The sequence below is a fragment of the Pseudomonas putida genome (genome assembly GCF_001941965.1).
GTDB lineage: Bacteria > Pseudomonadota > Gammaproteobacteria > Pseudomonadales > Pseudomonadaceae > Aquipseudomonas > Aquipseudomonas putida_L.
Genome location: NZ_MKZO01000079.1, coordinates 111491 through 218963 on the forward strand (window position 1 = coordinate 111491; position 107473 = coordinate 218963).

General features: G+C 65.7%; 83 protein-coding genes and 2 tRNA genes (1 of these 85 only partly in view). 45 read left to right on the plus strand and 40 right to left on the minus strand.

Annotated features, from left to right (window positions below; all coding sequences use genetic code 11):
* Positions 1 to 276 carry the start of a response regulator transcription factor gene (locus PSEMO_RS31785; protein ID WP_075806819.1) on the minus strand. It extends 405 nt beyond the left edge of the window, so 276 of the gene's 681 nt are visible here — the first part of the coding sequence; its start codon is at positions 274 to 276; its stop codon lies off the left edge, out of view.
* Between the two features lie 174 nt (positions 277 to 450).
* A complete protein-coding gene (locus tag PSEMO_RS31790; RefSeq protein WP_075806900.1) occupies positions 451 to 1473 on the minus strand; it encodes a branched-chain amino acid aminotransferase in 1023 nt (340 codons plus the stop codon).
* A 301-nt stretch (positions 1474 to 1774) separates the two neighbouring features.
* Between PSEMO_RS31790 and PSEMO_RS31795 the strand changes: the two genes are divergently transcribed.
* From PSEMO_RS31795 to PSEMO_RS31810, 4 genes are all read left to right on the plus strand, one after another.
* A complete protein-coding gene (locus PSEMO_RS31795; RefSeq protein WP_075806820.1) occupies positions 1775 to 7180 on the plus strand; it encodes a dermonecrotic toxin domain-containing protein in 5406 nt (1801 codons plus the stop codon).
* Positions 7181 to 7324: 144 nt separating this feature from the next.
* The gene (locus PSEMO_RS31800; RefSeq protein WP_075806821.1) at positions 7325 to 12706 is read left to right on the plus strand and encodes a dermonecrotic toxin domain-containing protein; all 5382 of its coding nucleotides are present in this window, start codon (positions 7325 to 7327) and stop codon (positions 12704 to 12706) included.
* A gap of 137 nt (positions 12707 to 12843) precedes the next feature.
* The gene (locus PSEMO_RS31805) at positions 12844 to 18252 is read left to right on the plus strand and encodes an NEL-type E3 ubiquitin ligase domain-containing protein (RefSeq protein ID WP_075806822.1); all 5409 of its coding nucleotides are present in this window, start codon (positions 12844 to 12846) and stop codon (positions 18250 to 18252) included.
* A gap of 178 nt (positions 18253 to 18430) precedes the next feature.
* The gene (locus PSEMO_RS31810) at positions 18431 to 23947 is read left to right on the plus strand and encodes an NEL-type E3 ubiquitin ligase domain-containing protein (RefSeq protein ID WP_075806823.1); all 5517 of its coding nucleotides are present in this window, start codon (positions 18431 to 18433) and stop codon (positions 23945 to 23947) included.
* A gap of 18 nt (positions 23948 to 23965) precedes the next feature.
* Here PSEMO_RS31810 and PSEMO_RS31815 read toward each other — a convergent pair whose 3' ends face one another.
* Positions 23966 to 24970 carry an ABC transporter substrate-binding protein gene (locus PSEMO_RS31815; RefSeq protein WP_075806824.1) on the minus strand — a complete coding sequence of 335 codons (1005 nt, stop codon included), beginning with the start codon at positions 24968 to 24970 and terminating at the stop codon, positions 23966 to 23968.
* 204 nt (positions 24971 to 25174) lie between these two features.
* Between PSEMO_RS31815 and PSEMO_RS31820 the strand changes: the two genes are divergently transcribed.
* From PSEMO_RS31820 to PSEMO_RS31835, 4 genes are all read left to right on the plus strand, one after another.
* A complete protein-coding gene (locus PSEMO_RS31820) occupies positions 25175 to 26038 on the plus strand; it encodes a hypothetical protein (RefSeq protein ID WP_075806825.1) in 864 nt (287 codons plus the stop codon).
* Between the two features lie 17 nt (positions 26039 to 26055).
* Complete coding sequence (locus tag PSEMO_RS31825) at positions 26056 to 27381, plus strand: endonuclease/exonuclease/phosphatase family protein (protein ID WP_075806826.1); 1326 nt, start codon at positions 26056 to 26058, stop codon at positions 27379 to 27381.
* Positions 27382 to 27585: 204 nt separating this feature from the next.
* Positions 27586 to 28137, plus strand: coding sequence for a hydrolase (locus PSEMO_RS31830; RefSeq protein ID WP_075806827.1), 552 nt, complete (start codon positions 27586 to 27588; stop codon positions 28135 to 28137).
* Positions 28134 to 29219: a DUF1615 domain-containing protein gene (locus tag PSEMO_RS31835; protein WP_075806828.1), complete on the plus strand. Its 1086-nt coding sequence runs from the start codon at positions 28134 to 28136 to the stop codon at positions 29217 to 29219. The genes PSEMO_RS31830 and PSEMO_RS31835 overlap by 4 nt, the downstream gene beginning before the upstream one ends.
* Positions 29220 to 29355: 136 nt before the next feature.
* On the opposite strand, the gene PSEMO_RS31840 is transcribed toward PSEMO_RS31835, so the two are convergent.
* The 11 genes from PSEMO_RS31840 to pvdM form a co-directional block, all read right to left on the minus strand.
* A complete protein-coding gene (locus PSEMO_RS31840) occupies positions 29356 to 30276 on the minus strand; it encodes a metal ABC transporter solute-binding protein, Zn/Mn family (protein WP_075806829.1) in 921 nt (306 codons plus the stop codon).
* Positions 30273 to 31172 carry a metal ABC transporter permease gene (locus tag PSEMO_RS31845; RefSeq protein ID WP_075806830.1) on the minus strand — a complete coding sequence of 300 codons (900 nt, stop codon included), beginning with the start codon at positions 31170 to 31172 and terminating at the stop codon, positions 30273 to 30275. The genes PSEMO_RS31840 and PSEMO_RS31845 overlap by 4 nt, the downstream gene beginning before the upstream one ends.
* Positions 31172 to 31921, minus strand: a complete 750-nt coding sequence (locus PSEMO_RS31850) for a metal ABC transporter ATP-binding protein (protein ID WP_075806831.1) — start codon at positions 31919 to 31921, stop codon at positions 31172 to 31174. Before PSEMO_RS31850 ends, PSEMO_RS31845 begins: the two co-directional genes overlap by 1 nt.
* On the minus strand, positions 31918 to 32838 hold the full coding sequence (locus PSEMO_RS31855) for a metal ABC transporter solute-binding protein, Zn/Mn family (protein ID WP_372239154.1): 921 nt from the start codon (positions 32836 to 32838) through the stop codon (positions 31918 to 31920). Before PSEMO_RS31855 ends, PSEMO_RS31850 begins: the two co-directional genes overlap by 4 nt.
* A gap of 10 nt (positions 32839 to 32848) precedes the next feature.
* Positions 32849 to 33415, minus strand: coding sequence for a DUF6162 family protein (locus PSEMO_RS31860; RefSeq protein ID WP_075806833.1), 567 nt, complete (start codon positions 33413 to 33415; stop codon positions 32849 to 32851).
* The gene (locus PSEMO_RS31865) at positions 33412 to 33735 is read right to left on the minus strand and encodes a hypothetical protein (protein WP_075806834.1); all 324 of its coding nucleotides are present in this window, start codon (positions 33733 to 33735) and stop codon (positions 33412 to 33414) included. Before PSEMO_RS31865 ends, PSEMO_RS31860 begins: the two co-directional genes overlap by 4 nt.
* Positions 33732 to 34277 (minus strand): thiamine pyrophosphate-binding protein, encoded by a 546-nt coding sequence (locus PSEMO_RS31870; RefSeq protein ID WP_075806835.1) that lies wholly within the window; start codon positions 34275 to 34277, stop codon positions 33732 to 33734. Before PSEMO_RS31870 ends, PSEMO_RS31865 begins: the two co-directional genes overlap by 4 nt.
* Positions 34274 to 35476 carry a PepSY-associated TM helix domain-containing protein gene (locus PSEMO_RS31875; RefSeq protein WP_075806836.1) on the minus strand — a complete coding sequence of 401 codons (1203 nt, stop codon included), beginning with the start codon at positions 35474 to 35476 and terminating at the stop codon, positions 34274 to 34276. Before PSEMO_RS31875 ends, PSEMO_RS31870 begins: the two co-directional genes overlap by 4 nt.
* Positions 35477 to 35689: 213 nt before the next feature.
* Positions 35690 to 36550: a dihydropyoverdine dehydrogenase gene (pvdO, locus tag PSEMO_RS31880; protein ID WP_075806837.1), complete on the minus strand. Its 861-nt coding sequence runs from the start codon at positions 36548 to 36550 to the stop codon at positions 35690 to 35692.
* 14 nt (positions 36551 to 36564) lie between these two features.
* Positions 36565 to 37851 (minus strand): pyoverdine-tailoring periplasmic protein PvdN, encoded by a 1287-nt coding sequence (gene pvdN / locus PSEMO_RS31885; protein WP_075806838.1) that lies wholly within the window; start codon positions 37849 to 37851, stop codon positions 36565 to 36567.
* 16 nt (positions 37852 to 37867) lie between these two features.
* Positions 37868 to 39220, minus strand: a complete 1353-nt coding sequence (gene pvdM / locus PSEMO_RS31890; protein WP_075806839.1) for a pyoverdine-tailoring dipeptidase-like protein PvdM — start codon at positions 39218 to 39220, stop codon at positions 37868 to 37870.
* 139 nt (positions 39221 to 39359) lie between these two features.
* On the opposite strand from pvdM, the gene PSEMO_RS31895 reads away from it, so the two are divergent.
* On the plus strand, positions 39360 to 39809 hold the full coding sequence (locus tag PSEMO_RS31895; RefSeq protein WP_075806840.1) for a hypothetical protein: 450 nt from the start codon (positions 39360 to 39362) through the stop codon (positions 39807 to 39809).
* 146 nt (positions 39810 to 39955) lie between these two features.
* Here PSEMO_RS31895 and pbpG read toward each other — a convergent pair whose 3' ends face one another.
* Positions 39956 to 40882: a D-alanyl-D-alanine endopeptidase gene (gene pbpG / locus PSEMO_RS31900; RefSeq protein WP_075806901.1), complete on the minus strand. Its 927-nt coding sequence runs from the start codon at positions 40880 to 40882 to the stop codon at positions 39956 to 39958.
* Between the two features lie 276 nt (positions 40883 to 41158).
* On the opposite strand from pbpG, the gene PSEMO_RS31905 reads away from it, so the two are divergent.
* The 3 genes from PSEMO_RS31905 to PSEMO_RS31915 are packed head-to-tail and all read left to right on the plus strand — an operon-like array spanning position 41159 to position 44530.
* A complete protein-coding gene (locus tag PSEMO_RS31905) occupies positions 41159 to 42481 on the plus strand; it encodes an iron-containing redox enzyme family protein (protein WP_372239156.1) in 1323 nt (440 codons plus the stop codon).
* Entirely contained in the window at positions 42465 to 43418 is a 954-nt protein-coding gene (locus PSEMO_RS31910; protein WP_075806842.1) for a methyltransferase, read from the plus strand. The genes PSEMO_RS31905 and PSEMO_RS31910 overlap by 17 nt, the downstream gene beginning before the upstream one ends.
* 2 nt (positions 43419 to 43420) lie before the next feature.
* Complete coding sequence (locus PSEMO_RS31915; RefSeq protein ID WP_075806843.1) at positions 43421 to 44530, plus strand: carboxylate-amine ligase; 1110 nt, start codon at positions 43421 to 43423, stop codon at positions 44528 to 44530.
* An 84-nt stretch (positions 44531 to 44614) separates the two neighbouring features.
* Here PSEMO_RS31915 and PSEMO_RS31920 read toward each other — a convergent pair whose 3' ends face one another.
* Together PSEMO_RS31920 and PSEMO_RS31925 are read right to left on the minus strand one after the other, a co-directional pair.
* Positions 44615 to 44797 (minus strand): hypothetical protein, encoded by a 183-nt coding sequence (locus tag PSEMO_RS31920; protein WP_075806844.1) that lies wholly within the window; start codon positions 44795 to 44797, stop codon positions 44615 to 44617.
* A gap of 96 nt (positions 44798 to 44893) precedes the next feature.
* Entirely contained in the window at positions 44894 to 45247 is a 354-nt protein-coding gene (locus PSEMO_RS31925) for a hypothetical protein (protein ID WP_075806845.1), read from the minus strand.
* A gap of 163 nt (positions 45248 to 45410) precedes the next feature.
* On the opposite strand from PSEMO_RS31925, the gene PSEMO_RS31930 reads away from it, so the two are divergent.
* Complete coding sequence (locus tag PSEMO_RS31930; protein ID WP_075806846.1) at positions 45411 to 46223, plus strand: shikimate 5-dehydrogenase; 813 nt, start codon at positions 45411 to 45413, stop codon at positions 46221 to 46223.
* 112 nt (positions 46224 to 46335) lie between these two features.
* Here PSEMO_RS31930 and PSEMO_RS31935 read toward each other — a convergent pair whose 3' ends face one another.
* Together PSEMO_RS31935 and sstT are read right to left on the minus strand one after the other, a co-directional pair.
* Positions 46336 to 46977 carry a YceH family protein gene (locus PSEMO_RS31935; RefSeq protein ID WP_075806847.1) on the minus strand — a complete coding sequence of 214 codons (642 nt, stop codon included), beginning with the start codon at positions 46975 to 46977 and terminating at the stop codon, positions 46336 to 46338.
* Between the two features lie 97 nt (positions 46978 to 47074).
* On the minus strand, positions 47075 to 48283 hold the full coding sequence (sstT, locus tag PSEMO_RS31940; protein ID WP_075806848.1) for a serine/threonine transporter SstT: 1209 nt from the start codon (positions 48281 to 48283) through the stop codon (positions 47075 to 47077).
* A 172-nt stretch (positions 48284 to 48455) separates the two neighbouring features.
* On the opposite strand from sstT, the gene PSEMO_RS31945 reads away from it, so the two are divergent.
* On the plus strand, positions 48456 to 49604 hold the full coding sequence (locus PSEMO_RS31945; protein ID WP_075806849.1) for an MFS transporter: 1149 nt from the start codon (positions 48456 to 48458) through the stop codon (positions 49602 to 49604).
* Here the strand turns inward: PSEMO_RS31945 and nhaR are convergent.
* The gene (gene nhaR, locus PSEMO_RS31950) at positions 49585 to 50490 is read right to left on the minus strand and encodes a transcriptional activator NhaR (protein WP_075806902.1); all 906 of its coding nucleotides are present in this window, start codon (positions 50488 to 50490) and stop codon (positions 49585 to 49587) included. The genes PSEMO_RS31945 and nhaR overlap by 20 nt on opposite strands.
* A gap of 135 nt (positions 50491 to 50625) precedes the next feature.
* Between nhaR and PSEMO_RS31955 the strand changes: the two genes are divergently transcribed.
* Together PSEMO_RS31955 and PSEMO_RS31960 are read left to right on the plus strand one after the other, a co-directional pair.
* Positions 50626 to 50862 carry a hypothetical protein gene (locus tag PSEMO_RS31955; protein WP_075806850.1) on the plus strand — a complete coding sequence of 79 codons (237 nt, stop codon included), beginning with the start codon at positions 50626 to 50628 and terminating at the stop codon, positions 50860 to 50862.
* Between the two features lie 38 nt (positions 50863 to 50900).
* Entirely contained in the window at positions 50901 to 51650 is a 750-nt protein-coding gene (locus PSEMO_RS31960) for a TerC family protein (RefSeq protein ID WP_075806851.1), read from the plus strand.
* A 63-nt stretch (positions 51651 to 51713) separates the two neighbouring features.
* Here the strand turns inward: PSEMO_RS31960 and PSEMO_RS31965 are convergent, their stop codons facing one another.
* Positions 51714 to 51899 (minus strand): hypothetical protein, encoded by a 186-nt coding sequence (locus tag PSEMO_RS31965; protein WP_075806852.1) that lies wholly within the window; start codon positions 51897 to 51899, stop codon positions 51714 to 51716.
* A gap of 189 nt (positions 51900 to 52088) precedes the next feature.
* Here PSEMO_RS31965 and PSEMO_RS31970 point away from each other — a divergent pair, with 189 nt between their 5' ends.
* Positions 52089 to 52748, plus strand: coding sequence for a hypothetical protein (locus tag PSEMO_RS31970; protein WP_075806853.1), 660 nt, complete (start codon positions 52089 to 52091; stop codon positions 52746 to 52748).
* Between the two features lie 132 nt (positions 52749 to 52880).
* Here the strand turns inward: PSEMO_RS31970 and PSEMO_RS31975 are convergent, their stop codons facing one another.
* Positions 52881 to 54164, minus strand: a complete 1284-nt coding sequence (locus PSEMO_RS31975; protein WP_075806854.1) for an NAD(P)/FAD-dependent oxidoreductase — start codon at positions 54162 to 54164, stop codon at positions 52881 to 52883.
* A gap of 225 nt (positions 54165 to 54389) precedes the next feature.
* Between PSEMO_RS31975 and PSEMO_RS31980 the strand changes: the two genes are divergently transcribed.
* Positions 54390 to 54466 (plus strand) — tRNA-Val (locus PSEMO_RS31980).
* A gap of 93 nt (positions 54467 to 54559) precedes the next feature.
* On the opposite strand, the gene PSEMO_RS31985 is transcribed toward PSEMO_RS31980, so the two are convergent.
* Together PSEMO_RS31985 and PSEMO_RS31990 are read right to left on the minus strand one after the other, a co-directional pair.
* Entirely contained in the window at positions 54560 to 54988 is a 429-nt protein-coding gene (locus PSEMO_RS31985) for a helix-turn-helix domain-containing protein (RefSeq protein WP_075806855.1), read from the minus strand.
* Between the two features lies 1 nt (position 54989).
* Positions 54990 to 55304, minus strand: coding sequence for a DUF4258 domain-containing protein (locus PSEMO_RS31990; protein ID WP_075806856.1), 315 nt, complete (start codon positions 55302 to 55304; stop codon positions 54990 to 54992).
* 300 nt (positions 55305 to 55604) lie between these two features.
* On the opposite strand from PSEMO_RS31990, the gene PSEMO_RS31995 reads away from it, so the two are divergent.
* The 5 genes from PSEMO_RS31995 to PSEMO_RS32015 all read left to right on the plus strand — a co-directional run bounded on the left by PSEMO_RS31995 (position 55605) and on the right by PSEMO_RS32015 (position 60762).
* Positions 55605 to 55681: transfer RNA gene (locus PSEMO_RS31995), tRNA-Val, on the plus strand.
* Positions 55682 to 56003: 322 nt separating this feature from the next.
* Entirely contained in the window at positions 56004 to 57395 is a 1392-nt protein-coding gene (locus tag PSEMO_RS32000) for an amino acid permease (RefSeq protein WP_075806857.1), read from the plus strand.
* Positions 57396 to 57452: 57 nt separating this feature from the next.
* Positions 57453 to 58835, plus strand: a complete 1383-nt coding sequence (locus PSEMO_RS32005; protein WP_075806858.1) for an NAD(P)/FAD-dependent oxidoreductase — start codon at positions 57453 to 57455, stop codon at positions 58833 to 58835.
* Between the two features lie 12 nt (positions 58836 to 58847).
* Entirely contained in the window at positions 58848 to 59198 is a 351-nt protein-coding gene (locus tag PSEMO_RS32010; protein ID WP_075806859.1) for a cupin domain-containing protein, read from the plus strand.
* A gap of 52 nt (positions 59199 to 59250) precedes the next feature.
* Positions 59251 to 60762: a CoA-acylating methylmalonate-semialdehyde dehydrogenase gene (locus tag PSEMO_RS32015; protein ID WP_075806860.1), complete on the plus strand. Its 1512-nt coding sequence runs from the start codon at positions 59251 to 59253 to the stop codon at positions 60760 to 60762.
* A 157-nt stretch (positions 60763 to 60919) separates the two neighbouring features.
* On the opposite strand, the gene PSEMO_RS32020 is transcribed toward PSEMO_RS32015, so the two are convergent.
* Together PSEMO_RS32020 and PSEMO_RS32025 are read right to left on the minus strand one after the other, a co-directional pair.
* On the minus strand, positions 60920 to 62353 hold the full coding sequence (locus PSEMO_RS32020; protein WP_075806861.1) for a PucR family transcriptional regulator: 1434 nt from the start codon (positions 62351 to 62353) through the stop codon (positions 60920 to 60922).
* A gap of 133 nt (positions 62354 to 62486) precedes the next feature.
* Positions 62487 to 62705: a hypothetical protein gene (locus PSEMO_RS32025; RefSeq protein WP_075806862.1), complete on the minus strand. Its 219-nt coding sequence runs from the start codon at positions 62703 to 62705 to the stop codon at positions 62487 to 62489.
* Between the two features lie 149 nt (positions 62706 to 62854).
* Between PSEMO_RS32025 and PSEMO_RS32030 the strand changes: the two genes are divergently transcribed.
* Complete coding sequence (locus PSEMO_RS32030; RefSeq protein WP_075806863.1) at positions 62855 to 63409, plus strand: NADPH-dependent FMN reductase; 555 nt, start codon at positions 62855 to 62857, stop codon at positions 63407 to 63409.
* Positions 63410 to 63543: 134 nt separating this feature from the next.
* On the opposite strand, the gene PSEMO_RS32035 is transcribed toward PSEMO_RS32030, so the two are convergent.
* On the minus strand, positions 63544 to 64299 hold the full coding sequence (locus PSEMO_RS32035) for a phosphonoacetaldehyde hydrolase (RefSeq protein ID WP_075806864.1): 756 nt from the start codon (positions 64297 to 64299) through the stop codon (positions 63544 to 63546).
* A gap of 34 nt (positions 64300 to 64333) precedes the next feature.
* A complete protein-coding gene (locus tag PSEMO_RS32040; protein WP_075806865.1) occupies positions 64334 to 65440 on the minus strand; it encodes a 2-aminoethylphosphonate--pyruvate transaminase in 1107 nt (368 codons plus the stop codon).
* A gap of 112 nt (positions 65441 to 65552) precedes the next feature.
* Here PSEMO_RS32040 and PSEMO_RS32045 point away from each other — a divergent pair, with 112 nt between their 5' ends.
* The 17 genes from PSEMO_RS32045 to PSEMO_RS32125 all read left to right on the plus strand — a co-directional run bounded on the left by PSEMO_RS32045 (position 65553) and on the right by PSEMO_RS32125 (position 90824).
* Positions 65553 to 66416 carry a LysR substrate-binding domain-containing protein gene (locus PSEMO_RS32045; RefSeq protein ID WP_075806866.1) on the plus strand — a complete coding sequence of 288 codons (864 nt, stop codon included), beginning with the start codon at positions 65553 to 65555 and terminating at the stop codon, positions 66414 to 66416.
* A gap of 74 nt (positions 66417 to 66490) precedes the next feature.
* On the plus strand, positions 66491 to 67480 hold the full coding sequence (locus PSEMO_RS32050; RefSeq protein ID WP_075806867.1) for an AraC family transcriptional regulator: 990 nt from the start codon (positions 66491 to 66493) through the stop codon (positions 67478 to 67480).
* An 83-nt stretch (positions 67481 to 67563) separates the two neighbouring features.
* Positions 67564 to 72009, plus strand: a complete 4446-nt coding sequence (locus PSEMO_RS32055) for an NEL-type E3 ubiquitin ligase domain-containing protein (protein WP_075806868.1) — start codon at positions 67564 to 67566, stop codon at positions 72007 to 72009.
* Positions 72010 to 72150: 141 nt separating this feature from the next.
* Positions 72151 to 73806, plus strand: coding sequence for an AMP-binding protein (locus PSEMO_RS32060; RefSeq protein WP_075806869.1), 1656 nt, complete (start codon positions 72151 to 72153; stop codon positions 73804 to 73806).
* Between the two features lie 12 nt (positions 73807 to 73818).
* Complete coding sequence (locus PSEMO_RS32065; RefSeq protein ID WP_075806870.1) at positions 73819 to 74586, plus strand: SDR family NAD(P)-dependent oxidoreductase; 768 nt, start codon at positions 73819 to 73821, stop codon at positions 74584 to 74586.
* Positions 74587 to 74596: 10 nt separating this feature from the next.
* Positions 74597 to 75784, plus strand: a complete 1188-nt coding sequence (locus tag PSEMO_RS32070) for an acetyl-CoA C-acyltransferase (protein WP_075806871.1) — start codon at positions 74597 to 74599, stop codon at positions 75782 to 75784.
* Between the two features lie 8 nt (positions 75785 to 75792).
* Positions 75793 to 76920 carry an acyl-CoA dehydrogenase gene (locus PSEMO_RS32075; RefSeq protein WP_075806872.1) on the plus strand — a complete coding sequence of 376 codons (1128 nt, stop codon included), beginning with the start codon at positions 75793 to 75795 and terminating at the stop codon, positions 76918 to 76920.
* Positions 76921 to 76932: 12 nt separating this feature from the next.
* Positions 76933 to 77706: an enoyl-CoA hydratase gene (locus PSEMO_RS32080; RefSeq protein ID WP_075806873.1), complete on the plus strand. Its 774-nt coding sequence runs from the start codon at positions 76933 to 76935 to the stop codon at positions 77704 to 77706.
* 178 nt (positions 77707 to 77884) lie between these two features.
* Positions 77885 to 82438 (plus strand): dermonecrotic toxin domain-containing protein, encoded by a 4554-nt coding sequence (locus tag PSEMO_RS32085; protein ID WP_144443664.1) that lies wholly within the window; start codon positions 77885 to 77887, stop codon positions 82436 to 82438.
* Between the two features lie 168 nt (positions 82439 to 82606).
* Positions 82607 to 84127, plus strand: coding sequence for an acetaldehyde dehydrogenase ExaC (gene exaC, locus PSEMO_RS32090; RefSeq protein ID WP_075806875.1), 1521 nt, complete (start codon positions 82607 to 82609; stop codon positions 84125 to 84127).
* Between the two features lie 108 nt (positions 84128 to 84235).
* Complete coding sequence (gene pqqA, locus PSEMO_RS32095) at positions 84236 to 84307, plus strand: pyrroloquinoline quinone precursor peptide PqqA (RefSeq protein ID WP_009394664.1); 72 nt, start codon at positions 84236 to 84238, stop codon at positions 84305 to 84307.
* 103 nt (positions 84308 to 84410) lie between these two features.
* On the plus strand, positions 84411 to 85574 hold the full coding sequence (gene ercA, locus PSEMO_RS32100) for an alcohol dehydrogenase-like regulatory protein ErcA (protein ID WP_075806876.1): 1164 nt from the start codon (positions 84411 to 84413) through the stop codon (positions 85572 to 85574).
* The gene (locus tag PSEMO_RS32105; protein ID WP_075806877.1) at positions 85558 to 87225 is read left to right on the plus strand and encodes a PAS domain-containing hybrid sensor histidine kinase/response regulator; all 1668 of its coding nucleotides are present in this window, start codon (positions 85558 to 85560) and stop codon (positions 87223 to 87225) included. Before ercA ends, PSEMO_RS32105 begins: the two co-directional genes overlap by 17 nt.
* Before the next feature lie 255 nt (positions 87226 to 87480).
* Complete coding sequence (locus tag PSEMO_RS32110; protein WP_075806878.1) at positions 87481 to 87885, plus strand: TraR/DksA family transcriptional regulator; 405 nt, start codon at positions 87481 to 87483, stop codon at positions 87883 to 87885.
* A gap of 561 nt (positions 87886 to 88446) precedes the next feature.
* Complete coding sequence (locus PSEMO_RS32115) at positions 88447 to 89670, plus strand: methyl-accepting chemotaxis protein (protein ID WP_372239157.1); 1224 nt, start codon at positions 88447 to 88449, stop codon at positions 89668 to 89670.
* A gap of 495 nt (positions 89671 to 90165) precedes the next feature.
* A complete protein-coding gene (locus tag PSEMO_RS32120) occupies positions 90166 to 90633 on the plus strand; it encodes a hypothetical protein (protein ID WP_075806880.1) in 468 nt (155 codons plus the stop codon).
* Positions 90630 to 90824, plus strand: coding sequence for a hypothetical protein (locus tag PSEMO_RS32125; RefSeq protein ID WP_075806881.1), 195 nt, complete (start codon positions 90630 to 90632; stop codon positions 90822 to 90824). The genes PSEMO_RS32120 and PSEMO_RS32125 overlap by 4 nt, the downstream gene beginning before the upstream one ends.
* 6 nt (positions 90825 to 90830) lie before the next feature.
* On the opposite strand, the gene PSEMO_RS32130 is transcribed toward PSEMO_RS32125, so the two are convergent.
* From PSEMO_RS32130 to PSEMO_RS32160, 7 genes are all read right to left on the minus strand, one after another.
* On the minus strand, positions 90831 to 91187 hold the full coding sequence (locus tag PSEMO_RS32130) for a Na+/H+ antiporter subunit G (protein WP_075806882.1): 357 nt from the start codon (positions 91185 to 91187) through the stop codon (positions 90831 to 90833).
* A complete protein-coding gene (locus PSEMO_RS32135) occupies positions 91184 to 91462 on the minus strand; it encodes a K+/H+ antiporter subunit F (RefSeq protein ID WP_075806883.1) in 279 nt (92 codons plus the stop codon). Before PSEMO_RS32135 ends, PSEMO_RS32130 begins: the two co-directional genes overlap by 4 nt.
* Positions 91459 to 91947 (minus strand): Na+/H+ antiporter subunit E, encoded by a 489-nt coding sequence (locus PSEMO_RS32140; RefSeq protein WP_075806884.1) that lies wholly within the window; start codon positions 91945 to 91947, stop codon positions 91459 to 91461. The genes PSEMO_RS32135 and PSEMO_RS32140 overlap by 4 nt, the downstream gene beginning before the upstream one ends.
* Positions 91944 to 93626: a monovalent cation/H+ antiporter subunit D gene (locus PSEMO_RS32145; RefSeq protein ID WP_075806885.1), complete on the minus strand. Its 1683-nt coding sequence runs from the start codon at positions 93624 to 93626 to the stop codon at positions 91944 to 91946. Before PSEMO_RS32145 ends, PSEMO_RS32140 begins: the two co-directional genes overlap by 4 nt.
* Positions 93623 to 93967, minus strand: coding sequence for a Na+/H+ antiporter subunit C (locus tag PSEMO_RS32150; RefSeq protein ID WP_042128349.1), 345 nt, complete (start codon positions 93965 to 93967; stop codon positions 93623 to 93625). The genes PSEMO_RS32145 and PSEMO_RS32150 overlap by 4 nt, the downstream gene beginning before the upstream one ends.
* A complete protein-coding gene (locus PSEMO_RS32155; RefSeq protein ID WP_075806886.1) occupies positions 93967 to 96879 on the minus strand; it encodes a monovalent cation/H+ antiporter subunit A in 2913 nt (970 codons plus the stop codon). Before PSEMO_RS32155 ends, PSEMO_RS32150 begins: the two co-directional genes overlap by 1 nt.
* A 146-nt stretch (positions 96880 to 97025) precedes the next feature.
* Positions 97026 to 97970, minus strand: coding sequence for a DMT family transporter (locus tag PSEMO_RS32160; RefSeq protein WP_075806887.1), 945 nt, complete (start codon positions 97968 to 97970; stop codon positions 97026 to 97028).
* An 88-nt stretch (positions 97971 to 98058) separates the two neighbouring features.
* Between PSEMO_RS32160 and PSEMO_RS32165 the strand changes: the two genes are divergently transcribed.
* Entirely contained in the window at positions 98059 to 98619 is a 561-nt protein-coding gene (locus tag PSEMO_RS32165; protein ID WP_075806888.1) for a helix-turn-helix domain-containing protein, read from the plus strand.
* 1 nt (position 98620) lies between these two features.
* Here the strand turns inward: PSEMO_RS32165 and PSEMO_RS32170 are convergent, their stop codons facing one another.
* Positions 98621 to 99169 carry a cysteine hydrolase family protein gene (locus PSEMO_RS32170; RefSeq protein WP_075806889.1) on the minus strand — a complete coding sequence of 183 codons (549 nt, stop codon included), beginning with the start codon at positions 99167 to 99169 and terminating at the stop codon, positions 98621 to 98623.
* Positions 99170 to 99276: 107 nt separating this feature from the next.
* Here PSEMO_RS32170 and PSEMO_RS32175 point away from each other — a divergent pair, with 107 nt between their 5' ends.
* Complete coding sequence (locus tag PSEMO_RS32175) at positions 99277 to 100251, plus strand: GlxA family transcriptional regulator (protein WP_075806890.1); 975 nt, start codon at positions 99277 to 99279, stop codon at positions 100249 to 100251.
* An 84-nt stretch (positions 100252 to 100335) separates the two neighbouring features.
* On the opposite strand, the gene PSEMO_RS32180 is transcribed toward PSEMO_RS32175, so the two are convergent.
* Together PSEMO_RS32180 and PSEMO_RS32185 are read right to left on the minus strand one after the other, a co-directional pair.
* Positions 100336 to 101106 carry an alpha/beta hydrolase family protein gene (locus tag PSEMO_RS32180; RefSeq protein ID WP_075806891.1) on the minus strand — a complete coding sequence of 257 codons (771 nt, stop codon included), beginning with the start codon at positions 101104 to 101106 and terminating at the stop codon, positions 100336 to 100338.
* Positions 101093 to 102193, minus strand: coding sequence for a DUF3182 family protein (locus PSEMO_RS32185; protein WP_075806892.1), 1101 nt, complete (start codon positions 102191 to 102193; stop codon positions 101093 to 101095). Before PSEMO_RS32185 ends, PSEMO_RS32180 begins: the two co-directional genes overlap by 14 nt.
* Positions 102194 to 102398: 205 nt before the next feature.
* On the opposite strand from PSEMO_RS32185, the gene PSEMO_RS32190 reads away from it, so the two are divergent.
* Both PSEMO_RS32190 and PSEMO_RS32195 read left to right on the plus strand, forming a co-directional pair.
* A complete protein-coding gene (locus PSEMO_RS32190; protein WP_075806893.1) occupies positions 102399 to 103559 on the plus strand; it encodes a cysteine desulfurase family protein in 1161 nt (386 codons plus the stop codon).
* Positions 103560 to 103617: 58 nt separating this feature from the next.
* Positions 103618 to 105429 (plus strand): aminopeptidase P family protein, encoded by a 1812-nt coding sequence (locus PSEMO_RS32195; RefSeq protein ID WP_075806894.1) that lies wholly within the window; start codon positions 103618 to 103620, stop codon positions 105427 to 105429.
* Positions 105430 to 105465: 36 nt separating this feature from the next.
* Here PSEMO_RS32195 and PSEMO_RS32200 read toward each other — a convergent pair whose 3' ends face one another.
* On the minus strand, positions 105466 to 105747 hold the full coding sequence (locus tag PSEMO_RS32200; protein ID WP_075806895.1) for a hypothetical protein: 282 nt from the start codon (positions 105745 to 105747) through the stop codon (positions 105466 to 105468).
* A gap of 177 nt (positions 105748 to 105924) precedes the next feature.
* Positions 105925 to 106812: a threonine/homoserine exporter RhtA gene (gene rhtA, locus PSEMO_RS32205; protein ID WP_075806896.1), complete on the minus strand. Its 888-nt coding sequence runs from the start codon at positions 106810 to 106812 to the stop codon at positions 105925 to 105927.
* Positions 106813 to 107473: the final 661 nt, after the last annotated feature.

A 107473-nucleotide genomic window follows, 5' to 3' on the forward strand; every position in this document is an offset into this window, starting at 1 on the left:
CAGGCCGCGGACCCGCTCGTCGACATCGGAGAGGGCACTGATCATCAGGATCGGCGTGGTGATCTTCAGGTTGCGCAGGGTGGTGACGATGGTCAGGCCGTCGACTTCCGGCAGCATGCGGTCGACGGTGATCAGGTCGTAGCCCCCGGCAATGGCGCGGGCCAGGCCTTCGCGGCCGTTGTCGATCCAGTCGACGTCGAGGCCATGGCTGGAAAGTTCGGCGACGATTTCCTGGCCGGTGACGGCATCGTCTTCGATTGTCAGTACGCGGGGCATGCTTTTACCTGGGCGAAGGTTGGAAATTCGATTGTGCCAAAGAATAGGCAACGCCCGGGTTAAAGGAAATTTATGTTTGGGGGAGCTTCAAGCTTCAAGCTCCAAGTTGTAAGAGAAAAGCGGGACGCGGCGAACCGGCATTTTCTTGCAGCTTGGAGCTTGTGGCTTGCCGCTTTAGAGAGCGACCTTGACGATCCAGCCAGCCGGCGCTTCCACGTCACCGCTCTGGATGCCGGTCAGTTCGGCATACAGCTTCTTGGTCACCGGACCGACTTCGGTCTCGCTGTGGAATACATGCAGCTTGCCGTTGTACTGGATGCCGCCGATCGGGGTGATCACCGCAGCGGTACCGCAGGCGCCGGCTTCCTTGAACTTGCCGATCTCGTCGATCAGCACGTCGCCTTCGACCACGGTCAGGCCCAGGCGCGAGGCGGCCAGTTCCATCAGCGACAGGCGGGTGATGCCCGGCAGCACGGAGGCGGATTTCGGGGTGATGAACTGGTTGTCGGCGGTGATGCCGAAGAAGTTGGCCGAACCCACTTCCTCGATCTTGCTGTGGGTCAGCGGGTCGAGGTAGATGGCGTCGGCGAAGCCTTGCTTCTTGGCTTCGGCGCCCGGCATCAGGCTGGCAGCGTAGTTGCCGCCGACCTTGGCCGCGCCGGTGCCTTGTGGCGCGGCACGGTCGAAGCCGGAGATGACGAAGTTGTGCGGGGTCATGCCGCCCTTGAAGTACGAGCCGACCGGGATGGCGAAGACCGAGAAGATGAACTGCGGCGCGGTGCGCACGCCGATGTTGTCACCCACGCCGATCACGAACGGACGCAGGTACAGGGCGCCCTTGCCGTACGGCGGGACGAAGCGCTCGTTGGCCTTGACCACTTGCTTGCACGCCTCGATGAAGGCTTCGGTCGGCACTTGCGGCATCAGCAGGCGGGCACAGCTGCGGGCCATGCGCGCGGCGTTCTGGTCAGGGCGGAACAGGTTGATCGAACCGTCCTGGCAACGGTAGGCCTTGAGGCCCTCGAAGCATTGCTGGCCGTAGTGCAGGGCAGTGGAGCCTTCGCTGATGTGCAGGACGTTGTCTTCGGTCAGGGTGCCCGCGTCCCACGCGCCGTCGCGCCATACGGAGAGGTAGCGCTTGTCGGTCTTGATGTAGTCGAAGCCCAGCTTGTCCCAGTTAATGCTTTCGTTGCTCATGGCACCCTCGATCTGTTTGGCAATCGCCTGTAGGTCAGGCGGCGCTTCGCGCGCAAGGCGGTCACGATAATACATCCCGTGCAGATCGGAAACGCCTGTCGGCAGATTCGCCGGGACAATTCGTCGTCCATTCGCAGGTGCCGACCTGCGGTCGGATTTTCCTGCCGGGGTGGTAGCCAGGCATTTTTCAGGTTCGAAGTTCCGATCGGAGTCGCCTGCTTTCCATAAGGAATTTGCCGTTTTTAAAAGCCGAAGCCGGCTTTAGCCTGAATGCCCCATTCAAGGACGAGAGGGCTTCATCATGGACGATATTCACTACCAGACAGTCAGCAACCGCGTGCCGCAGTACCTGCTCGACAGCAGCGCGGAGGAGCGCAAGGCCCTGCGCGCGAGGTCGCCGCAGCCGCTGCCGTGGCTGGCCCATGCCAGCGCCACCCGGGCCGACGTGCTGCAGACCTTGCGCGAGGAACACCGTCGCCATCGACGCCTGGCCGGCAAGGTCGAGGGCTTTCTCAAGGACCTGCCCGAGGTCGAGGCCTTCGCCGAGCCGCTGCTGCGCACGGCGCTGAAAAATACCTTGGGTATGGATCTGGATGTGCGCCATACCTTTCTCTTCAATGCCGCCCGGGCGCGGCTTGCCGAGGAGCATCTGGGCGGCAGCGATCCGGTGGTCAAGGCCTTCCAGGCGGTCAAGGCCGCGACCGGCTCGTTGCTGACGGCGGCCTTGCAGAATTTCGAAGCGTTCGAAGCGCAGGCGGGGGGCATGCACGACGAGCGCCGGCCTTCGAGTGTCTTTGCCAGCGCCAGCGGTCAGGCACTGGAGCCCGGCACCCCTGTGGACCTGGCGCCCGAACGCTTCGCGGCGCTGTGCCGCACGCTCGACCTGGGCGGGCAATACCAGCGCCTGATCGAGCGCACATTCGCCCCGCCGCCGACCGGCCAGGAAGCCGCCGAAGCGGCGATGCTCAGGCGCCGGGCCACGTTCAAGGCCTTCGAGCAATCCAGCTTCCGCCTCGAACTGCATCTGGCGTACCTGCGGTCGTGGATCGGCCAGGGCCAGTACGAGCAGTTGCTGGAGGTGGCCAACAACACCCGGGCCAGCGCCACGCTCAGCCGCGCCATGCTGAAATTGTGGGATGTGGAACTCAACGGCGTGGTGGTGTTCTTCCGTCCGCAGCCGGAGGAACAGCCGGTGCGTGACGTGCTGCTGTACATGCCCGACGAGCCCGAGCAGCCGTTTCGCCTGTTCCGCTCGCTGCCGGCGCTGAACCGCTGGATGTGCAAGCGCCTGGGCGATGCCGAGTGGCGCAGGTATTTCCTGCGCTTCATCCCGGCTCGCCAGCGTGACCCGTTGCTGCAGAAGATCCACCGCACGCTCAACCCGAGGGTGTGGAACCCGGGTGGCTGGTATGAAGAGGTGCCCGCCGACAAGCCGGTGCTGCACCTGGGCAGACGCGAGTTCTCCGCACGCCTGTTCGACACCCTGCTGCAACGCAAGATCGCCGTGCTCAAGGACGACGGCCTGTTCCACGCCGTGCCGACGGCAGCCGAGGACCACAAGTCGGCGCAGGACAAGATCGACCACGCCCTGGCGCTGGGCTTCAACGTGCTCAACGTCGCCGCCTTCGTGGTGCCCGGCCTCGGCGAACTGATGCTGGTAGTCAATACCGCCATGCTCGGCTACGAGGTCTACGAGGGCATCGACAGCCTGGCCAAGGGCGAGCGCGAGCAGGCCTGGGCCTATTTCATGGATGTCGCGGAGAACCTGGTGCTGATGGCTGCCATGAGTGCGGCAGCGGCGGCGGCCCACCGTTTTACCGGCAACCTGCCGCTGGCGGTGCGCAGCATGCGTCCGGTGACCCTCGCCGATGGCAGCGTGCGCCTGTGGAAGCCGGACCTGGCCCCCTTCGCCTACGAGATCAGGCTGCCGGCGGATCTCAAGCCCGGCGAAAACGGTCTTTACAGCTACCAGGGCCGTGATTGGCTGGCCCTCGACGGGCGCTATTACTCGGTGCGCACCCTGCTTGGCAGCGAGCCGGGCTACAGCCTGGAACATCCCGAACGGCCCTGGGCCTACGAACCGCCGCTGCGCCACAACGGCAACGGCGGCTGGCTGCATGAGCTGGATACCCCGCAGCAATGGCGCGGGCAGGAACTGTTCGGCCGCCAGGGGCATCGCGAGGCAGTGGTCAGCGAGGCCATGGCCCAGCGCGCCCTGCGCATCAGCGGCATCTCCGAAGGGCAGCTGCGTCATACCCTGGTCAACAACCATCGGCCGCCGGCGCTGTTGACCGACACCCTGCGTCGCCTGTCCCTCGCCGAACGCCACGGCGAATCCTTCGCTGCGGCGGATGCCGCGCAGCAGCCGTCGCTGTCCGCCCAGGGCCAACTGTTGCAGCGCCAGTTCAGCGGCCTGCCTAATCGGGTCGTCGAGGAGATCATCGGCCACGCGGACGGCCATGAACTCAGCGAAATGGCCAGCGCCGAACGCGTGCCCCTGCGCCTGGCCGAAGAAGCGCGGCTCTACCAGCAGCAGGTGCGCATGGCCCGGGCCTGCGAGGGGTTGTACCTGGACGGCGTGGTCAATCTCGACAGCGCGCGCCTGGCCCTGCACCAACTGAGCACGCTGCCGGGCTGGCCGCAGTCGCTGCGCATCGCCCTGCACGATGCTGCCGGGCAAACCCTGGACAGCGTGGGCACGGGCGACGCGGCGCCGAGCGTCCTGGTCTGGCGCGCACAGCCGCCAGCGGTGTTCAACAGCGCCCTGTTCGACGTCCTGCCCGAAAGCGCCCGCAGCCAGCTCGGCGTGCCGGACGCCGCCAGCCTGCGCCAGACCCTGCAGGCGCAAGCCTTGCCGCCGCGTCAGCAACTGCGCCGCTGGTTGGGCATGCAGGCGCTGCGGCCGGGCTTCCGCTCGCCGATGCGCCTGGCCGACGGGCGTATCGGCTACCCGCTCAGCGGCGATGCCCCGCCGTTCTTCACCGAGGACGAACTGCTCGACAAGCTGCGCCTGCTGGAACTGGACGACCTGTATCCCGAAGACGCGCTCTTCGCCCTCCACCGCAGCGGCCTGGACCGCACGGCGATCAACCAGCGGTTGAACCGCGCCCTCGACGAAATGCTCGCGCTGCGCCAGCACCTGGACCGCTGGGTGCTGGACTCCGCCCATGAAGTGCTCAGCCCGTCCCGCCAGCGCAGCCGCGAGCGGATCGGCAACGGCCTGTGGGACCACTGGCGACGCAACACCCTGCCGGAACTGGGCCGGCCGGTGGCGCCGCTGGTGTTGTGGCAAGTGCAACTGGCGGACCTGCCGATCGGCTTGCCGGCGTTCTTCACCGAGCGGGTGCGCGCGCTGCTGCTGGACGAGGTGATCCTGCGTGAGGGCGAAGGTTTCCAGCAGACCATCGGCGAAGCGCCGCTGCTGGCCTTTGCCGAGGAATTCCCCAATCTGCGCACCCTGGACATTCGCGCCGGGCAATGGGAGCCGGGGCTGGCGCAGACCGCAGTGCGGGCCTGGCCGCAGTTGAACGCCGTGGCCCTGCGTGAACTCGGCCACCTGCTCAGCGCCCAGGACTTCAGGGCCCTGGCCAGCCTGCCGCGCCTGCGCTGGCTGGAGCTGCGCGGCAGCCGCGTGCTCGACCTGCCGGCCTCCGCGCTGAATGGCATGACCCTGGATTACCTCGGGCTCGACTGGCTCGACCTGCGGGTCTGGCCGAACTGGCTGGACGCCCTGGCGCTGGAACGGATCGCCTCGCTGTCACTGGTCGGCAACCAACTGACCGAGGTCCCGCGATTGATCCTCGAGGACCCCGAGCCGGCCGTCCGGACCTTGCGCATCGCCGCGCGCGGCAATCAGTTCGGTTACCAGGCCTGTTTCGACATGATCATGGCCGAGCGTTTCCGCGGTCGCTACAGCTTCGACCTGGACCTCTCGCCGGCCATGGCCGACGAGTTGAACCGCCGGGTTAACGAGCGGGTGCAGTTGCAGGAAACGCTGGACGCCTGGGTCAATCCCGTCTCTGCCGACGAGGCGTTGACGCCGCTGCACCAGGCCTACCGGCATCGTATCGCGGCGGTGTTGATGGAGTACTGGCGTGACACCTTGCGCGGTCTCGGCGCGGCGCGCCTGAACCTGGTGGATGCGGTGCTGGCGGACTTTCCGGAGGCGCTGCCGGACTTTCTCACGGCGCGGGTCGACCGTCTCGACCTGACCCGCTTCGACGCCGAGCCGGCGGTGTTGCAGCGCTTCGTCAGCCAGTTCCCGAACCTCATCGAACTGTCGCTGGTCGGTGGCCTGCCGGCCTTGCAGGCGGTGCCGGAATTCCTCACCGGCTTCCCCAACCTGCGCGAGCTGGGCCTGGTGCGCATGGGCATGACCATCGACCAGGCGGCCATGGAAGTCTTTGCCCGCATGCCGATGCTGTCGTCGCTGCAACTGGACGGCAACCGCCTGGGCGAGATTAATGATGTGTCGATGTTCGACCAGCGTTTCCTCGGCTTCCTCGGCCTGGCGCAGATGGACATCGCGGCCTGGCCGGCCTGGCTGAACAACCTGCTGCCCCATGGCATCGAACTGCTCGGCCTGGACGACAACCTGCTCACCGAACTGCCGGCGCAGATCCTCGAAAACCGCCGCACCGAGGCCGGTGTGGTGGAAATCTCGCTGCACAACAATCCACTGACCCGGGCGACCATGATCGCGGCGCATACCTCGCAGCACTTCAACCGGCCGTACAACTTCACCATGACCTTGCCGGAGGATATCGAGGCGATGCCGCGGGAGGTGCACGCGTCCGACTCCGAAGACGACAGCGGTTCGCCGGGCACCGAACAGACCTGGATGTCGGACGAGGACCCCGCCGCCACCTGGGAGACCGGCGACGTCGCCGAGGATGCCCGGCACGAGACGCTGTGGACCACGCTCGCGGCGCGGGGCGACGCGACGTCGTTGCTGGCGCTGGTCTCGCGCCTGCGTTTCAGCGCCGACTACCGCACCGGCAATACCCGCGAGGAGCTGGTGGAGCGGGTGTGGAGCGTGCTGGAGGCTGCCGGCGCCGACGAAGAGCTGCGGGCGACCCTGAACGGCATGGCCCAGGAGCCGGTGGAGCAGGTGCACAATCACGACACCTGCCCTGACGGCATCCGCATGGAGTTCAACCAGATGGAGCTGCTGGTGCATACCCGCCAGGCCCTGCGCGAGATCCCCGAGGACAATCGCGGGCCGGCGCTGTTCCGCCTGATGCGCGGGATCTTCCGTGCCCAGCGTCTGGACCAGATCGCCCGGCTCCGGGCTGGCGGGCGCGACGAAGCCGAAGTGCGCCTGGCCTATCGCCTGCGCTGGGCCGAGCAGTTGGAGCTGCCGTTGCCGCCTCGGGGCATGCTGTACCGGCGGGTGGCGGATATCGCGCCGGGCGAGCTGGACCAGGCCCTGATCCAGTTGCAGATGGAGGAAGCCGGGGCGGGCCTGCAGGCCTTTGCCGCGGACTGCGACTTCTGGGTGGCCTGGCTGCGCGAGACCTATGCCGAGCGGTTCAAGGCCCTCAAGGATGGCTACGAGGCCGCAGTGCTCGGCACCATCGACGTCTATCCGAATGACACGGCGGAACAGTCGGCGGCGCGGATCCGTGCGCTGGAGGACAAATTCAAGCGCGATGAGCGGGAACTGCTGGAGCGCTTGACGCTGGAGCAGGCGCTGGCCGGGAACTGAGTCGTTGTTTCGAGCCTCATCGCTGGCAAGCCAGCGATGAGGCCCGAAAGGGCAACCAGTCCCTCCGGGAACCCCGACCCTTTTTAAAACCTGTCAGCCTCTCTTTAGCCTGAACGCCCCATTCACGGACGAAAAGGTTTCACCATGGACGATATCCACTACCAGACTGTCAGCCAGCGCGTGCCCCAGCGCCTGGTCGACAGTTCCGCCGAACAGCGCCAGGCCCTGCGCAACAAGGTTCCGCCAGCGATGCCCTGGCTGGAAGAGGCCAGCGGCAACCTGCTCCAGGTGATTGCCGCGCTGGACGAGGAGTACCCGCGCCACCAACGGCACGCCCAGGCCGTGGCTACGGTGCTGGAACAGTTGCCCAATGCCGAGGCGTTCGCCGAACCCTTGCTGCGCGAAGCCTTGAAAAATACCTTCGGCCTCGACCTCGATGTCCACCGCACCTTCCTGTTCAATGCTGGCCGTGCGCGCATCGCCGAGTCCCACCTGAGCACTGCCGACCCGGTGGTACGGGCCTTCCAGGCGGTGAAAGCGGCAACCCAGTCGCTGCTGCGCAGCGCGCTGCAGAACTTCGAGGCCTTCGAAGCGGAGGAGGGTGGTATGCAGGCCGATCGCCGGCCCGCGAGGATTTTCTTCAGCGACAACGGACTGGCTGCCGAGCCGAGCCGGGATGTCGATCTGGTTCCCGAACGCTTCGCCGCGCTGTGTCGCAGCCTGGACCTGGGCGCGCGCTATCAACGCCTGATCGACCAGGCATTCAGTCCCGAACCGGTCGGGGACGAAAGCGCCGAGGCCGCCGCCAGCAATCGCCAGGCCCGCTTCAAGCTGCTGGAGCAGTCAAGCCTGCGCCTGGAGCTGCATCTGGCGCGCCTGCGCGGGCAGATCGACCAGGCCTGCTACGAAGAACTGCTGGAGGTGGCGAAGAACGGCAAGGCCGAGGGGGATCTGGAGCGCAGCGTCCTGCGCCTGTGGGACGTGGAGTTGACCGGCATCGTCCTGTTCTTCCGCCCGGGGCGCCTGGGGGTGTACATGCCCGACGAGCCGCAGCAGCCGCTGCAAACCTTCCCTCACCTGCAGGCATTCCATGCCTCGTTGCGCGAGCGCCTGAAGGACCCTGCCTGGCGCAACTATTTCCTGCGCTTCATCCCCGCCCGCCAGCGCGACCCGCTGCTCGCCAGGATCCAGCGCACCCTGTTTCCCAAGGTGTGGAATGCCGGCGGCTGGTACGAGGAACGCTACGATCCCGAGGCCGTGCTGGGCCTGGACAAGCAGGCGTTCAGCGCGCCGCTGTTCAACGTCCTGCTGCAACGCAAGATGCTCGCCCTGCGCGACGATGGCCTGTTCCACGCCGTGCCCACGGCGGTGGAGGACCACAAGTCGACCCAGGACAAGATCGACTACTACCTCGGCGTCGGTTTCAACGTGCTCAATGTGGCGGCCTTTGTCGTGCCGGGGCTGGGTGAGGTGATGCTCGCAGTCAATGCGGCGCTGCTCGGCTACGAGGTCTACGAGGGCTTCGACAGCCTGGCCAGGGGCGACCGCGAGGCGGCCTGGGGCTATTTCATGGATGTCGGGGAGAACCTCGCGATCATCGCCGCCCTCGGTGCCGCCGGAGCAGCGGCCCATCGCTTCAAGGGCAACCTGCCGCTGGCCGTGCGCAGCATGCGCCCGGTGACCCTGGCCGACGGCAGCGTGCGCCTGTGGCAGCCCGACCTGTCGCCCTTTGCCTACGAGATCCGCCTGCCGGCCGGGCTGAAGGCCGATGCCGACGGGCTGTACAGCTTCCAGGGGCGCCAGTGGCTGAACCTCGACGGCCAGTATTACTCGGTACGTGCGTTGCTGGGCGAGGAGGGCCATGGCCTGGAGCACCCGCGCCGCGCCGGGGCCTACGCGCCCAGGGTGCAGCACAACGGCAACGGCGGCTGGCTGAGCGAGCTGGATACCCCGGAGCAATGGCGCGGGATGGAGCTGTTCCGCCGCCAGGGCCCGCTGGAAGCCAGGGTCTCCGAGGAAATGGCCGGCAATGCCCTGCGCATCAGCGGCGTGACCGAATCGGAACTGCGCCAGACCCTGGTGGACCGCCATCGCCCGCCGGCGCTGCTCACCGACACCCTGCGCCGCCTGGCTTTGGCGGAAACCTCCGGCGCCGACACCTTCGCCGCCGACTACAAGGCCGCGCAAGCCCCGCTGTCATTGCCGGCAATGGCCTTGCAACGGCAATTCCGCAGCCTGCCCCATGTCATCCTCGAAGAAATCGTCGGCGCCGCGAGCGCCGCCGAAACCGGCGAAATGACCACCTCCGGGCGCGTGCCCCTGCGCCTTGCCGATGAAGCACGGATCTACCAGCAACAGGTGCGCATCGCCCGGGCCTGCGAGGGCCTGTACCTGGACCGGGAAATCAGCCTGGACAGCGCGCGCCTGATGCTCCACTCACTGCAAAGCCTGCCGCACTGGCCGGCGAAGCTGCGCATCGGCCTCTACGACGGCTGGATCGAAGGCCCGCGGCTGGCCGGCATCGGCGAGGGCGATGAGCCGGAACTGGGGGTGATCTGGAACCGCCAGTTGCCGGGAGATTTCTGCCGTGCGCTGTTCGACAACATCCCCGGCGTCTACCGCGAGCGCCTCGGCCTGGCCGATGCCGGCACGCTGTGGCGCAAGCTGCGCGAGCTGCGCCCGTCGCGTCAGCGGCTGCGCCAGTGGCTGGGCCTGGCTGAAATCAAGCCGGCGTTTCGCTCGCCCATGCGCCTGGCCGACGGCCGTCTCGGCCATCCGCTCAGCGGCCGCGGCCAGGCCTTCTTCACCGAGGACGAACTGCTCGACAAGCTGCGCATGCTGGAACTGGAAGAGGTGCATGTCGAGGATGCCCTGCAGGCGCTGTACCGCAGCGGCATGGACCGTGTGGCGATCAATACGCGCCTGAACACCCTGCTCGGCGAGTTGCTGGAGTTGCGCGACGCCCTGGACCGCTGGGCCCTGGGGTCGGCCAGCGAACACATGACCCTGCGCCGCCAGCGTGGCCGCGAGCGCATCGGCCTGGCGGTGTGGGAGCACTGGCGGCGCAGCATCCTGCCCGAACTCGGCCAGCCGGCCTCGCGCCTGATCCTGTTCCAGGTCTCGCTGGCGGACTTCCCGACCGACCTGCCGGCGTTCTTCCGCCAGCGGGTGCGCTCGATGCTGCTGGATGAGGTGATCCATACCGACGGGCTGTCCCACGAACAGATGATCGGCGACAGCCAGTTGCAAGCCTTCGCCGCCCACTTCCCCGAGCTGACCGCCCTGGATATCCGCCGTGGTCACTGGAACATGGGCCTGCCGCAGATGCTCACCCGGGCCTGGCCAAAGCTCTCGGCCCTGGGCCTGCGCGAGATCTTCATTTTTCTCGCCGAGCAGGACTTCAAGGCGCTGTCTGCCCTGAAGCAACTGCGCTGGCTCGACCTGCGCGGCATGCAATTGGTCGATATGCCCGACACGGCTCTCGATGGCCTGACCCTGGACTACCTGGGCCTCGACTGGATGGGCCTGCAGACCTGGCCGCGCTGGCTGCACAACGGGGCCCTGGCGCGGATCGGCGAGCTGTCGCTGCTGGGCAATCACCTTAGCGAACTGCCCTCGGCGATCCTGCGCAACGCCGAGGCGGTGGAGCACCCTACGCGGGTGATCCTGTTGGGCAACCGCTTCGCCTTCCAGGCCCTGCTCGACCTGCGCCTGGCCCAGCGCTTCCTGCAACGCTTCACCTTCGAACTGGGCCTGACCATGACCATGGAATACGAGCTGAACCGGCGTATCCAGGAGCGCACGCAATTGTGCGATGTGCTGGAGGCCTGGGTCGATGCGCCGGCCGAAGGCGATACGGTGGTGGCGCCCGAACGCCTGGCCTATCGCAACCGGATCAGCATGGCGTTGCTCGAATACTGGCGCGACAGCCTGCGCGGCGAAGGCGTTGCCCTGTTGTCCCTGGAAGACGTGGCCCTGGACCACTTCCCCGAAGCGCTGCCGGCGTATTTCTACGACCGCGTGCGGCGCCTCGACCTGACCCGTTTCACCGCCTTGGAAACGGTGCTCGAGCGCTTTATCCGGCAGTTCCCGCAATTGGCGGAGCTGTCGTTGATCACCGGCGAACCGGCCTTGCGGCGGGTGCCGGAAAGCCTGGAAGGGTTCACCAACCTGCGCGAGCTGGCCCTGGTGCGCATGGGCCTGACGGTCGATCAGGCGGCCATGGAGCGCTTCGCCCGCATGCCGGTGCTGTCCTCGCTGCAACTGGATGGCAACCGCCTTGGCGAAATCACCGATGTGTCGATGTTCAACCAGCGCTACCTGACCTTCCTCGGCCTTGGGCAGATGCAGATCGCCGCCTGGCCGGAGTGGCTCAGCGAACTGCTGCCCCATGGCATCGAACAACTGAACCTGGATGACAATCTGCTGACCGAACTGCCGGCGCAACTGCTGGACAACCACCGCATGGTGGACGGCGCCACGGAAATCGTCCTGCACAACAACCCGCTGAGCCGCGACACCATGATCCGTGCGCACACCTCGCAGCGCTACAACCGTCCCTACTCCTTCACCATGGACCTGCCGGCGGACATCGCCGAGATGGGGCCGGATATGCACTCCTCGGACTCCGAAGGGGCCTTTTCCCCGGAGGATGCCGATCCGGTGCAGGACAATCCGGCCGAGGTCTGGCGCACCGATGATGCCGGGCAGGACGAACGCAACCAGGCGATCTGGGAAGGCCTGCGTGGCGGCGAAGACGCCGGATCCTTGCTCGGCCTGATCATGCGCCTGCGCCACAGCGCCGATTACCGGACCCTCAACACCCGCACGGAGCTGGTGGAGCGGGTGTGGAAGGTGCTGGCGGCGGCGCAGGCCGATACGGAACTGCGCCTGGCCCTCAATGGCATGGCCGAGGAGCCGCTGCGCCAGGTGCAGCGCCACGACACCTGTCCCGACGGGATTCGCCTGGAGTTCAACCAGATGGAACTGCAGGTCTACACCCACCAGGCCCTGCGCGACATTCCCGAGGCCAACCGCGGGCCGGTGCTGTTCCGCCTGATGCGCAGTGTGTTCCGTGCGCAGACCCTCGACCGCCTGGCGCGGGAGCGCGCCGCCGGCCGGGACGAAGCCGAGGTGCGCCTGGCCTATCGCTTGCGCTGGGCCGAGCAGCTTGAACTTCCCCTGCCGCCGCGGGGCATGCTGTACCGCAGCGATGCCGATATCGCCCCGGGCGAATTGAACCTGGTACTGGCCTGGATGCAGGCGGAAGAGGCCGGGCCGGGTTTCCTGCAGTTTGCTGCGCAGTGCGATTTCTGGGCCGCCTACCTGCGCGAAGCCTTCCCCGAGCGCTTCAAGGCGCTCAAGGACACCTTCGAGGCGGCGGTGCTGGACGTGACCGATACGGGCGTGGATGAATCGGCCGAGCACTCGGCGGCGCGGATCAGGGTGCTCGAAGACAAGTACAAGGCCGATGAAAAGGCCTTGCTGGAGAGCCTGACCTTCGAGCAGTCGCTGGCGCAGCATTGATCCATCCGATGTCCGGCGTGGGCTCTGTGGCAGAGTCCACGTCGTTCGCACTTCCTCCGGGAACCCTGGCCCTTTTCAAAACCCGCGCCCCGGTCATTAGCCTGAACGCCCGATTTCAAGGACGAGAGGGCTTCACCATGGCCGATACAGCCACACCCGATATCCATTACCAGACCGTCAGCCGGCGCGTTCCGCAGCACCTGGTGGACAGCCCGGCGCAGTACCGCCTGGCCCTGCGCGCCAGCGTGCCGAAACCCATGCCCTGGCTGCACGGGCAACCCGAGGTGCTCGCCGCCCTGCAGGACGAACAGCAACGTCACCAGGCCCTGGCCGCTTCGGTAGACGGCTTCCTCGCCCAACTGCCCGACGCCCGGGCATTCGCCGAACCGCTGCTGCGCGACGCCTTGAACAGTACCTTCGGCCTCGACCTGGATGTGCGCCATACCTTTCTCTTCAATGCCGCGCGGGCGCGGGTCGACGAGGCGCGCCTGAGCGGCAGCGACCCGGTGGTCCGCGCCTTCCAGGTGGTGAAGGCGGCGACCCAGCCCCTGTTACTGGCGGCCCTGCAGAATTTCGAAGCCTTCGAGGCCGAACCGGACGGGATGCGCGACGACCGCCGGCCGTCGAGCATCTTCGCCAGCGACAGCGGCGAGGTGCTGGCGCCGAGCCGGGATATCGACCTGCTGCCGGAGCGCTTCGCCGGCCTGTGTCGCCGCCTGGACTTGGGCGAGCGCTACCAGCGCCTGATCGAGGCGGTGTTCCAGCCGCGGCCCGGGGAAGGGCAGACCGTGGAAAGCGCAACCCGCGAGCGCCGCGAGGTGTTCCGCCGGTTCGAGCAATCCAGCCTGCGCCTGACCCTGCACCTGGCCCGCCTGCGTTCGTGGATCGACCAGGCGCTGTACGAGGACCTGCTGGCCGCGGTCAAGGACGAAGCGCCGGCCAGCGCCCTGTTTCTCTGGGAAGTGCAGCTCAATGGCGTGGTCCTGTTCCGCCGTGGCGAGGCCTTGGTGGTCTATATGCCGGACGAGCCGCAGCAGCCGCTGCAGGTCTTCCAGTCCCTGGACGCTTTCCATGCCTCGTTGCGCGAGCGCCTGAAGGACAGCGCCTGGCGCGATTACTTCCTGCGTTTCGTCCCGGCCCGCGAGCGGACCCATCTGTTGCAACGCATCCACAGCCACCTGTACCCCAAGGTATGGAATGCCGGCGGCTGGTACGAGGAGCAGTTCGACGCCAGGGCGTCCCTCGGCCTGGGCAGCAAGGCCATGGACAGGCCGCTGTTCGACTTTCTCCTGCAGCGCAAGATCGCCGCGCTCAAGGACGACGGGCTGTTCCATGCGGTGCCCACGGCCGCCGAGGACCACAAGTCGCTGGAAGACAAGGTCAGCTACTTCCTGAGCGTCGGCCTGAACGTGCTCAATGTCGCGGCCTTCGTGGTCCCGGGCCTGGGGCTGGTGATGCTCGGGGTCAATGCCGCGCTGCTCGGCTACGAGGTCTACGAAGGCTTCGACAGCCTCGCCAAGGGCGAGCGCGAGGAGGCCTGGGGCTATTTCATGGATGTCGCGGAAAACCTTGCGGTCATGGCCGCCCTGGGTGCGGCGGGGGCCATCGCCCATCGCTTCGAGGGCAACCTGCCGCTGGCGGTACGCAGCATGCGCCCGGTCACCCTGGCTGACGGCAGCGTGCGCCTGTGGAAGCCCGACCTGCGGCCGTTTGCCTACGACGTCGAATTGCCGGCCGGCCTGCAGCCCGGCGACAACGGCCTGTACCCGTGGGAAGGGCGCCAGTGGTTGCAACTGGACGGGCGCTATTACTCGGTGCGCAGCCTGCTCGGCAGCGAAACGGGTTATGTGCTCGAGCACCCGACACGACCCGACGCCTGGCGGTTGCCGTTGCGGCATAACGGCAATGGCGGCTGGCTGCACGAGCTGGATGCCCCGCAGCACTGGCGCGGCGAAGAGCTGTTCCGCCGGGCCGGGGTGCTGGAGGCGGAGGTCACCGCGCAGATGGCGCAACGCGCCTTGCGTGTCAGCGGGGTCAGCGAAGCCGAGCTGCGCCGCAGCCTGATGGATAGCCGCAGTCCGCCTGCGCTGCTCAGTGACAGTCTGCTGCGCCTGGCCATGGCCGATGCCCTGGGCAAGTTCGGCCTGGGGGATATCGCCAGCCTGCCCGATACCCTGGACGGCGAATTGTTCGCCCATGCCTATCGCAGCCGCCTGCCTGAGCTGTCGCCTGCGGGCAAGGTGGTGCAGCAGCAGTTCGAACGCTTGCCGCCGCGGGTCATCGAGGAAATCATCGGTGCCGCGACCGCGCCGCAGATCCAGGAAATCGCCAGTACCGGCCGCCTGCCCTTGCCCGTTGCCGAGGAAGCGCGCCTGTACCAGCAACAGGTGCGCATGGCCCGGGCCTGCGAAGCGCTGTACATGGATATCGAGGCCAATCCCGATGGCGCCAGGCTGCTGTTGCATGCCTTGGCGCAACTGCCGGGCTGGCCCGCCGACCTGCGCATGAGTGTCCACGAAGACGCCCTCGAAGGCCGGTGCCTGGCCCGGATCGGCAGCGGTGAGGCCGCTGAAATCGCCGTGCCCTGGCGTCAGCAGGTCCCTCGCGATTTCTGCCGTACGCTGTTCGACGCCATCCCCCAGGCAACCCGTGAGCAGCTTGGCCTGACCGACGCCGCGACCCTGCGCGGCAAGTTGCAGGAACAACCGCTGCCGCCGCGCCAGCGCCTGCGCCAGTGGCTGGAGATGCAGGCGGTCAAGCCGGGCTTTCGCTCGCCATTGCGCCTGGCCGACGGGCGCATCGGTTATCCCCTCAGCGGGCGCGGCGAGCCGTTCTTCACCGAGGACGAATTGCTCGACAAGCTGCGCCTCCTGGAGCTGGACGATCTGTATCCCGAGGATGCCCTGCAAGCTCTTTATCGCGCCGGTCTGCAGCGCCCGGCCATCGCCGCGCGGCTGCACCAGGTGCTGGACGAGAGGCAGGCCCTGGGCGAATTCCTCGACCGCTGGGCCCTGGAGTCCGCCCAGCAGACGTTGGGCGAAGGGCGCCAGCGCAGCCGCGCGCGCATCGGCGAGGCGCTGTGGGCGCACTGGCGCGGCAACCTGCTGCCGGAGCTGGGGCGTCCGCCCGTGGCGCTGATCCTGCATCAGGTCCAGTTGGCGGATCTGCCGGCGCAACTGCCGTTGTTCATCCGCCAGCGGGTCTCGGCGCTGTTGCTCAGCGAAGTCATGCAGCAGGAGGGCAACAGCCACGAGCGGCTCATCGGCGAGCGGACCCTGCAAGGCCTGGCCCGGCAGTTCCCGGCGCTGACCACCCTGGACATCCGCGGCGGGATCTGGGGCCCGAGCATGGTCCAGAACGTCGCGCGGGTCTGGCCGAACCTGGTGTCCTTGGGCTTGCGCGAGCTCATGGCGAACCCGGGCTACACCGACCTGCGCACGCTGTCGCGCCTGCCGCGCCTGCGCTGGCTGGAACTGCGCGGCAGCCGTTTGCTCGACATGTCGTTGCCGGTCATGGACGGGGTCAACCTGGAATACCTGGGCATGGACTGGATGGACCTGCGCGAATGGCCGCGCTGGCTGGACAGCGCCACCCTGTCGCGGATCGGCAATCTGTCGATGGCCGGCAACCAGCTCACTGAAGTCCCTGCCGCCATCCTCGATGAGGTGGGTTCAGCGTCCGGGCGCCTGACCCGCATCGTGCTGCGCGACAACCCCTTCTGTTGCCAGGCGCTGCTCGACCTGCGGGTGGCCGAGTATTTCCGCAGTCGCTTCGCCTTCGATCTGGGTTTGCCGCGCGCGCTGATGGCCGAACTGAACCAGCGCATCAGCGAGCGCGCTCAATTGCAGATGGCGCTGCAGACCTGGAGCGATAATCCCGCGCCGAGCACGGTAGCGGGCTATCGCTCGCGGATCGCCCGGTTGCTGATCGGCTACTGGCGGGAAAACCTGTATTCGCCGAGTGCGGCGCTGCTCTATCTGGAGGATGTGGTCCTCGCCGACTTTCCCGACAACCTGCCGGCGTTCCTCGTGGAGCGTGTACGGCGCATCGAGCTGACCCGCTTCGATGCGCGGGGCGGCAGCCTTGAAGCGTTCCTCCGGCCGTTCGCCAACCTTACCGAAGTGTCGCTGGTGAGCGGACAGCCCGCCCTGGCCGCCGTTCCCGAATTCCTGGTGAACCTGCCGGGGCTGAGCGAGCTGGCCCTGGTGCGCATGGGCATGACCATCGACCAGGCGGCGATGGATGCCTTCTCCCGCATGCCTCGCCTGACCTCGTTGCAGCTCGATGGCAACCGCCTGGGTGATATCCATGATGTGTCGATGTTCCAGGCGCGGTTTTTCGACTACCTCGGCCTGGCCAACATGGGCATAGCCGTCTGGCCGGCGTGGCTCAACGGGTTGCTGCCGCGCCATATCGAACTGCTCGGCCTGGACGACAACCAGCTCACCGAACTGCCGATCCAGCTGACCGAGAACCGCTACGTCGCCGACGGCTCGGTGGACATCTCCCTGCGCAACAACCCGCTGAGCCGGCAGACCCTGATCGACGCCTACACCTCGCAGCATGCCAACCGGCCTTACTCCCTGACCATGGACGTGCCCGAGGATATCGCCGCCATGGATGCGCGGATTCACTCCTCGGATTCCGAGGTGTCCGACCTGCCATCGGACGAGACCAACCTGTCGGACGACGACCCGGCGCTGGCCTGGCTTACCGGCGATGCTGAAATCGACGCGCCCAACCAACTGACCTGGATCAGCCTCGCCACCCAGGCCGATGCCGAGGCCCTGCTGCGCCTGGTCACACGCTTGCGGCGCAGTGCCGACTACCGCGCGCCGAACACCCGGGGCGAACTGATCACCCGGGTCTGGACGGTACTGGCGGCGGCCGAGCAGGATGCCGAGTTGCGCCTGACCCTCAACGGCATGGCCGAAGAACCGCTGCAGCAGCTGCACAACCAGGACACCTGCTCCGATGGCATTCGCCTGGAGTTCAACCAGATGGAACTGCTGGTGCATACCCGCCAGGCCTTGCGCGATATCCCCGCGACCAACCGCGGCCCGGCGCTGTTCCGCCTGATGCGCGGGATCTACCGGGCGCAGACCCTTGACCGCATCGCCCGCGAGCGCGCCCACGGCCGCGATGAAGCGGAGGTGCGCCTGGCCTACCGGCTGCGCTGGGGCGAGCACCTGGACCTGCCATTGCCGCCGCGGGCCATGCTCTATCGCAGCGAGGCGGATATCGCCCCGGGTGAACTGGAGCAGGCCCTGAACCAGTTGCTCCAGGAAGAGCGCGGGCCGGGCCTCACGGCCTTCGCTGCCGACTGCGACTTCTGGGTGGCCTACTTGAGGGAGGTGTTCGCCGATCGCTTCCGGCTGCTCAAGGACCAGTACGAACAGGCGGTGCTGGAGGTCACCGACCTGTATCCGGATGACGAGCCCGGGCAGATCGCGACAAGGATTCGCGCGTTGGAGGACAGGTTCAAGCGTGATGAACGGGCGTTGCTGGAACGGCTGACCCTGGAGCAGGCGATGCTTGGCAACTGAGGTGCCCTTGCGGGCCTCATCGCTGGCAAGCCAGCTCCCACAGTGTCCGCGTCGACCACAGATCTTGTGGACCGCCGTACTGCAGCGATGAGGCCCGACAGGTGTTATCTATATGCCCCGAACCCCACCCCCATGCTGGCTAGGCTGGAGCGCCCAATCAGCAAGGAAGGTGGTTCATATGTCCCCATCGGAACACTCCCGGCAACAGCAAGCCTACGCCGTCATCGAGCAGCAGACCCCGCCGTGGCTGCTGTCGGCCGAGGCGCGCCAGGTCGGGCGCACGCAAGGCCTGGCGGCCATCCCCTGGTACACCCGCGCGCTCGCCGATATGCCCGACGTGGTCGCCCGCCTGCAGGACGATTACCGCGAGCACAGCGCCCTGGCCACACAGGTCGGGCAGTGGCTGGGCAGCCTCGACGACCCCGAGGCCTTCGCCGAGCCCTTGCTCAGGTCCGCCCTGCACGGCGCCTTCGGCCTCGACCTGGATGTGCGCAATACCTGGCTGTTCCACCCCCGGCGCATGCAGCACGACGATTCCTTCATCACCGCGTCGCGCGACTGGGCAGTGGAGAATTTCAAGGCCTATCGCCTGGCCTGTCGGCCGCTGCTCAGCGTTGCCCTGCAGAATTTCGAAGCCTGGGAGTGCGAACCCGGCGGCATGGACCTGCCGGTGACCAAGGCGCGGATCTTCAGCGTCACTCCCGGCCAGGCGCTGTGGGAAGGCCAGACCCTGGACATCGCCCCGCAACGCTTCGCCCAGGTGTGCCGTGAACTGGACCTGGGCAGCCTGTTCCAGACCCATATCGCCCAGGCCTTCGATCCGCGCCTGCCCGGCGCAGACGACCCCGCCGCCCGGGTCCGGCGCCAGGAAGCCTTCAAGCGTCATGAACAGTCCGGCCTGCTGCTGCACCTGCATCTGGCGCGGATGCGCGACCGTCTCGACCCGGCGCTGTATCGCGCGGCGGTGCGGGTCCTGCACAACCGCGAAGCGAGCATCGACGGCGTGGCGGTGACTTGCTCCTGCCTGAGCCTGTGGCAGGTCGAACTCAATGGCATCCTGCTGTTCGGCGCGGACCGCAGCCGCCGCGATGGGCCGGACCGGATCATCGTGCATATCCCCGACGACCCCGTCGAGCCGCTGCGCCAGTACGAGTCCTTTCTCGACTTCGCCAGTCACCTGCGTGATCGCCTGCTGCAGCCGGATTACCAGCAGTTCTTCCAGCGCTTCATCCCGCTGCGGCATCGCGCCTCGGTCCTGGAAAAACTGCGCCAGGCCTTCCACCCCAAGGTCTGGAACCCGGGTGGCTGGTACGAGGAAAGCCTGGATCCCCAGGCCTGGCTGCCGTTTCGTGAAACCACCCTCGACGGCCTGCTGATGCCGACCCTGCTGCGCCGCCGTATCGCTGCGCTCAAGGCCGACGGCTTGTACCTGGTGGTGCCGACGGCGGTGGAGAACCACAAGAGCCTCGAGGACAAACTGCGCTACTTCGCCGACGCCGGGCTGACCGCCCTGAACGCCCTGGCCTTCGCGGTGCCGGTGGTGGGCGCGGCGATGATGCTGTTCAGCACGGTGCAACTGGTCCATGAGGTCTACGAAGGCATCGGTGAATGGAGCCGCGACGAGCGCGAGCAGGCCTGGGCCTACCTGTTCGATGTGCTGGAGAACGTCGCGCTGGTCGCCGCCCTGGCCGGCAGCGGTGCGCCCCGGCCCGGCACCGCCGCCCGCGAGTTGCCGGTGTTGCCCGAGGGCCTGCATCCGGTGCGCCTGGCCGACGGCGGGACGCGCCTGTGGAACCGTGACCTCAAACCGTTCGCCCACGACATCATCCTGCCCGCTGACCTGCTTCCCAACGCCCGCGGGCTGTACGAGTATCAGGGCAAACAGTGGCTGGCCCTCGGTGGCCAGCATTATTCGGTGTTGTTTCGCCAGGACGGCACCTCGTTCATCGAGCATCCGTCGCGTGTCGATGCCTGTCAGCCGGCGCTGTTCCAGCATCCTGGTGGCGGCTGGCTGCACGAGGTGGACCAGCCGCAGCAATGGTCGGGGCTGGCGCTGTTCGAGCGCCTTGGGCCGGCAGCACGGAGGCTGGACGCCACCCGGGCCGGGGAGTCGCTGCTGATCAGTGGCTGCCACGAGTCCGAGCTGCGCCGCGCGCTGATGGACGGCCAGCCGGCACCGGCGCTGCTGACCGAAACGCTGGAGCGGCAGAGGATCCATCGTGAGGTGGAGGAGAGCGGTGAGGCGCAGGAACGGAACACATTCTCGCGCCTGTTCGACAGGCGCTATCAGGCCTCCTTCGCTCCGGCCAACCCGGCGCAGAGCGTGATCCTGCGCGACTTCGGTGGCCTGCCGCGACGGCTGGTGGACGAGTTGCTGGCGCATGCCAGCCACGCAGAGCTGACCCTGATCGAAGCGCAGCAACGGGTGCCGCCGCGCCTGGCCGACGAGGCCCGTTTCCATCTGCAGAACGTGCGCCTGGCACGGGCCTATGAAGGGCTGTTTCTGCCCGTGCTGGAGAACAATGACTGCACCCGCCTGGTCCTGCACAGCCTGGCTGGCCTGCCGGGCTGGCCCGAGGAGTTCCGCCTGGAGATCCGCGCCCTGCGCGACAACGGGCCGTTGCTCGACGGGATCGGACCGTCGCCTGCGGTGCACCGGCGGGTGCTGGTGAAGACCGCCGAGGGCTACCGGACCGCCGAAGAGCCGGAAGTGGCAGCCGCGGACCTGTTCGCCGTGGTCCTGCGCACCCTGACCTCGGTGCAGCGCCAAGCCTTGGGACTAACTGCCTCCGACACCGCGTCGGCCTTGCGCGCCAGGGTCTTGCAGCGTCCCTTGCAACGCCCGGCGTTGCGTAAGGTCCTGCAGATGCAGCCGATCCGCCCGGGCATGCGCTCGCCCATGCGCCTGGCCAACGGCCGCCCTGGCTATCCCCTGAGCGGGCATCCGCAACTGCCCGCGGTGGTCAGCGAAAACACCCTGCTGGACCGTATTCGCCTGCTGGAACTGCCGGATATCTTCGCCCATGACCTGTTGCAGCAACTGCGCGGCATCGGCCTGGACGACGCGGTGATTGATGCGCGCCTGGTCGCCCTGCTCGAAGAGCGCGAGCAGATGCGCCAGTTGCTGCCGGCGGGGGAGGCGCCGCACCAGGCCGGCGACAGCGAGCCGGCCCTGAGCGACCGCCAGTTGATCGAACTGGCGCTGTGGCAGCATTGGCGGGACAACCTGCTGCCGGAGATCGGCCGCAGCAACGTGCCGCTGCGTCTGTTCGCGGTCTCGCTGGAATCCTTTCCCGAGCAGTTGCCGGCGTTCTTTCGCGATCGGGTACAGGCGCTGGAGCTGTCCCGCGTAGCAGTGCCGCCGGCGATCATGACCCCGGGCGCGGATGGCGTGCTGCGTTTCGAAGACCGCCTGCAACAGTTGCTGCGCGGCTTTCCCCGGGTCACCCGGCTGGAGATCGACGGCGGCGAAGGGCGCTCGCTGTACGACCTGCCGCGCACCATCGTCGGCGCCTATCCGCGCCTGAGCGAATTGCGCCTGCTCAACCTGCACCTGCCCCTCGGTCAGGAACTGCTGGACGAACTCTGCCGCCTCGGCGAGTTGCGCCACCTGGATCTCAGCGGTAACCGCCCGAGCCACCTGCCGGTGCACCTGAGCAACGGGCCGCAGCTGGAATTCCTTGGCCTCGATCGCCTCGGCCTGGAAGACTGGCCGGAATGGCTGGACAGAGACCTGCTCGACGGTATCGAACGGATTTCCCTGCGCGACAACCGCCTGACCGGCCTGCCGCCGCACCTGCGCGACAATCCGCCGCAAGCCGCGCGCTCCACCTGGATCTCCCTGCGCGGCAACCTGTTTTCCCTGCAGACCTTGATCGCTATCCGCAGCAGTGCCTGGAGCGGCCGGCGGTTTCACTTCGACCTGCATTACCCGCAGAGCGTGGAAAACATCGTCGCCAACCGCATGTTCGAGCGCGAGCAACTGTCCACCGCCATCGAGCGCTGGCTGGATATCTCGCGGCGCGACGCCACGCTGGAGGGCACGCGGATCATCGCCCGGCGTTCGTTTGGCGACGCCTTGCTGGCCGACTGGTCGGCCCAGGCCGAGGGCTCGGTACTGCGCTCGCTGGCGCTGGAGGATGTGCGCCTGGATGACTTTCCCGATCCGTTGCCGGCGTTCTACCTGGAGCGGATCAATCGCCTGGAACTGGTGCGCCCACTGGGTGGCGCGCAGCCACTCGACGCACTGTTGCGGCGTTTCCCCAATCTCCAGCACCTGGTGATTGGCGGCGTCGCGCTGGATGGGTTGCCCGAGGCCCTCGGCGATCTGGCGCAGTTGCATCATCTGGCACTGACCGACGCAGGCCTGCAGGTCGACCAGGCGCTGCTCGACCGCCTGGCCCGGCTGCCCGGATTGACTTCACTGGAGTTGAGCGGCAACCGCCTGGGCGAGGTCAGCGATGTATCCGGGTTCGCCCGCCTGTCGTTCAGCCTGCTGGCCCTCGAACGCATGGACATCAGCCGCTGGCCGGCCTGGCTCGACAGCCTGCTGCCGGAGCGCGTGCAGTGGCTGAACCTGAACAATAACCGCCTGGGCAGCTTGCCGGCCTACCTGCTGGAAAACCGTGAGACCGCCAGCGGCAGCACCGAGATTTCCCTGGAAGGCAATCCGCTGAGCGAGGAAACCATGCACTCGGCCCACCTCTCCGAAGGCCTGACCCGGCCCTACACCTTCCGCATGGACCTGCCCGAGCATATCCGCCGGCTGGACGGCAGTTGGCGCGGTTCGAGCTCGGGCGGTGGCAGTTCCGGCGGCACCTCGCAAATGGACCTGATCAGCGTGGATGTCTGGCTGGACCGCGCCGACGCCAACAGCGACGTCCGTCGCCAGCTGTGGCGGCAACTGGAAACCGGCGACGATGCCGAAGACCTGTTGCACCTGGTGGGCCGTTTGCGTCACACCGCCGAGTACCGCAACACCACGACCCGCCCCGACCTGATCGAGCGGGTCTGGCAGGTGCTGACCATCTGCGCTCAGGACACCGAACTGCGCCTGACCCTCAACGGCATGGCCGAGGAGCCGCTGCGCCAGTTGCGCGAATACGATACCTGTCCGGACGGTATCCGCCTGGAGTTCAACCAGATGGAAATTCTGGTCTACACCGCCCTGGCCCTGCGCTCGGTCAGTGCCGCCCAGCGCGGGCCGGCGCTGTACCGGTTGATGCGGCGCCTGTACCGCCTGCACGAACTGGACGGCATTGCCCGCAGCGAGGCCGGCAGCCGCGACGAGGCGGAAGTGCGCCTGGCCTATCGCCTCAACCTGGCCAACCAGCTCGACCTGCCGCTGGCTCCGGAGCAGATGCTCTACTCCGGCTCCGCCAACCTGCATCCCGGTGAGCTGGAGCGGGTGGCGGCGCGGGTGCGCCAGGGCGAGAGCGGCCAGGGCCTGCTGGACTACGCGGCGCAGCGGGATTTCTGGCTGGGCTATCTGCAGGAGGTGTATGCCGCGCGCTTCACTGCCATTCGCGAGGACTTCGAGGACCACGTGCTAACGCTCGACGACCTGTATCCCGACGATACCCCGGTGCAGACCAGCGCGCGCATCCAGCAACTGATCGACCAGCGCAAGCTGGACGAGGCGGCGCTGGTCGGCGAGCTGACCCACCGTGAAGGGCTGGAGGCCGGGCCGGTGTAGCGCCGGCCGCGGGCCGGTTCAGTGGCTGGCGAGCCAGGCTTCGACCTTGCTGCGTTGTTCCTCCGGCAGCCACTGCCGCCAGATCTGCGGGTTGTCCTTGAGGAAGGCCCGGGCCGCCACGGCCGGGTCCTGGCGCTCCTCGCTCATGCGCGCGAGCACGGCGTTGAGGGTGTCGATGGGCAGGTCGACCTTGCTGAACAGGGCTACCAGGTCCGGGTATTGCTCATGGAAGGTCTTCGATACGCCGATGGACAGTTTGGCCGGCAACGAACGACTGCCTATCGGCGCCTTGTTGCCGGCATCGGTGAGGGTCGCCCAGGCCGCTGGGTCGAACGCCGGTTCCTCAAGGCGCACCAGCTTGAAACGGCCCATCAGCGGGGTCGGTGACCAGTAGTAGAACAGCACCGGCTTGCCGCGGCGGATCGACGAGGTGACCTCCGCATCCAGCGCCGCGCCGGAGCCACTGCGGAAATTGCTGTACAGGCCGTCCAGGCCATAGGCCTTGAGTTTCTGGCTGTTGACCGTTTCCGAGGTCCAGCCGGCCGGGCTGTTGAGGAAGCGCCCCTTGCCCGGCGCCTCCGGGTCGGCGAAGACCTTGGCGTAGCGTTGCAGGTCGGTGACCGAGCGCAGGTCCGGCGCCAGGGGCTCGATGCCCCTGGTCGGGTCGCCCTTGATCACGAACTCCGGCACGTACCAGCCTTCGTCGGCGTGCTTCACCGTGTCGCCCAGGGCGAACACCTGGCCGGCCTGTTCGGCCTTGACCCAGGCCGGGCTGCGGCCGGCCCATTCTTCGCCGATCACCTGGATATCGTTGCGCGCCAGGGCCACCTCCATGCTCACCGTACTGCCGGGCAGGGTATCGGTGGGGTAGCCGTAGCCGTGCTCGACGATCAGGCGCAGCACCTCGGTGGTGAAGCTGCCGCTTTCCCAGGTGATCTCGCCGAAATGGATCGGCGCGCGTGGTGCGGCCAGGGCGCCAAGGGAGAGCAGGGCGGAGCAGAACAGCAGGGCCAGGCGTTTCATGGGCGGGTGCTCGTCTCGAAGGTGGGCTGAGTGTAGACAGCGCCACGCCCGCGACGACTCAGTCGGAATGCCGGGGCCGGCAGCGGGCGTTTGTCGGCGTGGCGCGGAGCCTTTTCCCGTGGGCCGGCGGGCGTGCTGCCGACTGACCGGGGCGGGGGCAGCTGCTGCAATGGCGGCTCCTTCATCCACCCAAGGATTCACCCCATGCACAAGCTCTGGGCCAGCGTCAGCCCCCACGGGATTCTCGACAACACCTGTGCCACCTCGGCGGTCACCGACGGCTCGTGCCGGATGGTCAGCCACCAGGGCACCCTGTACTGCGTCTATATCGACGGGCCGGGCAATCCCGGGCCGATCAAGTGCATCACCCGCACGTCCATCGCGGACTGGGGCGAGCCGAAGACCATCGGCGAGGTGCACAGCAAGTTCCCTCCCTCGATCTTCGTGTTCAACGAGCGCCTTCATCTGCTGATCGCCGGGGTATTCGGCAAAACCCTGCTGATGACCCTGAACCCGGCCAGCGGGCAATTCGAGCTGGACCACTGGACCGACATGAACATCTCCGAGACCGCGTCGGCGGCGGTGCTTTCCGGGCGCCTGCACCTGTTCTACCAGACACCGGACGGCAGCAACCTGCTGCACCGCTCGACCACCGACCTGAAAGTGTGGACCAAGCCCGTCTACGTGAAGAGCGACGGCAAGAACACCGCGCGCAGCTGGATCAGCCCGTTGGCGATTACCTATCAGGGGTTGATCCATCTGGTCTACAAGGAGGTCGACGGCGACTTCCGTTTGATCCGCTTCGACGGCGATAGCCACTGGACCCGGGGCAGCCGCCTGCTTGCGGACAACTTCCACCATTCGCCGGCAGGAGTAGTGCACAACGGCCTGCTCAAGCTGCTGTTCAGTGACAAGGTCGGCTACCCCACCTATGACATCCACCAGTACGCCTACGACGGCAACGTCCTCGGCCCGGCGACCATCAGCACCGAACTGGGCGCGGCGAAAAGCGTCGGCGCGGCGGTGCTCGACGGGGTCCTGCATGTGCTCTATCGCGGCCAGCCCTGAGTGCGGAGGTGTGTTCCATGCCGGTTGATAATTCGATCCGCAGTTATATCGACAGCCATCTGATCGTCGGCCTTGCCGACGACCTGTTCTTCAACGAGCTCGAAGTCATCCTTGGCGACATCTTCGAGCTGCTGCCCACGGCGCCAGGCAATGCCCGGGACAGCGCGTCCTACCTGGCCTACGTGATTTCCCGGCAGTACATGCGCAGCGGCAATCATGGCCAGCAGAGCCGTTTTGCCCAGCGCATGGGCGAGCTGTTACGGCGCCTGTACCACGAGCCGGCCTTTATCGCGCCGCTGGGCCGGGCCCCGGCGCGGGACGGTTTCGCCCTGTTGCTGGTGCTGTACCGGGTGCACTACGTGCTGACCATGAACGGCCTGCTGGCGGAGGGCGCGCCGTTGCGGCTGGATGCCGGCGAGCCGTTGCGCGTGCTGCAGATCATCGTCGGTTCGGTCTATGGCCCGTGGCACGCGCATATCCGCCTGCAGGGCGGGCTGCGCGACTACTACCACTGCCGGATCCGCGAGCATGCCGGTTCGCCGCAGATGGAGATCGGCCGCTTCCGCGGAGCGCTGGCGGGGCTGGAATTGCGCCTGGCCACCTGGAACATGCAGGGCACCTCGGCCACGTCCGAGAGCAAATGGCGCACGCGCCTGCTGCAACTGGCCCGGGTCAACGACCTGGTCGCGGTGCAGGAGGCCGGCACGCCTCCGGCCTCGGCGCAACTGGTGACGCGCCTGGATGTGCCGGACCAGTTCGGCACCGTGCAGGTGGTGGAGCAGTACCTGTGGCAGGCCGGCACCCTGGCGCGGCCGGAGGCGTACCAGGTGTATTTCCTCGATGTACAGCGTTTGCGGGTCAACCTCGCGCTGGTGCTGCGTGCCGACGTGCGTGTGGATGTCCGCGAGGTGCTGGTCATCGCTGATGGCGTGGTCGAATCCGGCAGCCTGCCGGTGGCCCGCCCGGCCCTGGGCGTGCGCTTGCGCCGGCGCGCGGCGGGGGCGACGGCCGGCGAGGAGGTCACGGTGTACAACTTCCATGCCCTGTCCGGCGGTGGATCGAATGCCCCGCGGATGTTGCGCGAAGTCAGCTGGCACACCGACACGCCCTATGTACTGCTGGGAGACTTCAATCGCGACCCGGCGCAAGGCAACTGGATCTCGCCGCAGGACCTGGCGCGGATCGAGCCGGCCGGCGACAACACCCACCCGAGCACCGGGGCGTTGACCATGCTTGATTACGCGGTGGTCAACGGCAGTACCGAGCCGATCACGCCCGGGGTGGTGGATGTGCCCGGGCCTTCGGATCATTTGCCGGTGAGTTATGTGATTCGCTTCAGTTAAGAGTCTCTGTGTTGCTACCGGCCTCATCGCTGGCAAGCCAGCTCCCACAGGGTTCTGCAGCGCCGCTGACCCTGTGGGAGCTGGCTTGCCAGCGATGAGGCCAGTAGCAACCACATCAAGCCCCGAGCAATCCGCCTGCGGTTGCCATAACCCACCCGCCGTCGCATAGTCGAACCCATTTCCCCCTGCAAGGAACCCCGTACCATGCTGATCGACGCTTCCCGGGCCACGCTGCTGGTCATCGATGTCCAGGAGAAACTCATCGGCGCGGTCAGCGACCCCGCCGGGACCCTGGCGCGGACCCGCTGGCTGCTCGCGGCCACGGCCGCGCTGGACCTGCCGACGGTGATCTCCGAGCAGTACCCGAAAGGCCTCGGCCCGACCGTGGCCAGCCTGCTGGAGGCCGCACCGGCTGCGCAGGTGGTGGAAAAACTGCATTTCTCCTGTGTCGCCGGCGAGTGCCTGCCGGCCGCGCTGCTGGCCCGCGAGCAGGTGATCGTCTGCGGCATGGAAACCCATGTCTGCGTGCTGCAGACGGTGATCGAGCTGCTGGACAGCGGCAAGCAGGTGTTCGTCGTCGCCGATGCCTGCGACAGCCGCAGCGCCGCCAGCAAGGCCGCCGGCCTTGAGCGCATGCGTGGCGCCGGGGCGCAGATCGTTACTCGCGAAATGGTCCTGTTCGAGCTGATGCGCAGCTCCAGCCACGAGCAATTCCGTGTGATCAGCAAGACCTTCCTGGTCGGGGAGCAACCCTGAAAGCCCCGGTTCGCTGGCTGCCGTTCGCCTTCCTGGCGCTGCTGGCCGGTTGCGTCGGCACGCGCACCAGCCAGGAGCCCAGGCTGTCGGACGCACAGGTTCGCGACAAGGTCGCCGCGCTCCTGCCGGCCAATGTCAGTGACCGCCAGGGCTGGGCGCGGGATATCCAGGTCGCCCTGACCAGCCAGAAGCTCGATCCCAGCCAGTCGAATATCTGTGCCGTTCTGGCCGTGACCGAACAGGAGTCCACCTTCAGCGCCGATCCGCAGGTGCCCAACCTCGGCCGTATCGCCCGCGAGGAAATCGATCGTCGTGCGGCCAAGGCATTCGTTCCGAAGGCATTGGTCAATGCCGCGCTGGATACCCGTTCGCCCAACGGCAAGACCTGGAACCAGCGCCTTGCCGCCGTGCGGAGCGAGCGTGAACTGAGCGGTTTGTACGACGAACTGACCGGCTCGCTGCCACTGGGTCGGACCCTGCTTGGCGGTTTCAACCCGGTGCGTACCGGCGGGCCGATGCAGGTCAGCATCGATTTCGCCGAGCGGCAGGCCCGTGGCTATCCCTACCGCCACGACGGCAGCGTGCGCCAGGAAGTCTTCACCCGGCGCGGCGGCATGTATTTCGGCACTGCCCATTTGCTCGGCTACCCAGCCAATTACCCGCGACCGCTGTACCGCTTCGCCGACTTCAACGCGGGCTGGTATGCGAGCCGCAATGCGGCGTTCCAGGCGGCGCTGAGCCGGGTGACCGGGGTAAAGCTGGCGCTCGATGGTGACCTGATCGCCCACGGCGCGCTGCTGCCGGGCAGTACCGAGAAGGCCGCGCGCACGCTGGGCGAGCGCTTCGGCATGCGCAATCCGACGATTCGCCAGCAACTGGAGAAGGGCGATAGCCAGGACTTCGAGGAAACCCGTCTGTACCAGCAGGTGTTCGCTCTGGCGGACAAGGCTGCCGGCAAGCGCGTGGCCCGGGAAGTGCTGCCGGGGATCCGGCTGGAAAGCCCGAAGATCACCCGGCAACTGACCACGGCGTGGTTTGCGGGGCGGGTGGATGAGCGGTATCAGCGCTGCATGAAACGTTAGCGTTGCGGCCATGCCCTTGTAGGAGCGTGGCTTGCCCGCGAAGGACCGCGCAGCGGTCCCAAATTCTCACTGACCACACCCGTTTGGGACCGCTGCGCGGTCCTTCGCGGGCAAGCCACGCTCCTACCTGATTGCGTTAGGCTCCCGGGGTAGCCAAAGCCCCCACCACCTGCTCTACCCCGGCCTTCAACCCGGCCACGCTGTCGGCGCTATCGGTCTCCACCACCACCAGCTTCGCCCCCGACGCCGCGATCACCTCCACCACGGCCTGCACCGGCTGCTTGTGATGCAGCACCAGCGCCACATCCTGCCCCTTCAGTTCCTCACCCAGCTGCTTGAGCTGCTCCGGCGTCCACTGCTCATCTGCCACCTGGGGATGATCGATCAGGTCCAGGTTCAGGCCGCCCACCAGATACCCCAGCCGATCCGACAGGTTGACCACGCTCAGGTTGTCCGCCTCGGCCAGCTTCGCCTCGCTGCTGGCGCTGAGGTCGAGCAACTGGCGCTTGAGCCCGGCCAGGTTGGCCTGGATCTTCTCGTGGTCGGCCGGCGACAGGCGCCCGAGGTCATTGGCCAGCACGTCGGCCATGCGCCCCATATTGGTCGGGCTCAGCCAGGGATAAGCGGCAAGGACGTTGTCGCCCTGCACCGCGATACCCGGCAGGGCGCCGTCCACCGGGCGCGCCGCATCGATCTCGACGATACGGATATTGCTGCGACGGGCTACCGGGTACAGCGGATCGTCGCTCCAGATCGAGCGCAGGCCGATCACCGCATCGGCCTTGCCTGCGGCTTTGTGCAGGCTGGCGCCGCCACGGCCGCTGAAGTACGACGGCTGGCGCGTGGCCGGGATGTTCTCCGGTGCGGCGCGCACCAGCTTCACCGAGGTGCCGTCCAGCAGCAGGGCGCCAAGGCCGTAGGTCACCGGCAGCGAGGCGAGCACGGTGACGCCGGCCTGCTGTTGCGCGGCAGGTTTCGCCGGGCTCTGCGCCTGGACGGCGAGGGGCAGGCCAGCCAGCAGCAGGGCCAGGCTCAGGTGCTTGAGGGTAGGAGTCATGCCGGGTTTCCTTGCAGGCGTGGAACCAGGCCGCGGGCCAGCGCGGCGAGGGCGAAGAAGCTGCCGGCGACCAGGATGATCGCTGCGCCCGAAGGCACCGGCAGGTCGAAGACGATGGGCAACAGGATGCCGATCAGCGTACTGAACGTGGCGATCAGCACCGAGGTGAAGAAGAAGCCCTTGAGCGACTGGCTGACCAGCCGCGCCGCCGCCGCCGGGATCACCAGCAGGGCACCGACCAGGATCGCGCCAATCACCTTCACTGCGGCCACCGTGACCAGGGTCACCAGGACCACGAACAGGTAGTCCAGGCGCTTCACCGCCACCCCGCGCACCGCCGCAAGCTGCGGGTTGAAGCTGGCCAGCATGATGCGGTTGTACAGCGGCAGGGCCAGGGCCAGGACCAGGCTGCCGACGATGCCCAGGACCACCAGGTCATGCCCGCTGACCGTCAGCACCGAGCCGAACAGGACGTTCTCGAGGATGTGCACGTTGATCTTGCCCGCCAGCATCAGCAGCAGGCTCGCGCCCAGGGCCAGGGACACCGAGAGGAACACGCCGATCAGGGTGTCCGGCGACAGGCCGGTGCGGTTGCGCAGGTAGTTGAGCAGGATGCCGAACAGCAGGCAGTAGCCGAACAGGCTGCCATAGGGCCCGGTGTAGGGTTCGCCGAGGAGGATGCCGATGGCCACGCCGGTCAGCGCCGCGTGGCCCACGGCTTCGGAGAAGAAGGCGAAGCGCTTGACCACCACCAGGGTGCCGAGGCCGCCCAGCACCGGGCCGATCATCAGCCCGGCGAGCAGGGCATTGACCACGAAGCCGTAGGCCAGGGCCTCGGGCAGATAGCCGGAACTGGCCCAGCCCTGGATCAGCAGGCGGAATTCTTCGTAGTTCATCAGACGCTGCCCTCGCTGCGCGGGTGGATGGAGAACAGGCCGAGCAGGCGCTCTGGCGTGAGGGCTTCCTTGGGCGGCGCATCGAACAGCACCCGACGGCTCAGGCCGGTCACGCGGTCGGCGAGGCGGGTCACGGCTTGCAGGTCGTGCTCGATCCACAACACCGTGGTTCCGGCCTGGCGCCATTCGCCGAGCAGGCGCTCGAACACCTGGATCCCGGCTTCGTCCAACGCTGACATGGGTTCGTCGAGCACCAGCAGTTGCGGCGCCGGAATCAGGCCCTGGGCCAGCAGCACGCGCTGGCGCTCGCCACCGGACAGGGCGCCCATGCGCCGCTTGCGCTTGTCTTGCATGCCGACCCGGGCCAGCGCGGCGTCGATGGCCGGCGCAACCCGTTTCGACAGGCCGAGGAAGGCCGGCGTGCGCTGGCACATGGCGGCCATGAAATCGTCCACGGTCATCGGCAGGCCGCGGTCGAATTCCAGGGCTTGCGGGACGTAGCCGATGACCTGGGCGTCGTCCGGCCAGGTCAGGGTCAGGCGGCCCTGGTGCGGCATCTGGCCGAGCAGGGTCTTGATCAGCGAGCTCTTGCCGCCGCCATTCGGGCCGACGATGGCATGCACGCTGCCGGCCGCGACCTGGAAACGCACCTGGTCGAGGATGTGCGTGCGGCCGAGGGTCAGGTCGATGCCGTCGAACGCGATGGACGGCCCGCACGGCGCGGCGACGACGGGTTCGGCCACGGTCATGCCTGGTTCTCCTTGATCGCCCGGACCACGGTGTCGAGGTTGCGCTCCATCTCCACCTCGTATTTCTCCTTGGTGTACTCGCCGTAGGAGATATGGGTCAGCGGGTACAGCTTGACCCCGGCTTCACGCTGGATGGTCTCGACATAGGCGGACGGGAAATCCATCTCGGAGAAGATCACCTTGACGTCCAGGGCATGCAACTGGTCGATGGTCTTCTTCAGTTGCGCCGGGCTCGGCTCGATACCGTGGGCCGGTTCCACCACGGCGGTGACTTCCAGGCCGAACTCGCGCACCAGGTAGTCGTAGGCGGCATGGATGGTCGCCACGCGGAACGACGGGTTCGGCGCCTCGGTCAGCTGAGCCAGGGCGTCGGCGCGCAGCTTGCGCAGGCGCTTGGCGTAGTCGCGGGCGTTCTGGCTGTAGAACTTCGCGTTGTCCGGGTCCAGCTTGCCCAGCTCGCGGGCGATGTTGTTGACCTGGGCGATGCTGGCGCTGATCGACAGGAAGGTGTGCGGGTTGACTACCTTGCCGGCACCCCGGGCGGCGATGCCGGTGGCAGCCAGCAGCGGCACGTTGGCATTGGATTCGATGGTGGCGATGCCGGGCTTTTCGCTGGCGGCGATCATGCGGTCGGCGAAGTCGTCGTGGCCGACCCCGTTGAGCACGATCACATCGAGGCTGCCGATGCGCTTGATGTCATCGGCCCGTGGCTCGTAGGCGTGGGGGTTGAAGCCGGCCGGAATCAGCGGCACCACCTCGGCGCGGTCGCCGACGATATTGCTGACGTAGCTGTAGTACGGATGCAGGGTGATGCCGATCCGCAGCGGCTTGCCATTTTCGGCGAGGGCCAGGGCGGGCAGGGCCAGGGCGACGAACAGGCTGAGGACTCGGAGAACAACGGAACGGAGCATGGGCATTCCTTGCGGGTCAGTGCTGATGCTGGCGGGTGACACCGGCGTCGTAGTGGGTGGCGATCTGTTTCCAGCCGGCGCCCTGCAGGGTGCTGGCGCTCAGGTCGGCGGGCAGACTGGGTGCGGCCTCGCGGCTGAGCCAGACATCGGCTGCGCCGTCATGGGCCTCGGGCACCAGCAGGACGAAGCTGCCGGCGGTGTCCGGCTTCGGGCTCAGGCCGACATAGGCGGCGTTGACCTGGCGCCACTGGTGCGCACCGCGGGTGACGCTGCTGGCATCGGCGACGAAGGGGGCGAAGCCTTCCTCGGCCAGCAGTTCGACACTGACCAGGCCGGGCTCTTCCGCGCGGCGTGCCTGGATCTCGTCGAAGGCCACCCGCAGGTCGGTATAGATGCCCTGTTCGGCGGCATTCAGGTCGAGCCGCGCATCCAGTTGGTGGGCCTCGACCCGGGTCTGCTCCTCGCGCTCGCCGCGCAGGCCGACCACCGTGGCGGCCAGCACCAGGATCAGCAGCGCGACCAGCGCCACGTACAGGGTTTCATGCCCGGCGCCGGCCGGGCGCACCACCTGGACCCGGCTCATGGCTCACCGATGTCGGCGTAGTCGATTTCCACCACGTGCCCGGGACCTGCGTCGAACAGTACATAGAACTCGCCGGTCGGGCGCTTGAAGGTCAGGGTCGAGTCTTCGCCGAGCTTGCCCGGGACCAGCACCGTCTCGTCGTAGCCGATCACATCGAGGGTCACCCCCGGTGCGCCGCTGCCGTCGGAAAAGCCGCCGGTGCATTTGATCTGCTCGCCGGCGACCGGCTCGCATTGGCACATCGGGTTGTGCGCCAGGGCGGGGCCGGCGCAGGCCAGCAGCAACAAGGGCAGGGCGAGCCTGCCGGCGTTGAGAATCATGGTTTGCCTCCTTGTTTGTTGAGCCAGGCGAGGGTGGCGGGGGATGCCTTGGCCAGGGGGACCGAGGCCTGGTGCATGCTGCCGTCCCAGCCTTCGAGGGTGATCCACAGTTCGGCGTCGGCGCGGGTGCGCTCCGGCACCGGCAGGCTGGTGCTCATGCGGTGCGGGTTGCCGAAGAAGATGGTGCCGGCGGCGCGCAGGCTGCGGGGTTTGCCGATACGCAAGTAGCTGGCCTTGACCTCGCTGCCGCAGGTGCTGCACAGGGAGGCGTTGAAGGCCTTGAAGTAGCCGGCCGGGCCGTCGGGGCGCGGGGCTTCGTCACGCAGTTCGGCGAGGCTGATGCTCCACGGGCCGACCGCGATGTTCTCGATCGGGTTGGCGCCCAGGCCGCTGTCGCCGCGGAACAGCTTCACGTCGGCGAAGTACTTGGGCATGAAGCCCAGGGGCACGAGCAGCAGCAGGATGTTCAGGTGGAAACGCCATTTCAGCCACCACTGTTTCACGGGGCCTGGCGTGGCGATGGCGTGGCTGGCCTGGCTCATGGTTGTACCTCCGTAGTGGTTTGCGCAGCGGCCTTGCGGGCGCGCGGTTGCTTGTCCGCGCGCTTGAGGGCGGCGGCGGTGGCCTGGGCGGTGCGCTTGGTCCAGATCAGCAGGCCGCTGAGCACCATCATCGACAGCAGCAGGCCGAAGAAGGCCCAGATCAGCTTGATCGCCAGGCCGCCGAAGTCACCGGTGTGCAATGGGCGCATGGACTCGGTGACGAACTCCAGGGCCGAGCGGTCGCCGACCAGGAACGAGGCATCGACGTTGCGCGTATAGGGGTTGACGTTGGCGGTCTGGAACATCAGCGGGTACCAGCCGCGCCCGCCCAGGTAAATGTGCCCGTAGGCGTTGGAAGGCAACTGGGCGAAGCTCACGTCCAGGCCGGGGATCTGGCTGGTGGCGATGCGTGTGGCTTCGTCCAGGTCGATGCGCGGCACTGGCGCCCTGCTGTCCGAGAGCGGCACGTCCTCGCGGGCAATCACCGGGGTGATTGGCTCGGTGGAGATAGTGATGTGGTTGTCGGCGAGGATCGCCTGGATCAGGAACCAGGTACCGGTGATGGAGATCACCGCGATGAACCAGATCGACCAGATGCCACTCAGGCGATGGAAATCGCCCCAGAAGATCCGTGCGCCGTGGTTGAAACGCAGGGTCGGTTTGAAAAAGCCCTTCCAGAAACGCTTGTAGACCACCAGCCCGGTGACCAGCGAAGCGAGCATCGGCAGGCCCAGCAGCGACACCAGGTACCAGCCCCAGCTGTAGCCATTGGTGAAGGGCACCAGCCACCAGCCATGCAGGGCACGGGTGAAGCCCTCGAAGTTGAAGTCCGGGCTCTTGCCCTGGATCGCCCCGGTGTAGGGGTTCACGTACAGGGTGGGTGCCGTGCCGTCGGGGAAGGTCACCGCGGCGTTGAGGGCGAAGTGCGAGCCGTCCGGCTGGCTGATGAAGCGCACCGCCATGTCCGGCTCGGCCTTCTGCAGGGCGTCGAGGACCTGCTGGAAGCTCAGGCGCTCGGCATCGTCATTCGGCTTGCTGGCGCGTACATCCGGGTTGGCCAGCCAGACGATTTCCTGGCTGACCACGGCCAGGGTGCCGGTGACACAGACGATCAGCACGAAGAACCAGATCGGCAGGGCAAGCCAGCTGTGAACCAGGAACCACAACCTGGATTTGGACTTTTTCGATTGTTGGGCCATTGCATCAGTCTTTTTTGTAAAAAGTGAGGTCGAGCTGATGCTCAACCGAGGGGCTGCATTAGTAAGGACGGATGAGAATCGGAAACCCGTCAGGGAAAATGTAAGTAAATAATTCAAAGACGGATTTCCGGGCAGCTCCCGGGGGACTGATGTGCTGACTGCAAGCCTCCTGATCGGATGGGCTACGCGGGCCCTGTGGGAGCGGTGGAAACCTTAGAGTTCGCGGATCACCCGGAACCCGATCCAGTCCCCGCGCGTGGTGATGTACACATTGTTGCGATTGCCCGAGCGCGAGAAGATCGGCGCCTCGCCCCAGTCGTTGCCACGGATCTGCACCAGCTTGCAGCCAGGCTCCTTCCACGCGCTGCCGTCGCTCGGCGCGCCGACATAGCTGTCGTGGTAGCAGTCGGCAACCAGCTCGTAGACATTGCCGTGCATGTCGTACATGCCGAAAGCATTGGGCGGGTAGCTGCCCACCGGCGAGGTGTAACTGTAGCCGTCCTTGGGCCCGTAGACGTTGGCATGCCGGCTGATCTCGTATTCCGCATCCGGATCCAGCGGGAACGGGAAGGGCCCGGTGCTACCGCCGCGGGCGGCGTATTCGCGCTCGGCTTCGCTGACCATGCGGTAGTGCTTGCCGGTCTTCTTCGACAGCCAGGCCACATAGGCCTCGATATCGTGGTAGTCCATGCACACCGCCGGCTGCCGCGGCCCCTGCTTGTAGCGCGGTTTGCTGGCCTTGCACTCGCGGCCCGGGCGGGTGTCGCCATCGGCGATCTTTACCCCGGACTCACGGATATAGGCATCCCATTCCCCGGCCGTGACCTGGAAACGGCTGATGGCGAACGGCTTGGCGAAGGTCACCTCATGCAGCGGGCCTTCATCCGGCTGGCGCCCCAGTTCCTCCTCCGGGGTGCCCATGGTGAAAGTGCCGGCAGGCAGCACGACCATTTCCGGGCAACTGGTCTTGCAGTCACGGAACACCGTGCCGGGTTTGTCGCCCGCCGCCAGGGCGGGCAGGCTGGCGGCGCCGAGCAGGGCGGCGAGGGTCAGGCGGGTAAGGTTGAACGTCATCGCAAGGCCTTCTTTCAGAGTTTCTTGATCAGCAGGGCCATGGCCCGATCGATTTCCTGCTCGTTGTTGAGCAGGCCCGGGGCCAGGCGGATCACCGGGCCGACATCGCGGTACACCGCGTCGGACATCACCTTGTTGTCCGCGAGGTAGGCGGCGATGGCATCCGGGTCGCGATCCTTGATGCGGAAGAAGGTGAACCCGGCGGAGAATTGGTTGCTGCGCGGGGTCACCAGTTGGATCTGCTTGTGCTCGAGCAGGCGTTCCTTGAGGCGGTCGTTGAGCTGGTGGATGCGCGCCTGCACGTCGGCCTTGCCCAGTTGCAGGTGCAGTTCGAAGGCCTTGCCCATGGCCCAGCGGTGCTCGAAGGCGTGGTAGCCGCCCGGGGTCATGATGGTGGCGAAGTCTTCTTCCTGGGAGAAGGTGGCAAAGGTCGGGGTCAGCGCGTCCATCTTCTCCGAGGCGGCGCAGATCAGCCCGGTACCCCGTGGGCCGAACATCCATTTGTGCACGCCGGAGATGAAGTAGTCGCAGTTGAAGTCGGCGAAGCGCTGGTTGTCCACGCCGAAGCCGTGCACGCCGTCCACCACGTAGATGATCCGCCGGCTTTCGTCGCGGTCGCGGTTGTGCCGGCGGACAATCTCGCCGATCTCGCCCACCGGCAGCTTCACGCCGCTGCCGGAGTGTACCCAGGTCATGCCGAGCACGCGGGTTTCCGGGCGGATAGCCTGGTCGACGGTAGTCAGCACCTGGTCTTTGGAGATCTCCCACGGGTCCTTGAACAGGCGCAGCTTGCGCACCTTGGTGCCCTGGCGCTGGGTACGGAAGGCCAGGCTTTTGTGGGTGGAGTAGTGCTCGTGTTCGGTGGTGAGGATTTCCTGGTCGGCGCCCACCTGCAGGCCGCCGTAGATCATGCCCAGGCCCTCGGTGGTGCTGCCGGTCAGGGCGATCTGCCGCGGGCGCACTTCCAGGTAGCGCGCGGCCCAGTCGCGGACCTCGCCTTCGCGCTTCCATTCGTACTGGCTTTCCCAGTCCATCAGGACAGCGGGATTGCGGTCGATTTCGCGGCGGTAGTAGTCGATGGCCTCCTGCACCGGACGCGGATGGGCGGTGATCAGGAAGTTGGCGAAGTGCGCGGTGTCCGGGTCGAGGGGGAACAGGGCGCGCAACTGGCGCCATTTGTCCGGCCCCTGGAGCAGCGGCGTGCTGGCAGGTTTTTCGGCAGCATTGACCAGCGAGCTGGCCAGCGGCAGGCCGGCACTGAGGATGGCGGCCTGCTTGAGAAAGGTACGGCGGTCGGTCATGTCGGGGCAGTCCGGTTCAAGGCGCAAGGGCGGCGACGGGGCGGGCGCTTTTCTGCACCTGTTCCCACACCCGCAGGAAGTTGCCGCCCCACAGCTTGGCGATATCCGCCTCGCTGTAGCCGCGGGTCAGCAGCTCGGCGGTGATGTTGCGGATCTCGCTGACATCCTTCCAGCCGGCCAGGCCGCCGCCGTCGTTGAAGTCCGAGGCGATGCCGACGTGGTCGATACCGATCTTCTTCACCGCGTAGTCGATGGCGTCGCCGAACTCCTTGAGCCCGGCCTTGGGTTCCTTGTCGACGATGCCATAGAGGTTGCTGGCGTAGTCGCCGAAGCGCGCCTCGGGCCAGATGGCGATCACCGCGTCGCCGGGCATCAGCGCGTTGGCCAGGCCTTGCAGGGGTTGCAGGTCGAAGCGCGCGCGCAGCGCCTCGAGCTTGTCCAGGGTCGGCTTGCTCAGTGGCTTGATATAGGTCGGAAAACCGACGATCTGCACCACGCCGCCGCTGCCCTTGATCAGTTGCAGTTCCTTGTCGCTCAGGTTGCGCGGGATATCCACCAGCGCCCGCGGCGCCGAGTGCGAGGCCACCAGCGGGGCGCGGCTGAGCTGGGCGACCTGCTCCAGGGCCAGGGTCGACATCTGCGACACGTCGATGATCACCCCGAGGTCGTTGAGCCGGGTCACCGCCTGCTTGCCGATCGGTGCCAGGCCGCCAAGGGCATCGGCAGTATCGTTGAAGAACGGCAGCGGCCGCGACGAGTCGGACCAGTCGTTGTTGCCCACGTAGTTGAAGCCGAACATGCGCATGCCGCGGGCGGTCCACAGGTCCAGCTGGCTCAGGTCGTTGCCCAGCGGGTAGGCGTTGAGCATGCTGATGAAGATGGCGAACTTGCCTTCGCCGTGCAGGCGGCGGAAGTCGTCGGGGGTGTAGGCGATGCCGACCTGGTTGGGGAAGTCGCGGACCATGCCGGTGATGATCTTGTAACGCACTTCCTGCTCATTGCGGGCCGCGTCGACGAAGCCGGGGTTCGGCCGGTGTGGGGCGTTGGGGCCGTTCCACAGTTCGGGCCAGCCGAAGATCGTCAGCGCCGCACCGGAGAGCCGCCCGCGCCCGGCCTTGACCAGGTCGAACTGGCCCGGGCCGTCCTTGTCCGCCTCGCGCCCGGCACTGCCGAAGTCCAGGGGCACGGTGATATGGCTGTCGAAGGAAATCATGTGCTCATGCAGGGCGTTGGCCTGCTCGACGATCTTGCGCGGGTAACCGGCGTCGTTTTTCCAGTACAGCCAGCCGGCGGCAGCGGCGCCGAGGCCGAGCGCCAGGGCCAGCGGCAGGCCGATGAACAGGGCTTTGCGGGAGCGGGGTTTGGTCATTGCCTTCTCGGTCGCGATTCAGGTGTCAGGGGAAGGACGAAGAAGGGGCGGGGAAATTTACGCGGGGAGAAGGGGCTAAAGGTTTATTTGTAACGGCCGATGTCCTGTCCAGATCCCTTATTTCAGGACGTTATTTCTCATGGCCGATTACCTCAACGCCTTGGCATCGAACCTGTCGATCAACGGCACTCTCAGCAACGTGACCAACAAGACCAATGTCGCCTCCGACCCGTCGGCGGTGCCTGAAGGGACGGTGCGTGGCGATCTGTCCAGCGTGCGTGCGGGTGGTGCCGCGGCGCCGACCGCGTCGGAAACGGCAGCGGACAGCTCCAGCGAGTCGGCTGAAGTCAAGATGCTCCGTGAGCAGGTGAAGGAGTTGCAGAAGCAACTGGCCCAGCAGCAGAAAGAACTGCAGGAAGCCATGGCCAGCGACCAGGAAGACACCATCAAGCAGACCCGCATCGCCGCAGCCCAGGCGGCAGTGGCGGCGACTACCGGTCAGCTGTTGCAGGCCAATGCCGCGCTGCTGGCGGCGTTGACCGACTCGGGTGACAGCACGGCGGGGAATAGTGTCAATACCACTGCCTGACGCCAGCACTCACGGTTGACACAAAAAACCTGTGGGAGCTGGCTTGCCAGCGATGAGGCCGGCATGGGCAGTGATGTGGTCAGGTCGGGCCAAATCGCTGGCAAGCCAGCTCCCACAGGGGACGTGCCGGCCCCGGATTCAGAGGTTCAATCCACCTGCGGCCGATTCTGGCTGCGCTCGGCCTTGTAGCGCACCGCCACCGCCGGCGCCGGCTTGGTCGCGCCGGTTTCCAGCCACTGGCGCATGCGGCTGGCATCGGCGAAGTGGGTATATTTGCCGAAGGCATCGAGAATCACCATCGCAACCGGACGGTTGTCCATCTTCGTCAGCAGCACCAGGCAGTGGCCGGCATCGTTGGTAAAGCCGGTCTTGGTCAGCTTGATGTCCCAGTTCGATTTGTTCACCAGATGATCGGTATTGCGGAAGCCCAGGGTGTAGTTGGGCTTGCGGAAGGCCACGGTTTTCTCGCGGGTGGTGCTCAGCTCGCTCAGCAGTGGGTAGTTGCGCGCAGCCAGCAGCAGCTTGGTCAGGTCGCGGGCGGTGGAGACGTTGCTCGGCGACAGGCCGGTCGGCTCGACATAGCGGGTGCTGCTCATGCCCAGGGCCTTGGCCTTGGCGTTCATCGCCTTGATGAACGCGCCATAACCACCCGGGTAGTGGTGGGCCAGGGTCGCCGCCGCGCGGTTCTCCGAGGACATCAGAGTGATCAGCAAGGTCTCGCGACGGCTCAGCTCGCTACCCAGGCGTACCCGCGAGTACACACCCTTCATTTCCTTGGTCTGGGCAATGGTCATGGTCAGCATCTCGTCCATCGGCTGCTTGGCGTCGAGCACCACCATGGCGGTCATCAGCTTGGTCACCGAGGCAATCGGCCGGACCATGTCGGGATGGCTGGAATAGAGCACCTTGTTGGTCTGCAGGTCGACCAGCATGGCGCTGCCGGAGGCCAGGTGCAGCTTGGACGGGTCACGCTGCGCTTCGGCGGCAGCGGGTTGGGCGACGGCGTTGGCGGTGACGCCGACGGTACCAGTGAGCAACAGCAGCAGACTGAGAATCGAAAGGGAGGTTTTCACGTAGGTGCTCACTAAAAGAAGGTATGTCGTTGGCTATGCAAGGTTTTTTATTTTTCTAAGCGTGACATTGTGGAGTATGGCTTAGAGGCTGTCGATTGCCGTCCGTGGCTTAGTCCGAATATGAATAAACTTTAATCGCCGCCGGCCTCGCCACGCCTAAAAAGCGCTAAACCTCCTATCCTGCGGCGGTGCAATCATTCTGAACTTGTCCTGCGTGTTACTCCTCCCTTGCATAACCAGCCAACAGCTTGTGCAGGGGAATATCTCATGGTTCGAATGCCAGAACTGAGCGGAGTCGAGGTCCGTCCCGCAGTACAGGGGGAGACTGTTGAATCACGCTATTTTGCGTTGTTGCGCGGAGACGTTGCAGGTAGCGAGCAGTGGCTGGCGCAGCAACTGCGTCGTACCGAAACCCTCGGCGATGATCTGCCGGCCACTCCCGACCAGCTCGGCCCCTGGATTGCAGAGCGCAATGCGCAGGTTGCCCGGCTTTACGCCGAGTACTTGCAGCAACGCCGTGCCGGTGCGCCCCGGCAGATGTTCGCCAACCGCGCCCAGGCCTTGTATTTCCTTCAGCAGGTGAGCCCGACCAAGGCGGTCGATGGCGCCTGGCTGCATGGGGTACTGCAGCACTGGGGTGACCCGCGTTACCACGGGCTGATCCGCATCTACCTGGAGGAACTGGGCGATGGCGATCCGGCCTGCAATCATGTGGTGATCTATCGTCGCTTGCTCACCGAACAGGGCTGTCACGAACCCGTACCCCTGGCCGACGACCGCTACCTGCAAGGCGCCCTGCAACTGGCGCTGGGGGCGAACAGCGAAGCCTTCCTGCCGGAAGTGCTGGGTTACAACCTCGGCTATGAACAACTGCCCCTGCACTTGCTGATCAGCAGTCATGAACTGCAAGAGTTGGGTATCGACCCGCATTATTTCCGCCTGCACGTGACCATCGACAACGCCAGCACCGGCCACGCCAACAAGGCGCTGGAAGCAGTACAGCAGTTCTGGCCCGAGCAGGGGGGCGAGGCCTTCTACAAGCGCCTCGCCCGAGGTTATCGCCTCAACGACCTTGGGGCGGGCTCGATGGACGTGGCCGCCGGCTTCGATCTGGAAAGCGAACTGCTGGCGGCGCTGGAGCGCAAGCGCAGCTTTGCCCAGCACCTGCACTCGGATCGCTGCCGTTTCGACGGGCGCACGGTGAACGAGTGGCTGTCGGCAGCCGGCAGCTTCCCGGCTTTTCTCGAGGTGCTGCAACGCCAGCGCTGGATCCTGCGCGATCGCGATCCCGCCGAAAGCCGCTTCTGGCATCTGGTCGAAGGCCCGCAGGCGGCGATGTTCGGGGTCTTCAGTCCCTATGAAAAGCAGTTGCTGCACGACTGGATCGCCGGCGCCTGGACGCCGCCGAAAACCCCCTCCATCCCGGTGCTGTTCCCGGAGGTGGCGCTGCCGGAGCTCGCCGCCGATCTGCCGATCGACCGCCTGATCGAGCAGATGGCCGGCGATCGGCATGCTACGCCGCAAGGCCTCGCCGCGACCCGCCGCTATATTCAACTGACCGGCCTGAAAGGAGGACATAGCCATGCAACTGACCGATGAGCAGCGCCAGAGCGACGAGGCCCTGCTGCACCTGGGCCGGCGCCTGCATGCCGATGGCTATCGCTTTACCTGCGTCACGCCGTTGACCCAGCAGCATTATCAGCAACGCGCCGGCACGCGCGCGGCGCCGACCCTGCGCGATGTATTCGGCTGGAACCTGCCCTTCGGCGAATCGCTGTTGTCGCCGGACGAGCTCCAGCACATGCGCCAGGCCGGGATCGTCAGGCCCCATGACGGGCTGCTGCGCAGTCAGGTGCGCTGGTCCAGCGTGCATGACCTGCTGCTGGTGCATTCGAGTTTTCCTACCGATACCGCCGATGCGGTGTTCTTCGGCCCGGATAGCTATCGCTTCGCCCGGGTCATCGAGGCCTGGCTGCAACATGACCCGGCGCCGATCCAGCACGCCGTGGAGATCGGCTGCGGCACCGGGGTCGGTGCGCTGCTGATCGCCCGGGCGCGGCCTCATGCCCAGGTCAGCGCGCTGGATATCAATCCCCTGGCGCTGCGCTACTCGGCGGTGAACGTGGCCCTGGCCGAGCTGGCCAATGTCTCGGTGGAGTACAGCGATGTGCTGGAGGGCATCACTGGCCAGTTCGACCTGATCGTCGCCAACCCGCCCTATATGCTCGATGCCCGGCAGCGCACCTACCGGCATGGCGGCGGGTGCCTGGGCGAAGGACTATCGCTGCGCATGGTCCGCGAGTCGCTGGAACGCCTGGCGCCCGGCGGCAGCCTGCTGCTGTATACCGGGGTTGCCATGGTCGACGGGCAGGACCCGTTTCTCGAGGCGCTGCGCGACCTCCTCGACTCGCCGCAATGGGCGTGGTTCTACGAGGAAGTGGACCCGGACGTGTTCGGCGAACAGTTGCAGGAGCCGGGCTACGAAGGGGTCGAGCGCATTGCCGCGGTGGCCCTGACCGTGACCCGGCGGGCCTGAACATGGGCTGCACCTTCGGTATCGAGGAAGAGTACCTGCTGCTGGACCTGGACAGCGGGCGCCTGCTGGACGAACCGTCGCCGCAGGTCCTGGCGCTGTGTCGCGAGGTGTTCGGCGAACATTTCGCCCCGGAGATGTTTCGCAGCCAGATCGAGCTGGTGTCGCCGGTGTTCGACAGCACCGCCCAGGCCCGGGATTTCCTTGCGGCACGGCGGGAACACCTGGCGTTGCGCTTGTCTGGCGAAGGCGTGGGCTTGCTCAACGCCGGCAGCCACCCGCCCGGTGGCTGGAACCAGCAACGACCGACCGCCGAAGCGCATTATCGGCAACTGTTCGAGGACTATCGACAGGTGGCCCGGCGCAGTGTGGTGTGCGGGCTGCACGTGCACGTCGCGGTGCCGCCGGAGGTCGATCGCATTGCGGTGAGCAACCGGGTGCGCCAGTGGTTACCGCTGTTGTTGCTGCTCAGCGCTTCGTCGCCGTTCTGGGAGGGCCAGGACAGCGGCTATTGCAGTTATCGACGGGTGCTCTGCGGTGAATGGCCGCGCATGGGCCTGCCGGAGCCTTTGCCGGACTGGGCCGCGTACGAAGAATACCTGGGGTTCCTGCATGACAGCGGTTCGCTGCGCGCGGATGCCGATTGCTGGTGGGCGCTGCGGCCGTCATCGCGGTTTCCGACCCTGGAACTGCGCATCAGCGATGCCTGCCCGCGGCTGGAGGACGCCTTGTGCATCGCGGCGCTGTTCCGGCAAATGGTCGAGTGGGCGGTGCGTCAGCCCGGTCCCTGCCCGGCGCCGGACCCGCGTGCGCTCTGGCGCGAGCAGGAAAATTACTGGCGGGCCATGCGCCTGGGACGACGCGGGCAGTACCTCGACCAGGGCGGTGGCTCGCGCACGGCACAGCAGTGGCTGGAGGAAACCCTGAACATCCTGCAGCCGGCGTCCGACGAAGCGCGCCAGGCGTTCACCCGGGCCGCCTCGATCCTGCTGTTCGGCACCAGCGCCGATCGGCAACTGACCACCTTCGCCCTGGCCCGGCAGAGCGGTGCCAGCCAGGCGCAGGCATTGCGCCTGGTGGTCGAACAACTGCTGGAGGACACCGCGAGGCTGTAGGCGGCAAGCCAAATAAAAAGCCCCGCCATGGAGGCGGGGCAAGGGGAGGTGTGCGGAGCAACGCACAAGGGAAAGTCGGTGGACCTAGGCTTCGAACGACTGCTCGGCAATATCGCGGGCTTTCGCTTCGGCGTCGGGGAGCGAAAGGATCGGGCCGCCGATCTTTTCGCCGTCACGTACCAGGTACCAGCAGACCAGCAGTCCGACATCCCTCAAGGCGGGTGGAACGGCGCTGCCGACGACGGACATGATGCTGATAGTGGCCATGGTGAGTGTTCCCTCTGGGGTCATGGCTGCTACCTTACGTCGCGCCTCGGCTGCGGTGAAATCAGTGTTCTCAATAGTGTTCATTGATGAAATCCACTACCAGCGCGGCGGGCCGTAATAGACCGGCGGCGGGCCGTAGTAGCGGCGATAGTGCGGCGGCGGTGCCGGTACATAACGCTCGACCACGGGATAGGGCTGGTAATACACCACCGGGGCGGGCGGTGGCTGGTAGTACACCGGCGGCGGTGGCGGCGGTGGGTAGTAGGCCGGTTGTTCGACGACCACGGTACGGTCGCGGCCGCCGGAAACGGCAGCACCGACCACGGCACCCACAACGGCTGCGCCGATGACCGGGCCTGCACCCCAACCGCCGCCGCCATGGGCGGAGGCTTGTCCGGACAGGGCCAGGGCACCGATCAGCAGGGCGATACCGGGGATATGACGGTTCATGATGATTCCTCGCAGGGCATAACACCGCCCGTACAACGGGTCGGGGATACCACTATGACCAGTATTTCGAAAGGTTTCGCCGGGGTGCTGGGTAAAGGTTTTGTAAGGGCCGATCAGCGGTATTGGGCATACTGTCGGCTTTCGTGGTTTTCCGGAGTTCGTCATGACCCCCAGCAAAGACACCGTCCTGTGCATGTCCTTGGCCGGCCGCCCCGGCACCTTCGGCGTGCGCTTTCACAATCACCTGTATGCGCAGTTGGGGCTCGATTACTACTACAAGGCCATGAGCACGGCGGACCTGCCGGGTGCCATTGGCGGGATCCGCGCCCTGGGGATTCGCGGCTGCGGGGTGTCGATGCCGTACAAGGAAGCCAGTATCGCCCTGGTGGACGAGCTGGATCCGTCGGTGGCGGCCATCGATTCGTTGAATACCATCGTCAACGACGGCGGGCATCTGAAGGCCTATAACACCGACTACATCGCGGTGCGCCAGCTGATTGACGAGCACGGGCTGGATCCGCGGCTTGCGCTGGTGTTGCGCGGTAGCGGCGGCATGGCCAAGGCGGTGGCCTGTGCGTTTCGCGATGCCGGGTTCACTGACGGGGTCATCGTTGCTCGCAATGAAGAGGCGGGGCGGCGCCTGGCGGCGAACTGTGGCTATGAATGGCGGGCCGAGGTCGGGGATCTGCGGGCGGCGCTGCTGGTGAATGTCACGCCCATCGGCATGGCCGGTGGGGTGGAGGCGCAGCAGTTGTCGTTCGCCGAGGCGTTGATCGATGCGGCGCAGGTGGTCTTCGATGTGGTGGCGATGCCGGCGCGAACGCCGCTGATCCTCGCTGCCGAAGCGCGGGGCAAGCGGGTGATTACCGGGCTGGAAGTGATTGCGTTGCAGGCGCTGGAGCAGTTCGTTCTTTATACCGGGGTGCGGCCGACGCGGGAGCAGGTGGAATTGGCGGTGGCTTACGCCCGGGGTTAGAGGCTGATCTTTCGGGCCTCATCGCTGGCAAGCCAGCTCCCACAGTGACCGCGTGCGCCGCCGAACCTGTGGGAGCTGGCTTGCCAGCGATAGGGCCCTCAAGTTCAATTTATCACTCAAGCCGCGCCAATCGTTCTTCCAGCGCCGCAATCCGCGCCTCCAGCGCCTCGATCCGCTCCGCCGACACCCCACTGGCCACCCGTTCCGGCCCTTGCTGCCGCGCCGCCAGAATCGCCTCGATCTCCTCCGGATCCCCCAGCGCATGGGTATAGCGGTCCTCCCGTTGCCCCGCCTGCTTCGGCAGGTGCAAGGCCAGATCCCGGGCGATCAGGCGCTCCAGCTGGTGCTGGACTTCCTCGGTATCGCCGAACTCATGCAGGCGCTGGCTGCGGCTCAGCAGCTCGTTCAAGGTCTGAGGCCCACGCAGGAACATCAGGCCCATCAGGATCAACTGCGCCGGCACCAGCTCCAGCGCCTTGTCCACCCGCTGCTCCCAGCGGTCGGCGCGGCTGCCCATCTGCAGGCGCACCAGGCCCTGGCCTTCGAGGTTGCGCAGGCTCTGGCCGACCTGGCCCTGGGTCAGGTTCATCACCGGTTCGCGGCTGGTCTTCTGGTTGCAGGCCAGCATCAGCGCGTTGAGGGTCAGGGGATAGGTTTCCGGATTGCTCGCCTGTTTCTCGATCAGCGAGCCGAGGATGCGCACTTCGGCGGGAGTGAAGCGGGCAGTGGCGGAAGTATCGTGCTCGTCGGACATGGCCCTGTCTCTTTGCGGGAAAAGGGTCCTAGCCTAGGGGCGCAGGCGGGTAAAACACAAGCGACCGATGGCGCGGGGCCATCGGTCTTGACGGGGATCAGCCGCGCCGGGCTTCGGCTTCGCAGGCCGCCGCAGTGAACAGCACGTCGGTGGACGAGTTCAGCGCGGTTTCCGCCGAGTCCTGGAGCACGCCGATGATAAAGCCCACCGCCACCACCTGCATCGCCACCTCGTTGGGAATGCCGAACAGGCTGCAGGCCAGCGGGATCAGCAGCAGCGAGCCGCCGGCCACGCCCGAGGCGCCACAGGCGCAGACCGCCGCGACCACGCTGAGCAGGATGGCGGTCGGCAGGTCGATGCTGATGCCCAGGGTATGCACGGCGGCCAGGGTCAGCACGGTGATGGTGATCGCCGCGCCGGCCATGTTGATGGTGGCGCCGAGGGGGATCGAGACCGAGTAGGTGTCTTCATGCAGGCCGAGCTTTTCGCTGAGGGCCAGGTTGACCGGGATGTTCGCCGCCGAGCTGCGGGTGAAGAACGCGGTGATGCCGCTCTCGCGCAGACACAGCAGGGTCAGCGGGAACGGGTTGCGGCGTATCTTCCACCAGACGATCAGCGGGTTCATCACCAGGGCCACGAACAGCATGCAGCCGATCAGCACCGCCAGCAGGTGCAGGTAGCCAAGCAGGGCGTCGAGGCCGGACTGGGCCAGGGTCGAGGCGACCAGGCCGAAGATGCCCAGCGGGGCGAAGCGGATGACCACGCGCACGATCATCGTCACGCCGTTGGACAGGTCATCCAGCACGGTGCGGGTGGTGTCGCCGGAATGCCGCACGGCGATGCCCAGGCCGATGGCCCAGACCAGGATGCCGATGAAGTTGCCGGTGACCAGGGCATTGACCGGGTTGTCCACGGCACTGAGCAGCAGGCCCTGGAGCACCTCGGTGATGCCGCCGGGCGCGCTCATCTGCGCTTCGCCGGTATTCAGCACCAGGGTCGAGGGGAACAGCATGCTCGCCGCCACCGCGACCACCGCCGCGCCGAAGGTGCCCCACAGATAGAGCGCGAGAATCGGGCGGATATGGGTTTGCTGGCCCTGCTTGTGGTTGGCGATCGAGGCCATCACCAGGACGAATACCAGGATCGGCGCCACTGCTTTCAGGGCGCTGACGAAGACCTTGCCGATAAACGCCAGGTTGGCAGCCAGCTCCGGGGCGAGCAGGGCCAGGGCGATACCGGCGACCAGGCCGATGATGATTTGCAGCACCAGGCTGGTGCGGTTGATCAGGTTCAGAACGGGCAGCATAAAAGTGCTTCTCGGGCGTGTGCAGGCCGCAGACCGGCCGGAAAAAAGGGCGGAACTCTAGCACAGAGTGCTTGCCGCAACCCAAGGTGCCGTCCGCCGGTAGGTCCGCGGGCGGCACCACTGTTACCATGCGCGGCCGTTTCGAGCCGACGCGCTCACTGTTGGAGTCTGGATGTTCCTGCCCATTCTGTTGCTGGCCGCAGCCGGCTTCACCGTACTGACCACCGAATTCCTGATCGTCGGCCTGCTGCCGGGAATCGCCCGCGACCTTGACGTGAGCATCCCCCAGGCGGGGCTGCTGGTAACCCTGTTCGCCTTTACCGTGGCCGCCTTCGGGCCGTTCCTCACCGCCTGGTGCGCACGGTTCGAGCGCAAGCGGCTGTTTGTCGGGGTCTTGCTGCTCTTTGCCGCCTCCAACCTGCTGGCCGCGCTGGCGCCCAACTACTGGGTGATGGCGTTGGCGCGGTTGATCCCGGCCCTTGGTCTGCCGGTGTTCTGGTCCCTGGCCAGCGAGACGGCGGTGGATATCGTCGGGCCGGCCTACGCCGGGCGGGCGATCAGCAAGATCAGCTTTGGTGTGGTCTGCGCCATGGTCTTCGGCATTCCCTTGGGCACGCTGCTGGGCGATGCCTGGGGCTGGCGCGTAGCATTCGGCCTTCTGGCTCTGCTGGCTCTGGCCAAGGCCCTGCTGCTCTGGGGCTTTCTGCCACACACGCCGCGCAAGAGCGAATCGACCTCGCTGCGCAGCCAGTTCAGCGTACTGCGCGGGCGCCTGCTGCAAGGCCATGTGCTGTTGTCGGTGCTGGTGTTCAGCGGCATGTTCACCGCCTACACCTACCTGGCAGACCTGCTGGAGCGCCTGGCCGGTTTCGACGGCAAGCTGGTCGGCTGGTACCTGATGGGCTTCGGTGCGGTGGGGCTGATCGGCAACAGCCTCGGCGGCCGGGCGGTGGATCGTCATCCGCTGCTGGCGTCGGCGGGGTTCAGCTCGCTGCTGGTGATCGCCCTGCTGGTGGTGGTGCCGGCGATTCAGTCGCCGCTCGGGTTGATCCTTGCCCTGGCCCTGTGGGGCCTGAGCCAGGCGGCGCTGTTCCTGGTCAGCCATGTGCGGGTGATCAAGGCCGCGCCCTCGGCGGCGGCCTTCGGCGCCTCGCTGAACATCGCCGGGGGCAACCTGGGCATCGGCCTGGGCGCGGTGATCGGCGGCCAGGTGATCGACCATCTGGGGCTGGGCAGCGTCGGTTATGTCGCGGCACTGCTGATCGGCCTGGCGGTGGCCCTGGCCCTGTGGCTGAGCCGCTTCAAGCCAGTGGCCAGTTGAACAGCTCGCGGCGGGCGCCCTCGGTGATGGCGACGATGCCAGGGTGCTTGACCTTGCGCTCCACCGAAATGGCGTAGAACGACTCGGTGACCGCGTCGGTCTGGCCGATCAGCTCGACGTCATACTGCCGGCAGACCTCTTCGGCGATCACGCTGGGGGCGATGAAGATGCCGCTGCCGGACTTGCCGAAAGCCTGCATCAAGGCGCTGTCATCGAATTCGCCGACGATCCGCGGCTGCAATTGCTGCTCGGCGAACCAGCGCAGCAGGCGGTTGCGCACCATGGTTTCCTGACCGGGGATCAGCAGCGGCGCGTGGTGCAGGCAGGCGGGGAAGGGCAGGGCCTGGCGCGCTGCCAGTTCTGGCGTGGCGAGGAAGCTGATACCGCATTCGCCGAGCTTCTGGCTGTAGCCCTTGATATCCAGGTGGCCGGGCATGGGGCTGTCGGAGATCACCAGGTCCAGGCGCTGGATCGCCAGGTCGGCGAGCAGGCGTTCCAGCTTGTCCTCGCGGCAGCTGATGCGCAGCGGTTCGGCCAGTTCCATGGTCGGCGCGATCAGGCGGTAGACGATGGACTTTGGCACCACATCCGCGACCCCGACCCGGAACAGCACCTGCTGCTCGTTGGGCTGCGCCCGCAGCATGGCTTCCAGCTCGCCGCCGATCTGGAACATCGGCTCGGCGTAGGACAGCGCCTGGCGCCCGGTTTCGGTCAGTTCCAGCTGGCGGCCGACCCGCTTGAACAGCTCGATACCATAGGTTTGCTCCAGCAGGCTGATCTGCCCGCTGATGGTTTGCGGGGTCAGGTTCAGTTGCTCGCAGGCGCGGACGATGCTGCCGGTCTTGGCCACGACCCAGAAGTAGTGCAGTTGCCGGTAATTGAGCATGGCAAGCCCCGATTCGGAAAAACCGAAGTATAACCGCTGAAAATACGAATTTTCCTGATGTTTCAGCATCCATAGAATGCCTCTCCATTGCGGCGTCACTTTTTCCGGCGCTGACGTATTTCCAGTGAGGACGACATGCTCTATCTCAAATCCATAGGTACACCGCTGGTGCTGGTCATGGCCCTGTTCGCCATGAGCGGTTGCGACCAGGTCGAGAAATCCGCCCAGCAGGCGCTCAACCAGGCCGCCGAGTCGGCCAAGGAAGCGATCGACAAGACCAACGAAGCGGCCCAGCAGGCGCTGAGCGAAGCCACCGGCACGGAGAAAGCGGAGAAAGAAGAGAGCAAGGACGCTGACGGTCAGAAAATCTGATCTATTTTTTCCAATAACCCCCTATCAGGACCTGATTCATGGAATACCTGCTGGAACTCGCTGCAAGCCCGACCGCCTGGGTCGCCCTGGCCACCCTGGTGGCCATGGAGATCGTCCTCGGTATCGACAACCTGATCTTCATCTCGATCCTGACCAACAAGCTGCCCGAGCAATTCCGCTCCAAAGCCCGTCGCATCGGTATCTCCATGGCCCTGGTGATGCGCCTGGCGCTGCTCAGCACCGTCGCCTGGATCGTCCAGCTCACGGAACCGGTGATCGATATCCTCGGTCACAGCTTCTCGTGGAAGGACATGATCCTGATCGCCGGTGGTCTGTTCCTGCTCTGGAAAGCCACCAAGGAAATCCATGAAAGCGTGGACCCACGGGCCAAGGAAGAATCCGCAGCGTCGTCTACCATTACCCTGGGCTTCGCGGCGGCCATTGGCCAGATCCTGATCCTCGACATCGTCTTCTCGGTGGACAGCATCATCACCGCCGTGGGCATGACCGAACACCTGCCGATCATGATCATCGCCGTGATCAGTGCCGTGATCGTGATGCTGGTCGCCGCCGACCCGCTGGCGAAGTTCATCAACGACAACCCGACCGTGGTGATGCTGGCCCTGGGCTTCCTCATCATGATCGGCATGACCCTGATCGCCGAAGGCTTCGGCGCCCACGTACCGAAAGGCTACGTCTACGCGGCAATGGCCTTCTCCACTGCGATCGAGGTGCTGAACATCATGTCGCGCAGGGCTCGCCAGCGCCGTGAGGCCAGCGAGGCCTGATCAACCGGATCTGTTGCGTGCTGTAGTTTGGGGGCTCCTTGTGGAGCCCCTTTTTTATTGGGGTCAGTGCGCGTTGGCGTGGCGACGCGGGGCCCGGTGATGCGTCAGGGCAGCAGGTTTGGCCGGCGCTTGCGGGGCCTGGTGGTGCAGGTGATGGCGACGGGCGATGCGCAGCACGCCCCACAGCATGGCAACGGCGATGCTCAGCCAGGCTGCGATCATCATGAAGATAGCCATGGTCAGGCTCATGGGTGCCTCCTTCTTCAATACAGGCGATACCTGTAGTTCAGACACCCCTTTAGTCTAGACGGTCAGTTATTTCAGGCTATTGACCGAAGGTCCAAGTGCTAGACCGCTTTGTTCCAAGCCCGGCGCGGGCTATACCGATGCCGTCCGTCGGCCTATGATCGGACCTTTGCCCCCTTCGAGCGAGGACTCATGCCGATCCTTTCCATCACCCCGCGCCGCCTGTTGGTGGCCTGTCTTCTCGCCGCCGGACTGGCCGGTTGTGCCAGCCAGCCGTCTGGCGATCTCAAGCAATTGCCGCAACGGGTCGAGCTCACGGCCGTGCCGTTTTACCGGGGCAATGCCGACCAGAGCGCGCCTATGGCGCTGGCGGCCTTGCTGTCGCAGCAGGGCGTGCGGGTAACGCCGGGGATGCTGGGGTTGCCCAGGCAGCCGGAGAAACTGCAGGCCGCGGTGGAAAACTCGGCGCGGCAGTACGGGATGGTGGTGTACCCGCTTGATCACAGCCTGGCGGCATTGCTGACCCAGGTGTCGGCGGGGAACCCGGTGCTGATGCGTTTCCAGGAAGGTTCGGCATTCTGGAGCGAGCCGCGTTACGGGCTGCTGGTGGGCTTTGATCGTTATAAGCAACGGGTGCTGCTGCGGGCGGGGAACAGTCGGCGGATGCTGATGGACTTCGACTCGTTCGAATCGGCCTGGGGCAAGGAAGGGAATTGGGCGGTGCTGGTGCAGAAGCCGAAGCAGTTGCCGGCCGGAGTGGATCGGCAGCGCTGGTTGAAGGCGGCCAATGATCTGGCGCAGGCGGGGCAGGAGCAGGCGGCGCGGCAGGCGGTGGAGGCGATCGGGCGCTGAGCCTTGTGTTGCTTTCGAGGGCCTCATCGCCGGCAACGCCGGCTCCCACAGGTTTAGTGGTGTACACCATACCTGTGGGAGCTGGCTTGCCAGCGATAGGGCCGGGTCAGGCTGCAGAGATGAACCTGCTGCTTAAACCCCCAGACGATCCCGCAGGCTGTAGTACCAGGCCCCGATCGCACTGAACGGCACACGGAACATCTGCCCACCCGGGAATGGGTAGTGCGGCAGTTCGGCGAAGGCGTCGAAGCGTTCGGCCTGGCCACGCAGGGCCTCGGCCAGGACCTTGCCGGCCAGGTGGGTGTAGGTCACGCCATGGCCGCTGCAGCCTTGCGAGTAGTAGATGTTGTCGCCGATCCGGCCGACCTGCGGCAGGCGCGACAGGGTCAGGAGGAAGTTGCCGGTCCAGGCGAAGTCGATCTTCACGTCCTTCAACTGCGGGAAAGCCTTGAGCATCTTCGGCCGGATGATCGCTTCGATGTTCGCCGGGTCACGGGCACCGTAGACCACGCCGCCGCCAAAGATCAGGCGCTTGTCGCTGGTCAGGCGGTAGTAGTCGAGCAGGTAGTTGCAGTCCTCGACGCAGTAGTCCTGAGGCAGCAGGGTGCGCGCCAGTTCATCGCTCAGCGGTTCGGTGGTGATCACCTGGGTACCGCACGGCATGGACTTGGCCGCCAGCTCCGGGACCAGGCCGCCGAGGTAGGCGTTGCCGGCAACGATGATGAACTTGGCCCGCACGCGACCGTTCGGGGTGTGCACCACCGGGTTGGCACCGCGCTCGATACGCACGGCCGGGGACTGTTCGTAGATCTTGCCGCCCAGGGACTCCACGGCGGCGGCTTCGCCCAGCGCCAGGTTCAGCGGGTGGATATGGCCGCCGCTCATGTCGAGCATGCCGCCGATGTAGTTGTCGCAGGCCACCACTTCACGGATGCGCTTGGCGTCCATCAGCTCCAGTTGCTTATGGCCGAAGCGTTCCCACAGGCGTTTCTGCGATTCCAGGTGACCCATCTGCTTGCTGGTCAGGGCGGCGAACACGCCACCGTCCTTCAGGTCGCACTGGATGTTGTACTTGGCCACGCGATCGCGAATGATGCGTCCACCCTCGAAGGCCATTTCGCCCAGCAACTGCGCCTGGCGCGGGCCGACGGTGCGTTCGATGACATCGATGTCGCGGCTGTAGCTGTTGACGATCTGCCCGCCGTTACGGCCCGAAGCGCCGAAGCCGACCTTGGCGGCTTCCACGACGGTGACGCTAAAACCGTTCTCCAGCAGGAACAGGGCGCTGGACAGGCCGGTATAGCCGGCGCCGATCACGCACACGTCGGTCTGGACTTCTTCCTGCAAGGCGGGGCGCTGGGGTACCGGATTGGCCGAGGCGGCGTAGTACGATTGTGGGTAGGCGATGGTGGCCATGCGCGGTGAACCTCTAATCTGTGACTTTGTAGTTGTGTGTTTTGTATTTTTTACGGATGCGTCAATCCTATCAACAATAATGAACACTCGCCAGCCGGGCTGACGAAATCCCTTGAAAGCCGGGGCCGGGCCTGGGGTTCGGGTAAAAAATTTCTATTATTCAGTGGTTTAGCCGAAAAAATCGTTGACACACTTTGCCGAAAGCGTAGAATGCCGCCTCACAGCAGGCACATAGCTCAGTTGGTTAGAGCACCACCTTGACATGGTGGGGGTCGTTGGTTCGAGTCCAATTGTGCCTACCAAACATCACCGCTCCTGTTGGCGGTCAAGCAAGAAGGGCGATCCGAGAGGGTCGCCCTTCTTGCTTTCACTTGCCCGGTTCGCAATTCCCGCGTTCAGGCGGCTCGCTCGACCCACTCCTGATCACTCCATTCGAAGACCGCAGATTCATCGGTCTTTGCGCCTGGATCGACAATCACAGGCCCGAAGCGTACCTGAACATACGCGCAGTAACAGGCGCGCATCGCCACATCCGCCGGTCCCGGAACCGCCTCCAGGCCTTTCTTCTCCCAGTTGGCCACCGTCTGTACATCGACGCGGAGCAGGGCGGCCAATTCGCTCTGGACCAGGTCCTGCTCCTTTCTCAAAAAGCGCAACTGGTGCCCGGACATCGGGGTTGTCTGGCTCAGGATATCTCCCGCGATGGCCCGGTGCAGGCCGTCGAGGTCTTCAATGGCTACGCCATCGCCATAGGGGGTCTCGACGGCCTTGTAGCCGTTCTTCAGAAAGATCCCGTTCAGGCCGCAGCCGGTGTATTCGTACATTTCAAATCTCCCATACGGTGATGGCGAAAAGCTCACCAGGTATCGCCACCGGTTTCACCGCTGCCACGACGCAGACGGTGTCCCGTGGCGCCCGTTCGCGCATGCGGAACTCGAAGCTCTGGTGCTCTGCGCTGTAGATCGGCCCGCGGATGATGACTCCGCGACGCAGGCAGGACAGCACCTCGATCGTGGAGACCTCACGTTGCTCCATTCGCTCCAGGCAATGCCCGGTGAAAACCACCCTCGCCGAGTCCCTGGCCAGCAAGTGAACAAATTTCTCGAGCTGTTGCTTTGTCCATAAAGGCTGACGGCTCATTTATTTACCTATAATTCTTATAGGTTGCGATAGGGTAACGCGCAACCTGGATTGGTCAAATGGTGGCTGATTACTGGCGAGCGCCGGGGTGGCATCGCCAGCCGCCGAGACTCAGCCGAAACGATTTCCTTGGGCAAGTGCTGTACTGGATCAAGAAGTAACGAGCGTGCCAGACGTCGTGTGTGCTCCGTTTCCATGTCGGATGCCACGCGCTTTTTGAAGTCGCTGATTCTTTTGCAGATTTTCTTTAACCCAGCTGTTGACAGCCCCAGCCAAATGCGTAGAATGCCGCCCCACAGCAGGCACATAGCTCAGTTGGTTAGAGCACCACCTTGACATGGTGGGGGTCGTTGGTTCGAGTCCAATTGTGCCTACCAAACATCACCGCTCCTGTTGGCGGTACAGCAAAAAGGGCGATCCGAAAGGATCGCCCTTTTTGTTTTGGTCTTTCAAAGCCCCTCCGCAAAGGCGCCTTTTTTTGAGCGGTAAGCTGTAAGCCGCAAGCTGCAAGTAAAAGCAGGCGCGATGCTGGCGGCTTTTTCTTATGGCTTGCGGCTTAAAGCTTGAAGCTTCCCTGCCTTCATACATTTGTACAGCCAGGCCGCCCCGTGCCCGGATTTTGTCGATGTTCAGCCTCCTTGCATCTGCCTAACCTCCCGCCCAGGCAGCGTTGATTCAATAACAACAAGGAGACAACCAATGCCTGTACAAACCGAGCATGACCCGCGTCTCAAGCGTGCACTCAAGACGCGACACATCAGCATGTTGGCCCTCGGCGGCGTGATCGGCGCCGGGCTGTTCGTCGGCTCCAGTGCGGTAATCGCCTCCACCGGCCCCGGTGCCTTCATTACCTACGCCATTACCGGCCTGATCGTTGCGCTGGTGATGCGCATGCTCGGCGAGATGGCCGCGGCGCATCCGACCCGGGGCTCCTTCGTCGACTATGCGCGCATGGCCTTCGGCCGGCCCGCCGGCTACATGACCGGCTGGCTCTACTGGTATTTCTGGGTGATCGTCGTCGGCTTCGAAGCCGTGGTCGGCGGGCAGATCATCAACGGCTGGTTCCCCGACCTGCCGGTCTGGGCCATCGCCCTCGGCCTGATGGTCGGCATGACCCTGCTGAACCTGATGTCGGTGCATTCCTTCGGCGAGGCCGAGTACTGGTTCGCCGGGATCAAGGTGGTGGCCATCGTGGTCTTCCTCGCCGTCGCCGGGGCCTGGGCCTTCAAGCTGTGGCCGGGCTCCACCGCCAGTTTCGCCAACCTCACCGACCACGGCGGCTTCCTGCCCCATGACATCGGTTCGCTGTTCACCGGCGTGGTGGTGGTGATCTTCTCCATGACCGGGGTGGAAGTGGCGACCCTGGCCGCCGCCGAGTCCGAAGACCCGTCGCGCAACATCCGCAAGGCGGTCAACACGGTGATGATGCGCATCCTGGTGTTCTTCGTCCTGGCCACCTTCTTCATCGTCGTCGCCCAGCCCTGGACCGACATCGTCCCCGGCAAGTCGCCGTTCGTCACCACCCTGGAGCGCATCGGCATCCCTGGCGCCGGCGACATGCTGACCCTGGTGATCCTGGTCGCGGTGCTCTCGGTGCTCAACGCCGGCCTCTACACCTCGTCCCGCCTGCTGTACGTCCTGGCCTCCAACGGCGAAGCGCCACGCTGGATCGCGGCTACCAGCCGCAAGGGCGTGCCGGTGCGCGGGGTGATCGCCTCGACCCTGGTCGGCTACGGCTGCGTGGTCATCGCGGCGGTCTGGCCGGACACCGTGTTCCAGTTCCTGATCAACTCCTCGGGCACCGTGTTCCTCTTCGTCTACCTGGTGATCTGCCTGTCCCAGCTCAAGCTGCGCCGCCGCTGGGTCGCCGAAGGCTCGCTGAAGTTCGCCATGTGGGCGCACCCGGTGCTGCCGCTGTTGGTCACCGGTTCGATCATCGCGGTGCTGGTGAGCATGGCCTTCGACCCTTCGACCCAGATCAGCCTGCTGCAGTGCGTGATCGCGATCATTGCCATCGCCGCCTCGTACCTGGTGTTCCGGGTCTCCGCGAGCAGTCCCGCAGCCACCGTACAACCTGCGAAAAACGCTTAACCACGCCGTATCGGACAGTGCCCCGGGTTCCGGGGCCGTCAATGGGAAGCCCACAGCATGTCAGCGAAACTTGATTTGACCCACCTGCCCAACAAACCGCTCTGGTTCGAAGCGGCGCCATCGCGCGAGCGCCTCGGCGCAGCGCTGGAAGCCGATGTCGCCATCGTCGGTGCCGGCTACACCGGGCTCTGGACCGCCTACTACCTGCTCAAGAGCGATCCGTCGCTGCGCGTGGTGCTGGTGGAAAAGCGCGAAGTCGGCTTCGGCGCCTCGGGCCGCAATGGCGGCTGGGCCTCGGCGATCTTCCCGATTTCCCTGACCCGCGTGGCCGAAATGTACTCCCATGCTGCGGCCCTGGAACTGCAAGGGGCGATGAACGATACGGTCGACGAGATCGGCCGCGTGCTGGCCCTCGAAGGCGTCGAGGCCGACTATGCCAAGCAGGGCTTCCTGTCCCTGGCCCGCAGCCAGCCACAGATGAACCGGGCACGGGCGGCGGTGGACGCTTCGGCACGCTTCGGCCTGCCGCAGCAGTGGCGCACCCTGGAGGCCGGCGAAGCCTTCACCCGGGTCGGCGCCCGTGATGTGCTCGGCGGCCTGTACACCGAGCATTGCGCGCTGATCCATCCCGGCAAGCTGGTGCGTGGCCTGGCGAAACTCGTTGAAAGCATGGGCGCGAAGATCTACGAAGGCTCCGAGGTCACCGAGCTGACCCCGGGCCTGCTGCGCACCGCCCACGGTTCGGTCAAGGCCGACATCACCGTGCGCGCCACCGAGGCGTTCACCTCGCAACAGCCGGGCCATTCGCGCTTCGTGATTCCGCTGTACTCCCTGGTCCTGGCCACCGAACCACTGCCGTTGGAGCTGCGCCAGCGCCTCAACCTCGACCAGCGCCTGGCCTTCAACGACATGCGCCACCTGCGGGTCTACGGCCAGGTCACTGCCGAGGGCCGCCTGGTCTTCGGCGGGCGGGGCGCTCCGTACAAGTGGGGTTCGGGCATGCCCGAGCAGGCCGACCTGGTGGACAGCACCCACGCCAAGATTCACGAAACCATGCTGGAATTCTTCCCGGCCCTGGCCGACACCCGCGTCACCCATCGTTGGGGCGGCGCCCTCGGGGTGTCCCGCGACTGGTGCCCGACCGTCAGCATCGACCGCAAAAACCGCATGGCCTGGGCCGGCAACTATGTGGGAGACGGCGTCGCCACCAGCAACCTGGCGGGCCGGATCCTGCGCAACCTGATCCTCGAACGCGACGAGAAGATCAACCATCTGCCCTTCGTCAACCACCGTTCCCCGTTGTGGGAGCGCGAGCCGCTGCGCTGGCTGGGTGTCAACAGCGGGCTGGCCGCAGCCTCGCTGAGCGATATCGAAGAGCGCGTAACCCATCGACCATCCCGTACCGCGATGCTGCTGGAAAAGCTCACCGGCGCGCACTAAGAGGAGAATCCCGTGACTGCTTTCACGATCATCAAAGGCACCACCCTGCAGGCCATGCCGCTCAACCCCGCCGGTCAGCGTGCCGGTGCCGACCACGGCGACCCGCAGATCGCCACCCAGCGCCTGGCCCCGGAGGCCGTGGGCAGCCTCGGCGTCTGGGAGTGCCAGCCGGGCGGCTGGCCGGTGGTCAACCGTCCTGACACCGAGTTCACCTACATCCTGTCCGGCCGCGCCAACCTGACCGACGACGCCAGCGGCGTGGTGGTCGAGGTCAGCGGTGGCGACCTGATCATCCTGCCGCCGGGCTGGACCGGGCGTTGGGACGTGCTGGAAACCGTGCGCAAGGTCTACGCGATCTACTGATTTCACCGGCAGCCGCGTGCTGCTGCCGTCACCCTTCGATGCGAGAAGAACAATGACCCAAACCATCAGCAACTGGATTTCCGGCGCCGTCGCCGACACCACCAGCGGCCAGCAACTGCCTGTGTTCAACCCGGCCACTGGCGTCGTTACTGCCCAGGTGCAACTGTCCGCCCGGAAGGACGTGGACGCCGCCGTCGCTTCGGCCAAGGCCGCGTTCCCGGCCTGGAGCAACCTGCCGCCGCTGCGCCGTTCGCGGATCCTCAACAGATTCCTCGCCCTGCTCAACGAGCACCGCGACGACCTGGCCCGGCTGATCACCGCCGAGCACGGCAAGGTCTTCACCGACGCCCAGGGTGAAGTGACCCGCGGCATCGAGATCGTCGAATTCGCCTGTGGTGCGCCGCAGTTGCTCAAGACCGACTTCACCGACCAGGTCAGCACCAATATCGACAACTGGACCCTGCGCCAGCCCCTGGGCGTGGTTACCGGCATCACCCCGTTCAACTTCCCGGTGATGGTGCCGATGTGGATGTTCCCGGTGGCCCTGGCCACCGGCAACACCTTCATCCTCAAGCCGAGCCCGATCGACCCGAGCCCGAGCCTGTTCATCGCCGAGCTGCTCAAGCAGGCCGGCCTGCCGGACGGCGTGTTCAACGTGGTGCAGGGTGACAAGGACGCAGTCAACGCGCTGATCGAGCACCCGGATGTGCAGGCGATCTCCTTCGTCGGCTCGACCCCGATCGCCAACTACATCTATGAAACCGGTGCCCGCCACGGCAAGCGCGTGCAAGCCCTGGGCGGCGCGAAGAACCATCTGGTGGTGATGCCCGATGCCGATATCGACCAGGTGGTCGATGCGCTGATCGGGGCGGCCTACGGTTCGGCCGGCGAGCGTTGCATGGCGATCAGTGTGGCGGTGTTCGTTGGCGAGGAAACCGCCGGGAAAGTCATGCCGAAGCTGATCCAGCGCACCCGGGAACTGAAAGTCCTGAACGGCACCAACCTCGACGCCGAGATGGGCCCGATCGTGACCCGCGCGGCCCACGAGCGCATCACCGGTTATATCGAGCAAGGCGTGAAGGAAGGCGCGACCCTGCTGGTGGACGGCCGTGGCTTCAACGGCGAAGTGGCCGGCGAAGGCTGTGGCGATGGCTTCTGGCTGGGCGGCACGCTGTTCGACAACGTCACCACCGACATGCGGATTTACAAGGAAGAGATCTTCGGCCCGGTACTGGCCTGCCTGCGGGTCAAGGATTTCGCCGAGGCGGTGGAGCTGATCAACGCCCACGAGTTCGGCAATGGTGTCAGCCTGTACACCCGTGACGGCCACATCGCCCGCGAGTTTGGCCGCCGCATTCAGGTGGGCATGGTCGGCATCAACGTCCCGATCCCGGTGCCGATGGCCTGGCATGGTTTCGGTGGCTGGAAGAAGAGCCTGTTCGGCGATATGCATGCCTATGGTGAAGAGGGCGTGCGTTTCTACACCAAGCAGAAGAGCATCATGCAGCGCTGGCCGCAGGGCACGGAGAAGGGCGCCGAGTTCGCCATGCCGACCAGCAAGTAACGAGCGGTTTGCTGCCTGACGGCAGGGGGCCCCGCAGTTCGCTGCGGGGCCTTTTTCATTAGGCTGTACACCACCCTGTGGGAGCTGGCTTGCCAGCGATAGCGGTAGTGAATTCACCGACGCCATCGCTGGCAAGCCAGCTCCCACAGGTTTCGCGTTAGCCAATGAGCTCGGTGTTGCGTCCGGCCTGGATGGCGATCCAGAAGCGGGCGATCCCTTGGGTCGTGGTGGGTTTGATTCCCGTCAGTTGCTCCACCAGCTTCAGCCGATAAACCAAGGTCTGCCGGTGAATCCCCAGGTCCAGCGCCGTGGCCTTCCAGTTGCCATCGTTGTCCAGGAAGGTGATCAAGGTCCCCAGCAACGCCGCGCCCTGCGTCCGGTCATGCTCGATCAGCGGCCCGAGATAACGCCCCACCAGCGCCCGCGCTTCGGCCAGGGACTTGGGCGCCATGATCAACCCGGTTTCCGCCTCGCCATAACGCAATACACCTGCATCCATTTCCCTTGCCTGGGTCAGGCTCAGCCGGGCCTGGCGCACGCTTTCGCGAAAGCCGGTGGCGGCGGCAATGACACCGCTGACCCCGATGATGCTGCCGCTGCCAAGATGACGGCGCAGGGTGTCGAACAGCTCGCCATCATTCGGACAGATCGCCAGCAGCATGCGTTTGTCTTCCAGCAACAACGGACAGGCCTGGTGCAGGGCTGGGGCGTGATGCAGTTCTGCCGCCGTCCACGGGGCGTTCTCTCCCGGCTGGATGGCCAGGGTCACCAGGCTGCCGCCCAGTCCGCGCCGTTCCAGGATCGGCCGCGCCAGGCTGAACTCCGTCTCGTTCTCCAGCAGGCTGCGCAATAGCGCCGCGCCTTCCTCGCGCTGCTGGTCGCGGTGGATCATCAGGCGTTCCAGCTCGACTCCGAGCAGGCCCACCAGCGAGCGCACCAGGATCGAATCATCGGCAGTGCGCTGGGTCTTGCGCGCCATCAGCAGATCGGCCCGGGCGCGGCCGGGAATGGGGATGCGTTCGATATGCCGGGCCGCCCCGGTGCTGCTGGTGGCGACGAGGGTGTCGCCGCCGACCGCATCCTCGATGCCCAGGTCCAGCCCCAGCGCCTCGCCGAGGATCGCCAGGCGCCCGGCCATTTCCGGCGCCTTGCGCAGGGCCTCGGCATAGGTCTGGAACAGCCGCTCGCTGGCATTGAAGCGCTCGCGCTGGGCCTGCAGCACGCTTTCGATCACATGGTGCGAAAGCTTGACGAACTCCAGCTCGAAGCTGGCGTGCAGGACCGGGAACAGCAGGCGGTCGGCCGCGGCCAGCAAGGCCTGGCTCAGGGCCGGTGCGTCGGGGCGGGGTGCCATCACCAAGGCACTGGGATTGCTCTGCACCAGTTGTTCCAGCCAGGCCACCTGGTCTTCTTCGCCAGCGGGCAGGCCGAGGCCGGTGGTCATCACCAGGTCGCCGGGGGACACCCAGCGCCACGGGTCGGGCAGGTCGACGGTATGCGCCCAGGTGATCAGCCTGCCGGTACCGCCCAGGCCGGCGACGGCCTCCAGCTTGAGCAGTTCGATATCGATCAGGTCTTGTACCGTGAGCATGGTCTGTCATCCGCTGGCTCGAAAAGCCCGGGCATGATCTCAGATGCTTCGGCGGATGGCGCGCTGTGGCGTGGGATTTTTTACTGCGGGGAAAAACAGGAACGGCCCGTGAAGGGCCGTTCGCAAAGGGAAATCACGGAACCCGGATCAGCTCGACGCCACTCTGAACCAGTTCGAAACGATCTTCGCCGATATGGTTGACCCGATCGCCAATGGCCAGGCGATAGGTGGTAATCGGCATCGAGGCGGCGCTTCCATCGGCCTGCAGGGTGGCTTCCTGAAACTCATGCACGGGGTAGATGCGTCCTTCGGCGTCCCTGGCATGAAATTGCCCGACCAGTACTGCTGTCATTTCGGTTATGACCTCTGAAAAAATGATCTGCGTGGTTCATAGACCGTCTCGCCGGGTAGGAAGTTTTGTAGGACCAGGAAAAAAACCTTTCGGCCATCGCCCATCATCTATAACTGTCTATTCCCTATTTCACGCAGGTGGTGGTGGTCATGAGCCAGGTTTATACGGTCGCGGTGCTGGTCGGCAGTCTGCGCAAGGCGTCCTTGAATCGCAAGGTGGCCCAGGCGCTTGCCGAGCTGGCGCCGTCGAGTCTCAAGCTGAAGATCGTCGAGATCGGCGAACTGCCGTTGTACAACGAAGATATCGATGTGGATCCACCGGCGGCGTACAAGACCTTCCGCGAGCAGATCAAGGGCACCCAGGGTCTGCTGTTCGTCACCCCGGAGTACAACCGCTCGGTGCCGGGCGCGTTGAAGAACGCCATCGACGTGGGTTCGCGGCCTTATGGGCAAAGTGTGTTCAGCGGCAAGCCGGGGGCGGTGGTCAGTGTGTCGCCGGGCGCGGTAGGTGGCTTTGGTGCCAACCATCATCTGCGCCAGTCCCTGGTGTTCCTCGATGTGCCGTGCATGCAGCAGCCGGAGGCCTATGTGGGCGGGGCGGGGAGCCTGTTCGACGAGCAGGGGAAACTGTCGGAGAAGGCGCGGCCGTTCCTGCAGGGGTTTATCGATAGCTATGCCAAGTGGGTGGCCAGGCACCAAGGCTGACCTGAAAACAACACAAAACCCTGTGGGAGCTGGCTTGCCAGCGATGAGGCCGGCACTGACATCGATGTTGTCAGGTCCGGCCCTATCGCTGACAAGCCAGCTCCCACAGGGGCCAATTTGTGCCAGGGATTGTCTTATACGGACTGTGGCATCTCACCCGCCGCCAGGCGCCGGTTGATATCCGCCACCACCTCCGGCAGCTCGTTGATCGTATCGATCAGGTAATGCGGCCGCGAGCCTTCGAACATGCCGTGAATCCGCTTGCGCTCACGCTCCAGCGTCCCGGCATCCAGCGCCTTGTAACCTTCATGGGTCAGCCCCAGGGCATTCCCCGAACACACCAGCGCCACCGTCCACATCCCGGCGCGACGGCCTTCGAGAATCCCCGGCACGGTGTCGTCCACCTTCACGCAGGCCGCCACGTCGTCGATACCCAGGGCGATCACGTTGGCCAGCGCCTGGGCCGGCCACGGGCGCCCATTCGGGGTTTCGTCGGTGGCCACCACATGGTCGGCGACGTAGCCGTTCTTCTCGGCCAGTTCCACCACCTTGTCCATCACCACCTTCGGATAGCCCGAGCACGAGCCGATCTTCTCGATCTGCAGCGGCATGAAGCGGTTGTAGATGGCGGTGACATCGTCATCGCTCGGTGCCCGGCCAAACACCTTGCGGTAGCGCTCGGCGATCTGCGGTTGGTCGCACAGGGTGCGGATATGATCCCACTTGCCCATGCCCATCGGCCCGCGGGCTTCGTCGATCGAGACCTGCACGTCGAACTCGGCGAACGCCTCGACGAAGATCTGCGTCGGGGCGAAGGAGCCGAAGTCGACGACGGTGCCGGCCCAGTCGAGAATCGCGGCTTGCAGCTGTTTCGGGTTGCTGTAATTCATTGCAATGTGTCCTGTGCGAATTCGATGAAGGGCTTCAGATTTCAGTGACATTCATTTCGTGCAGTACCTGGGCGACCGCCTCCACAGCGGCACGCATGCCGCCTTTGCCGACACAACCGATACAGCCGACGCGGAAGGTTTCCACCTGGGTCAGCTTGCCCGGGTAGAGGATGTAGCCCTTGGCCTTGACCCGTTCGTAGAAGTCCTTGAACTGGTAGCGGCTGTCCCGCGGGGCGTGGAAGGTGACGATGATCGGTGCCTGGATTTCTGCCGGCAGGAAGCTCTTGAAGCCCAGTCCGGCCATGGCCTCCAGCAGGGCCTTGCAGTTGTCGGCGTAGCGCTGGTGCCGGGTGGGCAGGCCGCCTTCCTCGTTGTACTGCCGCAGGGCTTCGTGCAGGGCGGCGACCACATGGGTCGGCGGGGTGAAGCGCCACTGCCCGGTCCTGGCCATGTACTGGTGCTGGTCATGCAGGTCCATGGCCAGGGAGTGGCTGTTGCCGGCGGCGCCAGCCAGGGCGGCATTCTCGGCGAAGACGAAACCCATCCCCGGCACGCCTTCCAGGCACTTGCCGGAGGCGGCGATCAGCGCGGTGAAGGGGACTTGCGCGGCATCGATCGGCAGGGCGCCGAAGGAGCTCATGGCATCGATGATCAGGCGCTTGCCATGGCGGGCCACGACCTGGGCGATCTCCGCCAGCGGGTTGAGGATGCCGGTGCTGGTTTCGCAGTGGATCAGGGCGACGTGGGTCACGCTCGGGTCGGCGGCCAGCAGTTGGTCGACGTCGGCGGCGGTGGTCGGCTGGTCCTCGGCGGTATGGAAGGTGCTGAACTCGCGGCCCAGGACCTGGCAGATCTTCGCCAGGCGCTGGCCGTAGGCGCCATTGACCAGCACCAGGACCTTGCCGTCGCGGGGCACCAGGGTGCCGATCGCCGCTTCCACGGCGAAGGTGCCGCTGCCTTGCAGGGGCACGCACTGGTGAGTCGCGCTGCCGTTGACGATACCCAGCAATTGCTCGCACAGGCTGGCGGTCAGCTGGTTGAAGTCGCGGTCCCAGGAGCCCCAGTCGGTGAGCATCGCCCGGCGGGTGCGCTCGGAGGTGGTCAGGGGGCCCGGGGTCAGCAGGAGCGGGGCGTTGCTCATTGGGTATTCCTCGCAGCGGATGGCAGCAATCTGATGGGCGCTAGGTTGCAATTCCTCGATTCATCAATCAAATTGCTTGTTGTTATGCCAGCTATAAGTCAGGCCGATAGAAATGAACCTGTTCCAGCTCCGCGCTTTCGATGCCGTTGCCCGTGAAGGCAGCTTCACCCGCGCCGCCGCGCGCCTGTTCATCAGCCAGCCGGCAGTGACCGGGCACGTCAAGGCACTGGAGGAGCACTACCAGATCACCCTGCTGCGGCGCACCGCCCGTCGGGTCGAGCTGACCGAGGAGGGCACCCGCCTGGCGGCCATCACCCGGGCGCTGTTCGGCCTGGCCGAGGAGGCCCAGGCCATGCTTGAAGCCAACCGGCAGTTGCTCACGGGCCGCCTGGAAGTGGCGGCGGACGGGCCGCACCGGGTCATGCCGATGCTGGCGCAGTTGCGCGAGCGCTACCCGGGGATCACCGTCAACCTGCGCCTGGGCAATGCCCAGGAAACCCTGGCCGCGTTGCTCTCCGAGCATGCCGACGTGGCCGTGCTGACCGAGGTCGAGCCGCGCAAGGGCCTGTACCTGCAAGGTCTTGAGCCCTCGCGGATCTGCGCCTTGCTCCCGGCCGGGCATGCCTGGGCAGGCAGCGCGGAAGAACTGCCGCTGGCCGGGCTGGACCGGCAGATCATGGTCCTGCGCGAGCCCAGCTCCATCACTCGCCGCACCTTCGACCAGGTCTGTGCCGATGCCGGGGTGCAGCCGCGGGTGGTGCTGGAACTGGACAGCCGCGAGGCGGTGACCGAGGCCGTGGCGGCGGAGTTGGGCATCGGCATCGTCTCCTCGGCGGAGCTGGGCCACGACCCGCGGGTGGTGGCGCGACCGATCGCCGGCGGCGGGCTGGTCAACCAGCATATGCTCGGCTGCCTCGAGCGGCGCCGCGAACTGCGTCTGATCCAGGCGTTTCTCGGCCTGGCGCCGCAACCCTGAATCTGGCTTAAGATGCGCGCACCCGGCACTACCAAGGCGAACCCCTGTTGAATACGGCGAAAGACACCATCTCCATGCAACTGGTGCGCGAGGCGCTCCTGCAAAGCTGCCCGCCGGGCGCGGCGACCGCCGAGGTGCTCAAGCGCGTGGGTATCGATGCGTCCCGGCTCGAACTGCCGCAAGCACGGGTTCCGGCCAGCGCCTATGCGCGGCTCTGGCGCCTGCTGGCGCGGCGTTGCAATGATGAATTCTTCTGCATGGACCCGCGCGGCCTGCGCAGCGGCAGCCTGGCGTATCTGTGCCGCTCGTCCATGGCCCAGCCGACGGTCGGCGCGGCCCTGGCCTCGGGGCTGGAGTTCCTCACCCTGATGTTCGAGCACCTGCACCCGGTGCTGGTGCGCCAGCAGAGCCTGGCCGAGATCGTCATCGGCGAGCCCCGGCAGGAGGCGCGGCGGCCCTTCACCTACTTCACCTTCTGGATGATCGTGCATGGCGTCGCCTGCTGGCTGGCGGGGCGGCGGATTCCGATCCTGGCCATCGAGCTGCGCTGCGCCGAGCCGGATTTTTGCGATGACTACCGGGTGATGTTCTCGCAGAACCTGCAATTCTCGCGGCCGCGCACGCGGATGATCTTCGCCGCCGATTGCCTCGACCTGCCGGTCAGGCGCAGCGCCGAGGAATTGCAGCGGTTCCTGGCCCAGGCGCCGGGCAATATCCTGGTCAAGTACCGTGATCCCGAGAGCCTCGCGTGGCGGATCAAGGATGACCTGCGCCAGCGGCCTGCCGGGCAATGGCCGGAAACCGAGGCCCTGGCCCAGAGCCTGTGCATCTCCGCCTCGACCCTGCGCCGCCGCCTGGCGGACGAGGGGCAGAGCTACCAGGCGCTCAAGGACAGCCTGCGCAAGGAGCTGGCGATCGGCTGGCTGGCACAGCCGGAGCTGAGCTTTGCCGAGATCGCCGAGCGCCTGGGGTTTGCCGATGTGAGTTCGTTCCACAAGGCATTTCGCAAATGGTCGGGGAGCAACCCGGGGCACTACCGGACGCTGGTGCTGGCCAGTTCCTGAGGCGTCCTTGCGGCAGCCTTTCCGACTGTCAGGCAGCGATCCCTCATCCCTAGGCTTCCGGCTCCCATCCCGAGGAGCCACCCATGACCGATCCTATCCCGCTTACCGACGCCCGTGCGCTTGACCGTTTCATAGCCGGCAACACCCCCGCCTGGCTGCGCAGCGCCTCCAGCGAGCAGCTTGAGCAACTGCACCAGAGCCTGTCCAGCCACCACCGCCACCAGGCCCGGGTCGGCGAGCTGCTGGCGCGCATCCAGGCGCCGGAAGACTTTGCCATGCCGCGCTTGCTCGATGTACTGCGCGAACTCGGCTGCACGCCGCAACCCGCCCAGGCGCTGTGGCGCGATATCCGCCTGCGCGTGGAAATGCCGGTGTTCCGCATTACCGATGTCGATCTGCCAAGCTTCCATCACTACCCTGTGGACAGCGACCTGCTGGGCCGGCTGCTGCGCAACTTCAACGAGGACGAGGCCCGGGACGGCGCCCATTACCCGGGCTCCGGCATCGTCGAGGGCGGCCGCCTGCTGGCTTGCGCGCCGGCCGAGGTGGCGGCGCGTTGCCGCACGCTGGACCTGGGCGGCCAGTACCAAAGGCACCTGCGCGAGGTGCTGACCCCGGACGACCTTGACCGCCGCCAGGAGGTCATCGAATGTCTGCGCGACGACAAGCGTGCGGCACTCGCCGCCCATGCCCGCTGCGCCTGCCTCAAGGGCGAGATCGACGGGGACGCCGAACGCCTGCTGCTGGACCTGGCCGACGGTCGTGCGGTATCCCGTGATGTCAGCCCTGGTCATCTGCAACTGCTGGGTTTCGACGTGCAGGGTGCGTTGCTGCTGGAAATGGCCGCGACCCATCCGCGCCTGCCAGGCCAGGTGCTGCTCTACCTGCCCAACGACCCCAACCGTACGTTGCACCAGTGCGAATCCCTGGCGCTGCTTGACGATGAACTGGCGTCCCAGCTGCGCCATCCCCCCTACGCCGAGTTCTTCACCCGGCAACTGCAACCGGACGACCGCCTGAGCTTCCTTGGCAAGCTGCAGTCCTGCCTGCAAGCCCCTTCGCCGGCGCTGCAGGCGCAAGGCGTGGCGATCGGCTCAAGGCCGTTCGAATGGCAGGCGCAGCGGCAGATCGCCCGGATCAAGTCCGATGCGGCGCAGTTGCTGGTGCCCACCGCAGCGGTCGACCAGGCCCTGTTTCGCCAGCGGATCGAGGCCCTGAAGTCCGCCGGCCTCGCCGTGGGTGGCCTGCTTGCCTCGTTCATCCCCGGCGTCGGGGAATTCATGCTGGTCGGGTTGGTCAAGGATGTCCTGAGCGAAGTCTATGAGGGCGTGGTCGACTGGAGCCACGGCCAATGCCAGGAAGCCCTTGATCATCTGCTCGGCGTGGTCGGCAACCTGGCGATCACCGCGTTGATCGGTGCCGGTGTCGGTGTGGTCGTGCGCGAGTTGCAGCGCAGCAGCTTCGTCGATGGCCTGCTGCCGGTGCTGCATGGCGATGGCCGGCAGCGGCTGTGGTCGGCGGAGCGCGCCCGTCACCAGGTGCCGCTGGCGCTGACGCGGCCGGCGGATGCCGATGGCCTGGTGCGGGTCCAGGGCCGGCATTGGTGGCGTCGTGGTGAACAGGTGTTCGAAGTGCAGCAGGCGGCGCCGCAGGCCCGCTGGCGCATCGTCCATCCGTCGCGCCCGGGCGCCTGGACGCCAGAGCTCACCGGCAACGGCGACGGCGCCTGGTGGCATGCCGGCGAGGATCCGCTGCAATGGCAGGGCAGCGCCGCGTTGCTCCGGCGTTTCGGGCCGCGCACCGACGGCTTGACGGCGGCGGCCTGCGAACAGGTGGCGGCGATCTGCGGCCACGACGAGGCGAGCTTGCGTGGCCTGTTGGTGGAGCGTCGGCCCATGCCGGTGGAACTGGTCCAGGTGGTCGCGGATTTCAGCCTGGATGCGCGCATCGCCGACTTCTTCGAACAACTGGCCGAGGGCGCAGCGCTCGAACGCCTGGATCCCGAACTCTGTGCCGCCCTGCGTGCGCTGCGCCCGGGGAGCGCTGAAGAGCGGGTGACCTGGAATGCCGAGGCGCGGACCTTGCAGCCGCTGTTGTTCGAACACCTGGCGCAGCGCTTGGCCCCGGTGCTCGACGCCGACGGGCTGCGTGTCCAGCGACTGTTCCCCGGCCTGCCCGAACGTTTCGTCGAGGCCCTGCTGGACGAGGCCGGGATGCTGGACGGCGAGCGGCGCCTGCCCCTGGAACTCCAGGAAAAGGCCCGCCGGACACTGCATGAGGTGCGTGTCCTGCAGGCCGTGGAAGGTCTCTACCTCGACAGCCGCTGTACCAGCGATACCGTGCGCATGGCGTTTTCGCTGTTTCGCAGTCTCTCGCAATGGCCCCGCGGCCTGAGTTTCGAACTGCGCGAAAACACCGTCGACGGGCCGGTGCTGGAGCGCATACTGCCGCTGGCCGAAGCCCGCGAAGTACGGGTGCTGGTGGGTGCCCACGGGCATTTCCGCGCGTATGAAACCAATGGCACGGCCCTGGGCGAGGCGGGCGGCAGCCTGTTCCAGGCCCTGGTGGACGGACTCGACGCGCGGCAGCGGGCGGCACTGGGCTGCAACGATGCGACCGCCATGCTGATCCTCCTGCGCCAGCAGGCCGACATCGATCGCCAGCGTCTGCCCGGCCTGCTCGGCATCAGCCGGGCGCCCGCGTACTTCCGTTCGCCCCAACGGCTGGCCGACGGACGCCGCGGCTACCCCCTCAGTGGTCGCGGGCGACCTGGCAGCAGCACGCTGACCAGCATGGTGCGCACGCTCTATCCGGGTTTCAGTGAGCTGGAAGCGAGTATCTGGCTGGACGAAATCCAGCAGCTGCATGGCGATCCCATGGGCGTCCTGTTGCGTGGCCAGGAAAGCCTGCGCAGTCTCGACCAGGCGTTGTCCCGTTGGGTGCAGGACACCCCGTTGCTGGGCCGCGGTGCACGGCGCCGCGTGGCTGACGAAATCCGCCGTTGCTGGTGCCGGCAGACTGCCGCAGTGCTGGATGTGGAGGGGCGCGTCATGGGCTACCGCCTGCGCCTGTCGCGCTCCCTCGCTGGCGACTTGCCGGAGCTGCCGGAAGCCGTGGACTTTTCCCATGTGCTGGAGCTGAACCTGTCCGCAGCCAACCAGGGCAACCGGGTCAATGGCTTCCTGCAACGCTTTACCCGCCTGCGCTGCCTCGATCTCGGCACGAACGCCTGCGACGAGATTCCGCCGGCCCTGGCCAGCATGCCCGGGCTGCAGGAGCTGTACCTGGATGGCAACCAGATCCGCTTCACCGATAGCGCTCAGGCCACCCTGTCGGCGCTGCCGCGCCTGGAAGTGCTGACCCTGGACCGTAACCCGCTCGGCCGGGTGCCGGACATTCGTCCGCTGTTGCGTTTGCGCCGCCTGAGCCTGCGCGGTACGGGCATCGCGGCCTTGCCCGAGGGCCTGGTCAGCCGGTCGTTCCTCGAACTGGCCGATCTGCGTGGCAATGAGCTGGAAGCGCTGCCGGAGACGTTCTTCGCCGCCCCCGCGCGGATTCGCAGCGCCACCGTGCTGTTTGGCAACCCCTTGCGGCGGGAGGTGCGCGAGCGTTTGTGGACGGCGGGCGAGCAAGACGGCATGCGTGCCGACCAGGACGAGAGCGATGGCCTGCGCGAGCAATGGCTGGCCGGCATGCATGACGACCTGCTGCGCGAGCGCGACGAGCAATGGCAAAGCCTGCGCGATGAACCGGGTTCGGCGGCGTTCTTCAGCCTGGTGGGCAACCTCCTGGAGACCGCCGAGTACCGCCTGGCGCCGGAGCATCTGCGCGAGCGGGTCTGGCAGATGATCGGCGCGGCGGTGGAGAACACCGCGTTGCGCCAGTCGCTGTTCGAACTGGCCAGTGCGCCGACCACCTGTGTGGACAGCGTGTCAGCCAGCTTCAGCGTGCTCGATGTGCGTCTGCAGGTCAGCCAGGCGGCCGCCCGCGCGCCCGAGGGCGAGCAGGACAAGGCGCTGCTGGCGTTCGCCCGCCGGCTGTTCCGCCTCGACCGGGTGGAAAAGCATGCCTTGCAGGTGATCAGCCGGCGGCGCCTGACGGGCGAGCTGGTGGACGAGGTTGAAGTCAGCCTGGCCTTCCGGGTGCGCCTGGCCGAGGCCTTGCAGTTGCCCGGACAGCCTCGGCATATGCAGTTCGGTGATATTGCCGGGGTCTCCGAAGCCGACCTGGAGGCGGCCCGGGCAGCGGTCGAATCCGCCGAAGCCGGGCCGGAACTGGCCGACTTCATCGCCCGCCAGGACTTCTGGATCGAGCATTTGCGCGAGCGTCACGCCGCGGATTTCCGGCGTATCGAAGCGCGTTTCTGGGAGCGCCTCGAACGTCTGTGCGAGGCCCAGACGCAGGTGCCGGTGCCGGAGGGCGACTACCTCGAGCGCATGAACCAGCTCGGCACGGAGCGTGAGCAGGCCCTCCACGAGCAAGCCCGGATCTTCACCGGGCAGGCCCTGGAGGCCGGCGAACAGCGCTGATCCGCAGGCCGCCGGCGCACCGGCAATGGCCAAACCGGTCAGCCAGATTGACAGCTTTGACCATTGCCGCGCCGCCGCACCGGGGGGACTATTTCCAGACCTTCGAATTCCTTCCAAAAATAACAACGGGGAGTCTGGCGAATGCGTGAGTACAGCGCGGCGGCACGTTCTTTCAACTACCAGCAGGCGGCCGGGGCAGCCCTGGCCGGCGACCTCGACGGGCTCAACGCCTGTGTCGAGTGCTGCGACCGGCATGCCGACGGCGAGGCCATCGCCCTGTACTGCGAAGGCCGTGACGGCCAGGGCGCCAGCTACCGTTTCAGTGAACTGCGCGAGCGTGCTGCGCGTTTTGCCAATGTCCTCAAGGCGCAAGGGGTCGGCCCCGGTGACCGGGTCGCCGGCCTGCTGCCGCGGACCGTCGAACTGCTGGTCACGGTGTTCGCCACCTGGCGTCTCGGTGCGGTCTACCAGCCACTGTTCACCGCCTTCGGGCCCAAGGCCATCGAGCATCGCCTGCATGCCTCGGGGGCCAAGGTGGTAGTCACCGAGCCGAACAACCGGGCCAAGCTGGATGAGGTCGAGCAGTGTCCGACCATCGTCTGCGTGAATGCCGGCGCAAGCAGCGGTGACCTGGATTTCCACCGTGAATCGGGTCTTGCCGCCGCCGTCTGCGAGCCGCTGCTGTTGCCCGGCGATGCGCCCTTCCTGCTGATGTTCACCTCCGGCACCACCGGCCCGGCCAAGCCGCTGGAAGTGCCGCTGCGCGCCATCGTCGCCTTCCAGGGCTATATGCGCGACGCCATCGACCTGCGCCCGGACGATGCTTTCTGGAACCTCGCCGACCCGGGCTGGGCCTACGGCCTGTACTACGCCGTGACCGGGCCGCTGTCCCTGGGCCATGCCACGACCTTTTTCGACGGGTCGTTCAGTGTCGAAAGCACCTGCCGGGTGATCGACAAGTACCGCATCACCAACCTGGCCGGATCGCCCACCGCCTATCGCATGCTGATCGCTGCCGGGCAGGCATTCTCCGCACCGATCAAGGGCCGCCTGCGGGTGGTCAGCAGCGCCGGCGAGCCGCTCAACCCGGAAGTGATCCGCTGGTTCCGCGATGAGCTGGAGGTGACCATCCACGACCATTACGGCCAGACCGAACTGGGCATGGTCCTGTGCAACCACCATGGTCTGGAGCACCCGGTGCACCTGGGTTCCGCAGGTTACGCCATTCCCGGCCATCGCATCGTCGTGCTGGGCGAGCAGCACGAGGAGCTGCCTGCCGGCCAGCCGGGCATCCTCGCCGTGGACCGCGAGCAATCGCCGCTGTGCTGGTTCGGTGGCTATCACGGGCTGCCGACCAGATCCTTCGTCGGCAAGTACTACCTCAGTGGCGACACCGTCGAGCTGAACCCGGACGGCAGCATCAGCTTCGTCGGGCGCAGCGACGATGTAATCACTACCTCGGGCTACCGCGTCGGGCCCTTCGATGTGGAAAGCGCACTGATCGAGCACCCGGCGGTGATCGAGGCGGCGGTGATCGGCAAGCCCGATCCGGAGCGCACCGAGCTGATCAAGGCCTTCGTGGTCCTCGGCGCCGGCCAGCAGGGCAGTGAAGAGCTGGCGGAAACCCTGCGCCAGCACGTGCGCAAGCGCCTGTATGCCCACGCCTACCCCCGTGAAATCGAATTCGTCAGCGAGCTGCCCAAGACCCCGAGCGGCAAGCTGCAGCGTTTCATCCTGCGCAACCAGGAAATCGCCCTTCAACAAGCGGCGCAAGAAGCCCACAAGGCCAGCGCCTGAGGAAAACCAAGCATGCACATCGCCAATCACAACTTCATCGTCACCGGCGCAGCCTCCGGGCTGGGTGCCGCCACCGCAGAAATGCTCATCCAGGCCGGTGCCCGGGTGATGCTGGTGGATCTCAATGCCGAGGCCGTCGCGGCCAAGGCCGCCAGCCTCGGCGAGCAGGCCCGCCATGCCGTCGCCGATATCAGCCAGGAAGCAGCGGCCAAGGCCGCAGTGGACGCGGCCGTCGCCGCCTTCGGCAGCCTGCACGGCCTGGTCAACTGCGCCGGGATCGTCGGCGCCGAGAAAGTCCTGGGGCGTAACGGTCCCCACGGCCTGGACAGCTTCGCCCGGGTGATCAACGTCAACCTGATCGGCAGCTTCAACATGCTGCGCCTGGCGGCTGCGGCAATGGCCGAAGGGGCGGCCTCGGAGGAGGGCGAGCGCGGGGTGATCATCAATACCGCGTCCATCGCCGCCTTCGACGGCCAGATCGGCCAGGCCGCCTATGCCGCGTCCAAGGGCGCGATTGCCAGCCTGACCCTGCCCGCCGCCCGTGAACTGGCGCGCTTCGGCATCCGCGTGATGACCATCGCCCCGGGCATTTTCGAAACCCCGATGATGGCCGGCATGACCGAGGAGGTCCGCGCTTCGCTGTCCGCCGGAGTGCCGTTCCCGCCACGCCTGGGCCGCCCGAGCGAATACGCCGCGCTGGCCCGCCACATCATCGAGAACAGCATGCTCAACGGCGAGACCATCCGTCTCGACGGCGCGCTGCGCATGGCTGCGAAATAAGGAGACGACCATGAACCACGATCCGATCGTTATCGTCAGCGCCGTGCGCACCCCGATGGGCGGCCTGCAGGGCGACCTCAAGAGCCTGACCGCGCCACAACTGGGCGCTGCGGCGATCCGCGCTGCCGTCGAGCGCGCTGGCATCCAGCCCGGCAGTGTCGAGCAGGTGCTGTTCGGTTGCGTGCTGCCTGCCGGCCTCGGCCAGGCGCCGGCGCGCCAGGCAGCACTGGGCGCCGGCCTGGACAAAGGCACCACCTGCACGACCCTGAACAAGATGTGCGGCTCCGGCATGCAGGCGGCGATCATGGCCCATGACCTGCTGCTGGCCGGCAGTGCCGAGGTGGTCGTCGCGGGCGGCATGGAAAGCATGTCCAACGCCCCGTACCTGCTGGACAAGGCCCGTAGCGGCTACCGCATGGGGCATGGAAAGATCATTGACCACATGTTCTTCGACGGTCTTGAAGACGCCTACGACAAGGGCCGCCTGATGGGCACCTTCGCCGAGGACTGCGCCCAGGCCAACGACTTCAGCCGCCAGGCCCAGGACGACTTCGCCATCGCTTCCCTGACCCGCGCCCAGCAGGCGATCAAGGACGGCAGCTTCGCCGCCGAGATCGTTCCGGTCGAGGTGATGGTCGGCAAGGACAAGGTGCTGGTCCGCGACGACGAGCAACCGCCCAAGGCACGCCTGGACAAGATCCCGCAGCTCAAGCCGGCCTTCCGCGACGGCGGCACGGTGACCGCCGCCAACTCCAGCTCGATATCCGATGGCGCCGCGGCGCTGGTGCTGATGCGCCGCTCCCGTGCCGAGCAGCAGGGCCTCAAGCCACTGGCTGTGATCCACGGTCACGCGGCCTTCGCCGATACCCCGGCGCTGTTCCCCACCGCGCCGATCGGTGCCATCAAGCAACTGCTGGAGCGTACCGGCTGGAGCCTCGGCGAGGTCGATCTGTTCGAGATCAACGAAGCCTTTGCCGTCGTCACCCTGGCGGCCATGAAAGCGCTGGAACTGCCCCACGACAAGGTCAACGTCCACGGTGGTGCCTGCGCCCTCGGCCACCCGATCGGCGCGTCTGGCGCGCGGATCCTGGTCACCCTGCTGTCCGCCCTGCGCCAGAAGAAGCTGCGCCGTGGCGTGGCGGCGATCTGCATTGGCGGTGGCGAGGCCACGGCCATGGCTGTCGAAATTCTGGACTGAGGTGCAGCATGCTGGTTAACGACGAGCAACAACAGATCGCCGATGCCGCCCGGCAGTTCGCCCAGGAGCGCCTGCGGCCGTTCGCCGAGGCCTGGAGCCGCGAGCATCGCTTCCCCAGGGAGGCCATGGCCGAGATGGCCGACATGGGCTTCTTCGGCATGCTGGTGCCGGAGCAGTGGGGCGGTTGCGACACCGGCTACCTGGCCTATGCCATGGCCCTGGAGGAAGTGGCCGCCGGTGACGGCGCCTGTTCCACCATCATGAGCGTGCACAACTCGGTGGGCTGCGTGCCGATCCTCAAGTTCGGCAACGAGCAGCAGAAGGAGCAGTTCCTCACCCCGCTGGCGTCGGGCGCCATGCTCGGTGCCTTCGCCCTCACCGAACCCCAGGCGGGCTCCGACGCCAGCAGCCTGAAGACCCGCGCCCGCCGCGACGGCGAGCACTATGTGCTCAACGGCTGCAAGCAGTTCATCACCTCCGGCAGCAATGCCGGGCTGGTGATCGTGTTTGCCGTCACCGACCCGGCGGCGGGCAAGCGCGGTATCACCGCCTTCCTGGTGCCCACCGACAGTCCTGGCTACCAGGTGGCGCGGGTTGAGGACAAGCTTGGCCAGCACGCTTCGGACACCTGCCAGATCGTCTTCGATGAGGTGCGCGTGCCGCTGGCCAACCGCCTGGGCGAGGAGGGCGAGGGTTACAAGATCGCCCTGGCCAATCTGGAAGGCGGGCGCATCGGCATCGCTGCGCAATCGGTGGGCATGGCCCGTGCCGCGTTCGAGGTGGCCCGGGACTATGCCCGCGAGCGCGAGAGCTTCGGCAAGCCGTTGATCGAGCACCAGGCCGTGGCGTTCCGCCTGGCCGACATGGCCACCCGGATTGCCGTGGCGCGGCAGATGGTCCATCACGCGGCGGCCCTGCGTGATGCCGGCCGGCCTGCCTTGGTCGAGGCGTCCATGGCCAAGCTTTTCGCCTCGGAAATGGCCGAAAAGGTCTGTTCGGATGCCTTGCAGACCCTCGGCGGATATGGCTATCTGAGCGACTTTCCGCTGGAGCGGATCTACCGCGATGTGCGGGTCTGCCAGATCTACGAAGGCACCAGCGACATTCAGCGCATGGTGATTGCGCGCAATCTTTGAAGGGAGCAGCTCATGACATTCGAAACCATCCTCGTCGAAACCCGTGGCAAGGTCGGCCTGATCACCCTGAACCGGCCCCAGGCGCTGAACGCCCTGAACCGCCAGATCATCGGCGAACTGAACCAGGCGCTGGACGCCTATGAGGCCGATATCAATATCGGCTGCATCGTCCTCACCGGTTCGGCCAAGGCCTTTGCGGCTGGCGCGGACATCAAGGAAATGGCCGAGCTGAGCTACCCGCAGATCTATATCGACGACCTGTTCAGCGACAGTGACCGCGTGGCCAACCGGCGCAAGCCGATCATCGCCGCGGTGTCCGGTTTTGCCCTGGGTGGCGGTTGCGAGCTGGCGCTGATGTGCGACTTCATCCTTGCGGCGGACAACGCCAAGTTTGGCCAGCCCGAGATCAACCTCGGCGTATTGCCGGGCATGGGCGGCACCCAGCGCCTGACCCGTGCGGTGGGCAAGGCCAAGGCCATGGAACTGTGCCTGACCGGCCGTTTGATGGGCGCCGAGGAAGCCGAGCGTGCCGGCGTGGTGGCGCGGATCGTGCCCCAGGCCGAGCTGCTCGATGAAGCGCTGAAGGTAGCGGCGGTGATCGCCAGCAAGTCGGTGCCGGTGTCGATGATGGTCAAGGAATCGGTGAACCGCGCGTTCGAAGTCAGCCTCTCGGAAGGTGTGCGCTTCGAGCGCCGGGTGTTCCACGCGGCGTTCGCTACCGAAGACCAGAAGGAAGGCATGGCGGCGTTCATTGCCAAGCGTGAGGCGCAGTTCAAGGACCGTTGACAGCCGACCCACCGCGGTCCCTGTTGGAGCTGGTTTACCTGCGATGGACAGCTTCGCGGTCCATCGCAGGTAAACCAGCTCCAACAGGGTTTCGTGACGCTCTTGAGAAAGATGTACCGCCAGCCTCTGACCTGCGGGGATTGAAATCTCGCTTCCATCATTTCAAGGAAGCGCACACATGACCCCAACCCCTTCACCTCTCGGCCAACTGGCCCTGAACTCTCCCCTTTGCGGCCCCATCGCCCAGCGTTTCGCCCGGCGTCCCTCATTGCGTGACGTGGCCTGGTGCCTGATCTTCGAGCAATCCTACCTGCGTGGCCTCAGCGAGCCTGACCCCTCGGCGCTCCTGCTGTACCGCACCGATGCCCGGGGCCAGCAGCATGTCGAGGACCTGGCCGACGTGCTGATCGAATGCTTCTGCAGCGGCGACGGGCTCAGCCTCGACGCCGACAGCGATTACCTGAGCTTCTACAAGGGCGCGGAGACCCCGTTCCGCAGCAAGGTCACGGTGGCCGATATCCAGGCGCTGATCAACGAAAGCGCGCGCTACCTGCTGTCCACCTACCAGCAGGCGCTGTACGAGTACTGGAACTTCAGCCGCGACGGCGAGGGCAGCCCGCTGTTGTGGATGGCCGGTCATCTGCAGCAGCAATGCCGCGAAGTGGTCGACGAACTGTTCCGCAACGGTGGCCTGGACAGCCTGGAAGCGGCGACCGCGCGGACCATCATCAACTTCCCGCGGGCCCAGGACCGGGCGCTGCTGCATAACCTGGTCGAGGTCAAGGTCAGCCTGCTGGCCCAGGCCCTGTGCGTCGAGCAGGGTCTGGATCCGGAGCTGGCCAGCGCGATCCTGCTGGAACGCGAGGTGGGCCAGTTGCAACGCAAGATGGCCCTGGTCTTCAGCCTGAGCGGGGCGATCTATCGCTTCGAATCGCGCACGGCCCTGCGCGGGTCACTGGTCAATCGTTGCCCGGACAGAAACGGACCGCAGGTCTTGCACCAGTACACCGCGCCGGGTTCGGTGTTCGTTTCCCAGGCCATGCTGTTGCGCGAGCAGCAGCAGGACCTGGTCGCGGCCCTGGCGCGCCTGCCGCTGTTGCCGGGGATGAGCGCCGGCCAGAGCCTGCAACTGCGCCTGGACGAGGCCAGCGCGCTGCTGGGCATTTGCCAGGCCAACCAGCGCGAGATGCGCCAGCGCTTCCGGCTGCAGTTGCCGGACTGGCTGAGCAAGGCCAGCGAGGAGCAGCGTCGTGATTACGCCGGTCGCCTGATGCGCATGGCGCAGTTGCAGCGGGAGGGCGAGGCGCGGTCTTTCCTCGATGGCGTGCCCGATGCCTTCGACTTCGCCCGGCAGCAACTGCACAGTGCCATGCGCAGCGACCATCCCCATGACCCGTTGCCGGACCTGGACGACCTGGAACTGATCAACAGGCAGGTGACCGGCGTCGCGGGTGGCAGCGGCGGCAGCGTGGTGCCCCAGGGTGAGGAGAAGATCGTGCGCCTGACGCCGATGCAATTCGCCCTGGCCAACCTGGCGGTGCTGCAGGCCGGCACCGTGAGCCTGCGCAGCCTCAGCGGTGCGCAGTTGCCGGACTGGCTGACGGTGGACTACCTCAAGGCCCTGGTTACGCGCCTGGACGTGGGCGCTCACTATCCGGCGTTGCTGCAGCGCATGCTGCTGGACGATGCCACTGAGCGCGGCCCGCGCCAGCAGCGCTTCATCCAGCAGATCTGCGAGCAGATGCCGTTGCTGGCCCTGGAAACCCGCCTGCGCGCCCCGGCGTCCTTCAGTGCACAGAGCGTGTTGCGGGTGGACAGCCTGTTTCGCCCGGAACTGCAGTCCGGGGTGGCGGTGGCCCTGCGGCCGCTGGCGTTCATCGCCCGTTCCGGTGCCGCGCCGGATGTCGCCGGCAACGCCTGGTTGATCGAAGCACCGACGATCGGCGAGGGCCCCTGCCTGCTGTATCGCCCCTTGCACCGCGAGCCGCTGCACGAGTACGCCAGCCGCGCGGCATTCTTCAAGGCCCTGTGCGCCCCGGGAGCCTTGCAGGACGACATCCTCGAGCGCCTGCCGGCGGCGCGCCAGTCGATCTACGCCCATGGCGGCTTCGCCGAGCCGCATATCGTGCGTTTCTTCCCCGGCGACGAATTCTCCATGATCAGCGTCCCGGCGCTGGCCAAGCTGGGCGAGGCGACGCTGCAAGGCAATGTGCCGGAACAGCTGTACCAGTCCTGTGCCCAGGAGCTGATCGCCCGGGCCCGACGGGAAACCCTGTCCACCAGCGAGAGCCGCTGGCTGGGTTACCAGGAACTGGGCTGGCTGATGCTCAACACCATCCTCCCGTTCTTCAATGGCCCGCTGGTCAAGGCGGCCTGGATGCTGCCGCTGTTTTCCAGCTTGCGCGCAGTGCTGGCCGAGGACAAGGGTGCCGGCCAGCCCGGTGACCTGCAGCAATTGCTGCTGAGCCTGGCCCTGTTGCTGCTGCCGGAAAGCGAACCCAGCCTGCCCCGGGACAGCACGGCAACGCCGGAAGGCGACAGCGAGGCGGTGCGCATCGAACCGAGCAAGACCGACCTGCCGCAAGCGCCCCGCTGGTCGCGCTTCGGCTGGGGCAGCACCGACCTCACCGTGGCCCAGCGCGAGGCCCTGGGCGGTTTTCGCAGTGAGATCAGCGTGGATGAACTCGGCACGCCGATGGGGCCGGGGCTTTATTACGGGCTGTACCAATACCAGAAACAGTGGCTGGGGCTGATCGATGGGGTGATCTACCCCGTGTCCTTCACCGACGATGGCCCGCGCCTGATCGATGCCGCTGGCAAGCTCGGGCCCTGGGTGCGCAGCGATGCCGGTGGCCACTGGCGTCTGGATTTCGGCCTGCGCCTGCGCGGCGGCATGCCGGCCAACCGGCGTATTGCGCAACTGCGCGAGAGCAACCGCCTGCGCGTTGTCCAGTTGGAGGCCAGCCACGAACGCCTGCTCGGGCAACGGGTCAGCCTGTCGGAGCAGGTCCAGGCGGACCTGGACGAAGCGGCGCGCCAGCAGTATCCGACCAAGGAGCACCTGCAGACCTATCACGAGCACCTCGGGCAACTGGACGCCGTGCTGGTGGCCTTCGACGACAACCTGTGCCAGTTGCAGCAGCTCAAGCCCCATCCCGAGTTCAAGCGCATGCACGCGCGCAACCTCTATGACCGCGCCGGTACCCAGGCGCAACTGGCCTATGTCCTGCACGCCCGGTTCAGCGACAACCACGCGATCATGCGCGAGATGCGCCCGGCCAGTTCGCCCCAGGAAGAGCAATCGCCGGAACATGTGGCCAAGCTCCAGCGCATGATGGAGGCGTGCCGCAAGTCCCAGGAAGAAGTCGATGGCATCATCGCCTGCCATGCGGTGATCGCCGATATGCGCAAGCAATTGCGTGACATCCTCCCCGGCGGGCCGCCACTGGCGGACAAGACCCTCGAGCTGCTGACCACCGAGCCGAGCCTGCTGGCCTGGCGGTCGGTGGACCTGAGCCTGCGCGCCGCGACCATTCTCGATATCGAGAAGAGCAGCGATTACAAGGTGCTCTACCGTGCGTTGCTGGCGGCGCGGACCGGCCTGAGCATGCGTGATGCCTTGGATGTGAAGGGCTCCTTCAGCGAGGCCGAGGAAGTGGAAGTGCTCGACAGCGTGGTCAGTCGCCTTCGCCGTGCCCTCGATACCGCGCGGCTGTACCAGGCCATGCCGCGTGGCCCGGGTGGCACGGACCTGCTCCAGGTGTTCATCGACAGCCTGGAAAACCTGCACCGCGAGGCCCAGGAGGAACTGGCCGCGCGCCTGCAACTGCTGCCGGGGCGCAGCGATGCGGCGCCCCGGCCGACGCCGGGCAAGCGCAAGCAGGTGCTGATCCGCACCCGCAACCGCGGCGTGGTGGTCGGCTCGCGGCGCAAGGCCGAGGGCGGTCGTCCGGAATCCGTGGTGGTGGTCGATCCCATCGACAACAGTGAACTGGACCGCTACGAGGAAACGTCCGAGCCTGGGGTCTGGCAGCCGGTCAGCGAAGCCCGCGGCGACGCGCTGGCGCCGACCCCGGCCAGCCTGGCCACGCTGATCAAGCGTTCGACGCCGTTGCTGAACAATGCCGAGCGCAGGATTGCCAAGGTCCGCAGCCAGGCGAAGACGGCCACGGTGGGGGCCGATATCGAGGACATCCTGATCCAGGAAGCCCGGCCCCTGGATGCACTGGTCCAGCAAATCCAGGAAGCGCTGACCCGGGAAAACGCCACCGATGACTCGGTCGACGGGGTCGATGCGGCCCGCCAGTCGGCGGCGCTGACCGCCAAGGCGCAACTGATGCGTGACGAGGGCCGGCGCTTGCGGATCGAGATCCTCAAGAAGCAGGCGCCGACGGTGGGGCAGGTGGCCTGGTTGCTGGAACAGAAGGAAATCGGCATTGCCCGGGAGGGCGAGCGGGTCGCGCTGGCCAGGCGCAAGGGCTTGCCCCAGGACTACCTGCAGGAGTTCGTGATCAGCGACAAGGACGGCGCGCCGCTGTGGTACGCGCATTTCCACTATGCCAGTGCCGATGCCCAGGTCGCCGACTTCACCGCCGCGCACCTGAAGACCCGCGAGCAGCGTTATGACCGGGGGCCGCAGGTGGTGGCGTCGGCGAGCAACCAGGCGATCATCGAGGTGTATCGCAGCCGGATCGACAAGACCAGTGCGCAGAAGCTGTTCCTGAGCCTGTAGTGCTGGCGCGACGCGCTCCCACAGGGACCGCGTCGCGCCTTCTTTTCCTACGACCAAATAACTAGCCCATCCCTGCCAAGGGCTGATTCGTTGCCTCGCCGCGGCTGACTAAGATCCAGTCACTGCCCGTCAACCACGGCGGGCGCCGCTCAGCAGAGGCCCTGAACCATGATCTACGCAGCTCCCGGCAGCCCGGATGCCATCGTTTCCTTCAAACCGCGCTACGGCAACTACATCGGCGGCGAGTTCGTCCAGCCGCTGAGCGGCCAGTACTTCAGCAACACCTCGCCGGTCAACGGCCAGCCCATCGCCGAATTCCCCCGCTCCAACGCCCAGGACGTCGACAAGGCCCTGGACGCCGCCCATGCCGCCGCCGACGCCTGGGGCCGCACCTCGGTCCAGGACCGCTCCAACATCCTGCTGAAGATCGCCGACCGCATCGAACAGAACCTCGAAGTGCTGGCCCTGGCCGAGACCTGGGACAACGGCAAGGCGATCCGCGAAACCCTCAACGCCGACGTGCCGCTCGCCGCCGACCATTTCCGCTACTTCGCCGGCTGCATCCGCGCCCAGGAAGGCAGCGCCGCCGAGATCAACGACAACACCGCCGCCTATCACTTCCACGAGCCGCTGGGCGTGGTCGGGCAGATCATCCCGTGGAACTTCCCGCTGCTGATGGCCGCCTGGAAACTCGCCCCGGCCCTGGCCGCCGGCAACTGCATCGTGCTCAAGCCGGCCGAGCAGACTCCGCTGTCGATCACCGTGTTCATCGAGCTGGTCGGCGACCTGCTGCCGCCAGGCGTGCTGAACATCGTCCAGGGCTTCGGCCGGGAAGCCGGCGAGGCCCTGGCCACCAGCAAGCGCATCGCCAAGATCGCCTTCACCGGCTCGACCCCGGTGGGCTCGCACATCATGAAATGCGCCGCGGAGAACATCATTCCGTCCACCGTGGAGCTGGGCGGCAAGTCGCCGAACATCTTTTTCGAAGACATCATGCAGGCCGAGCCGTCGTTCATCGAGAAGGCTGCCGAAGGCCTGGTCCTGGCCTTCTTCAACCAGGGCGAAGTGTGCACCTGCCCGTCCCGCGCCCTGGTCCAGGAATCCATCTACCCGCAGTTCATGCAGGAGGTGCTGAAGAAGGTCCGGCAGATCAAGCGCGGCAACCCGCTGGACACCGAAACCATGGTCGGCGCCCAGGCGTCCGAGCAGCAATACGACAAGATCCTTTCCTACCTGCAGATCGCCCGCGACGAAGGCGCCGAGATCCTCACCGGGGGCAACGCCGAGCAACTGGCCGGCGACCTGTCCAGCGGCTATTACATCCAGCCGACCCTGCTCAAGGGCCACAACGGCATGCGCGTGTTCCAGGAAGAGATCTTCGGCCCGGTGGTCGGCGTCACCACCTTCAAGGACGAAGCCGAAGCCCTGGCCATCGCCAACGACACCGAGTTCGGCCTGGGGGCCGGCGTGTGGACCCGCGACATCAACCGCGCCTACCGCATGGGCCGCGGGATCAAGGCCGGCCGCGTGTGGACCAACTGCTACCACCTGTACCCGGCCCATGCCGCGTTCGGTGGCTACAAGAAATCCGGTGTCGGTCGCGAGACCCACAAGATGATGCTCGACCACTACCAGCAGACCAAGAACCTGCTGGTCAGCTACGACATCAACCCGCTGGGCTTCTTCTGATTGCCCGGATGACGCTGGAAAACGCTGCCAAAGTAGTATTCGACCCGCACCGGAAACGGTGTATCACTAACGCACCGCCAACCTGCGGTGCCAGAAGAGGATGGACCTATGTGGAAAAAGCCTGCGTTCACTGATCTGCGTATCGGTTTCGAAGTGACCATGTACTTCGCCAACCGTTGATCCTCCTGGCGCCGGCCGGTTGTTCCGACGGCTGGCGCCGCCTTTGCCTTACCCCCTGTTTGCTTTAGGCTGGCGCTAACTTAAAACAACAAGAAGGCGTTGCATGAGCCCGAATCTGAGCCAGTTGCGCAAGTTCGTCTCCCCCGAAATCATCTTTGGTGCCGGCTGCCGCCATCACGTCGCCAACTACGCCCGTACCTTCGGTGCACGCAAGGTCCTGCTGGTCAGTGACCCCGGCGTCATCGCCGCCGGCTGGGTCGCCGACGTGGAAGCCAGCCTGCAAGCCCAGGGCATCGACTACGTGCTGTACAGCCAGGTCTCGCCCAACCCGCGGGTCGAAGAGGTGATGGACGGTGCCGAGCGCTATCGGGCCGAGCAGTGCGATGTGATCGTCGCCGTCGGCGGCGGCAGCCCGATGGATTGCGCCAAGGGCATCGGCATCGTGGTCGCCCATGGCCGGCATATCCTCGAATTCGAAGGGGTCGACACCATCCGCGTGCCGAGCCCGCCGCTGATCCTGATCCCGACCACCGCCGGCACCTCGGCGGATGTCTCGCAGTTCGTGATCATTTCCAACCAGCAGGAACGGATGAAGTTCTCCATCGTCAGCAAGGCGGTGGTGCCCGATGTGTCGCTGATCGACCCGGAAACCACCCTGAGCATGGACCCGTTCCTCTCCGCCTGTACCGGCATCGATGCGCTGGTGCACGCCATCGAGGCGTTCGTGTCCACCGGCCACGGCCCGCTGACCGATACCCATGCCCTGGAAGCCATGCGCCTGATCAATGGCAATCTGGTGCAGATGATCGCCAATCCGTCGAATATCGCCCTGCGCGAGTCGATCATGCTCGGCAGCATGCAGGCCGGGCTGGCCTTCTCCAATGCGATCCTGGGTGCGGTGCATGCCATGTCCCACAGCCTCGGCGGCTTCCTCGACCTGCCCCACGGCCTGTGCAATGCGGTGCTGGTCGAGCATGTGGTGGCGTTCAACTACAGTGCCGCGCCGGAGCGCTTCAAGGTGATCGCCGAGACCTTTGGCATCGATTGCCGCGGGCTCAACCACAACCAGATCCGCCAGCGCCTGGTCGAGCACCTGATCGCCTTCAAGCATGCCGTGGGCTTCCACGAGACCCTTGGCCTGCACGGGGTCAGCGGCAGCGATATCCCGTTCCTTTCGCAACATGCCATGGACGACCCGTGCATCCTCACCAACCCCCGTGCCTCGAGCCAGCGTGATGTCGAGGTGGTCTATGGCGAGGCCCTCTGACCCGGGCAACGACGCCCTGGCCGGGCTGCTCGGGCTGAGCAACCACACGGTGCGCAAGAGTCACTATCCGGAGCTGGCGGCACGCCTGGACGAGCTGGAAACCGAGCGCAACCGCTACACCTGGCTGTTCGAGCATGCGGTGCACGGGATTTTCCAGGCCAGCCTGGAAGACGGCCTGCGCGCCGCCAACCCGGCCATGGCGCGGATGCTCGGTTATGCCGATCCGCAGCAGTTGCTGCTGGCCCGCACCGACCTGGCCGGGCACCTGTTCATCGGTGGCGAAGCCGAGTTGATGAGCATCGCCGAGGAACTGCAGCGCGAGCGCGCCTTGCTCGGCTACGAGACCCAATTGCAGCGCAAGGACGGCACGGCCATCGATGTGCTGATGAACCTGCTGCTGCGTCCGGACGAGGAGGGCGTGGTGGAAGGCTTTGTCGCCGATATCACCGAGCGCAAGCTCAGCCAGGAACGCCTGCAACAGATGAACGACGAGCTGGAGCAGCGCGTCGCCGAACGCACCAACCAGCTGATCGAGGCCCGCGACGCGGCCCAGGCCGCCAACCGCAGCAAGGACAAGTACCTGGCCGCCGCCAGTCATGACCTGCTGCAACCGCTGAACGCCGCGCGCCTGCTGATCTCGACCCTGCGCGAGCGCAGCCTGCCGGTCGCCGAGCAGTTGCTGGTGGAGCGGGCGCACCAGGCGCTGGAGGGCGCCGAGGACCTGCTCACCGATCTGCTGGATATCTCTCGCCTCGACCAGGCGGCAATCAAGCCGGACCTCGACCTTTATCACCTCGACGAACTGCTCGGCCCGCTGGCTTCGGAGTTCCAGCCGGTGGCCGAGGCGGCCGGGCTGAACCTGCGGGTGCGCAGCGGCGCGTTGATGATTCGCAGCGACATCCGCCTGCTGACGCGGATCCTGCGCAACTTCATCAGCAACGCCTGCCGCTACACCGAGCGCGGCGGCATCCTGCTCGGTGCGCGGCGGCGCGGGCAGATGCTGCGCCTGGAAGTCTGGGACAGCGGCCGGGGCATCGCCGCCGACCGGCTGGAATCGATCTTTCTCGAATTCAATCAGCTGGATGTCGGCCGCGCCGCCGATCGCAAGGGCGTTGGCCTGGGGCTGGCGATCGTCGAACGGATCGCGCGGATTCTCGAATGCCAGGTGCGCGTGCGTTCCTGGCCGGGGCGCGGCTCGGTGTTCAGCATCGATGTACCGCTGTCACGGGAGGCGCCGCGTCCGGTGGTCGCACCCGGGGTGCCGCTGCCGGCCCTGGGCGATCCGTTGCCGGGTCGGCGCCTGTTGGTACTGGACAACGAGACGGCGATTCTCGACAGCATGGCCGCTCTGCTCGGCCAGTGGGGCTGCGAAGTGCTGACCGCCACCGACCGTGACGCGGCGCTCCAGGTTCTGCAGGGCAGGGCGCCGGAGCTGGTCCTGGCGGACTTCCACCTCGACCATGGTGTAACCGGATGTGAAGTGGTGCGCGACCTGCGCAAGCATTTCGGCGTGGCCATTCCGGCGGTGATGATCACCGCCGACCGCAGTGACCAGAGCCGCCGGGCCATGCAGCGCCTGGGTGCGCCCTTGCTCAACAAGCCGGTAAAACCGGGCAAGTTGCGCGCGGTGCTCAGTCAATTGCTCGGATGAGCGGGCGTTGCCGTGCTTCACGCCCGCAATGGTTTTTTGCTATAAACGCTGCCCTCGCACCATGCTTGCCGGGGATAAGGGGCTTTTCGGACAAAACCGCAGTCATTTCTGTTGCCCGTCCCGAGGCTCGGCCTTAGACTGCCGCCCCCCGTAAATTGAGTACCGGCTGGTGCTTGAAGAATTCCGCTGCTGGCGACCGGTTCGCCGCGGCACTCGATTCGTCTAAATGCACGTACATTTTTATTAGAGATATCAATGACAAAGGAAAAGTTGCTGGCCATGCCGGCCGATGACTACATGAACGCCGAGCAACAGGCTTTCTTCTCCGATCTGCTCAAGCAGATGAAGGTGGAAACCCAAGAGCGCATCGAGCAGAGCCGTGTAACCATCGAAAGCCTGGACTCGCCTGCCGATCCTGCCGATGCCGCCTCGGTCGAAGAAGAGCGCCACTGGCTGGTCAACGCCATCGAGCGTGACCAGCGTCTGCTGCCGCAACTGGAAATGGCCCTGGGCCGTATCGCCGACGACAGCTTCGGCTGGTGCGACGACAGCGGCGAGCCGATCGGCCTCAAGCGTCTGCTGATCAGCCCGACCACCAAGTACTGCATCGAAGCGCAGGAGCGTCACGAGCAGCTGGACAAGCATCTGCGCCAGGTCTGATCGACTGCTGCAACACGAAAGCCCCGGGCCCTGTGCCCGGGGCTTTCGTTTTCGCGCGCGCGAAAAACGGCTCACTGTTGTCCTGTATCAAGGCTGGAACGGCTTACGCCGAAGGAAGCATGGCTAATGGCGTTGTAGTGGCGTTTAATGACGCAACAATAACAACGGGGAGCCACAGTCATGATGCGAGAAGGATCTCTGCCAGCCGGGCTGGCACACGCGGACCCGTCGCCCAGGGTCGCCCGCGCCTGGTCCGGCGTGGTGCTGCAGAGCCTGGTGCTGGTGGTGCTGCTGGCGGCCATGGCCTTTGCCGGCCTGTCGTTCTGGTTCTGCCTGCCGCTGGCGCTGCTGGTGCTGTGGCTGCCCCATGTGTTGAGCCGGCCACGGCCTGAGCCGGTGGCGGTGCACGACCCGCTGACCGAACTGACCCGCGACCTGGCCCAGGTCACCAGCCATAACGCCCTGTCGGCCGCCGGTGTGGCCTATTCGGTCAAGCAACTGGCGGACAAGCTGCAATCCCAGTTGTCCTCGGCGGCGCAGATCGTCACCAGCGCCGAAGTCATGATCGGCACCGAGAAAGTCACCTCCCAGCTCAGCCGCGAGGCTCTGGTCGCTGCCCAGCAGGCCCACGAAAGCAGCGCGGCCGGCCGTTCGGTGCTGGCCGACTCGATCCAGCTCATGCACCAGCTCAGCTCCCGGGCCAATCAAAGCCGCGAGCTCATCGAGGCGCTGCACCAGCGCAGCGAGGACATCGCCCGGGTCACCCTGGTGATCCAGGCCATCGCCAGCCAGACCAACCTGCTGGCGCTCAATGCCGCTATCGAAGCGGCCCGGGCCGGCGAGCACGGGCGTGGTTTCGCGGTGGTCGCCGACGAGGTGCGGGGTCTGGCCGGGCGGACTGCCAGCGCTACCGAGGAAGTCGGTGTGATGGTTGCCGACATCCAGCAGCGTACCGCCCAGGTGGTGGAGCAGATTCGTACGCTCTCGGATGACCTGCACAGCGGTGTCGGCCAGGTCGAGCACACCGGCGAGCAACTGGACAGCATCGCCGGGCTCGCGGCGGAGGTAGAGCAGCAGATCACCGAGATCGCCGGCGGTACCGAAACCACCCGGACCCAGCTCGACAGCCTGTTCCAGGCGGTGGAGCAGATGCGTGGCGACCTGGCCATCAGCGACCAGCAGACCCAGCGCCTGGCCCAGGCGGCGGTGCAGATGGAAGGGCAGGCGGAGAACATCAGCGAGCGCCTGGCCGAGGTCGGCCTGGACGAGTATCACCAGCGCATCTTCGACCTGGCCCTGCTGGGCGCGCAACAGATTGCCGAGCGCTTCGAAGCCGACATCCGCGACGGGCGGATCAGCCATGACGACCTCTTCGACCGTCAGTACCAGTTGCTGCCGGGCACCCGTCCGGCGCGCTACCGTACCCGTTTCGACCACTACACCGACCAGGTGCTGCCGGGTATCCAGGAGCCGCTGCTGCGTGAGCATGAAGGGCTGATCTATGTGATCGCCTGCACCCAGCAGGGCTATGTGCCGACCCACAACAACGCCTTCAACCAGGCCTTGACCGGCGACGAAGCCACGGATACCGCGCACAACCGTAGCAAGCGCAAGTTCGACGACCGCACCGGTATCCGCTGCGGCAGCCATCAGCAGCGGGTGCTGCTGCAGACCTATACCCGCGACACTGGAGAGCTGATGCATGACCTGTCGGTGCCGATCAAGGTGGACGGGCGGCATTGGGGTGGGCTGCGGTTGGGGTATCGGCCGGAGAAGATGATCTAGGAGGCCGGGCTTCAAGCTTTAAGCTTCAAGCTGCAAGAGAAGAGCCGCGGCGCTGCTGGTGGCTCTTTTTCCTATCTGGAGAGTGGAAGCTCCAAACCCGAAGCGACGCTGACTGCTTTTTCTTATAGCTTGAAGCTTAAAGCTTGAAGCTCAAAAACCCTCGACGGGTTTCCGTGTTTTCGTGCATATTCCCACCCCTGTGCGGTGAGCCATCTGCTTCCCGACGCAACGAGGCTATCCTTCACTGATCGCCTCGCGCCGCGAGGGAGCGGTGAAACAGGGAATTTTCACCGCGCAATGTCGGTCTGACGTTCGCTAATTAGCCATTCTCTGGCATGGGAAAGTGCTCTTTCCTACACGGCGTGACGCCTCCGGGCCGCTACTTATTGGTTCCAACTCATTAGTCTTTCGCACTTCGATTTAACGAAGTACGGCATGCCCGTGGGACATTTTCGTCACGGGCGTCAGTGTGATCCCGTTTTGAGGAATTTTCATTTGGCAGTCAGCAATCTGGATATGCACGCCCTGTTCGTGCTGGGCGATCTTCGCGGCAAACTGGTCAAGCAGTTCCAGGCGCCGTTCGTGTACATCACCGAGCAAAGCCCCGACGGTCTTTACATGGCTGAAGTCGAGACGGCGGATGTGCTGGTGGTGGATGACAAGCAGCGCCTGGAATTGAAAGTCGGCGACCACTTCCGTGCGGCCGTCCTGCCGAGCCGTGAAGGGGGCAAGTTCGAAATCCGTTTCCGCGACATCAAGCAGACCATCTACGGCCTGGGCGAGTACGCCTTCGTCAGCACCCCGGAAGGCGAAGGCATCGTGTTTCGTGAAGGTCGCGCGGTGATGATGGTGTTCGCCGCGCAAGAGCGCATCAGCGAAGGCCTGTCCAAGACCCTCAAGGCCGCCACGGCCAAGGTCGCGAAATGGCGCAAGGGCGAGCTGACCTTTAAGGCCAGCGAGTGAGCGGTCGCCGCGAATTCCATGAACGCCACCAGGCCCGCGCCGAAGAACAGGCGCGGCAGTGGCTGGCGCGACGTGACGAATTGCAGGGGCAGTGGCTGGCCTGGGTCGCCGGGCAGCTCTATCAGCTCGAACCCGCGGAATACGCGGCCATGGTCAGGCGCGAGCTGCAACGCCTGAGCGAAGGGCAATGACGCTGTTCAGTCCTGCTCGCGACTGCTGACCTCGCCCGGCACGTCATCGCCAGCCATGCGCTTGCGGAACAGCGCGGTGCGGGCCAGCAGCAGGGTGGTCACCGGCACGGTGATCGACAGCAGGATCGGAATCAGCCAGGCATGCAGCACCGGTGTTTCCTTCAAGCCCGAGAAGTACAGGATCGAGGCCAGCGCCACGCACCAGGCGCCGAGGGTCGAGGCCAGGGCCGGCGGGTGCATGCGCTGGAAAAAGTCCTTCAGGCGCAGGATGCCGATGGCCCCGGTGAGGGCGAACAGGCTGCTGGTCAGGATCAGCGCCGCGACGACGATTTCCAGCCAGAACGGCAATACCGGAGCGGTCATTCGATCACCTCGCCGCGCAGAAGGAACTTGGCCAGGGCGAACGAGCCGACGAAGCCGAACAGGGCGATCAGCAGCGCGCCCTCGAAATAGGTGTCGCTGGCGTAGCGGATGCCCAGCACCAGCATCATCAGCATCCCCAGCATGTACAGGTAGTCCAGGGCCAGCACCCGGTCCTGGGCCGAGGGTCCGCGGAACACGCGGACCAGGGTCAGGGCCATGGCGATGGTGAAGATGAACAGGCTGGCGACAATCGCGTTGGCGAGCAGGCCGGTCATTCGAAGATCTCCATCAACGGGCGTTCATAGGTGTGCTTGAAGTGCTCGATGAAGCTCGCTTCGTCGTCCAGGTCGAACACATGCAGCAACAGCACGCTGCGATCCAGGGCCAGTTCCGACCACACCGTGCCGGGGATCACCGTGGTGATCATCGACAGCGCGGCCAGGCCGTGGGCGTCGCGCAGGTCCAGGGGAATGTGCACGAAGCGCGAGCGCGGCGGCTTGCGGCCCATGCGCCAGACACTGCGGAATACCTCCAGGTTGGACACCAGCACATCCAGGCCGACCCGCAGGATCAGGCGGATCACCGCCTTCGGGTTGCGGATATGCGCACTCAGCGGGCGCAGGGGCTGCATCAGCAATGGCGCGAGAATGCCCAGCAGCAGGCCGAGGATGATATTGCCCGGGCTGATCGACAGGTTGAGCACCAGCCACAGGACGAACAGGGCCAGGGAGAGCAACGGCGCTGGCAATAGTCGCTTCATGGTTGCACCTGCGCGCTTTCCAGGGTGGTCGGGCCGGGAATCGGCCGGGTGCCCAGCACCGCTTCGATGTAGACGCCCGGGTCCTTGAGGCTGGCGGCGGTGTCCTGGGTGTAGCGCATCAGCGGCTCGGCCCACAGGCTGAGGACCACGCAGAGACTGAGCAGGGCCACGATCGGCACGCATTCATACATCCGCAGCAGTGGTGACGGGCGCTCCTCGGGTTTCCAGAAGCGCTGCACCCCCAGGCGTACCAGGGCGATCAGCGAGGCCATACCGGAAAGCACCAGCAGCGCCAGCAGGGCCCAGCCGCTGGCCGACAACGGCGCTTCGGCGGGCACGCCCATGCCCAGCGGATTGAACAGCGCGGTGATCAGGCTGAACTTGCCGACGAAGCCCGACAGCGGCGGCATGCCGATGATCAGCAGGGCGCAGGCGATGAAGCTGAAACCGAGGAAGGCCATGGTCCAGGGAATGATCTGCCCGACCACGGCCTTCTGTTCGTCATCGAGGTTGATGCCCTTGGGCGGCTGCAGTGATTCCAGCGGCGAGGGCAGCGCGTCGGCATCCTCGTCCAGCGGCAGCTCGTTGGCCGAACGCGAACGCTCGATCAGTTCGGCGAGGAGGAACAGCGCACACAGGGCCAGGGTCGAGCTGACCATGTAGAACAGCGCCGCCGAGGTCAGCGGCGTCTGGCCGAAGCCGATGGCCGCCAGCAGGGTCCCGGCGGAGACCAGGATGCTCAGGCTGGCCATGCGCTCCAGGCGCTGGGCGGCGAGGATCGACACCGCCGCGCAGGCCAGCGTGGCGAGTCCGCCGTACACCAGCCACTGCCCGCCGAAGAATGCCGAGGCCCCGGCCTGCCCGGAGAACAGCAAGGTCCACAGGCGCAGCACGGTATAGAAACCGACCTTGGTCATGATCGCGAACAGCGCCGCCACCGGCGCGCTGGCCGAGGAGTAGGCCGGGACCAGCCAGAAATTCAGCGGCCAGATGCCCGCCTTGGCCAGGAAGGCGATGGCCAGGATCGCCGCACCGGCGTGCAGCAGGCCGCGATCGGCCTCGGGCACCAGCGGAATCTTCATCGCCAGGTCGGCCATGTTCAGGGTGCCGGTCACGCCATAGAGCATGGCCGCGCCAATCAGGAACAGCGACGAGGCGAACAGGTTGATGGCGATGTAATGCAGGCCGGCCTTGACCCGCGAGCGGCCCGAGCCGTGCAGCAGCAGGCCGTAGGACGCCGCCAGCAACACCTCGAAGAACACGAACAGGTTGAACAGGTCGCCGGTGAGGAAAGCGCCGTACAGGCCCATCAACTGGATCTGGAACAGCGCATGGAAGCTGGCGCCGGCGCGGTCCCAGCGGGCCAGGGCGAAGAGCAGGGCGCTGGTGCCGACGATGCCGGTCAGCACCAGCATCAGCGCGGACAGGCGGTCGAGCACCAGGACGATGCCGAACGGCGCCGCCCAGTTGCCCGGCAGGTAGACCCCGATGGAAGTGGCCTGGCCCTGGTCCTTGACCCACAGCAGCAGGGTGATGGCGATGCCCAGCCCGGTGAGGGTCGAGAGCAGGTTGATGCGTGCCTTCAGCGGCCGGCGCTTCTCCCCGAGCAACAGCAGCAGGGCCGCGGTCAGCAGCGGCAGGAGGATCGGTGCGACGATCAGTTGTTGCATCCCGCTCATTCCTGGGGCTCCCGTCCGTCAACATGGTCGGTGCCGGTGAAGCCCCGGGAGGCCAGCAGCACCACGAGGAACAGCGCGGTCATGGCGAAGCTGATGACGATGGCGGTGAGCACCAGGGCCTGGGGCAGCGGGTCGGTGTAGTTGAGCAGGTCCTGGGGCACGCCGTCCTTGATGATCGGCTCCTTGCCGATGAACAGGCTGCCCATGCTGAAGATGAACAGGTTGACCCCGTAGGACAGCAGGCACAGGCCCATGATCACCTGGTAGGTCCGTGGCCGGAGGATCAGCCAGACCCCGGAGGCGGCGAGAACGCCGATGGCGATCGCGATGACTTCTTCCATCAGGCGGCTCCCTCTGCGGTGGTGGATTTCGGTTGTGGGCGGTGCGCACGCACCGACTGGTGGGCGAGGGCGGTGAGGATCAGCAGGGTCGAGCCGACCACCACGGTGAACACGCCGATATCGAAGAACAGCGCACTGGCGATATGCAGGTCACCCAGCAGCGGCAAGTGCAGGTGCGCGGTGTGGGTGGTGAGGAACGGATAACCGAAGAGCAGCGCGCCGACCCCGGTCAGGGTCGCGCAGAGCAGCCCGGTGCCCATCCAGCGCAGCGGCCGCAGGCTCATCTGCGCCTCGACCCACTGGGTCCCGGCAACCATGTACTGGAGGATGAAGGCCACCGACATCACCAGCCCGGCGACGAAACCGCCGCCCGGCTGGTTATGACCGCGCATGAACAGGTACATCGACACCAGCATGGCCATCGGCAGCACCAGGCGGGCGAGCACGGCCGGGACCATCATGAAGCCCAGGGCGGTGTCCTCGGCATGGCGCGGGTTGACCAGGTCGGTGACCATGTCCGGCGCCAGCGAGCGCTGCTGGGCCGGCAACTGGATACTCTCGCGCGGCGGACGGAAGCGCCGCAGCAGGGCGAACACCGCCAGGGCCACGGCCACCAGTACGGTGATTTCGCCGAGGGTATCGAAGCCGCGGAAGTCCACCAGCATCACGTTGACCACGTTGGTCCCACCGCCTTCCGGCAGGGCGCGGCTCAGGTAGAAGGACGAGATGAAGTTGGGTGTCGGCCGGGTCAGCATGGCGTAGGACAGCACCGCCATGCCGCCACCCACCCCGACCGCCAGGACCAGGTCGCGCAAGCGGCGCAGACGCGCCCGCTCCTGGGAGCCGGCCAGCGGCGAGACACCTTCGATCCGCCGTGGCAGCCAGCGCAGGCCGAGGAGGATCAGCACCGTGGTGACCACTTCCACCACCAGTTGGGTCAGGGCCAGGTCCGGGGCGGAGAACCAGACGAAGGTGATGCAGGTCATCAGGCCGCAGACGCCGACCATGATCAGTGCCGCGAGACGGTGGTACTTGGCTTGCCAGGCAGCGCCGATGGCGCAGGCAATGGCGATCACCCAAAGCATCACGAACACCCCGGAGCCCGGGATCTTCGGGCGGTTGCCCCAGCTCAGGCCGTGGGCCAGCAGTGGCAGCATGCCGGCGACCAGCGCAGCGAGGACCAGCATGAACAACTGCTTCTGCAGACGGCGGGTGGTGAAGATTCGCTCGATGGTCCGCGCCGTGCGCATCAGGATTACCTGGCCACGCTCGAACAGGCGCTTGCCGTTGAAGCGCTCGATCACCGGTGGATAGCTGAAGCGACCGTGCTGGAACTGCTTGCGCAGCGCCAGGTACAGGAGAATGCCGCCGCACATGGCGATCAGGCTCATGATCAACGGCGCGTTCCAGCCGTGCCAGACCGCCAGGCTGTATTCCGGCAGCTCACCGCCGACTACCGGCAGCGCGGCGGCGGCCAGCAGCGGGCCGACCGACTGCGCCGGGAAAATGCCCACCACCAGGCAGGTCAGCACCAGCAGCTCGACTGGCGCACGCATCCAGCGTGGCGGTTCGTGCGGGGTGTGCGGCAGGTCGGTGGCGGTCGGGCCGAAGAACACGTCCACGGTGAAGCGCAAGGCATAGGCGACGCTGAAGGTCCCGGCCAAGGTAGCGATGACCGGCAGGGTGGCTTCGACCCAGGCGGTGGAACTGATGAATACGGTTTCGGCGAAGAACATTTCCTTGGACAGGAAGCCGTTCATCAACGGCACGCCGGCCATCGAGGCGCTGGCCACCATGGCCAGGGTCGCGGTGAACGGGATCAGGCGGAACAGCCCGCTGAGCCTGCGGATATCACGGGTGCCGCTTTCGTGGTCGATGATCCCCGCCGCCATGAACAGCGAAGCCTTGAAAGTGGCGTGGTTGAGGATATGGAACACCGCCGCCACGGCGGCCAGCGGGCTGTTCAGGCCGAGCAGCAGGGTGATCAGGCCCAGGTGGCTGATGGTGGAGTAGGCCAGCAGGCCCTTGAGGTCGTTCTGGAACATCGCCGCGTAGGCGCCGAGCAGCAGGGTGCAGGCGCCGGCGCCGCCGACGATCCAGAACCACTCCTCGGTGCCGGAGAGCACCGGCCAGAAGCGCGCCAGCAGGAACACCCCGGCCTTGACCATGGTCGCCGAGTGCAGGTAGGCCGAGACCGGAGTGGGCGCCGCCATCGCATGGGGCAACCAGAAGTGGAAGGGGAATTGCGCGCTCTTGGTCAGCGCGCCGAGCAGGATCAGGGGCAGGAGGACGGGATACAGGGCGTGGCCACGGATGACATCGCCGGCAGCCAGGACCTTGTCCAGGTCGTAGCTGCCGACCACATGGCCGAGCAGGATCACCCCGGCCAGCAGGCACAGGCCACCGGCTCCGGTCACCATCAGCGCCATGTAGGCGCCACGGCGGGCGTCGGCGCGATGGTGCCAGTAGCCGATCAGCAGGAAGGAGAACAGGCTGGTCAGTTCCCAGAAGAACACGATCTGGATCAGGTTGCCGGAGATCACCAGCCCGAGCATCGCGCCCATGAAGGCCAGGAAGAAGGCGAAGAAGCGCGGGACCGGGTCCTGCGGCGACATGTAGTAGCGCGCATACAGCGACACCAGGGTACCGATGCCCAGCACCAGCAGGGAGAACAGCCAGGCAAAGCCGTCCATGCGCAGGATGATGTTGAGTCCCATGCTCGGCAGCCAGAGGATCTCCTCGCGGATCACCCCGCCATCGGCAATCTGCGGATACAGCATGGCCACCTGCACCGTGCCGATCAGGGCAACGATGCCGGCCAGCAGCGACTCCGAGTTGCGTGCGTTGTGCGGCAGCAAACCGGCCACACAGCTCCCGACGAATGGCAGAAGCAGTAGAACTATCAAGGACATAGATATCTAATCTGCGGAAATTTGCAGGGAATCATACGTGCCGGTCCGGTGATCACCAACCGCCAAGCTGTGACATGACCCTACAAGAATTGTAAGAAAAAGCTTTTTTCTTATAACAGTTTCCGCAAGACGAGCGCGCTGTTTCCCTACAGTCCGGTATCAGCTTCCTTCTCGTCGGCGGCACTTGTCACCGGCTTTTCTTCCTTGCGTGCGATCTTCAGTTCGCTGACGATCACCGCGATCACGATCAGCAAACCGCCCAGCAGGGCCACGCCTGGCAAACGCTCACCGGCGATACGTCCGACAATCCCGGCCCAGACCGGTTCACCCGCGTAGATCAGCGTAGCGCGGGTTGGCGAAACCGACTTCTGCGCCCAGTTCATCGCGACCTGGATCACCGCGCTCATGGCCCCCAGGCCAATGGCGGCGCCGAGCAGCAGCCAGGAGAAGTCCGGCAGGCGTTCCTGGGTCGGCACCACCAGCATGAACGACAGGGCCGAGGCGGTGGCCAGTTGCACCACGGTGACCCGCCGCACGTCCACGCTGCCGGCATAGTTGCCGATCAGGATGATCTCCGCGGCGATGGCCACGGCGCTGATCAGGGTGGCAATTTCCCCAGGGCTGAAATGCACCGCGCCACCGCTGGGGCCGGCCAGCAGCATCAGGCCGGTGAAGGCCAGGGCGATACCGATGCTCGGCATCAGGCCGGGGCGACGGCCCAGCACCAGCCATTGCAGGATCGGCACGAAGGGCACGTAGAGCGCGGTGATGAAGGCCGACTGGCTGCTGCTGATGGTTTGCAGGCCCACGGTTTGCAGGCCGTAACCCAGCATGATCGAGACGCCGATCAGCACCCCGGCCTTTAGCTCGCGCAGGGTCAGACCTGGCAGCGAGCGGAAGCAGAAGAGTCCGACGAAGAATGCGGCGGCGGCGAAGCGCAGGCCGACGAAGAACATCGGGCCGCTGACGGTCATCACCTTGTGCACGATCAGGAAGGTGCCTCCCCAGAGCATGGTGATGAACACCAGCACCAGTTCCGCCTTGCTCAGGCGGAAAGTGACGGGAGGACGGGCGGGGCTATCGGTAGTCATGGCTTGCACACGGAAGTGAGGGCGCCGCACAATGCGCGCGGCAAAAGTGGGCAGTATACTGCGCAAATTATCGTCGGTGAGTACTTCAGTGGATAAAGATTCCAATCGCGCCCCGGTGCTCCAGCATGTCAGCCAGAACGTGCGGCGCCTGCGCAACGATGCGGGCCTGAGCCAAAGTGCCCTGGCAGAGAGCTCCGGGGTCAGCCGGCGGATGCTGGTGGCGATCGAAGCGGGGGAAAAGAATGTCAGCCTGTCGACCCTCGACCTGATTGCCGAAGCCCTGGGCGTGGCCTTCAGCGACCTGATCAAGGCCCCGGACAATCGTGATTCTAGTCGTATCAACGAACTGGCCTGGGCCGGTGAGCACCCCGGCAGCAAGGCGGTGTTGCTGGCCAGCAGCCCGGCGCGGCGCGAGGTGGAGTTGTGGGAGTGGCGCCTGGAGCCCGGCGAGTTCTATAAGACCAATGCCGACCCGGAGGGCTTCAGCGAGCAGGTGTTCGTCTTCGAGGGCAGCCTGACCCTGCTGATCGATGGCGAAGCGCGGGTGCTGGCCGCCGGCGAATTCTTCACCTATGCCAGCAACCGCACCCATGGTTATCGCAACGATGGCGCAGTGGCCACGCGCTTCGTGCGCAACGTGGTGATCTGACTCAGGCGGCCAGCCATTCTTCGGTGGAAATGACCTGGGCATAGGCGAACGCCAGCGAGGCCATGTACGCCGCATGGGCCTGGGCGGCCGGCACGTTCACGCCGTTGAATTCCAGGTCGCGGGTGGCACAGGCATCGTGCAGGACCTTGACCGTGTAGCCGAGGTCGGCGGCGGCCCGCACGGCGGCGTCGATGCACATATGACTCATGCTGCCGACCACTGTCAGTTCGCTGACCCGCTGTTGTTCCAGCAGGCTGAGCAGCGGGGTGTCGAGGAAGGCGTTGACCTTGTGCTTGAGCACGACCGCTTCGTTGTCCCGGGGTGCCAGTTTCGAATGGATCTGCGCACCTTGCGAGCCGGGCGCGAAGAAGGGCGCCTCGGCGGACTCGAACTCATGCTTGACGTGGATCACCAGGTCGCCCCGCGCCCGTGCGGCGGCCAGGGCCTTTGCCGCGTTGTCGGCTGCGGCGTCGGCATTGACCAGGGTCCATTTGCCGCCGGGGAAGTAGTCGTTCTGGATATCGATGATGACCAGGGCCTTTGTGCTCATGCGGTTTCCTCTTTTCGGAGAGTGGTGACGTTGTGGCAGATAGTTATAGGCTTGCCTGGCGCGGCTGCGGATTGGCGCGACCGACAAATTGACGGGAAAAACTGACAATGAGCCGTGACGGCGAAATCATCGAGATCGGCATCCTGGTCTATCCCGGGGCACAGATGGCGGCGGTGTACGGGCTGACCGACCTGTTCAGCGTGGCCAATCGCCTGGCTGCCGACCTTGGCCTGGCGCAGCGGGCGCCGCTGCGGGTCTGTCACTGGCAGGAAGACCCGCAGGGTGTATTGGCGGTGACTCAGGACAGTCATAGCCTGGCCAGCTTTCAGCCGCGGGTGATGATCGTTCCGCCAAGCCTGACCCAGGAGCCGACGGCCGAATTGCTGGAGCGCTATCGCCAGCAGTTGTGCACCTGGCATGGCGACGGGGCCATGCTGGTGTCGGTGTGTGTCGGGGTGTTCTTCATCGCCGCCAGCGGTGTGCTGGACGGGCGTTCGGCGACCACCCACTGGAATTTCGCCCAGTCCCTGGCCGAGCGCTTTCCGCAGGTGCGGGTCGAGGCCAACCTGCCGCTGCTCGAGGACGGCGATGTTATGACCAGCGCTGGCTTGATGGCCTGGACCGAGGTGGGGCTGAAGCTGGTGGAGCGTTTTCTCGGGCAGACCCTGGCGACCGAGACGGCGCGCTTTCTTGCAGTCGAGCCGGTGCAGGTAAAACCGGCGGGCAGCAGTTTCAGTCCGCGCCTGGACCATGGCGATGAAGCGGTGCTCAAGGTGCAGCACTGGTTGCAGAGCACCGGGGCGCGGGAGGTGAGCGTTGCGGTGATGGCTGAATGCGCCGGGCTGGAGGAACGCACCTTCCTGCGACGGTTTCGCAGTGCCACCGGATTGAAGCCGACCGAGTATTGCCAGCAGGTGCGGGTAGGGCGGGCGTGCCGGATGCTGGAGTTCACCCGCCGCAGCATCGACCAGATCGCCTGGGGCGTTGGCTATCAGGACCCGGGTGCGTTTCGCAAGGTATTCCACAAGGTGACCGGGCTGGCGCCGAGTGACTACCGGCGGCAGGTGACCGGGCAAGCATGATGTCGTTCTCTCGGGCCTGCACATAACCCGGTGGGAGCCGGCATTGCCGGCGATGAGGCCATCAGCAACACAATCAACCCTGAATCAGGAATACCAGGGCGAATGATGCGGATACCGATCCAGCCGCGCCCCGATCACCATCTCGCTGACCCACGCCGTCAGCAACGCACTGTAGGCCTTCTGGCTGCGGTCACTGGACAACGCATGATCCGCCCCGTCGACGATCCGGTGGGTCAGCGAGTGGGCACAGACGAACGCCGAGCGATAACTCATCAGCGTCGTGTGTGGCACATAGTCATCGGTTTCCGACTCCACCAGCAGCACATCCCCGGCGAATTCCGCGCAAGCGGCCAGGGCCCGGTTGTCGCCGGGGCCGAGGGTCATCAAGCGGTACTGTGACAGGCGCTGGCGGTCCAGCGCCTGTTTGGGCAGGCTCCATTCATCGTCCCAGTACAGTGCCGGGACCCGCAGTGCCAGCCACTTCACTGGCCGCTGACGGGTCAGCAGGGTGGCGAGATAGCCGCCATAGCTGCTGCCGATCACGGCGATCGAGCTGGTATCCACCGCCGGATGCCCCACCAGCTTGTCGTAGGCGGCCAGCAGGTCGGCGAGGTTCTGCTCGCGGGTCACGCTGCGCCGCTGGCTTTCGGTCTTTTCATGGCCGCGCAGGTCGAAGGTCATGCACACGCAGCCCAACCCGGTGATGTGCTTGGCCCGGGCCAGGTCGCGCTGCTGGCTGCCGCCCCAGCCATGCACGAACAGAATCCCGGGCACCTTGGGACTGGGGCTGAGCAGCGTGCCGGCGATGCTTTCGCCGTCGACCAGAATGTCGAGGCTTTCGCTATGGATGGTCATAGTCGCGGATCCTCGCGTATTTGCAGATTCGTCCGACTTCACGGTCGTCCCCCTGGTAGAAAAGGGTGGCGTCGGCGGGCAGTGCAGCGTCGCCGAACACTTCGTGGGTGGAGGCGCGGACACGTCGCAGCGCCGGGTCCCCGGCGAAGGCGCGCAGGGCCAGGAGTTCGGCGCTGCTGGCGCCGCCGATGCGCCAGGATTGTTCGAGCACGCCACTGCGCAGGTGTCCGGCGGCGGTCATTCCGCGCGCCACGTCATAGTTGCGCCGGGAGGCGAGGAAGCCGGGAAAGCTGGCGATGGCGGCGTCCTCGTAGGTTCGCGCCTGAGTGATGGCCAGGCGCAAGGGATCTTCCAGATCGAGTTGCAGCAATTGATCGTAATCACCGCGCACCAGCACCAGGTCGGAGCCGCCGTAGACCGACTCGCCCTGGTGGTCCCGGGTGCAGTGCTGCACGCCGTAGTAACTGCAGGTGATCCCCGCGACCAGGGCCTGGCCGACACTGAAGGTCTCCACGTCCGTGAGGTTTTCTTCGAGCACCAGGCCCCAGATGGCCAGTTCGTTGCTGTCCAGCTGATCCAATTCACTGTCCAGTTCGGCCGCGCTGCTGATCACCTTCTGCCCGCGCCCGGCGGTGGCCCGCACCGGCTTGAGCCGCAGCGGACCATCGCGCAACAACAACGCGGCGGCGCTCCGGGCATCGGCGATGCTGAACACGGTGTAGCCCTTGAGCAGGGCAGCACTGGCATGCCGGGCGAACGCGTCGGTCCAGCCGTTGGGAAATTGCGCGCCGGCGGGCAGCGGATGGGAGATGGCCTTGGTCGCCATGTAGGGATGGGGTACCAGGCCGCCGAAGAAGTCTTCGACCGAGCGGATGCCCAACTGCTGTTGCCGCCGGGGATCGACCAGGGTCGAGGTCGGCAGGTAATACGGATCGTCGTCGTCCGTGGGTGCAGCGATCACCTCGGTATGGAGCAGGGCGGCGAGGTGCTCGGCCAGCTTGCGATGCACGGAACGTTCATGTTCGGGCGTGCTGTCCCGGGTATCGAGCAACAGCACGCCGTGCTTGCGGTCGGTGCGGCGGGGCATGGGCGGATGCTCCATCAGCAGGGTTATCTGTTCTGAAGCGCTGGAAGGCCGGGAAGTTCACTGGCGGTTTCGCAAAAGAAATATAGGTTATATAAATATGAAAATTGATAATTATTGGTTCTATGTCGTTTTGCGGCACTATCAGGTTCAGGATTCGGAGGGCGTGCTGCTTTCCGGGGCGACAACTGCCAGAGAGCCTTGAACCATGGAAAATCTGCCGCTGTATTTCGACTATGCCGCCACGACGCCTGTCGACGAGCGTGTCATCGAGGTGATGGTCAAGTGCCTGGGTACGGCCGGCACCTTTGGCAACCCGGCCTCCAGTTCCCATCGCTACGGCCAGCAGGCCCGCGAGGCGGTGGAGTTGGCGCGTGCCCAGGTAGCGGCGCTGGTCGGCGCACGGCCCGGGCAAGTGGTGTGGACATCCGGGGCGACCGAGTCGAACAACCTTGCCCTCAAGGGAGTGGCCCAGGGACGCCGCGGTGGTCACATCATCACCAGCCAGATCGAGCACAAGGCCGTGCTGGATACCGCGCGACAGTTGCAGGGCAGCGGTTTCGCGGTCACCTACCTGGCCCCGGATGCCCGCGGGCTGATCACCCCTGAGGCGGTGGCCGAGGCCCTGCGTCCGGATACTTTCCTGGTTTCCCTGATGCTGGTGAACAACGAGCTGGGCACCGTCAACGATGTCCGGCGCATTGGCGAGATCGTGCGCGGGCAGGGTGCATTGCTGCATGTCGATGCCGCCCAGGCGGCTGGCAAACTGGACATCGATCTGGCGCACTGGGCGGTGGACCTGGCCTCGTTTTCCGCGCACAAGGTCTACGGGCCGAAGGGCATTGGCGCGCTGTACGTGGGCGAGCGGGCGCGACCGCTGCTGCAGGCGCAGATTCATGGCGGTGGTCATGAAGGCGGGTTGCGCTCCGGAACCCTGGCGACCCACCAGATCGCGGCCATGGGCGCCGCGTTCGCCCTGGCGGCTGAAGTCCAGCAAGAAGAGCTGGATCGCATCCGATGTTTACGTGAGCGGCTTCTTACAAAATTGCGGGGAGTTTCCGGGCTTGTGGTAAACGGCAGCCTCGAGCAGTCCATTCCACACACCCTCAGCCTGACCTTCAGCGGCGATGCCCCGGACCTTTCCGAACTGGCCCGGACCCTGGCGTTTTCTTCCACGTCAGCGTGCAATTCCGGGAGCTCGGCACCATCCCATGTCCTGTTGGCGCTGGGGCATGATGCCCATCTGGCAGGGCGGACCATCCGCCTCAGCCTGGGGCGTTTCACCCGCGTGTCGGACGTTGATCAGGCGGTCGCCTCCCTCCATGCAGCGCTGCATCCCGCACCCTTCTGGGGTGTTGCCCGGGGCTGAAGCCTGCTCCATTATCAGCGGCCTGAAAGACAAGGCCGTGGTGATGAAAGGAGCAAGCATGAACAGTCAACCGACAACGCAGGAGGCGATCAGGACACGCGTGGCGCAGATGCGCCAGGTGATGCGCAACGAAGGGGTCGATGCACTGCTGGTGCCTTCCGCTGATCCCCATCTTTCCGAATACCTGCCCGGTTACTGGCAGGGGCGCAAGTGGCTTTCCGGATTCCAGGGGTCGGTCGGCACCCTGGTGCTCACCGCCGATTTCGCCGGACTGTGGGCCGATAGCCGGTATTGGGAGCAAGCGACCCAGGAACTGGCAGGCAGCGGGATCGAGCTGGTCAAGCTGCAGCCCGGGCGGCCGGGGCCGCTGGAATGGCTGGCGGACAATACCCCCGCCAACGGCACCGTGGCGGTGGATGGTGCGGTCATGGCCCTGGCCTCGACGCGGCAACTGCAGGAGCGTCTGCAGGCGCGCAATGTGCGCCTGGCGCTGGACAGGGACCTGCTCACGCAGATCTGGCCGGAGCGTCCGGTACTGCCGAGCAATCCGGTGTACGCGCATTTGCCGCCACATGCCTCGCTGGGGCGGCGCGAGAAACTGGCCTCACTGCGCCTGGCACTTGCCGAACGTGGCGCCGATTGGCATTTCCTCGCCACGCTCGATGACATCGCCTGGCTGTTCAATCTTCGTGGCAGCGATGTGTCCTTCAACCCGGTGTTCGTGTCCTTTGCCCTGGTCAGCCAGGAGGTGGCGCTGCTGTTCGTTGCCGAAAGCAAGGTGGATGCGCCACTGCGCCAGGTGCTGGCTGCCGACGGTGTCGAATTGCGTGACTACAACGCGGTTGCCGCCGGGCTCGGTGCAATAGCCGCCGGCAGTGGCCTGCTGCTGGATCCGGCCAAGGTCACCAGTGGCTTGCTGGCCCATTTGCGCGAGGGTGTGCGGTTGGTGGAAGGCATCAATCCCACGACCCTGGCCAAATCGCGCAAGAGTGATGCCGATCTGGCGCATATCCGACGGACCATGGAGCAGGATGGCGCCGCGCTGTGCGAGTTCTTTGCGTGGTTCGAGGCCGCCCAGGGACGCGAAGTGGTGAGCGAGGTCGATGTCGATGTGCAACTGACGGCTGCGCGGGCGCGCCGTCCGGACTTCGTCTGCCTGAGCTTCGCCACCATCGCGGCGTTCAATGCCAACGGCGCAATGCCGCACTACCACGCTACGCCTGCGTCGTACTCGAACATCGAAGGCGATGGCCTGCTGCTGATCGACTCCGGCGGGCAGTATCTGGGAGGGACCACGGACATCACTCGCATGGTGCCGATCGGCACACCGAGCCGTGAACAGAAACGGGATTGCACCCGGGTGCTCAAGGGCATGATCGCCCTGTCGCGAGCGAAGTTTCCCCGGGGCATTCCTTCGCCCCTGCTCGATGCCATCGCGCGTGCGCCGCTCTGGTCGGAACAGGTGGATTACGGGCACGGCACCGGCCATGGCGTCGGTTACTTCATGAACGTCCACGAAGGGCCGCAAAGCATCGCCTACCAGGCCGCCGTTACGCCTCACAGCGCGATGCAGGCCGGGATGATTACCTCCATCGAGCCCGGCACCTACAGGCCGGGTCAGTGGGGCGTGCGTATCGAGAACCTGGTGATCAACCGGGATTCGGGCAAGAGTGCGTTCGGTGATTTCCTCGAGTTCGAAACCTTGACGCTATGCCCGATCGACACCCGTTGCCTGCTGGTCGAGCTGCTTGGCAGTGAGGATGCGGCGTGGCTGGATGCCTATCACGCCGAGGTGCGTCGGCGTCTGGAGCCACTGCTGGAGGGCGCGGCCCTGGAATGGCTGGTGGAAAGAACCCGCGCAATCAGCTGACGAAAACGAGAAGGGCAACCCGCAGGTTGCCCTTTCCTATTTGCAGATGACGATCATGCTGCGGCTGGTATAGCCGGCCGGGTTGATACCGAACGGATAGTCGCCCGGCTCTTCGTCGTTGTCGCCGGATTTGGCAATGACTTTATAGCCCTTCGTCCCGCAGGAGGTTTCCGCCTTGCTGTAGCACTTGTTCCAGGAAGAGGAGAGGCCGGAGCAGTTGATGTGCAGCCCCTTCTTGCCGCGCTTGACCTGGTCCTTGGCGGTCGCGGCACAACCGGCGACTGCCAGGATAGCTAGGATGAGCAAAATTCGTTTCATTCCTGTCCTTAACGCTTGCGCGGGTCTGTGCCCGTTTTTAGTGCCCGTTGCATCGTCCTGATGCTTGTTCGTCCTTGCGTTGGGTGGAAAATTCAAAATAAAACACGGGACACAGTTAAACAGGCTGGCTCGACCCGCACAATCATTAAGCACGATTTAAATGAAAGTATTTCTCAATCAGTCTGCTGCTATTGGCGGCGGGCTGTCCTTGCGCAAGGACAAGGTGGCCCCAACCGACGCGGTGATGATCGCGCCGATGGCCAGCCATTGGGCAAGGCTCAGTACCTCGTTGAGGAATATCAGGCCACACATTGCTCCGATGGCGGGCTCGATGCTCATCAGTGTGCCGAAGGTGCGTGCCGGCAAGCGGGTCAGCGCGACCATTTCCAGGCTGTAGGGCAGTGCGGTGGAGAGGATCGCCACGCCGAGGGCGACGGGAATCAGGGCCGGGTTGAGCAGTGCGCTGCCGGCCTGGACGATGCCGATCGGCGCCACGAACAGCGCAGCGATGACAACGCCCAGGGCTGCAGTCTGGATACCGTTCTCTGCGCCGGCCTTCTGTCCATAAAGAATGTACAGCGCCCAGCAGACACCGGCACCCAGGGCAAAGCTGGCGCCCTTCAGGTCAAGACTGGCACCGGTTTCGCCGATAGGAATCAACAGCAACAGGCCGACCACCGCCAGGCCGATCCAGAGAAAGTCCACCGCGCGGCGCGAGGCGTAGAGCGCGACGGCCAAGGGGCCGGTGAATTCGAGAGCGACGGCGATACCCAGCGGGACCGTCTGCAGCGACATATAGAAGAGGAAGTTCATCCCGCCGAGGGCGGCGCCATAGATGATCACGCTCTTCAGGGCGCTCGCGCTCAGCTTGGCCCGCCATGGGCGGAGCAACAACAGCATGATCACGCTGGCGAACAGCAAGCGCAGGGTGGTGGTGCCTTCAGGGCCAACCAGGGGAAACAGGCTTTTGGCCAGCGACGCCCCGGACTGGATCGAGGCCATGGCAATAAGCAGCACGCCGACAGGGAACAGCGTGGCGGCGAGGCTGCGGGTCTGGGTCTTCATCGAGGCTGGGCGTTCCTTATATAGAAGGTGCGAAGATTCGTACCGGGTGCCTATGATGCTAAACGCCCGTGTGATTGGGCAATATAGTGCGCAGTTTTCTTTTCTGACCTGTATTTCAAATTAATGCTTGACGCCTCATTTGGTTTCTCTATAATTCGCCCCACTTCCGGCGCAGTCGGAACGGAAAACTCCTTGAGATTCAACGAGTTAGATGTTCTGGAGAGTGTAGGAAGTGCTTCGGTCTTCTCCGAAAGCGGTTGAAAAAGGTGGTTGACAGCAGGTTGTAACGCTGTAGAATTCGCCTCCCGCTAACGAGAGATCGCAGCGAGTCAAGTGTTTGAAGTTCAAAGAGAAATTCTGAAAGACTTCAAAATAAACGCTTGACAGGCTCTGAGGAAAGCGTAGAATGCGCGCCTCGGTTGAAGCGAAAGACTTCAACCACCGCTCTTTAACAACTGAATCAAGCAATTCGTGTGGGTGCTTGTGATAATGGACTGATAGTCAGAAAGATTATCAGCATCACAAGTGACTATACGAGAAATCGAAATAGTTCATTTTGAGATTGCTGAGCCAAGTTTAGGGTTTTCTCAAAACCCAAGCAGTATTAAACTGAAGAGTTTGATCATGGCTCAGATTGAACGCTGGCGGCAGGCCTAACACA

Coding starts and splice junctions, on each gene's coding strand:
- PSEMO_RS31790 (WP_075806900.1), bottom strand. CDS start 1,473: ATGAGCAACGAAAGCATTAACTGGGACAAGCTGGGCTTCGACTACATC.
- PSEMO_RS31795 (WP_075806820.1), top strand. CDS start 1,775: ATGGACGATATTCACTACCAGACAGTCAGCAACCGCGTGCCGCAGTAC.
- PSEMO_RS31800 (WP_075806821.1), top strand. CDS start 7,325: ATGGACGATATCCACTACCAGACTGTCAGCCAGCGCGTGCCCCAGCGC.
- PSEMO_RS31805 (WP_075806822.1), top strand. CDS start 12,844: ATGGCCGATACAGCCACACCCGATATCCATTACCAGACCGTCAGCCGG.
- PSEMO_RS31810 (WP_075806823.1), top strand. CDS start 18,431: ATGTCCCCATCGGAACACTCCCGGCAACAGCAAGCCTACGCCGTCATC.
- PSEMO_RS31815 (WP_075806824.1), bottom strand. CDS start 24,970: ATGAAACGCCTGGCCCTGCTGTTCTGCTCCGCCCTGCTCTCCCTTGGC.
- PSEMO_RS31820 (WP_075806825.1), top strand. CDS start 25,175: ATGCACAAGCTCTGGGCCAGCGTCAGCCCCCACGGGATTCTCGACAAC.
- PSEMO_RS31825 (WP_075806826.1), top strand. CDS start 26,056: ATGCCGGTTGATAATTCGATCCGCAGTTATATCGACAGCCATCTGATC.
- PSEMO_RS31830 (WP_075806827.1), top strand. CDS start 27,586: ATGCTGATCGACGCTTCCCGGGCCACGCTGCTGGTCATCGATGTCCAG.
- PSEMO_RS31840 (WP_075806829.1), bottom strand. CDS start 30,276: ATGACTCCTACCCTCAAGCACCTGAGCCTGGCCCTGCTGCTGGCTGGC.
- PSEMO_RS31845 (WP_075806830.1), bottom strand. CDS start 31,172: ATGAACTACGAAGAATTCCGCCTGCTGATCCAGGGCTGGGCCAGTTCC.
- PSEMO_RS31850 (WP_075806831.1), bottom strand. CDS start 31,921: ATGACCGTGGCCGAACCCGTCGTCGCCGCGCCGTGCGGGCCGTCCATC.
- PSEMO_RS31855 (WP_372239154.1), bottom strand. CDS start 32,838: ATGCCCATGCTCCGTTCCGTTGTTCTCCGAGTCCTCAGCCTGTTCGTC.
- PSEMO_RS31860 (WP_075806833.1), bottom strand. CDS start 33,415: ATGAGCCGGGTCCAGGTGGTGCGCCCGGCCGGCGCCGGGCATGAAACC.
- PSEMO_RS31865 (WP_075806834.1), bottom strand. CDS start 33,735: ATGATTCTCAACGCCGGCAGGCTCGCCCTGCCCTTGTTGCTGCTGGCC.
- PSEMO_RS31870 (WP_075806835.1), bottom strand. CDS start 34,277: ATGAGCCAGGCCAGCCACGCCATCGCCACGCCAGGCCCCGTGAAACAG.
- PSEMO_RS31875 (WP_075806836.1), bottom strand. CDS start 35,476: ATGGCCCAACAATCGAAAAAGTCCAAATCCAGGTTGTGGTTCCTGGTT.
- pvdO (WP_075806837.1), bottom strand. CDS start 36,550: ATGACGTTCAACCTTACCCGCCTGACCCTCGCCGCCCTGCTCGGCGCC.
- pvdN (WP_075806838.1), bottom strand. CDS start 37,851: ATGACCGACCGCCGTACCTTTCTCAAGCAGGCCGCCATCCTCAGTGCC.
- pvdM (WP_075806839.1), bottom strand. CDS start 39,220: ATGACCAAACCCCGCTCCCGCAAAGCCCTGTTCATCGGCCTGCCGCTG.
- PSEMO_RS31895 (WP_075806840.1), top strand. CDS start 39,360: ATGGCCGATTACCTCAACGCCTTGGCATCGAACCTGTCGATCAACGGC.
- PSEMO_RS31905 (WP_372239156.1), top strand. CDS start 41,159: ATGCCAGAACTGAGCGGAGTCGAGGTCCGTCCCGCAGTACAGGGGGAG.
- PSEMO_RS31910 (WP_075806842.1), top strand. CDS start 42,465: ATGCAACTGACCGATGAGCAGCGCCAGAGCGACGAGGCCCTGCTGCAC.
- PSEMO_RS31915 (WP_075806843.1), top strand. CDS start 43,421: ATGGGCTGCACCTTCGGTATCGAGGAAGAGTACCTGCTGCTGGACCTG.
- PSEMO_RS31920 (WP_075806844.1), bottom strand. CDS start 44,797: ATGGCCACTATCAGCATCATGTCCGTCGTCGGCAGCGCCGTTCCACCC.
- PSEMO_RS31925 (WP_075806845.1), bottom strand. CDS start 45,247: ATGAACCGTCATATCCCCGGTATCGCCCTGCTGATCGGTGCCCTGGCC.
- PSEMO_RS31930 (WP_075806846.1), top strand. CDS start 45,411: ATGACCCCCAGCAAAGACACCGTCCTGTGCATGTCCTTGGCCGGCCGC.
- PSEMO_RS31935 (WP_075806847.1), bottom strand. CDS start 46,977: ATGTCCGACGAGCACGATACTTCCGCCACTGCCCGCTTCACTCCCGCC.
- sstT (WP_075806848.1), bottom strand. CDS start 48,283: ATGCTGCCCGTTCTGAACCTGATCAACCGCACCAGCCTGGTGCTGCAA.
- PSEMO_RS31945 (WP_075806849.1), top strand. CDS start 48,456: ATGTTCCTGCCCATTCTGTTGCTGGCCGCAGCCGGCTTCACCGTACTG.
- nhaR (WP_075806902.1), bottom strand. CDS start 50,490: ATGCTCAATTACCGGCAACTGCACTACTTCTGGGTCGTGGCCAAGACC.
- PSEMO_RS31955 (WP_075806850.1), top strand. CDS start 50,626: ATGCTCTATCTCAAATCCATAGGTACACCGCTGGTGCTGGTCATGGCC.
- PSEMO_RS31960 (WP_075806851.1), top strand. CDS start 50,901: ATGGAATACCTGCTGGAACTCGCTGCAAGCCCGACCGCCTGGGTCGCC.
- PSEMO_RS31965 (WP_075806852.1), bottom strand. CDS start 51,899: ATGAGCCTGACCATGGCTATCTTCATGATGATCGCAGCCTGGCTGAGC.
- PSEMO_RS31970 (WP_075806853.1), top strand. CDS start 52,089: ATGCCGATCCTTTCCATCACCCCGCGCCGCCTGTTGGTGGCCTGTCTT.
- PSEMO_RS31975 (WP_075806854.1), bottom strand. CDS start 54,164: ATGGCCACCATCGCCTACCCACAATCGTACTACGCCGCCTCGGCCAAT.
- PSEMO_RS31985 (WP_075806855.1), bottom strand. CDS start 54,988: ATGTACGAATACACCGGCTGCGGCCTGAACGGGATCTTTCTGAAGAAC.
- PSEMO_RS31990 (WP_075806856.1), bottom strand. CDS start 55,304: ATGAGCCGTCAGCCTTTATGGACAAAGCAACAGCTCGAGAAATTTGTT.
- PSEMO_RS32000 (WP_075806857.1), top strand. CDS start 56,004: ATGCCTGTACAAACCGAGCATGACCCGCGTCTCAAGCGTGCACTCAAG.
- PSEMO_RS32005 (WP_075806858.1), top strand. CDS start 57,453: ATGTCAGCGAAACTTGATTTGACCCACCTGCCCAACAAACCGCTCTGG.
- PSEMO_RS32015 (WP_075806860.1), top strand. CDS start 59,251: ATGACCCAAACCATCAGCAACTGGATTTCCGGCGCCGTCGCCGACACC.
- PSEMO_RS32020 (WP_075806861.1), bottom strand. CDS start 62,353: ATGCTCACGGTACAAGACCTGATCGATATCGAACTGCTCAAGCTGGAG.
- PSEMO_RS32025 (WP_075806862.1), bottom strand. CDS start 62,705: ATGACAGCAGTACTGGTCGGGCAATTTCATGCCAGGGACGCCGAAGGA.
- PSEMO_RS32030 (WP_075806863.1), top strand. CDS start 62,855: ATGAGCCAGGTTTATACGGTCGCGGTGCTGGTCGGCAGTCTGCGCAAG.
- PSEMO_RS32035 (WP_075806864.1), bottom strand. CDS start 64,299: ATGAATTACAGCAACCCGAAACAGCTGCAAGCCGCGATTCTCGACTGG.
- PSEMO_RS32040 (WP_075806865.1), bottom strand. CDS start 65,440: ATGAGCAACGCCCCGCTCCTGCTGACCCCGGGCCCCCTGACCACCTCC.
- PSEMO_RS32045 (WP_075806866.1), top strand. CDS start 65,553: ATGAACCTGTTCCAGCTCCGCGCTTTCGATGCCGTTGCCCGTGAAGGC.
- PSEMO_RS32050 (WP_075806867.1), top strand. CDS start 66,491: ATGCAACTGGTGCGCGAGGCGCTCCTGCAAAGCTGCCCGCCGGGCGCG.
- PSEMO_RS32055 (WP_075806868.1), top strand. CDS start 67,564: ATGACCGATCCTATCCCGCTTACCGACGCCCGTGCGCTTGACCGTTTC.
- PSEMO_RS32060 (WP_075806869.1), top strand. CDS start 72,151: ATGCGTGAGTACAGCGCGGCGGCACGTTCTTTCAACTACCAGCAGGCG.
- PSEMO_RS32065 (WP_075806870.1), top strand. CDS start 73,819: ATGCACATCGCCAATCACAACTTCATCGTCACCGGCGCAGCCTCCGGG.
- PSEMO_RS32070 (WP_075806871.1), top strand. CDS start 74,597: ATGAACCACGATCCGATCGTTATCGTCAGCGCCGTGCGCACCCCGATG.
- PSEMO_RS32075 (WP_075806872.1), top strand. CDS start 75,793: ATGCTGGTTAACGACGAGCAACAACAGATCGCCGATGCCGCCCGGCAG.
- PSEMO_RS32080 (WP_075806873.1), top strand. CDS start 76,933: ATGACATTCGAAACCATCCTCGTCGAAACCCGTGGCAAGGTCGGCCTG.
- PSEMO_RS32085 (WP_144443664.1), top strand. CDS start 77,885: ATGACCCCAACCCCTTCACCTCTCGGCCAACTGGCCCTGAACTCTCCC.
- exaC (WP_075806875.1), top strand. CDS start 82,607: ATGATCTACGCAGCTCCCGGCAGCCCGGATGCCATCGTTTCCTTCAAA.
- ercA (WP_075806876.1), top strand. CDS start 84,411: ATGAGCCCGAATCTGAGCCAGTTGCGCAAGTTCGTCTCCCCCGAAATC.
- PSEMO_RS32105 (WP_075806877.1), top strand. CDS start 85,558: ATGGCGAGGCCCTCTGACCCGGGCAACGACGCCCTGGCCGGGCTGCTC.
- PSEMO_RS32110 (WP_075806878.1), top strand. CDS start 87,481: ATGACAAAGGAAAAGTTGCTGGCCATGCCGGCCGATGACTACATGAAC.
- PSEMO_RS32115 (WP_372239157.1), top strand. CDS start 88,447: ATGATCGGCACCGAGAAAGTCACCTCCCAGCTCAGCCGCGAGGCTCTG.
- PSEMO_RS32130 (WP_075806882.1), bottom strand. CDS start 91,187: ATGACCGCTCCGGTATTGCCGTTCTGGCTGGAAATCGTCGTCGCGGCG.
- PSEMO_RS32135 (WP_075806883.1), bottom strand. CDS start 91,462: ATGACCGGCCTGCTCGCCAACGCGATTGTCGCCAGCCTGTTCATCTTC.
- PSEMO_RS32140 (WP_075806884.1), bottom strand. CDS start 91,947: ATGAAGCGACTATTGCCAGCGCCGTTGCTCTCCCTGGCCCTGTTCGTC.
- PSEMO_RS32145 (WP_075806885.1), bottom strand. CDS start 93,626: ATGAGCGGGATGCAACAACTGATCGTCGCACCGATCCTCCTGCCGCTG.
- PSEMO_RS32150 (WP_042128349.1), bottom strand. CDS start 93,967: ATGGAAGAAGTCATCGCGATCGCCATCGGCGTTCTCGCCGCCTCCGGG.
- PSEMO_RS32155 (WP_075806886.1), bottom strand. CDS start 96,879: ATGTCCTTGATAGTTCTACTGCTTCTGCCATTCGTCGGGAGCTGTGTG.
- PSEMO_RS32160 (WP_075806887.1), bottom strand. CDS start 97,970: ATGACTACCGATAGCCCCGCCCGTCCTCCCGTCACTTTCCGCCTGAGC.
- PSEMO_RS32170 (WP_075806889.1), bottom strand. CDS start 99,169: ATGAGCACAAAGGCCCTGGTCATCATCGATATCCAGAACGACTACTTC.
- PSEMO_RS32175 (WP_075806890.1), top strand. CDS start 99,277: ATGAGCCGTGACGGCGAAATCATCGAGATCGGCATCCTGGTCTATCCC.
- PSEMO_RS32180 (WP_075806891.1), bottom strand. CDS start 101,106: ATGACCATCCATAGCGAAAGCCTCGACATTCTGGTCGACGGCGAAAGC.
- PSEMO_RS32185 (WP_075806892.1), bottom strand. CDS start 102,193: ATGCCCCGCCGCACCGACCGCAAGCACGGCGTGCTGTTGCTCGATACC.
- PSEMO_RS32190 (WP_075806893.1), top strand. CDS start 102,399: ATGGAAAATCTGCCGCTGTATTTCGACTATGCCGCCACGACGCCTGTC.
- PSEMO_RS32195 (WP_075806894.1), top strand. CDS start 103,618: ATGAACAGTCAACCGACAACGCAGGAGGCGATCAGGACACGCGTGGCG.
- PSEMO_RS32200 (WP_075806895.1), bottom strand. CDS start 105,747: ATGAAACGAATTTTGCTCATCCTAGCTATCCTGGCAGTCGCCGGTTGT.
- rhtA (WP_075806896.1), bottom strand. CDS start 106,812: ATGAAGACCCAGACCCGCAGCCTCGCCGCCACGCTGTTCCCTGTCGGC.